The sequence below is a fragment of the Epilithonimonas arachidiradicis genome (assembly GCF_003610695.1).
Taxonomy (GTDB): Bacteria; Bacteroidota; Bacteroidia; order Flavobacteriales; family Weeksellaceae; genus Epilithonimonas; species Epilithonimonas arachidiradicis.
On the sequence record NZ_RAQH01000006.1, the window covers coordinates 1 to 115,343 of the forward strand.

Annotated in this window: 105 protein-coding genes and 1 tRNA gene (1 of these 106 running past the window's edge); 57 read left to right on the plus strand and 49 right to left on the minus strand. The window is 36.0% G+C overall.

The genetic code is table 11. The annotated features are described in order from the left end of the window. Positions 1-574 precede the first annotated feature (574 nt). Positions 575-2,329: an aspartate--tRNA ligase gene (aspS, locus tag BXY58_RS10465; protein WP_120213814.1), complete on the minus strand. Its 1,755-nt coding sequence runs from the start codon at positions 2,327-2,329 to the stop codon at positions 575-577. A 336-nt stretch (positions 2,330-2,665) separates the two neighbouring features. Between aspS and BXY58_RS10470 the strand changes: the two genes are divergently transcribed. Next, a complete protein-coding gene (locus BXY58_RS10470; protein WP_120213815.1) occupies positions 2,666-2,884 on the plus strand; it encodes a 30S ribosomal protein THX in 219 nt (72 codons plus the stop codon). Positions 2,885-2,916: 32 nt separating this feature from the next. Here BXY58_RS10470 and BXY58_RS10475 read toward each other — a convergent pair whose 3' ends face one another. From BXY58_RS10475 to BXY58_RS10485, 3 genes are read right to left on the minus strand one after another with little or no spacing between them, the layout of a single operon-like run. After that, positions 2,917-3,570, minus strand: a complete 654-nt coding sequence (locus BXY58_RS10475) for a DUF937 domain-containing protein (RefSeq protein ID WP_120213816.1) — start codon at positions 3,568-3,570, stop codon at positions 2,917-2,919. A 45-nt stretch (positions 3,571-3,615) separates the two neighbouring features. Then, the gene (locus BXY58_RS10480; protein ID WP_120213817.1) at positions 3,616-4,884 is read right to left on the minus strand and encodes a protein O-mannosyl-transferase family; all 1,269 of its coding nucleotides are present in this window, start codon (positions 4,882-4,884) and stop codon (positions 3,616-3,618) included. A 6-nt stretch (positions 4,885-4,890) separates the two neighbouring features. Further along, the gene (locus BXY58_RS10485; RefSeq protein ID WP_120213818.1) at positions 4,891-5,391 is read right to left on the minus strand and encodes a DUF2480 family protein; all 501 of its coding nucleotides are present in this window, start codon (positions 5,389-5,391) and stop codon (positions 4,891-4,893) included. 282 nt (positions 5,392-5,673) lie between these two features. Between BXY58_RS10485 and lpxB the strand changes: the two genes are divergently transcribed. From lpxB to BXY58_RS10510, 5 genes are all read left to right on the plus strand, one after another. Further along, complete coding sequence (lpxB, locus tag BXY58_RS10490; RefSeq protein ID WP_120213819.1) at positions 5,674-6,777, plus strand: lipid-A-disaccharide synthase; 1,104 nt, start codon at positions 5,674-5,676, stop codon at positions 6,775-6,777. Positions 6,778-7,128: 351 nt separating this feature from the next. Continuing rightward, complete coding sequence (locus tag BXY58_RS16930) at positions 7,129-7,584, plus strand: DUF1569 domain-containing protein (protein ID WP_170144221.1); 456 nt, start codon at positions 7,129-7,131, stop codon at positions 7,582-7,584. Positions 7,585-7,687: 103 nt separating this feature from the next. After that, positions 7,688-9,484 carry a ComEC/Rec2 family competence protein gene (locus BXY58_RS10500; RefSeq protein WP_120213821.1) on the plus strand — a complete coding sequence of 599 codons (1,797 nt, stop codon included), beginning with the start codon at positions 7,688-7,690 and terminating at the stop codon, positions 9,482-9,484. A gap of 67 nt (positions 9,485-9,551) precedes the next feature. Beyond that, positions 9,552-10,118, plus strand: a complete 567-nt coding sequence (locus BXY58_RS10505; RefSeq protein ID WP_120213822.1) for an NfeD family protein — start codon at positions 9,552-9,554, stop codon at positions 10,116-10,118. A 15-nt stretch (positions 10,119-10,133) separates the two neighbouring features. Beyond that, on the plus strand, positions 10,134-11,681 hold the full coding sequence (locus BXY58_RS10510; RefSeq protein ID WP_371868496.1) for a flotillin family protein: 1,548 nt from the start codon (positions 10,134-10,136) through the stop codon (positions 11,679-11,681). 365 nt (positions 11,682-12,046) lie between these two features. Here BXY58_RS10510 and BXY58_RS10515 read toward each other — a convergent pair whose 3' ends face one another. The 4 genes from BXY58_RS10515 to ppk1 all read right to left on the minus strand — a co-directional run bounded on the left by BXY58_RS10515 (position 12,047) and on the right by ppk1 (position 19,449). Beyond that, positions 12,047-15,097: a choice-of-anchor I family protein gene (locus tag BXY58_RS10515; protein WP_120213824.1), complete on the minus strand. Its 3,051-nt coding sequence runs from the start codon at positions 15,095-15,097 to the stop codon at positions 12,047-12,049. Between the two features lie 214 nt (positions 15,098-15,311). Further along, entirely contained in the window at positions 15,312-16,331 is a 1,020-nt protein-coding gene (locus BXY58_RS10520) for an LLM class flavin-dependent oxidoreductase (protein ID WP_120213825.1), read from the minus strand. A gap of 116 nt (positions 16,332-16,447) precedes the next feature. Then, a complete protein-coding gene (locus BXY58_RS10525; RefSeq protein WP_120213826.1) occupies positions 16,448-17,338 on the minus strand; it encodes a Ppx/GppA phosphatase family protein in 891 nt (296 codons plus the stop codon). Between the two features lie 41 nt (positions 17,339-17,379). Beyond that, entirely contained in the window at positions 17,380-19,449 is a 2,070-nt protein-coding gene (ppk1, locus tag BXY58_RS10530) for a polyphosphate kinase 1 (RefSeq protein ID WP_120213998.1), read from the minus strand. Between the two features lie 212 nt (positions 19,450-19,661). On the opposite strand from ppk1, the gene dnaK reads away from it, so the two are divergent. From dnaK to BXY58_RS10545, 3 genes are all read left to right on the plus strand, one after another. Continuing rightward, a complete protein-coding gene (gene dnaK / locus BXY58_RS10535; protein ID WP_120213827.1) occupies positions 19,662-21,554 on the plus strand; it encodes a molecular chaperone DnaK in 1,893 nt (630 codons plus the stop codon). A gap of 312 nt (positions 21,555-21,866) precedes the next feature. Continuing rightward, positions 21,867-22,382, plus strand: a complete 516-nt coding sequence (locus tag BXY58_RS10540; RefSeq protein WP_120213828.1) for a thioredoxin family protein — start codon at positions 21,867-21,869, stop codon at positions 22,380-22,382. A gap of 104 nt (positions 22,383-22,486) precedes the next feature. Further along, positions 22,487-23,128 carry a hypothetical protein gene (locus BXY58_RS10545; protein ID WP_120213829.1) on the plus strand — a complete coding sequence of 214 codons (642 nt, stop codon included), beginning with the start codon at positions 22,487-22,489 and terminating at the stop codon, positions 23,126-23,128. A 37-nt stretch (positions 23,129-23,165) separates the two neighbouring features. Here BXY58_RS10545 and BXY58_RS10550 read toward each other — a convergent pair whose 3' ends face one another. Then, complete coding sequence (locus BXY58_RS10550) at positions 23,166-23,435, minus strand: hypothetical protein (RefSeq protein ID WP_147366836.1); 270 nt, start codon at positions 23,433-23,435, stop codon at positions 23,166-23,168. 125 nt (positions 23,436-23,560) lie between these two features. Between BXY58_RS10550 and BXY58_RS10555 the strand changes: the two genes are divergently transcribed. The 5 genes from BXY58_RS10555 to BXY58_RS10575 all read left to right on the plus strand — a co-directional run bounded on the left by BXY58_RS10555 (position 23,561) and on the right by BXY58_RS10575 (position 29,810). Further along, a complete protein-coding gene (locus BXY58_RS10555; protein ID WP_120213831.1) occupies positions 23,561-24,589 on the plus strand; it encodes a nucleoid-associated protein in 1,029 nt (342 codons plus the stop codon). Between the two features lie 96 nt (positions 24,590-24,685). Then, positions 24,686-25,045 (plus strand): hypothetical protein, encoded by a 360-nt coding sequence (locus BXY58_RS10560; RefSeq protein WP_229728440.1) that lies wholly within the window; start codon positions 24,686-24,688, stop codon positions 25,043-25,045. Positions 25,046-25,346: 301 nt separating this feature from the next. Beyond that, positions 25,347-27,728, plus strand: coding sequence for a TonB-dependent receptor (locus tag BXY58_RS10565; RefSeq protein ID WP_120213832.1), 2,382 nt, complete (start codon positions 25,347-25,349; stop codon positions 27,726-27,728). 28 nt (positions 27,729-27,756) lie between these two features. Then, positions 27,757-28,317, plus strand: coding sequence for a hypothetical protein (locus BXY58_RS10570; protein ID WP_120213833.1), 561 nt, complete (start codon positions 27,757-27,759; stop codon positions 28,315-28,317). Positions 28,318-28,475: 158 nt separating this feature from the next. Continuing rightward, the gene (locus BXY58_RS10575; RefSeq protein WP_120213834.1) at positions 28,476-29,810 is read left to right on the plus strand and encodes a trigger factor; all 1,335 of its coding nucleotides are present in this window, start codon (positions 28,476-28,478) and stop codon (positions 29,808-29,810) included. 46 nt (positions 29,811-29,856) lie between these two features. Here the strand turns inward: BXY58_RS10575 and BXY58_RS10580 are convergent, their stop codons facing one another. Together BXY58_RS10580 and BXY58_RS10585 are read right to left on the minus strand one after the other, a co-directional pair. Then, positions 29,857-30,378: a DUF4269 domain-containing protein gene (locus BXY58_RS10580; protein ID WP_120213835.1), complete on the minus strand. Its 522-nt coding sequence runs from the start codon at positions 30,376-30,378 to the stop codon at positions 29,857-29,859. Positions 30,379-30,427: 49 nt separating this feature from the next. Beyond that, entirely contained in the window at positions 30,428-31,309 is an 882-nt protein-coding gene (locus tag BXY58_RS10585; protein ID WP_120213836.1) for a M23 family metallopeptidase, read from the minus strand. Between the two features lie 185 nt (positions 31,310-31,494). On the opposite strand from BXY58_RS10585, the gene BXY58_RS10590 reads away from it, so the two are divergent. The 3 genes from BXY58_RS10590 to BXY58_RS10600 all read left to right on the plus strand — a co-directional run bounded on the left by BXY58_RS10590 (position 31,495) and on the right by BXY58_RS10600 (position 33,597). After that, the gene (locus tag BXY58_RS10590) at positions 31,495-32,511 is read left to right on the plus strand and encodes an NAD(P)H-dependent glycerol-3-phosphate dehydrogenase (RefSeq protein ID WP_120213837.1); all 1,017 of its coding nucleotides are present in this window, start codon (positions 31,495-31,497) and stop codon (positions 32,509-32,511) included. 97 nt (positions 32,512-32,608) lie between these two features. Then, the gene (locus BXY58_RS10595; protein ID WP_120213838.1) at positions 32,609-32,947 is read left to right on the plus strand and encodes a YkvA family protein; all 339 of its coding nucleotides are present in this window, start codon (positions 32,609-32,611) and stop codon (positions 32,945-32,947) included. 110 nt (positions 32,948-33,057) lie between these two features. Beyond that, complete coding sequence (locus BXY58_RS10600; RefSeq protein WP_120213839.1) at positions 33,058-33,597, plus strand: TlpA family protein disulfide reductase; 540 nt, start codon at positions 33,058-33,060, stop codon at positions 33,595-33,597. Between the two features lie 49 nt (positions 33,598-33,646). Here BXY58_RS10600 and BXY58_RS10605 read toward each other — a convergent pair whose 3' ends face one another. From BXY58_RS10605 to BXY58_RS10620, 4 genes are all read right to left on the minus strand, one after another. Continuing rightward, a complete protein-coding gene (locus tag BXY58_RS10605; RefSeq protein ID WP_120213840.1) occupies positions 33,647-33,895 on the minus strand; it encodes a NifU family protein in 249 nt (82 codons plus the stop codon). 4 nt (positions 33,896-33,899) lie between these two features. Next, positions 33,900-35,009: an Mrp/NBP35 family ATP-binding protein gene (locus BXY58_RS10610; RefSeq protein WP_120213841.1), complete on the minus strand. Its 1,110-nt coding sequence runs from the start codon at positions 35,007-35,009 to the stop codon at positions 33,900-33,902. A gap of 524 nt (positions 35,010-35,533) precedes the next feature. After that, a complete protein-coding gene (locus BXY58_RS10615) occupies positions 35,534-36,982 on the minus strand; it encodes a serine hydrolase (protein WP_120213842.1) in 1,449 nt (482 codons plus the stop codon). Between the two features lie 146 nt (positions 36,983-37,128). Further along, the gene (locus BXY58_RS10620) at positions 37,129-38,364 is read right to left on the minus strand and encodes a dicarboxylate/amino acid:cation symporter (protein ID WP_120213843.1); all 1,236 of its coding nucleotides are present in this window, start codon (positions 38,362-38,364) and stop codon (positions 37,129-37,131) included. 373 nt (positions 38,365-38,737) lie between these two features. On the opposite strand from BXY58_RS10620, the gene BXY58_RS10625 reads away from it, so the two are divergent. After that, a complete protein-coding gene (locus tag BXY58_RS10625) occupies positions 38,738-39,562 on the plus strand; it encodes a UDP-2,3-diacylglucosamine diphosphatase (protein WP_120214000.1) in 825 nt (274 codons plus the stop codon). 156 nt (positions 39,563-39,718) lie between these two features. Then, the gene (locus tag BXY58_RS10630) at positions 39,719-40,687 is read left to right on the plus strand and encodes a glycosyltransferase family protein (protein ID WP_120213844.1); all 969 of its coding nucleotides are present in this window, start codon (positions 39,719-39,721) and stop codon (positions 40,685-40,687) included. Positions 40,688-40,966: 279 nt separating this feature from the next. Here BXY58_RS10630 and BXY58_RS10635 read toward each other — a convergent pair whose 3' ends face one another. The 4 genes from BXY58_RS10635 to pncB form a co-directional block, all read right to left on the minus strand. Continuing rightward, entirely contained in the window at positions 40,967-43,621 is a 2,655-nt protein-coding gene (locus BXY58_RS10635) for an outer membrane beta-barrel protein (protein ID WP_120213845.1), read from the minus strand. Between the two features lie 81 nt (positions 43,622-43,702). Next, a complete protein-coding gene (locus tag BXY58_RS10640; protein ID WP_120213846.1) occupies positions 43,703-44,119 on the minus strand; it encodes an SH3 domain-containing protein in 417 nt (138 codons plus the stop codon). 6 nt (positions 44,120-44,125) lie between these two features. Next, on the minus strand, positions 44,126-44,605 hold the full coding sequence (locus BXY58_RS10645; RefSeq protein WP_120213847.1) for a BON domain-containing protein: 480 nt from the start codon (positions 44,603-44,605) through the stop codon (positions 44,126-44,128). 188 nt (positions 44,606-44,793) lie between these two features. After that, positions 44,794-45,969, minus strand: a complete 1,176-nt coding sequence (pncB, locus tag BXY58_RS10650; RefSeq protein ID WP_120213848.1) for a nicotinate phosphoribosyltransferase — start codon at positions 45,967-45,969, stop codon at positions 44,794-44,796. Positions 45,970-46,186: 217 nt separating this feature from the next. Here pncB and BXY58_RS10655 point away from each other — a divergent pair, with 217 nt between their 5' ends. Beyond that, positions 46,187-46,519: a hypothetical protein gene (locus BXY58_RS10655; protein WP_120213849.1), complete on the plus strand. Its 333-nt coding sequence runs from the start codon at positions 46,187-46,189 to the stop codon at positions 46,517-46,519. 53 nt (positions 46,520-46,572) lie between these two features. Here the strand turns inward: BXY58_RS10655 and BXY58_RS10660 are convergent, their stop codons facing one another. Then, entirely contained in the window at positions 46,573-47,670 is a 1,098-nt protein-coding gene (locus tag BXY58_RS10660) for a DUF3667 domain-containing protein (RefSeq protein ID WP_120213850.1), read from the minus strand. A gap of 217 nt (positions 47,671-47,887) precedes the next feature. Between BXY58_RS10660 and rplM the strand changes: the two genes are divergently transcribed. The 3 genes from rplM (at position 47,888) to rpsB (ending at position 49,678) form a co-directional block, all read left to right on the plus strand. Continuing rightward, the gene (rplM, locus tag BXY58_RS10665; RefSeq protein WP_120213851.1) at positions 47,888-48,343 is read left to right on the plus strand and encodes a 50S ribosomal protein L13; all 456 of its coding nucleotides are present in this window, start codon (positions 47,888-47,890) and stop codon (positions 48,341-48,343) included. A 6-nt stretch (positions 48,344-48,349) separates the two neighbouring features. Further along, a complete protein-coding gene (gene rpsI / locus BXY58_RS10670; protein WP_120213852.1) occupies positions 48,350-48,736 on the plus strand; it encodes a 30S ribosomal protein S9 in 387 nt (128 codons plus the stop codon). A gap of 180 nt (positions 48,737-48,916) precedes the next feature. Then, positions 48,917-49,678, plus strand: a complete 762-nt coding sequence (rpsB, locus tag BXY58_RS10675) for a 30S ribosomal protein S2 (protein WP_120213853.1) — start codon at positions 48,917-48,919, stop codon at positions 49,676-49,678. A gap of 276 nt (positions 49,679-49,954) precedes the next feature. Here the strand turns inward: rpsB and BXY58_RS10680 are convergent, their stop codons facing one another. Together BXY58_RS10680 and gltX are read right to left on the minus strand one after the other, a co-directional pair. Beyond that, positions 49,955-50,911 (minus strand): acetyl-CoA carboxylase carboxyltransferase subunit alpha, encoded by a 957-nt coding sequence (locus tag BXY58_RS10680; RefSeq protein ID WP_120213854.1) that lies wholly within the window; start codon positions 50,909-50,911, stop codon positions 49,955-49,957. A 66-nt stretch (positions 50,912-50,977) separates the two neighbouring features. Then, the gene (gene gltX / locus BXY58_RS10685; protein ID WP_120213855.1) at positions 50,978-52,486 is read right to left on the minus strand and encodes a glutamate--tRNA ligase; all 1,509 of its coding nucleotides are present in this window, start codon (positions 52,484-52,486) and stop codon (positions 50,978-50,980) included. A gap of 215 nt (positions 52,487-52,701) precedes the next feature. Here gltX and BXY58_RS10690 point away from each other — a divergent pair, with 215 nt between their 5' ends. Then, entirely contained in the window at positions 52,702-53,046 is a 345-nt protein-coding gene (locus BXY58_RS10690) for a phosphomannose isomerase type II C-terminal cupin domain (RefSeq protein WP_120213856.1), read from the plus strand. Between the two features lie 1,101 nt (positions 53,047-54,147). On the opposite strand, the gene BXY58_RS10700 is transcribed toward BXY58_RS10690, so the two are convergent. From BXY58_RS10700 to BXY58_RS10710, 3 genes are all read right to left on the minus strand, one after another. Then, positions 54,148-55,374 (minus strand): glycosyltransferase family 4 protein, encoded by a 1,227-nt coding sequence (locus BXY58_RS10700; protein WP_120213858.1) that lies wholly within the window; start codon positions 55,372-55,374, stop codon positions 54,148-54,150. 266 nt (positions 55,375-55,640) lie between these two features. Continuing rightward, positions 55,641-56,708, minus strand: coding sequence for a glycosyltransferase (locus BXY58_RS10705; RefSeq protein WP_120213859.1), 1,068 nt, complete (start codon positions 56,706-56,708; stop codon positions 55,641-55,643). After that, positions 56,708-57,673 (minus strand): glycosyltransferase family 2 protein, encoded by a 966-nt coding sequence (locus tag BXY58_RS10710; protein ID WP_120213860.1) that lies wholly within the window; start codon positions 57,671-57,673, stop codon positions 56,708-56,710. Before BXY58_RS10710 ends, BXY58_RS10705 begins: the two co-directional genes overlap by 1 nt. 239 nt (positions 57,674-57,912) lie before the next feature. Between BXY58_RS10710 and BXY58_RS10715 the strand changes: the two genes are divergently transcribed. Next, positions 57,913-58,782 carry a hypothetical protein gene (locus tag BXY58_RS10715; RefSeq protein ID WP_120213861.1) on the plus strand — a complete coding sequence of 290 codons (870 nt, stop codon included), beginning with the start codon at positions 57,913-57,915 and terminating at the stop codon, positions 58,780-58,782. A gap of 25 nt (positions 58,783-58,807) precedes the next feature. On the opposite strand, the gene BXY58_RS10720 is transcribed toward BXY58_RS10715, so the two are convergent. The 7 genes from BXY58_RS10720 to pdxA form a co-directional block, all read right to left on the minus strand. Next, entirely contained in the window at positions 58,808-59,560 is a 753-nt protein-coding gene (locus BXY58_RS10720) for a glycosyltransferase family 2 protein (RefSeq protein ID WP_120213862.1), read from the minus strand. Positions 59,561-59,562: 2 nt separating this feature from the next. Continuing rightward, positions 59,563-60,813: an ornithine--oxo-acid transaminase gene (gene rocD / locus BXY58_RS10725; protein WP_120213863.1), complete on the minus strand. Its 1,251-nt coding sequence runs from the start codon at positions 60,811-60,813 to the stop codon at positions 59,563-59,565. Between the two features lie 104 nt (positions 60,814-60,917). Beyond that, the gene (gene accC, locus BXY58_RS10730; RefSeq protein WP_120213864.1) at positions 60,918-62,276 is read right to left on the minus strand and encodes an acetyl-CoA carboxylase biotin carboxylase subunit; all 1,359 of its coding nucleotides are present in this window, start codon (positions 62,274-62,276) and stop codon (positions 60,918-60,920) included. Positions 62,277-62,372: 96 nt separating this feature from the next. Further along, positions 62,373-62,849 (minus strand): acetyl-CoA carboxylase biotin carboxyl carrier protein, encoded by a 477-nt coding sequence (accB, locus tag BXY58_RS10735; protein ID WP_120213865.1) that lies wholly within the window; start codon positions 62,847-62,849, stop codon positions 62,373-62,375. Between the two features lie 106 nt (positions 62,850-62,955). Further along, positions 62,956-63,159 carry a 50S ribosomal protein L32 gene (gene rpmF / locus BXY58_RS10740; protein ID WP_076781964.1) on the minus strand — a complete coding sequence of 68 codons (204 nt, stop codon included), beginning with the start codon at positions 63,157-63,159 and terminating at the stop codon, positions 62,956-62,958. Between the two features lie 41 nt (positions 63,160-63,200). Further along, positions 63,201-63,734, minus strand: a complete 534-nt coding sequence (locus BXY58_RS10745) for a YceD family protein (protein WP_120213866.1) — start codon at positions 63,732-63,734, stop codon at positions 63,201-63,203. A gap of 95 nt (positions 63,735-63,829) precedes the next feature. Further along, positions 63,830-64,918: a 4-hydroxythreonine-4-phosphate dehydrogenase PdxA gene (gene pdxA, locus BXY58_RS10750; RefSeq protein ID WP_120213867.1), complete on the minus strand. Its 1,089-nt coding sequence runs from the start codon at positions 64,916-64,918 to the stop codon at positions 63,830-63,832. Positions 64,919-65,137: 219 nt separating this feature from the next. On the opposite strand from pdxA, the gene BXY58_RS10755 reads away from it, so the two are divergent. The 3 genes from BXY58_RS10755 to BXY58_RS10765 are packed head-to-tail and all read left to right on the plus strand — an operon-like array spanning position 65,138 to position 67,883. Further along, complete coding sequence (locus BXY58_RS10755) at positions 65,138-65,737, plus strand: riboflavin synthase (protein WP_120214001.1); 600 nt, start codon at positions 65,138-65,140, stop codon at positions 65,735-65,737. Continuing rightward, complete coding sequence (locus BXY58_RS10760) at positions 65,724-67,178, plus strand: sensor histidine kinase (protein ID WP_120213868.1); 1,455 nt, start codon at positions 65,724-65,726, stop codon at positions 67,176-67,178. The genes BXY58_RS10755 and BXY58_RS10760 overlap by 14 nt, the downstream gene beginning before the upstream one ends. Beyond that, a complete protein-coding gene (locus tag BXY58_RS10765; RefSeq protein WP_120213869.1) occupies positions 67,179-67,883 on the plus strand; it encodes a tRNA1(Val) (adenine(37)-N6)-methyltransferase in 705 nt (234 codons plus the stop codon). It begins immediately after the preceding gene. Positions 67,884-67,923: 40 nt separating this feature from the next. Here BXY58_RS10765 and BXY58_RS10770 read toward each other — a convergent pair whose 3' ends face one another. After that, entirely contained in the window at positions 67,924-68,634 is a 711-nt protein-coding gene (locus tag BXY58_RS10770) for a cell division ATP-binding protein FtsE (protein ID WP_120213870.1), read from the minus strand. 136 nt (positions 68,635-68,770) lie between these two features. Continuing rightward, complete coding sequence (gene rpmH, locus BXY58_RS10775; RefSeq protein WP_007843334.1) at positions 68,771-68,929, minus strand: 50S ribosomal protein L34; 159 nt, start codon at positions 68,927-68,929, stop codon at positions 68,771-68,773. A gap of 374 nt (positions 68,930-69,303) precedes the next feature. Between rpmH and BXY58_RS10780 the strand changes: the two genes are divergently transcribed. Genes BXY58_RS10780 through BXY58_RS10790 form a run of 3 tightly spaced genes read left to right on the plus strand, consistent with a single transcriptional unit; the run spans position 69,304 to position 71,411 of the window. Then, entirely contained in the window at positions 69,304-69,648 is a 345-nt protein-coding gene (locus tag BXY58_RS10780; RefSeq protein ID WP_120213871.1) for a cupin domain-containing protein, read from the plus strand. A 10-nt stretch (positions 69,649-69,658) separates the two neighbouring features. Further along, the gene (locus BXY58_RS10785) at positions 69,659-70,135 is read left to right on the plus strand and encodes a DUF1648 domain-containing protein (RefSeq protein WP_120213872.1); all 477 of its coding nucleotides are present in this window, start codon (positions 69,659-69,661) and stop codon (positions 70,133-70,135) included. Between the two features lie 4 nt (positions 70,136-70,139). After that, the gene (locus BXY58_RS10790; protein ID WP_120213873.1) at positions 70,140-71,411 is read left to right on the plus strand and encodes a 3-deoxy-D-manno-octulosonic acid transferase; all 1,272 of its coding nucleotides are present in this window, start codon (positions 70,140-70,142) and stop codon (positions 71,409-71,411) included. Positions 71,412-71,508: 97 nt separating this feature from the next. Here BXY58_RS10790 and BXY58_RS10795 read toward each other — a convergent pair whose 3' ends face one another. Together BXY58_RS10795 and BXY58_RS10800 are read right to left on the minus strand one after the other, a co-directional pair. Then, positions 71,509-72,135, minus strand: a complete 627-nt coding sequence (locus BXY58_RS10795; protein WP_120213874.1) for a deoxyuridine 5'-triphosphate nucleotidohydrolase — start codon at positions 72,133-72,135, stop codon at positions 71,509-71,511. Beyond that, on the minus strand, positions 72,135-72,890 hold the full coding sequence (locus BXY58_RS10800; RefSeq protein WP_120213875.1) for a glycosyltransferase family 2 protein: 756 nt from the start codon (positions 72,888-72,890) through the stop codon (positions 72,135-72,137). Before BXY58_RS10800 ends, BXY58_RS10795 begins: the two co-directional genes overlap by 1 nt. 410 nt (positions 72,891-73,300) lie before the next feature. On the opposite strand from BXY58_RS10800, the gene leuS reads away from it, so the two are divergent. The 11 genes from leuS (at position 73,301) to BXY58_RS10855 (ending at position 84,455) form a co-directional block, all read left to right on the plus strand. Next, positions 73,301-76,111: a leucine--tRNA ligase gene (leuS, locus tag BXY58_RS10805; RefSeq protein WP_120213876.1), complete on the plus strand. Its 2,811-nt coding sequence runs from the start codon at positions 73,301-73,303 to the stop codon at positions 76,109-76,111. Between the two features lie 286 nt (positions 76,112-76,397). Further along, entirely contained in the window at positions 76,398-77,261 is an 864-nt protein-coding gene (locus BXY58_RS10810) for a MotA/TolQ/ExbB proton channel family protein (RefSeq protein ID WP_120213877.1), read from the plus strand. Positions 77,262-77,344: 83 nt separating this feature from the next. Beyond that, a complete protein-coding gene (locus BXY58_RS10815) occupies positions 77,345-77,947 on the plus strand; it encodes an ExbD/TolR family protein (RefSeq protein ID WP_120213878.1) in 603 nt (200 codons plus the stop codon). A gap of 9 nt (positions 77,948-77,956) precedes the next feature. Further along, positions 77,957-78,496: an ExbD/TolR family protein gene (locus tag BXY58_RS10820; RefSeq protein WP_120213879.1), complete on the plus strand. Its 540-nt coding sequence runs from the start codon at positions 77,957-77,959 to the stop codon at positions 78,494-78,496. 32 nt (positions 78,497-78,528) lie between these two features. Continuing rightward, positions 78,529-79,353, plus strand: a complete 825-nt coding sequence (locus tag BXY58_RS10825; protein WP_120213880.1) for an energy transducer TonB — start codon at positions 78,529-78,531, stop codon at positions 79,351-79,353. 70 nt (positions 79,354-79,423) lie between these two features. After that, positions 79,424-79,609, plus strand: coding sequence for a C4-dicarboxylate ABC transporter (locus BXY58_RS10830; protein ID WP_120213881.1), 186 nt, complete (start codon positions 79,424-79,426; stop codon positions 79,607-79,609). Between the two features lies 1 nt (position 79,610). After that, a complete protein-coding gene (locus BXY58_RS10835) occupies positions 79,611-80,483 on the plus strand; it encodes a PstS family phosphate ABC transporter substrate-binding protein (protein WP_120214002.1) in 873 nt (290 codons plus the stop codon). Between the two features lie 117 nt (positions 80,484-80,600). Further along, complete coding sequence (locus BXY58_RS10840; RefSeq protein WP_120214003.1) at positions 80,601-82,250, plus strand: tetratricopeptide repeat protein; 1,650 nt, start codon at positions 80,601-80,603, stop codon at positions 82,248-82,250. 86 nt (positions 82,251-82,336) lie between these two features. Beyond that, positions 82,337-83,059: a bacillithiol biosynthesis deacetylase BshB1 gene (gene bshB1, locus BXY58_RS10845; RefSeq protein WP_120213882.1), complete on the plus strand. Its 723-nt coding sequence runs from the start codon at positions 82,337-82,339 to the stop codon at positions 83,057-83,059. Positions 83,060-83,092: 33 nt separating this feature from the next. Beyond that, positions 83,093-83,169 (plus strand) — tRNA-His (locus tag BXY58_RS10850). A 71-nt stretch (positions 83,170-83,240) separates the two neighbouring features. Continuing rightward, positions 83,241-84,455 carry an ArnT family glycosyltransferase gene (locus tag BXY58_RS10855; RefSeq protein WP_120213883.1) on the plus strand — a complete coding sequence of 405 codons (1,215 nt, stop codon included), beginning with the start codon at positions 83,241-83,243 and terminating at the stop codon, positions 84,453-84,455. A 14-nt stretch (positions 84,456-84,469) separates the two neighbouring features. On the opposite strand, the gene BXY58_RS10860 is transcribed toward BXY58_RS10855, so the two are convergent. Next, positions 84,470-84,805, minus strand: a complete 336-nt coding sequence (locus tag BXY58_RS10860) for a DUF3276 family protein (RefSeq protein ID WP_120213884.1) — start codon at positions 84,803-84,805, stop codon at positions 84,470-84,472. A gap of 139 nt (positions 84,806-84,944) precedes the next feature. Then, positions 84,945-86,633 carry an ABC transporter ATP-binding protein gene (locus BXY58_RS10865; RefSeq protein WP_120213885.1) on the minus strand — a complete coding sequence of 563 codons (1,689 nt, stop codon included), beginning with the start codon at positions 86,631-86,633 and terminating at the stop codon, positions 84,945-84,947. A gap of 170 nt (positions 86,634-86,803) precedes the next feature. On the opposite strand from BXY58_RS10865, the gene mqo reads away from it, so the two are divergent. Both mqo and BXY58_RS10875 read left to right on the plus strand, forming a co-directional pair. Further along, the gene (gene mqo / locus BXY58_RS10870) at positions 86,804-88,285 is read left to right on the plus strand and encodes a malate dehydrogenase (quinone) (RefSeq protein WP_120213886.1); all 1,482 of its coding nucleotides are present in this window, start codon (positions 86,804-86,806) and stop codon (positions 88,283-88,285) included. Between the two features lie 15 nt (positions 88,286-88,300). Further along, entirely contained in the window at positions 88,301-88,696 is a 396-nt protein-coding gene (locus BXY58_RS10875) for a hypothetical protein (protein ID WP_120213887.1), read from the plus strand. Between the two features lie 35 nt (positions 88,697-88,731). Here BXY58_RS10875 and dapA read toward each other — a convergent pair whose 3' ends face one another. Continuing rightward, complete coding sequence (gene dapA, locus BXY58_RS10880) at positions 88,732-89,607, minus strand: 4-hydroxy-tetrahydrodipicolinate synthase (protein ID WP_120213888.1); 876 nt, start codon at positions 89,605-89,607, stop codon at positions 88,732-88,734. A gap of 236 nt (positions 89,608-89,843) precedes the next feature. Here dapA and BXY58_RS10885 point away from each other — a divergent pair, with 236 nt between their 5' ends. The 7 genes from BXY58_RS10885 to BXY58_RS10915 all read left to right on the plus strand — a co-directional run bounded on the left by BXY58_RS10885 (position 89,844) and on the right by BXY58_RS10915 (position 97,737). After that, the gene (locus tag BXY58_RS10885) at positions 89,844-90,608 is read left to right on the plus strand and encodes a 5'-nucleotidase C-terminal domain-containing protein (protein WP_120213889.1); all 765 of its coding nucleotides are present in this window, start codon (positions 89,844-89,846) and stop codon (positions 90,606-90,608) included. Further along, entirely contained in the window at positions 90,608-91,558 is a 951-nt protein-coding gene (locus BXY58_RS10890; protein ID WP_120213890.1) for a bifunctional metallophosphatase/5'-nucleotidase, read from the plus strand. The genes BXY58_RS10885 and BXY58_RS10890 overlap by 1 nt, the downstream gene beginning before the upstream one ends. 1 nt (position 91,559) lies before the next feature. Further along, positions 91,560-93,809: a type IX secretion system anionic LPS delivery protein PorZ gene (gene porZ, locus BXY58_RS10895; protein WP_120213891.1), complete on the plus strand. Its 2,250-nt coding sequence runs from the start codon at positions 91,560-91,562 to the stop codon at positions 93,807-93,809. A gap of 3 nt (positions 93,810-93,812) precedes the next feature. Continuing rightward, positions 93,813-94,490, plus strand: coding sequence for a DNA repair protein RecO (recO, locus tag BXY58_RS10900; RefSeq protein ID WP_120213892.1), 678 nt, complete (start codon positions 93,813-93,815; stop codon positions 94,488-94,490). Positions 94,491-94,494: 4 nt separating this feature from the next. Then, complete coding sequence (locus BXY58_RS10905) at positions 94,495-94,986, plus strand: GNAT family N-acetyltransferase (protein ID WP_308659109.1); 492 nt, start codon at positions 94,495-94,497, stop codon at positions 94,984-94,986. Positions 94,987-95,726: 740 nt separating this feature from the next. Further along, the gene (locus BXY58_RS10910) at positions 95,727-97,190 is read left to right on the plus strand and encodes a DUF6923 family protein (protein ID WP_147366838.1); all 1,464 of its coding nucleotides are present in this window, start codon (positions 95,727-95,729) and stop codon (positions 97,188-97,190) included. Between the two features lie 13 nt (positions 97,191-97,203). After that, the gene (locus tag BXY58_RS10915) at positions 97,204-97,737 is read left to right on the plus strand and encodes a hypothetical protein (RefSeq protein WP_120214004.1); all 534 of its coding nucleotides are present in this window, start codon (positions 97,204-97,206) and stop codon (positions 97,735-97,737) included. Between the two features lie 12 nt (positions 97,738-97,749). On the opposite strand, the gene recG is transcribed toward BXY58_RS10915, so the two are convergent. The 5 genes from recG to BXY58_RS10940 form a co-directional block, all read right to left on the minus strand. Further along, positions 97,750-99,837: an ATP-dependent DNA helicase RecG gene (gene recG / locus BXY58_RS10920; protein WP_120214005.1), complete on the minus strand. Its 2,088-nt coding sequence runs from the start codon at positions 99,835-99,837 to the stop codon at positions 97,750-97,752. Between the two features lie 124 nt (positions 99,838-99,961). Further along, positions 99,962-100,495: a thioredoxin family protein gene (locus tag BXY58_RS10925; RefSeq protein WP_120213895.1), complete on the minus strand. Its 534-nt coding sequence runs from the start codon at positions 100,493-100,495 to the stop codon at positions 99,962-99,964. Between the two features lie 63 nt (positions 100,496-100,558). Next, positions 100,559-102,070, minus strand: a complete 1,512-nt coding sequence (locus tag BXY58_RS10930; protein WP_120213896.1) for a peptide MFS transporter — start codon at positions 102,068-102,070, stop codon at positions 100,559-100,561. A 22-nt stretch (positions 102,071-102,092) separates the two neighbouring features. Further along, positions 102,093-103,079 carry a PDDEXK nuclease domain-containing protein gene (locus BXY58_RS10935; protein WP_120213897.1) on the minus strand — a complete coding sequence of 329 codons (987 nt, stop codon included), beginning with the start codon at positions 103,077-103,079 and terminating at the stop codon, positions 102,093-102,095. Between the two features lie 67 nt (positions 103,080-103,146). Further along, the gene (locus BXY58_RS10940; protein ID WP_120213898.1) at positions 103,147-104,862 is read right to left on the minus strand and encodes a peptide MFS transporter; all 1,716 of its coding nucleotides are present in this window, start codon (positions 104,860-104,862) and stop codon (positions 103,147-103,149) included. 132 nt (positions 104,863-104,994) lie between these two features. Here BXY58_RS10940 and BXY58_RS10945 point away from each other — a divergent pair, with 132 nt between their 5' ends. Further along, the gene (locus BXY58_RS10945) at positions 104,995-105,504 is read left to right on the plus strand and encodes a GNAT family N-acetyltransferase (protein ID WP_120213899.1); all 510 of its coding nucleotides are present in this window, start codon (positions 104,995-104,997) and stop codon (positions 105,502-105,504) included. 81 nt (positions 105,505-105,585) lie between these two features. Here the strand turns inward: BXY58_RS10945 and BXY58_RS10950 are convergent, their stop codons facing one another. Next, on the minus strand, positions 105,586-107,256 hold the full coding sequence (locus tag BXY58_RS10950; protein ID WP_120213900.1) for a peptide MFS transporter: 1,671 nt from the start codon (positions 107,254-107,256) through the stop codon (positions 105,586-105,588). 222 nt (positions 107,257-107,478) lie between these two features. Between BXY58_RS10950 and BXY58_RS10955 the strand changes: the two genes are divergently transcribed. Then, positions 107,479-107,805: a carboxypeptidase-like regulatory domain-containing protein gene (locus BXY58_RS10955; RefSeq protein WP_120213901.1), complete on the plus strand. Its 327-nt coding sequence runs from the start codon at positions 107,479-107,481 to the stop codon at positions 107,803-107,805. 26 nt (positions 107,806-107,831) lie between these two features. On the opposite strand, the gene BXY58_RS10960 is transcribed toward BXY58_RS10955, so the two are convergent. After that, positions 107,832-108,446: a hypothetical protein gene (locus BXY58_RS10960; RefSeq protein WP_170144222.1), complete on the minus strand. Its 615-nt coding sequence runs from the start codon at positions 108,444-108,446 to the stop codon at positions 107,832-107,834. An 81-nt stretch (positions 108,447-108,527) separates the two neighbouring features. Here BXY58_RS10960 and BXY58_RS10965 point away from each other — a divergent pair, with 81 nt between their 5' ends. Next, positions 108,528-108,785 (plus strand): hypothetical protein, encoded by a 258-nt coding sequence (locus tag BXY58_RS10965; protein WP_120213903.1) that lies wholly within the window; start codon positions 108,528-108,530, stop codon positions 108,783-108,785. Between the two features lie 347 nt (positions 108,786-109,132). Here the strand turns inward: BXY58_RS10965 and BXY58_RS10975 are convergent, their stop codons facing one another. Beyond that, entirely contained in the window at positions 109,133-111,271 is a 2,139-nt protein-coding gene (locus tag BXY58_RS10975) for a S9 family peptidase (protein WP_120213905.1), read from the minus strand. Positions 111,272-111,885: 614 nt separating this feature from the next. Here BXY58_RS10975 and trhO point away from each other — a divergent pair. The 3 genes from trhO (at position 111,886) to BXY58_RS10990 (ending at position 114,236) form a co-directional block, all read left to right on the plus strand. Then, positions 111,886-113,253 (plus strand): oxygen-dependent tRNA uridine(34) hydroxylase TrhO, encoded by a 1,368-nt coding sequence (gene trhO, locus BXY58_RS10980; RefSeq protein WP_120213906.1) that lies wholly within the window; start codon positions 111,886-111,888, stop codon positions 113,251-113,253. 13 nt (positions 113,254-113,266) lie between these two features. After that, positions 113,267-113,836: a 5-formyltetrahydrofolate cyclo-ligase gene (locus tag BXY58_RS10985; RefSeq protein ID WP_120213907.1), complete on the plus strand. Its 570-nt coding sequence runs from the start codon at positions 113,267-113,269 to the stop codon at positions 113,834-113,836. 163 nt (positions 113,837-113,999) lie between these two features. Next, positions 114,000-114,236 carry a hypothetical protein gene (locus BXY58_RS10990; RefSeq protein ID WP_120213908.1) on the plus strand — a complete coding sequence of 79 codons (237 nt, stop codon included), beginning with the start codon at positions 114,000-114,002 and terminating at the stop codon, positions 114,234-114,236. Positions 114,237-114,270: 34 nt separating this feature from the next. On the opposite strand, the gene BXY58_RS10995 is transcribed toward BXY58_RS10990, so the two are convergent. Both BXY58_RS10995 and BXY58_RS11000 read right to left on the minus strand, forming a co-directional pair. Then, on the minus strand, positions 114,271-114,867 hold the full coding sequence (locus BXY58_RS10995; RefSeq protein ID WP_120213909.1) for a hypothetical protein: 597 nt from the start codon (positions 114,865-114,867) through the stop codon (positions 114,271-114,273). Next, positions 114,851-115,343 carry the 3' end of a hypothetical protein gene (locus BXY58_RS11000; protein WP_120213910.1) on the minus strand. It continues 599 nt past the right edge of the window, so the window shows 493 of its 1,092 coding nt (coding positions 600-1,092); its start codon lies beyond the right edge, outside the window — the gene reads right to left on this strand; it ends in the stop codon at positions 114,851-114,853. The genes BXY58_RS10995 and BXY58_RS11000 overlap by 17 nt, the downstream gene beginning before the upstream one ends.

Consider the following 115,343-nt stretch of genomic DNA (forward strand, 5'->3'; position numbering starts at 1 on the left):
CCTCTAGCGCCGATGGTACTGCGATAAGCGGGAGAGTAGGTCGCCGCCAGTTTTTTTAAACCTTCATTCTTTATTGAGTGAAGGTTTTTTGTTTTTATTTTAGTCCCTTCCTTTAATTATATATAATCAAAAATCTATCCTATCATCTATACGCTCATAAGCTTTTTTGCTGCTTACCATTTTCCTATTTTAATTAGCCTTAAAAGAAAGTGCCGGTTTCAATTAACACTAAGCCGAAAGGCTTCGGGGATTTTTCATTTTCAGATTAAGATGCAGTCTTTTGCCGTTATAAGTATAAATAATTCCCCTTAGCATTTATTCTTTCTGAGAAACATTTTGATAGCAATTATATCCTATTATTATATCCATTTTTAGATTAATAGATTTAAATTACGATATATTTCCTGATTATGATGTCAGAGTGATTTACGGCTGTTTGTAGATAATCTGGTCCGATTTATACACCATTTAGTCACCGTGCGGTCCTGTTTAATCAGTTTCCTTATCGGTCTGATGTATCAACGTATTTCAATGGGAAAAATAAAAAGCGAGAAAAAATTTCCTCGCTTCTAATTTATGATTTTAAATCCAATTTCAATTCTAATTCTGTGAGCTGTTCCTGATGAATCGGCGCCGGCGCATCAATCATTACGTCTCGTCCTGAATTGTTTTTCGGGAATGCGATGTAATCTCTAATCACTTCGTTTCCGTCCAAGATTGCAACCAATCTGTCAAACCCAAAAGCTAAACCTCCGTGAGGTGGTGCTCCGTATTTGAAAGCATTCATTAAAAATCCGAATTGTGCTTCAGCTTCTTCTTTTGAGAAACCAAGCAAATCAAACATTCTTGACTGTAAATCTTTATCAAAAATTCTGATAGAACCTCCACCGATTTCGTTTCCGTTTAGAACTAAATCATAAGCATTGGCTCTTGCTTTTCCCGGGTCGGTTTCCAATAAACTAAAGTCTTCTGTTTTTGGAGAAGTGAATGGATGGTGCATCGCGTGGTATCTTCCAGATTCTTCATCAAATTCCAATAGTGGGAAATCTACAACCCAAAGTGGCGCGAATTCATTTCCCTTTCTTAAACCAAGACGGTTTCCTAATTCCATTCTCAAAGCAGAAAGTTGTGTTCTCACTTTATCCGCATTTCCGCTCATTAAGAACATCAAATCTCCAGCTTTTGCTCCGAATTTCTCAGCGATTTTTTTCAAATCTTCTTCTGAATAAAATTTGTTAACTGATGAAGTCACAACGCCATCGTTCTGGAATTTAATCCAAACCATTCCTGTTGCTCCGATTTGTGGACGTTTTACCCAATCTATTAATTCATCGATTTGTTTTCTTGTGTAGTCAGCAATTCCTTCAACATTAATCCCGACAACTAATTCAGAATCATCGAATATTTTGAAATCCTTTCCTTTAACCAATTCATTCAGTTCCACGAATTCCATTCCGAAACGGATGTCCGGTTTGTCGTTTCCATATTTCTGCATTGCATCGGCAAAAGTCATTCTAGGGAAATCTCCAAACTCTTTTCCTGTGATGTCTTTTAATAATGTTTTGGTCATTCCTTCGAAAACATTCATAATGTCTTCCTGCTCTACGAACGCCATTTCGCAATCGATTTGTGTGAATTCCGGTTGTCTGTCGGCACGTAAATCTTCGTCACGGAAACATTTTACGATTTGGAAATATCTGTCCATTCCGCCAACCATCAATAATTGCTTAAAGGTCTGTGGCGATTGTGGCAAAGCGTAAAACTGTCCGGGATTCATTCTGCTTGGAACTACGAAATCTCTCGCACCTTCTGGAGTTGACTTAATCAAAACAGGTGTTTCAACTTCGATGAAGCCGTTATCAGAAAGATAATTTCTAACTTTCTGCGCCATTTTGTGACGAAAAATCAGTTTGTCTTTTACGGGATTTCTTCTGATATCCAGATATCTGTATTTCATTCTCAACTCTTCTCCACCATCAGTTTCGTCTTCGATAGTGAATGGAGGAAGTTCAGAAGCATTTAATATTTTTAAATCGGAAACCAAAATTTCGATATCGCCGGTTGGAATTTTTGGGTTTTTGGAAGCACGTTCTATAACAGTTCCTTCTACCTGAATCACAAATTCACGACCTAATTTCTTAGCCGATTCCAACAATTCTTTTGAGCTTCTTTCCTCGTCCAAAACCAACTGTGTAATACCGTAACGATCTCGCAAATCGACCCAAATCATAAAACCTTTGTCACGGATGGTTTGTACCCAACCGGAAAGTGTTACTTTTTCATTCAGATTTGCCAGCGTCAGTTCGCCGTTTGTGTGTGTACGGAACATAAAATTTAGTTTAAAGTTTAGATGTTCAAGGTTTAAGGTTCGATGTGTCAACTTTGAATTGTGAACTTTGTACCTTGAATTTTCGAGTGCAAAGATAAGGTTTTGTGAGAAATAATTTTGATTGATGTTGAAAGGTTTTTTGATGTCAAAAGTTGAATCTTGGCGCAGCGTGTAAGGGATAGTAGTGGATATCCTTTTTCTGTTCTTTGAACAGGAAAAGATAGGAACGGATAGCCCGACCCGAGAGGCTGCTGAGCATTGGAGAGGGATACGCCCAAAGTATTGGATAATTAAAAATTAATTCATAAATTCGTAATAATCAAATACTTAATTATTATGGGAAAAGGTGATCAAAAATCTACCAAAGGAAAAAGAGTACGCGGAAGCTACGGCAAAACAAGACCGAGAAAATCTTCTCAACCAATAGCTGTAACAGAGAAACCGACCAAAGTAAAGGCCGAACCAAAGCCAAAAGCAGCGAAACCGAAAGCTGAAAAAGCAGAGGAAACCGAGGAAAAACCGAAAGCAAAACGAACAAAAAAAGCCGAAGAATAATCTTCGGCTTTTATATTTTTAATGTTGGGAATTTATTTTCCAAAAATGCTTCCCAGCAATCCACCCAATCCGCCTTGTTGAGATTGTTGCTGCTGATTTCCACCGCCAAGAACATTGCCTATAATATCTCCCAAACCTCCGCCAGAAGATTGGGTTGCTCCGCCGATAACGCTTCCCAGAATATCACTCAAAGGATTGTTGGATGCCTGAGCTTCCTGAGCAGAACCGCCAAGAATTCCGCCTAACAAATCTCCTAATCCGCCTCCGGAGTTAACATTGTTGGCTTGCTTTTGCTGACCAATATACCCCATAATGACAGGTGCCAAAGTTGCCAAAACCGGTCCTATTTTGTCCATAGAAATTCCTGTATTTGCGGATAATTGGTTTTCTACGTTGGCTTTGTTTCCACCGAAAATATGGTCAAGGATAGAGTTTCCTTCGGATTCTCTTTCAAGCGCTTGAGCTGGATTGTTTAGGATGCTTCCATCGTGATGTTTGTCCAAGGTTGCATTCAGTTTGTCAGCTTCCTCGGGACTTTCCGATTTCTTTTTCAGGTAACTGATGACCAATGGTGCTGCTACAACCAATAACGCAATGATTTGATTTTTGCTGATTCCGAATTTGTTTTCAGCTTGTTCAGCGACTTGATTACCAGCGCTTCCCGTGATAAGGTCTAATAGACTCATAATTTATGTTTTTAAAAATGTTATTAGTAAAGATAAACAATAAGACTAAAAGTTTTTGATTTCCTCCAAAGAATTTTTTGCTTTTCTGAGTTTTAAAAACTCCTGACAATTGTTATACATAAAATCTGATGTATCAGTTGGTGTTTTGTCGCCAAGATAATATTCTAAAACACCAATGTTATTATTCATCCAAGGAAAAAGATAATATGACAAGCCGCCTTTGTAAGATTTATCTTTTTCAAAGTTTTGACCTGGAGGTGTTTTTGAAATAACAAAAAAACTTAATACATAGAAAAAAGGGGTAAACAAAACAGATAATGAAATGTTTTTGTATAATCTTGGTTTATGATTTCTGATAATAATTAGTCCTTCCATTATAAAAAGTAAAAAGTACAAATAAGAGTTCAAAAAGAAAACATAATTGTCTGATACATTGTAGATGGTTGCAAATCCAAAAGGAGCTAAAAAACTAATTAAATAATATTGATTTTTAAAATTTTTTATAGTTTTCAGCTTTTTGAAAATGACTAAAACTCCTGGAATGGTGAAAAACCAAAAATTGTATATCAGATAACCGATAGCCACTGCAATATCCATGGCAAAACCATAAACTCCTTTGTTAATACTTCCTGTAACCCAATCAGAGTTGCCGGAACCGTAAACTTTTGAAGCATCATAACCGTTGATAGATGCTAAAAGATATAATCCAAAGGCAAAGAATGAAAAAATTAGTAGACTGGATAAAATATTGACTTTGAATTTTTTATAAGCATAAAAGTTAAGAACAAGCCATCCAGGTATAAGCATGATATTCTGAACGTGAGCCCAAAAAGATAATCCTAAAATAAGACTTGACCAGAAAAGATGAATGTGTTTTTTAGATTCTAAAAATTGAAGGGAAAAATAGGTATAAAGCGCAATCCAAAAACTATTAAAGGTATAAACTTCAATAATTTCTGTCTGTTTCCAAAACGTAAAACTAAAAGCAAGAATTAGCGTTCCGATATAAGCGTAGATTTCCTCCTTAAACTTTAGTTTAATAATTGAAAAAATAACAGCTAAAGTTAAAATCGAAAAAATCAGGTTAAAATATCTAACCGCAGGAATAGAGTCTAAGCTGAAAATTTGTTTAAAGCCAACCAGAAAGTTAGTGTAAAGAAACTTACCAAAAACAGTAGTATCATCTGTAAATTGATTAATTTCTGCCAGATTTACAAATCCTAAAGCATCACCAAAAGGAACCTTTGAAAAGCTAAAATAGCGGTAAAATAAAAATAGAAAAGAAAAAAAGAAAATTCGGTAAAGATTCCTCATCTAAGCTTAATTTTTAAAAATAGGGACATTACTGCAAGCTTCTCCAAACATCAGAGATTTTACAAGCGGTTTCAGTTGTTCCACCAATTCTACATAAGCGTTGTTCGGAATCAGTTCATCGCTACAGCCTTTCACCAAGACACGTTTATCGCGCAACTCAGAAAAGTCATAGGTCTGGATGGCGTTGTGCATCAGCAGAACTTCAAGATCTTCACGGTTCCCAAAAACAATTTTCTTCGCAGCATCCGTAATTTTAGAAGTAATTAGAAAGTAAGCCCAAAGTGGAATGATCACATCCTCAGAGCAATAAATGTAAACATAAGCGTCTCTGTAGATTTCCTCATCAATATTTTTAATTTTCTCACGGAAATCTTTTTCCTTCAGAATCATCCCTTCCCAAAGAAAATCTTTGATATCGATTCCCAAACGTTTCCCTTTCGGAACCAAGTCAGAAATATCAAAATTCACCAATCCGCTTCCTGCAACTTTATTTACGATTTCTTTCATTTTCTTAATACTAATATTTTTAGGAGCTTAATCCCGCTAGTAGTTTATCCTGAGCTTGTCGAAGGGCTATATCTTTTTCTTTTTTGCAAAAAAGAAAAAAGATGCCGCTACTATCGGGGCTATGAGATTTGTCTGTAAAAAAACAAATTTAACCAGATTAGAACTTTCCCAATCCTAATCGCTCAAAAAGCTTTAATTTTGTTCAAAGTTAATTATTTTGAATGGAAAACTTCTTTAGATTTATCTATTGAAAAGACTTTCAAAATCTAAAATCCATAAACCTTGAAATATTACATCATAGCAGGCGAAGCTTCCGGTGATTTGCACGCTTCCAACTTAATGAAAGCCATTAAACAAAAAGACCAAAACGCAGATTTTCGTTTTTGGGGCGGAGATTTGATGCAGAAACAAGGCGGAACTTTGGTCAAGCATTACCGTGATTTGGCTTTTATGGGTTTTCTGGAAGTGGTTCAGAATCTGAGAACCATTCTCAACAATATCAAATTCTGTAAAAAAGACATCCAGGAAAACAAACCGGATGTTTTGATTCTGGTAGATTATCCGGGATTCAATTTGAGGATTGCAAAGTTTGCGAAAGAATTGGGAATTAAGGTTGTTTATTATATTTCGCCTCAGCTTTGGGCTTGGAAAGAAGGTCGTGTAGAAACGATTAAAAAATACGTGGATGAGATGCTGGTGATTCTTCCTTTTGAGAAAGATTTTTACAAAAAACATCAGGTCGAAGCCCATTTTGTTGGACATCCATTATTAGACGCGATTGAAGGTTTGCCACCGATTGACATTCAGGGATTCAAAAAGGAGAATCAGCTTAACGATAAAGAAATCATTGCGCTTCTCCCAGGTTCCAGAAAACAGGAAGTTTCTAAAATGTTGGAAACAATGCTGTCCGTGAGAAATAACTTTCCGGATTACCAATTCGTAATTGCCGGTGCGCCAAGTCTTGATAAAGATTTTTATGAACAATTTGTGGATGATGATGTTCATTTCGTTTCGAATAGAACTTACGATTTGCTGAGATGTTGCAAAGCCGCTTTGGTAACTTCGGGAACGGCAACTCTGGAAACTGCTTTGCTGAATGTTCCGGAAGTGGTTTGCTACAAAGGTAGCCGAATTTCTTACGAAATCGGGAAACGACTGATCAAGAATATCAAATATATTTCACTTGTCAATCTGATTATGGACAAAGAAGTTGTAACAGAACTCATCCAAAACGAATTGAATACTAAAAATCTCGTTGAAGAACTTAATAAGATCCTCAGTACTGATAAAAGAGATGATGTTTTGAATAATTACGAAGTTCTAAGAAACAAACTCGGAGGAAGCGGTGCCAGTCAGAACGCAGCAGAACTTATTGTAAATGGTTAGAAAATGAAGATTTTAAAATCAGTTTTATTTTGTTTTCTATTTCCGATTGTTGTATTTGTTATAGCATATATTCCGGCTTTGATAATGGGAAAGACACAATTTTCTCAAGTAAGACTTATTATTGAAACGGTATTACCATTTATATTAATTATAGGACTTTTTAATTCGATATTACTCTACATTGCGGATAGCTTTAAGCAAGTAAAATATAAAAGGTTTGTCAGCTTTTTGCCAATAATTATAATTATTATCTCGATTTTAATCTTAACTTTAGATTTAGGGTCGACTTTGATTGTACTCCCTGTATTTTTAACAAATTTAGTTTGGAACTTTACGATTAAAACAAATTATATGATTAAAATACAAGACCAACTGCAAAAAATCGAATCGCTTTTACCGGAAATCAATAAAGAGAATGAAAACGTTTCCAAAGCTTCTGTGGGTTGGCATCTGGAACATTCTCTTTTAATTTTGAACGGGAGTCTGAAAGGTTTGACAATGACCAATCCAGAAAACTACAAACCGAAATTCAGCGTTAAGAAATTCATTTTTCTCAATTTCGGATTGATTCCGAGAGGGAAAATTAAGTCTCCAAAGCAATTCATTCCATTAGAAACGCCAACTAAAGATAGTATCGAAAAGCTTCTGAATCTGGCAAAGGAAAGATTGGAAACTGTGAAAAATCTACCTTTAGAATCCTATATCACGCATCCTTTTCTTGGCGACCTCGATAAAAAAACAACGCTTAAGTTTTTAGCTCTTCATACCAATCATCATTTAAAGATTGTTAATGATATTTTGAAATAAAATATTTCTTATCTTTATTCCGAGACATTAGAATGTCAATATTGTCAGGCTGAGCGTACTCGAAGCCTTTCATAAAAACACACAAAAACACAAATGAACTTCAATGAAAAAACAGCCATTATTTATATTGCTGCTCTGTTCCATTCTCGGGATTCTATTTCAGGAATACCTGATAATGAGTCAGATTCCCATTTTTTCATTGCTGATAATTTCTTCGGCTTCTCTGTTTTCACTATTGATCAGGGATCAGTTTTTTCAACGCATCAAATATTATTGTTTAGGATTTTTCTTTTTCTCAATCGGCATTTTTGTCCATTTTCAGAATTCTCAACAACCAACTTTGCCAAAGCTCAAAGAAAAAGAAAACGTTGTTTTTCAAGTGGATAAGAAGCTCAATTCCAATGAAAAGAACAAGAAATATTATGTTGATATTCTTGACATTTCGGATTTAAAACAAAAAGAAAATTTTCCTTTCAAAACTGTAATTAGTATTCCAAAAGATATTGAAGCTTTGGATTTTCAACATTATTATAAAGCGGAGGTTTACATTCATCAGCCGGAAGAAACTAAAAATGATTTTCAATTCGATTATAAAAAATACTTGGCAAGACAAGATGTTTATTTTCAGGCTTACCTTCCGAATGATATTCTGAAAACTGAAAAACAAACCGTTTCTTTTGAAGATAAAATCAAGCAAAAGCGTTTGGATATTCTCAATAAAATCAATCATTCTTCTTTGTCTCCGAAGATTCAGGAATTTCTTAAAGGAATTATTTTGGCTGACAGAACTGAGACGGATGCTGAAACAGTCAAAGACTTTAATCAGACCGGTTTGGTTCATCTTTTAGCGATTTCAGGTTCGCATATGGTCATTATTTTCTGGCTCACCCTTTTAATTTTGAATCAAATTCTCCCAGTAAAATTTAGAAAAGTTTCAATCGTTCTGAGTATTCTCCTGATTTGGACATTCGCCATTTTTATCGATTACGGAAACTCTGTGATGCGGAGCTGTCTGATGATTACTTGTTATTATATAATGGTTTTGTTACAGAGAAAATCCGACTTGCTGCATTCTTTGGCGTTGTCGGCTTTTATTCTTTTGATTGTCGATTCACAGCAATTGTTTGATGTCGGATTTCAGTTGAGTTATGTAGCGGTTTTGGGCATTTGGTGGTTGACGAGTCCAATTAAAAAACTGTTCAGAAAACCGAAATTCAAAATAGAAAAATTCTTTTATGAAATCTCAGCAATGACTTTTGCGGCACAGATTGCGACTTTGCCTTTGGCAATTTTTTATTTTCATCAGTTTTCTTTGGTATCAATTGTTGCGAATCTTCTGATTATTCCGTTGTCGGAACTGATTATTGTTTCTTCTTTATTGATGGTGATTTTGATTGCTTTTGGTTTTAGCAACATTCCATATTTATATACTGCGTTCGATAGTTTCGTCAGCTATGTTCTAAAACTCATTCATTGGTTTTCCGGCTTCGAATCGTTGATGAGCCGGAACATCTCAGTTAATTTGATAGAATTGAGCATTCTTCTTTTAATGATTTACTTTTTAAAATTTGTAATAAAAGATTGTTTCAATCCTAAGAATCTATTGAGGTTTGGGGTTTGCTTAATGCTATTTTTTGCGTTGAGAATTGCATTTAATTTTCATCAATATAACAAAGAAGAGATGCTGGTTCACAGCTTTTACAAAGAAAAGATCGTGAGCGTCAAAGACAAAGATCAAGTTGTATTTTGGATGAAAGAAAATAAAAATGAAGACAAGATCCGGGATTTCGTTATCAATCCTTATATAACTTCAAGACGAGTCAAGGATTTTAAAATCAATTATATTCCTTCAGATTCGGAAGCTTTTGTTTATCAGGGAAAACAATATAATTTTAAGTAATATAGTTTTTATAAATAAAGTCTTGCCTTTTTCATAAGAAATATGTATTTTTAAGAAAAACAAAACTATGATGGATTTCTTTATCGGGATGAGTACTTTACAGCAGGCCTTTTGGTGGGTCGCTATTATTGCCAGTCTTATTTTCCTGATTCAATTGATTTTTACCATTGTCGGTACCGATTTCACCGACGGTTTGCACGCTGATTTCAATGGCGACCTAGACGCGGTTCACGGGCCTTTCCAATTGTTCTCGTTCCGGAATCTGATTAATTTCTTGATGGGATTTGGATGGACAGGTGTAGCTTTCTATCATAGTTTTCAAAACCAAATGTTCCTTGTCATTTTAGCAGCTATTGTAGGCTGTTTGTTTGTGGTAATTTTCTTTATTGTTATCAAACAGATTTTGAAACTGACGGAAGACAATACCTTCAATATCGATAAACTGATTGGCAAAACAGCGGAAGTTTACCTTAGAATTCCCGCGCAGAAATCTGGTAAAGGTAAAGTTCAGGTATCGCTAAATGGAAGTAATCACGAACTATTGGCAGTAACTGAAACCGAAGAAATCCCTTCCGGAAATCTCGTCAAGATTGTCCGCATCGAAGAAAAAATACTAATTGTTGAAAAAATTTAATGACTTTATATGGAAATGATTAATGGAACTTTTATTCTGATTCTGGTCGGGGTATTCGTATTATTTGTAACATTCTTGGCGTTGATTTCGCGCTACAAACGTTGTCCGTCCGACAAAATTTTGGTTATCTACGGAAAGACCGGCGGCAGCTCTGCCAAGTGTATCCACGGTGGTGGTGCGTTTGTATGGCCAGTGATTCAGGATTTTGCTTATCTGGATTTGAAACCGATTTCTATCGAAGCTAATTTAACTAATGCTTTATCAAGACAGAATATCCGTGTGGATGTTCCTTGCCGATTCACGATTGCGATTTCTACTGAACCAGATTCTATGGGCAATGCTGCAGAAAGATTATTGGGATTGTCTCCGGAGCAGATTCAGGAGTTGTCAAAAGACATCTTATTTGGTCAGTTACGTTTGGTGATTGCCACGATGACGATTGAGGAAATCAACTCAGACCGCGATAAATTCCTAGACAATATCTCTAAAAACGTTGATACCGAATTAAAGAAAATTGGTCTTAAATTAATCAACGTTAACGTTACCGATATCAGAGATGAGTCCGGTTACATCGAGGCGCTTGGAAAAGAAGCTGCAGCAAAAGCGATTAACGAAGCGATTATTTCCGTAGCCGAACAAACCAAAATCGGGGAAACAGGAAAAGCAATTGCCGACAGGGAAAAAGATACACAGATTGCCGAGACGCAAAGAGACAGAGACGTTAAGATTGCGATTACTCAAAAAGATAGGGAAATCAGCATTGCATCAGCTGGGAAAGATGAATCCATCGGTAAAGCTGAGGCTGAAAGAGATGCGCGTATTGCGACTTCCCAAGCTAACTCACTGGCGGTAAAAGGAGAGAATGAGGCGAAAATTACCATTGCAAATTCTGACGCGGAAAGAAGGGAGAAAGAAGCAGAAGCTTTGAGAATTGCAACAGCGGCTGAGAAAGTTCAGGCAGCGAAAGCTTTGGAAGAATCCTATGTGGCTGAGCAAAAAGCGGAAACAGCCAGAGCAGAAAGAGAACGTTCCACGCAACAGGCTAATATTGTAGTTCCTGCAGAAATTGCAAAACAAAAAGCAATCATCGATGCGCAAGCTGAAGCTGAGAAAATCAGGCTACAAGCCAAAGGGGAAGCCGACGCGATCTTTGCTAAAATGGAAGCGGAAGCGAAAGGTTTATTCGAGATCCTGACGAAACAAGCAGAAGGTTACGACAAAGTAGTACAGGCTGCGGGCGGAGATACCAACAGCGCCTTCCAGTTACTATTGATTGAGAAATTACCGGAGTTGGTTAAAACTCAGGTTGAAGCGGTGAAGAATATCAAGATTGATAAAGTAACGGTTTGGGATAGCGGAAACAATCCGGATGGCAATACCTCAACTGCCAACTTCGTTTCGGGAATGATGAAAACCGTTCCTCCACTCAATGATCTGTTCAATATGGCCGGACTGGATTTGCCGTCTTACCTTAAAGGAAAAGATGAAAAACAGGTCGTAGAAGTCAAAGAAGTGAAGCAGGACACGCTGCCAAAAGCGGATGATGGCGCAGGACATTCTTAAACAGATTTCCTAAGAATCACTCTAATATTTATAAATGTCCGTATCTTTCTCTAAAAAGGTACGGACGTTTTAATAAAAACACACGTGTGTTTTTGACGACCTTTACAAACGCTTTGTTCATCAGATTTTCAAAAGGGCAATTTTTCACGTTTATCCTTATCAAAAAAGGTCAATTTGTTTGGTTAAAAACATCAAGACCTTTTTATCAAAACATCAAGTTGTTTTAATGAAAACATCAAGACCTTTTTGGCTATCTCCACAAACCCTCTGTTCATAGTACTTGCAGAAGGCCATTTTTCTAACTTTAAAAACATAAAAAAGCCCCAGATTTTTGAGGCTTTTTATTCATCAATTGATTGTGAAGTCTATTTTACAATAACTCTTTTCACGAAACCTTCCGAAGTTTTTACCAGGTAAACCCCTGTGGAAAGTCCGGATGTATCGATGGTCAAAGCATTATTTTCTTTGGACAGCATTTTGCCGGACATATCATATAATTCGTAACCTTGCGCTCTGTTGAAATAAAGGATGTTTCCTTTGTTCACAGGATTCGGGAAGATGTTGAACGTTGCTTTTTCGTTGTTCGTATCGCTGTTAGCTAAAGTTGGAGAAAGCGCTACTTCGTACATTGATAGTGTGCCGCTGATTTCGTTGGCCACAACCACATAACCTTTCCCTGTCGCAGAGTTTTGAGGAGCAATGTAGGTAATGCCTTCCGGGCCGTTGTCGCCACCATAGGCTGATGTCATTCTGGAGTGTTTGTAATCGGTAAACGTCACGTTGGTCGGGTCGGTCACATTATAGACCATTACACCGCCGGTTCTTTCCAACGTGATGAATGCGAAAGTCTGCCCGCCAATCGTTCCAAGTGCCACGCCTTCCGGCTCAGGGCCTTTTGCACGGCTTCTTACTTTGGCGCCATTCGCCTCGTTATCTGCATTGAAAATCAAAGGGTGGTTGGCTGCGATGTATCTTTCGAACTCGTCGCCACTGTCATAGACGATTTGTTTTGTATCCGCATTGAAGATAGAGAAAGACCTTGCTCCCAACGCATTGATTTCCTCAAAATCCGGATTGGAATCGGTATTTCCATTCACATTCGTCACTCTGAATCTTCCTAAATTGTGAGAAGCTTTCAGGATAGAGGCGTTCGGGAAATTATTTGGATTTAATACATAGCCATTCGCTCCAACAGTAGTTCTCTCGCTGAAGCCACCTAAATCTTTTTCGTCGCCTTCGTTAGCTGTCACAAGATAATCGGTATTTCCTATTTTGAAAGAAGCCATTGCATCCGGATTGTAGTAAGCTTTTATAGGCCAGTTCGCAATCAGGATTTCGCCATTGTTATCAGACGCATCGAAGCCATTTCCGGGCAGGCTCATATCTTTTTTGCCCAATCCCCAGAGGTTTCCTAGAGTATTAGTCGTAAGGTCAACCTCGATAATTCCGTTATTTTCCTGGCAAGACACCCAGGCTTTCTGACTGTCAGAACTGATAGCAATATATTCTGGCTCAAGATCCTGAGCTAATGTACTCGTTGATTTAACTTTTCTTCCGCCTGACGCTATGAATGCTGCTTCCTGAGTGTTGTAGCCTGCAAAAGAAAGTGTGGTTACATTAGACTGAGAAATATTTGGAATTCCTGATGAAATATCAATAATACTGATAGAACCTTCCGGATCAACCGTATAAGCATCGTTGGGTTCGCCCTCGTTGGCGGTCATTACCTTTTTGCCATCCGGCGTGAAAGTTACCATATCCGGTAAAACCCCCACCGTTAATTGCTTCAGGAAATTTCCCTGTGTGTCAAAGAAAACCACGGAACCATTGCTCTGTGCATCCGTTCCATTTGGAGAGGCCACTGCAAGAATTCCGTTTTTCACAGCGATACTGGTGATGCCACCGTAAGGCTTCATATCAACAGTTTTGATAACCGTTGGTGTTGTCGGATTGGAGAAATCAATGATGTCAAAAACATCTGTTATAGAACTGATTGTAAACAATCTTTGAGTCTGTGGGTCGTGAACAACAATCTCTGTAGAGCTGTTTCCATTACTGGAAGGGTCAAAACTTCCGATGTAATTTAAAGTGATCTGGTTTGATGGCGCTGGTGCTGGTTTATCATTATCAATAATATAAACGGTGGAAGAAGCGTCTCCTGAAATTGTAGTGCCCACAGGATTTTCAAGATTTAGAACAAAATATTCTGCCTGTTGCTCTAGCGTAGCATCATCAATGATTGGGATATTAACGGTGTAGGTAGAAGTTCCGGGGACTATATTAATAATTTCAGAAGTAAATGTATAATCATTGCTATCTGCAGTTCCGAAAGCTGGCTTTGCAACGAGATTAACTGATGCATTAGAAGGGTTCGTAACATTAATTTTGAATGCCAGAGTTCCTACACTTTCATCAACTTTAATCAAAGTTTTGTCTAATAAAATGCTGGTTCCCGCCGTTGAGAATGTGCTCGAAGTTGAAGCTGTAACAGCATTGTCGCTTTCATCTTCAACTACATTAGGTTTCAGTGCCAGATAATAAGCTTGATTTGGAATCAATCCTTCAGTCGGGATGATTGTAATTTGATTGTCTGCAAATGTCGTTGTAAAAGGAACGCTATTTCCGGAAGGGTTATTCAATTTCAATTCAACAAGGTTCTGAGCATTGGCAGAAGTAATCGGTGAGTTATCAATCAGTCTCACATTCTCATTGAATTTGATTGTAGGATTAACGGTTGTAGAAGCGTTATTCACATTGTTTGCTGGCGAATAAGTTACTGTAGGCGCGGTTGTGTCAGCTTCTCCGATAGCATCAGCATCTACGGTAAAATTGTCAAATCTGTTATTTCCTACTGTACCGCCGGCGCCTTGAGCAAACTGAACTTTGAGCTTGAAATTAGGATTGTTGGCAACACCTGCAATTCCTGAAAAATCAAAAGTAATTAGCTCCGGGTTCGCATCCTTTGATATAATAGTTTGATATTCAAGGAAATTTGTCCCGTCCAGAGAGTAGGTCCAAACCTGGTTTCCTGCTCCAGAACCAGACCTTCTCGTTGAGAACTTTACAACCACATTGTTATAACCAGTTGTCGGGATATTGAATTGGATGTTTCCGTTGATAGGATAATTGTATCTCAGATGTGTTCCGGAAGCATCTCCGTTTCTGGCATTCAGGTTATCCACATTGAAGTTTTGGCCAGTTCCTCCTGCAAAATCTACAAAAGTATCCGTACTCCCTGTGCCGGTTGAACTGGCGTTGATAGAACCATTAAGAAGAGTTGAGGTAGGCGTGGTAATGGCTGCAACATTTGCATTGTTGTTGAAGTTCCAGTAATGGATTAATGTTTGTGCTTGGGTTGTACTATAAAACATAGCAGCAATCGGCAAAAGACCTTTGAAAAGGTAGTTGTTTTTCATTTTTACTTTTATTTGGATTTGAGCAAAAATGACTATAATTATTGGTCAATATTTTAATTAAATCTTAAAAAATATTTAAGAATTTTTAATTAATGTTGGGTTAATCTGCGAAATTTTTAACGCACGAAAAATGCCGGAATCCTTATCAAAATATTTCCGGCATCTGTTATATTAATTTTATCTTTTTATTAATTGTAAGGTCGCTACAATCTTGTTATCTGACCTGTGGCGCTACTTTTTCCCCGAATAATTCGATAGAATTCATCATCACGTCGTGTGCCGGATCCCCAACATCCATATGCCCGATGAATCTTGTCAATCCAAACAGCTCTTTCACCTCATTGATTTTGTCTGCCACTTCATCTGCGCTTCCAATGAATAATGCGCCGTCTTTGCTGCGGCCACCATTGTACTGTTCCTTAGTATAAGGCGCCCAGCCACGCGTTCTGCCAATTCTGTCCATCTGAGATTTGTAGTTGAAGAAGTATTGGTCAATGTCTTTCTGATCATCACTCACAAAGGTGTGCGAGTGGATGGCAATCTGCATTTTGCTCTCGTCGTGTCCTGCTCTCAGATATTCCTGCTTGTAGAATTCGATGAGGTTTTTGAACTGTCTCGGCATTCCGCCGATAATAGCGACAACTAATGGTAATCCTAATTTCGCTGCTCGTAGAACAGATTCAGGTGTTCCGCCAACTGCAACCCAAATTGGTAGCACGCCGTTGTTGAAAGCTCTTGGGTAAACCGTTTGATTTTCCATCGGTCTTCTCAGGATGCCGCTCCAGCTGACGTTTTCTTCATTATTGATCTTTAGTAAAAGGTCTAATTTTTCTTCAAACAACTGATTGTAATCCGACAGATCATAACCATATAATGGAAAAGACTCAATGAAGCTTCCTCTTCCCACAAAAATTTCTGCTCTACCTTTTGAAATCAAATCAATCATCGAGAAGTCTTCATAAACTTTTACAGGTTCCGATGAGCTAAGAACTGTTACGCCACTTGCTAGTTTTATATTATTCGTGATGCTTGCAGCGGCAGCCAAAAGAATCTCGGGAGAGGATACGGCATAATCTGCACGGTGATGCTCACCCATTGCGAAAACGTCCAGACCAGCTTGATCCATCAGCTTAACCTGCTCAAGGATCTCGTTAAGTTTTACGCTGGCATCTCTATATTTTCCGGTTTTTGTGTCCAGAGCAACATCGCCGAACATCCCAATTCCTAATTCCATAATAATCTCATTTTTATATACACAAATTTAGACTTTAGGATTTTAGCTCACATTGATGTAAGGTAATTATGAATGTGTCAGAAATTTTTGTCGGGAGAATTACGGAACATAAAAAATCAGATTGATTTCTTTTTCTTGAGATTGTAATAAATGCTTTTTACGAGTCCATCTGCCACAGAAATCTTCGGAACATAGATATGCTTAATCTCCGCCCAACTCATCACATTGTTGAAGATTTGAAGGGCTGGTACGATAACGTCGGCACGGTCTTCACGGAACTGGTAGCGATGCATCCGTTCTTCTATCGAAAGATTCTGCATCTCTTTCAAGTACTTTTTAATGACGGAAACAGGCATTGGTTTGCCATCTTTGGTTTTGCTTAAAGAAAAGATTTTGTTGATGTTACCGCCGGAACCAATTGCTACCACAGGTTTTTTGCTCTTGATTTTGTCTTTGATTTCGTTATGCATCTCATCCCACATCTCGGCCGTAACGAGTCCGTTGAGCAATCGGATGGTTCCAATGTTGAAGGAGTGTTCGTACTTCATCTTATTGTTTTCGTAGAAGGTGAGTTCTGTAGAACCGCCACCGACGTCCACATAAAGATAAGCGAAATCTTTGTCAAGGCCTTCTGCGACGTGGTTCTCATAAATTAAAGTCGCTTCTTCGTCGCCGGAGATAATTTCTATGTTGATGTCCGCCTGTTCTTTGACGATATCAATGATTTCCTGACCATTCCGGGCATCCCGCATTGCACTGGTAGCGCATGCGCGGTAATGATCCACTTTGTACATCGCCATCAGTTGGCTGAAGATTTTCATTGTATTAATAACCATTTGTTTCCGCTCTGCACCGATCTCGCCATTACTGAACACATCAAAACCTAATCTCAAAGGAATTCTCAGCAGATTAAGCTTAGTGAATTCGGTTTTTCCGTTGGATGGTTTGACTTCGTTGATGAGCAGTCTGGCGGCATTACTTCCGATATCTATAGCGGCGATTATCATTGTCTTGTGGCGAATTAAAGTATAAATTTAAAGTAAAAATCTTAATACTTCTGGTTTTTCAGGTAATTATAGATTTCTATCTGCGACCTGATTTTTTGTTTTTTGTCTGATTCTACATACTCATTCCGCATATTTTTGTCCAGAATCCTCGCCTTAACATTATCTTCCAGTTGGATCTCCAGCAGTTCTTTCAGTTCCTTTTTTAGATTTTTCTGAAGAATCGGCGTTGCTGCTTCGATGCGGTAATCCAGGTTTCTAGTCATCCAGTCGGCGGAGGAGATATACATATTTTCTGCACCTTTGTTATAGAAATACATCACTCGGGCGTGTTCCAGATATTCGTCAACAATACTCACCGCATGGAACTTTGTTTTAAAGTTTTTCTGATTCACTGCGCAGAAAATTCCTCGGACAATCATTTTGGTTGTCACGCCGGCTTCTGCTGCTTCGTAGATTTTCAGGATCAGGGTTTTATCACTTAGGGAATTCACCTTGATAATCATCTCTGCCTTGCGTCCGGCTTTGGCTTCTTCGATTTCTTTGTCAATGTGTGCGATGATTTTCTCGCGCATAAACTGTGGACAGACCAAGAGATTTTTGCAGGTTTTGAGCGCCGGAGTGGGATCCACTTTTGGTTTGTTGAGAACCGTGAACACTTTATTAATATCTGCCATTATTGCACGGTTGGACGTCATCAGCAGATGGTCGCCGTAGATTTTGGCAGTCTTTTCATTGAAATTTCCCGTGCTCACGAAACCATACTGAATAGTCCGATTATTCACCCTTTTTTTGATGACACACAGTTTGGCGTGCACCTTTTTGTTCGGGATGCCGAGAAGAACTTTGACACCTTCAAGTTCCAGGCGCTCTTTCCATTCCAGGTTGTTTTCTTCGTCGAACCTCGCGCGCAACTCGAGCATTACTGTGACGTCTTTTCCGTTTCTAACGGCATTGATCAAAGCATTCACGATTTTAGAACTCGATGCCAATCGGTACGCCGTAATCTGAATCGATTTCACATCTGGGTCCATAGCCGATTCCCGCAACAGGTCAATCACCGAATCGTAAGAATGATATGGAAATGTCAGCAAAACATCTTTCTTGATAATGACATCGGTGACACGCTGTTTTCTTGCAAATTCGGGATGGATAAACGCAGTTCTCTCGGCTGGTTTTTGATAAGCTTTAAAGACATCAGGAAAATCCATAAAATGCCTGAAGTTGTGAATCTTCTGGCCAGGAATAATACTGTCTCGCTTGGTGAGACTGAGCTTCTTAATAAGAAATTCCAGTAGAGCTTTGTCCATTTCTTTGTCAAAAACAAAACGTGTCGGTTTCCCTTTCCGCCGGCTTTTGACACCTTTTTCGATTTTGTCTGCCAAGGTGGTTTTGATGTCATTGTCGAGGTCAAATTCGGCATCTTTTGTGACTTTGAAACAATGCGCTGTAAATTCGTCGTAACCGAAATATGAGAAAATATGCGGAAGATTATAAATGATGACATCTTCCAGAAGCATCACATCTTTTTGTTCTTTATCTTCAGTCGGAAGCAGGACAAATCTTCCGTTGGCCGTTACCGGAACTTCTATGATGGCATACTGGCTTTCATATTGCCATTCTTTTCTTCGCATCGCAACACCAATAAAAAGACTTTTTTCCCTTAAATAAGGCATCGGTTTGTTATCGTGCAGTAAAATCGGAATTACATTGGACTCGACTTCCTCATCAAAATATTTTACTACAAACTCTTTCTGCTCGGTGGTCAGATGTTTATAATCTTTAATAAAGACTTTCTCCTTCGCCATTTCACGCTGAACATCTTTCCACGTTCTGTCAAAATCTTCCTGTTGATTAATGACCAGTTTATTGATTTTTTGTAAAATCTTTGATGGTGCATCATAAAAAGATTCTGCCAGAACTTTTTGTTTGAAGTCCATGGCACGCTTCAATCCTGCCACACGAACACGGAAAAACTCGTCCAGATTATTGGAAAAAATTCCAAGAAAACGGATTCTGAGATGGATGGGAACACTTTTATCCATAGCTTCCTGAAGCACGCGGGCGTTGAAGCCCAGCCAAGTGATATCGCGCGGGTTGAATTGTTGTGGCATTGATGAGGTTTTGTTAATCTCAAAATTAATAAAATCCATTGGAATAATTTGTGGGACGCAAACTACAAACTTCTCCTTTTGGCCTATGTTTCCGAAATGTCAATTAAACTTTAAATCTCATCAATGACAATTTGTCACAATTCCTGACGTGGTACAGATGTTGAGAAATGCAGACTATCAACAATTGTATAACGAAAAAATAACATATAAAAATGAGTAAAATAATTGGAATCGATTTAGGAACAACCAACTCTTGCGTTGCTGTAATGGAGGGTAAAGACCCTGTTGTAATTCCTAACGCAGAAGGTAAAAGAACGACTCCGTCTATCGTAGCATTTACAGAAGATGGTGAGAGAAAGGTGGGTGATCCTGCAAAAAGACAGGCGGTAACAAACCCTACAAAAACGGTTTATTCTATCAAAAGATTTATCGGAACTCACTTTAAAGATGATGCTTCTGAAATCTCAAGAGTACCTTATAAAGTAGTATCAGGACCAAACGATACGGTAAAAGTAAAAATCGACGATAGAGAATACACTCCACAGGAAATTTCTGCAATGATCCTTCAGAAAATGAAGAAAACTGCTGAAGATTATCTAGGTCAGGAAGTAACAAGAGCGGTAATCACTGTTCCTGCATACTTTAACGATGCGCAAAGACAGGCTACTAAAGAGGCGGGTGAAATCGCTGGTCTTAAAGTAGAAAGAATTATCAACGAACCTACAGCTGCTGCGTTAGCTTATGGTCTAGATAAAAACCATAAAGATCAAAAAATCGCTGTATATGACCTTGGTGGTGGTACTTTCGATATCTCTATCCTTGATTTAGGAGACGGTGTATTCGAAGTATTGTCTACAAACGGTGATACGCATTTAGGAGGTGATGACTTTGATGATGTGATCATCAACTGGATGGCTGATGAATTCAAAGCTGAAGAAGGTGTTGACTTAAAATCTGATGCCATTGCATTACAAAGATTGAAAGAAGCTGCTGAAAAAGCTAAAATTGAATTATCTTCTTCTCCACAGACTGAAATCAACCTTCCATATATTACAGCTACAGCTACGGGTCCAAAACACTTAGTGAAGACTTTAACTAAAGCTAAATTTGAGCAATTATCTGCGGATCTAGTAAGAAGATCTATGGAACCGGTTGCTAAAGCATTGAAAGATGCAGGTTTATCAACTTCTGATATCGACGAAGTAATCCTGGTAGGTGGTTCTACAAGAATCCCGATCATCCAGGAAGAAGTAGAAAAATTCTTCGGTAAAAAACCATCTAAAGGAGTAAACCCGGATGAGGTTGTAGCCATCGGTGCAGCTATTCAGGGAGGTGTATTGACAGGTGATGTAAAAGATGTATTACTACTTGACGTTACTCCACTTTCTTTAGGTATCGAAACGATGGGTTCTGTATTCACTAAATTAATTGAAGCGAACACTACAATCCCAACTAAAAAATCTGAAGTATTCTCTACAGCTTCTGACAACCAGCCGGCTGTAAGCATCAGAGTAGGACAGGGGGAAAGACCAATGTTCAACGATAATAAGGAAATTGGTAGATTTGACCTTACAGATATTCCGCCAGCGCCAAGAGGTGTTCCTCAAATCGAAGTAACTTTCGATATTGATGCTAACGGTATCCTAAGTGTGTCTGCTAAAGATAAAGGAACCGGTAAAGAGCAGTCTATCAAAATCCAGGCTTCTTCTGGTCTTTCTGAAGAAGAAATCGAAAGAATGAAAAAAGAAGCTCAGGAAAACTCTGCAGCAGATGCTAAGAGAAAAGAAGAAGTTGAGATTTTCAACAAAGCTGACGGATTGATCTTCCAGACTGAAAAACAATTGAAAGAGTTTGGTGAGAAATTATCTGCAGATAAAAAGGCAGCAATCGAAGCAGCTCACGGAGAATTGAAAACAGCTTTCGAAGCTAAAAATGCTGACGATGTAAAAGCTAAAACAGAAGCTTTAGATGCAGCTTGGATGGCAGCTTCAGAAGAATTGTATGCAGCTGGTCAAGGTGCTCAAGGTGCAGATGCAGGAGCTCAGAATGCCGGAAATGCAGCTGGTGATGATGTACAGGATGCAGACTTCGAAGAAGTAAAATAAGACTCAGCGAGTCAGGCAATATAGAAAATCCCCGAGCGTAAGCGAGGGGATTTTTTGGTCATACAAGATCAACAATTATGAAAATGATTTTGAAGCTGTAATTTTAACATAAAATAACATTTTTTATAGTTTCTTTAAAATTTGATGGCTTACTTATTGCTTCTAGTTGAAGCGATTCTCATGTTTAATTTGAGTTTTCATGGTTATTAGTTTTTACCCAGCCTCGGCTGGGTTTTTCATTTGTCATCAATTGATGAATTTTATTCGGAGAGAAAATAATCCTTACATTCGTTTACACTAAATATTTAATTAATGAAAATTTCAAAAATTCTTGTACTTTTCGCATTGTTCCTGGTACAAATGAACATTGCCCAGGAAAAAGCAGATGTGGTCCTCGATAAAGCTTTGACCCAAGCCAAAGCAGAAAATAAAAATGTCCTTTTGATATTCCACGCTTCCTGGTGCGGCTGGTGCAAGCTGATGGAAAAGAATATGAATCTGCCATCAACAAAACCACTTTTCGATAAGAATTATGTGACAGCTTATGTGGATGTTCAGGAACGTGGCGAGAAGAAAAGTTTAGAAAATCCTGGTGGGCAAGAGTTAATGAACAAATACAAAGGAGAAACAGCAGGACTTCCTTTTTGGCTGATGATAAATCCTAAAGGCGAAGTTTTGGCTGATTCTTTTGATGACAAAGGTGAAAATATCGGTTCGCCGGCATCTGCGGAAGAAGTTGCCTTTTTCTTAGCAAAACTCGAGAAAACATCTCATCTCAACAAAGCAGAACTCCAAACTGTACAACAGATTTTTGTAAAGAAAAATTAAAACAAATCCTCAGGCAAAACTTGAGGATTTTATTTTTTTCGGAGTAAGTTGTCTGTGGTATTGATTTTTTTTATAATTTTCAACTAATTCTAAACCAAAAAATTATGAAAAAATTATTTATTTGTATGATGGCTTTTGCCACATTGACTTCTTGCGACAAAATCAAAGAAACATTGACTTCTGCTAAAGAAGCAACAGCTGGTGCAGATGAAATAGACTATCAGTTTTTGTCCAAGCCGGAAGAGACTAAAAAATGGTACGATGAGATTGTCAAAAGATCCGGTGAAGGAGCCAAGGTGATGGATGAGGTCTCGTTCAACATTTACAGACCTTCTCTGGAAGGAATGATCCAGAGGGCAGGCGAGAAAGACCATCTTTATCTAAGTATCGTTTATCAAGACAATGTTGATAAAAGAAGGGTGGAAGAGATCCAATACCATGGCAATAGCAGTGGCTGGACCCAACCTGAGAAAAAAGACATTCAGGTTACGGGGATTGGAGCGGAAAATTTTAAATTGGAAGATGAGCTCTACGATTTTGGACAGGTTTCTCTGGAAACGTTCAATAAAGTGATGGCAGATGCTCTAAAGAAATATAAAGACGATGCCAAGTATGAATACCAATATATCTCCAGCGTCTTCATCAAGAAAAGTGGTTTTGATGTTTCGGTGAAAGGAAAATTGAAATCTAACTCTCAACTGAAAACGGAAACCTACAGAACGGACCTGAAAGGCAATGAACAATAAATCAATAATAATCCCTTGGCAAACGCTAAGGGATTTTTTATTGAGAATCGGTTTTTGGGATACACTTTCCTACCAACTGATATACAATTTTTAGTCTTTCCACAGTTTCTTCCATATTTTTTGTCAGTCTTTTGACTTCTTGCGGGTCTTTGGATTTCAGGACTTTGTCGCCGCTTTTGGAAATGCATCTTTTGGTTTCAGCCTGGGAGATGGTTCCTTCCGGAGATAGTTTGGTTTGGATGCATTCGCAGGATTTTTTCGCTACTTCCTCCTCTATGGTTTGGGCTTTTGACAAAGATAATGTCATCAATAAAACTAAGAACAGGCTATATTTTTGTGAGGCTGAGGTCATTTTGTGATATTTTCTTAACGAAGATAATTTTTCTTTTTTTATCATTCAAAACTTATCTTTGCAATCCTAAAACAAAAACAATGTTTTCAAAAATTACAGTTCACAGAGTCGGGAATAAAATCAATGGAGAATCTCTAACGCTTTCTCAGGAGGAGCTTCAGCTGGAAGAGGATATGAAGGAATTGCTCGGAAATTATTTTATGAGCGCCTTTAAGTCGGAGGAGCAGTTCCAGTTTTACAGTGATTCTTACCTGGTGAATAACCCGGTGTACAGCTCTGTGTCGGAGATTTTTGAGGACAAGGCCAAGTTCCAGTGGGAATCTGAGAATATTGCCAAGCATCTCTTCAACGCGGCAGAGAATCCGCGGGTGCAGGCGGGTGAGCTCTTCGTGGTTTACTTCGAGGGAGAGCCTATCAACACCGAGGATGGTGCGCAGAAGCAGATCGATTCCATCGGGATCTTCAAAACAGAAAAGCGAGAGTCTTTCCTGAAAATATTCCCGAAAAATGAAACCTTCGACATTGAAAGAGACCAGGGCATCAGCCTATCGAAAATCGATAAAGCGGCACTGATCTATAACAACGACAAAGAGTCGGGCTACATCCTGTCTGTGGTGGATAATAACAAGAACGGCGATATGTATTACTGGTTCGAGGACTTCCTAAAGGTGAAGCAGCGTGACGATGAATACTTCCATACGCAGGAGACACTGACGGTTTACAAGGATTTTATCACGCAGAAACTGCCGGAAGAGTTTGAGGTGTCTAAGGCAGACCAGGCAGATTTCCTGAACAAGTCGATTAATTTTTTCAAGGAGAAAGAGGAGTTCAAGTACGACGATTTTGTGAACGAAGTTCTGCAGGACGAAAGTGTAATCGAGAGTTTTTCCAACTTCAAATCCGATTACGAGCAGGATATGCAAATCTCAATCTCCGAGGATTTCCCGATTAATACGCAGGCGGTGAAGAAACAGCAGCGCCACTTCAAATCCATTATCAAGCTGGATAAAAATTTCCACATCTATATCCACGGTGACCGCCAGATGATTGAAACGGGGCAGGATGAGAAGGGGAAATTCTACAGGCTTTATTTTGAGCAGGAGAAGTAGGCTTTGAAATATTTTTACATTCTTTTTAAAGTTTAAATATTTTAGAATTTAACATAATAGTAGATTCCATTCCAAAAAATTTTTACCTTTGTGGCTATGTTGAACAAGAAAAACAAGAATTTTCAGAAAATCATTTCGGTATTTTTCACCGCAATGTATGTTTTTGTGGTTTTGTTTTCTTCAGAATTACATAACCACAAGGGCGAATCTTTTTTCAAAGATTCTGGTTCCAAAAAAACAGAAAAGTCTATTACGAAGGAGCTTTCGAGCAATCAATCGGGTGACTGTCTGGCTTGTCATTTTTTGGCAACAGGCAACTCGCTGGTTCCGGAGCAGTTCACTTTTCATTTTGAGAACCACACGCAAGAAACCGAGCAGATCATCTCCGCTCAGGAAAAAATTTGGGAACAAACCAAATCCACCATTCAACTTCGCGGTCCGCCCGCACTTTCTTAAATTCCAGTTTTCTCAATCTGTTGAGAATCTCTTTGAATTAATTTATCAGACTTTTTTGGGACTTCCAACGCAATGGTTGTCATTATCCGAATGATTTGGGCAGCTTATCCGCCCTCCACTCCCGCTTTTTTCTTTTTTTGCTAAAAAAGAAAAAGAGCTCCGTTCAGGTCGGGCTGCGTATGATTCTACGTTCCAAAATTGCGTCAAGAATTAATTCAATAAAAAAGATGGACTTTAGTATTGAGTTCTAATATCTCAAATCTAGATTCTAACATCTACTTCAATTATACATTTTAAATAAATGAAACACATTATAAATCTAATGGTAGTCTTTTTCGGACTTACATTAGTAACTGCGCAGAGCTATTCTGTAGAAGGGACTGTTCAGGATTTTCACGACAAAACGATGCTGGAAAATGCCGTTGTAACGTTGGGGAATTCTACTACGAAAACCGATAAAAAAGGAAGGTTTTCATTCAGTAACATCTCTGCAGGGTCGCATCAGCTGGTCGCAAAGCATCCTCTCTGCGACGATTATACTGAAAATGTAAAAGTCGACAGAGACTTGCATTTGGCCATCACATTGGAACATCACACGGATGAGATCCAAGGCGTCACCCTGCATGGCAATCATAAAACCAGAGGTTCTGTGATTATGAGTACGCTGGACAAGACAGAAATTGAGAGGAATTCCACGGAAAATCTGGGGAATTTGTTATCCAGAATTACAGGCGTTTCGGCATTGAAAACGGGAAATAATATCACAAAACCGATTATTCGTGGCTTGTACGGAAGCCGAATTTCTATCCTGAACAACGGTGTGAAAATGGCTGAGCAAGAATGGGGCGTAGAGCACGCTCCGAATATTGATGTCACCGATTTTGAACACATCGATGTCATCAAAGGTGCTTCCGCTTTGAAGTACGGAAATGAAGGTGTTGGCGGCGTTGTCGTTTTGGAACCGGCAATTTTACCAAAAAAGGATACGATAATGGGTAACGTTCGACTTTCCGGGATTTCCAATGGAAGAGGAGGTGAATTAGGCGCAACAATTATTAAATCTTGGGAAAATGATTGGTTTGTAAAAGCTGGTGGAACTTATAGAAAAACGGGTGACCAATATATTCCGCATCATACTTTGCAGAACACAGGTCAGGAGTTTAATTCTTTTAATTTCTCTTTTGGGAAACATAGTTTCCTACAAGGATTTGATGTTTCTTACAGTGGAACCAATCAGGAATTCGGGATTTATAAAGGTGCACATTTGTCGAGTCCGGAGGATTTTTACAATGCTGTTAACTTTGGGCAACCTTATTTTTTGGATAATTTCAGTTATGATATTGATAATCCTAAGCAGGAAGTGGCGCATCATATTGCTAAAGTTTCTGCTTACAAACGTTTCTCCGATTTTGGGAAACTGACTTTTCAATACAGCTTCCAATATAACCGAAGAAAGGAATTTGATATCCGAAGAGGAGAATTGCTGAATGTTCCATCGATGGACTTGAGATTGATTACGCATTCTGCCAGTTTGGTTCATTTGATTGAGCGTCTGAATTGGAGTTTGGAAAGCGGCATCTCCGGAAGTTTTCAGGATAATTTTCCAGATCCGGCAACCAAAGCAAGACGTCTGATTCCTGATTATTACCGATATGATGCAGGCGCATTTTCAGTTTTCAAATATAGATTCAGTTCAAAATTGAATGCAGAAGCTGCAGTTAGATATGACTTCAGCAGATATGATGCTTACAAATATTATGATTCTGATAAATGGAATGATAACTATGCCAGCCAATTTTCGGAATTCTTTGTAAGCGAATCCGGAAGCCGAATCTTGACAAGACCGATTCTGGATTATCATAATCTCTCTGCCAATGTCGGTCTGAATTATAAACCATCTCAAGATTTTGAATTCAAACTCAATCTTTCCAGAGCGGAAAGAACACCGAATCCTGCGGAACTTTTTGCGGACGGATTACATCATTCGGCAGCCATAATGGAGGAAGGGAATCTGAGTATCAAAAAAGAAACGATTTACAATGTGAATCTTTCTTTGGCAGGTCAGTTTGATGTCTTGAAAGGTCTTCATATTGAAGCGAATCCTTATCTGATGTATTCTGATAGTTTTATTAATCAAATTCCCACGGGTGTTATGAATACTAACCGAGGTGTTTTCCCTGTGGAATCTTATCAGCAAGTTAAAGCAAGAATGCTTGGTGTGGATGTGGATGCAGAACTGTCAATTTTAGATAATCTGAAATGGAAATCAGGGTACAGCGTTTTGAGAGGCGATGACCTCACGAACGATCAGCCATTGATTCTGATGATGCCGGCGAGAAACAGAAACTCAATTGAAATTATGCTTCACAAGCCTTCTCAATTCTATGTAACATTAGAAAATGACAATGTGTTCAGGCAGAAACGTTACCCGATTGCCAATCTTCCTGTTACTTTTATAAAAGATGGTGTGGAGAGAAGTGAGATTGTCGATTTCAGTACGCCGCCTGCAGCATACACAAGTTTCAATGCGACATTGGGCGCCAACTTATTCAAACATCTGAATGTTAATTTCAGAATCAACAACTTATTTAACACAGAGTATCGAGAATATCTGAACAGGCTTAGATATTATATGTACGAGCCGGGAAGAAACTTCGTGGTGACTCTGAAATACAATTTTTAATTATTACAAACTTAAAATTTAAATCGAAATGAAAAAATTATTAAATATTACACTAGCACTTTTAGCAGCCTTTTTTATCTTGTCTTGTAGAAACAGCGATGACGACGTTCCAGAAGACGTACACGAGCACGATGAGATTGGAAAAGTAGTTTTGACATTAACTAATAAAGCTAATGCTAGTGATGTTCAAACTGTTAGTGTAATTTCTGGTGTTGCAGACGGGCATTTGCATTTGCACGCTGGTGATACTTATTCTGCTGTTTTGGATTTCCAAATCAAGCACGATGATCATTACCACTCTTCGGATGAGATAGAGGAAGAGAAAGATCATCATTTTATTACATTCAATCCGGCTAATGCGGATATTGTTGTAGTGAGAGCTGCTAATGATATTGTAAGAACAGATGGACAAAGATTAGGTCTTAGAACAGAATGGACCATTAATTCTACACAGGAAACCGGAAAAATGAATATCAAGTTGGTTCACGGGCCAGCTACAGTTAATCAAAATTATCCTTCTGCCTCTAATCAATTAGGTCAGACTACCGGAGGTGAAACAGATGTTGACATTACTGTGGATGCTCATTAATCCAATATTTATTTAATATGTTGAAATAAAGATGTCTTTCCAAAAGGCATCTTTATTTTTTGCGGAAACTTTATGATTTTTTTATAAATATCAACGAAGTAAATAATTTTGAATTTCCTCAGAATTTACCTACTTTTGCAACCTAAAAATTTCAATTAATGAACGTTACAGCTAAAAACCACGATGAGGTAAGTGCATTACTTACAGTGACATTGGAGAAAGCAGATTATAAGGAAAAAGTAGAAAAGCAATTAATCAACTATGCAAAAAATGCACAGGTTCCTGGATTCAGAAAAGGGAAAGTGCCATTGAGTATGGTAAGAAAACAATATGAAGCTGGTATCGCTTTCGAAGAAATCAACAAGCAGGTTTCTGAGGCTCTAAACGGTTATGTAAACGAAAACAAGCTGAGATTAGTTGGTCAGCCGGTTCCGCAGCCGGTAAATGATTTCAATCATAATGCAGAGTCTTTGTCTGTAGCTTTTGAAATTGGATATGAGCCAGAGTTCACTGTAGATTTGACCAAATATGAAGCACCTCATTACAAAGTAGAAGCTTCTGACAAAGAAATCTCTACAAGTGTAGAAAATATGCAAAAGCGTTTTGCAGAAAGAGTTCCTGAAGAAAAAATCGGTAAGGATTCTTATGTAGCTTTAGAAGTTTCTCAGGTTGTAGAAGCTGACGCAGAAGGTGAGCACCACCACGCTCCGAAAAATGTAACTATTTCTAAAGAGCAAAAAGAAGCTTACGATTTGGTTAAGAAATTGAAAAAAGACGATTCTGTAAAAGTTTCTAAAGAAGATTTAGCAGCTAAAGAAGAATTGGCAAAACAATTAGGTTTCTCTAAAGAAGAAGCAGAACACCTTCACCATAATGAAGTTGAAGTAACTGTAAAAGACATCTACGGATTGAACCTGGCAGAACTTAACCAGGAATTGTTTGACAAAGTTTACGGTAAAGATGTTATCACGACTGAAGAAGAATTGAAAGCAAGAGTGAAAACTGAGTTGGACGAGTATTTTCAACAAAATGCTGATGTTCATTTCGTAAACAAAATTTTGGAGCAAATTAACGAGAAGGAAGAAATCAAATTACCTGAGGCATTCTTAATCAAATGGTTATTGTTCTCTAACCAGAACATCACTTCTGAGGAGCAAGCAAAAGAAATCCTTGAAAACGAGAAAAATATTATCAAAGGTCAAATCCTAGAAGGAAAATTGATGAATGATAACGAAATCAATTTGGATTATGCAGAAGTTCTTGGACAAGCTGAGCAATTGGTAAGAAATCAGCTGGCAATCTACGGAATCCATCACTTAGGTGATGATGAGGTTCAAAAATATGCAGCAGAAATGTTGAAAGATGAGAACCAAGTGAGACAAATCTCTTCTGAAGTGGCTATGGCGAAGCTGAAAGACGTTATCCTTGAGAAATCTAAAAAGAAAGAAACTAAAATCTCTCACGATGAGTTTCTTGAAGTATTGAAGAAATAATTTCCTCAAAATATATTGAAAACGCTCCAGATTTCTGGAGCGTTTTTTATTTGGTATAATTCAGAAGTTCGAGGTAAGGATTTCCTTTTAAGCCGAGTAATTCCGTAAAAGCAGGTTCAGTTTTCCAGCCTTTTTCTTTTAGATTAATGATTTGCTTTCGGAATTCTTCGCCTTCCTGTTCCAGAATTTCATATTCTATTATCATATGACGATAAGCATTTTGAAGTTTCGTCGGAATGTTCTGAGCAAATAACTCTACCGGAAATTCTTCTATAGTGAAATTGCAAACCAGAGAATCAACGCCATTTATTTTGCAAAAATGAGTTTCAAAGTCCTTTTCATTCTGAAATTCATTAATGATAAAATCTTGAGCTTTAATCAAATCATCACTCTCCAAAATAATATCCAAATCGCTTTTTTCGATATTGATATTAATGGGAAAAGTGCCTGTGAGAATAGGATTGTATTCCTTTAGTTTATCAAAAATATGATGTTTTTCTAAGACAAAATGAATTCTTTTCTGGATTTCAGAACCGTTTTTAAGATAATCTAAAGTCAGAAAATTCATTATTACAAATTTTTATTTGTCAGTCTGAAGCTCTCGAAAACCTTGTAAATTAGAAATTCAAAAACAACCTTGGATTGATAGGCTGATTGTTTTTATGAACTTCATAATGAAGATGCGGGCCGGTCGAACGTCCCGTGTTTCCAGATTTTGCAATGATTTGATTGACTTTCACTCTGTCATTGGTTTCAACCAAAAGTTCGGAAAGATGACCGTATAAAGTAACAAGACCGTTGCCGTGTTCTATCATTACACAATTTCCGTAACCACCTCTTACGCCAGAAAAGATCACTTTTCCTGCCGCTGCAGCTTTTACAGGACTTCCGTAAGCAACCGCAACATCCAATCCTTTGTGAAACTGCATTTGGTCTTTTTCTGCTGGCGCATTGCTGGATGCATTTTTGTCTTCTTTTACAAGGGCTTGTCTTTTTATAACATTGCCAAGACTGTCTTTTTCTTCGGCAACATTAGAATTATTGGCAACTTCGGTAGATTTTGGAGGAATTGGATTTTTTCTGATTCCAAAGTTAGAAGAGATGTAACCATCTGCAGGAACTCCTAACGGAACTTGTTGTAACCTCTGTTCAAGATCTACCAAATATTGGCTATATCGGTTACTGACTTTAGCCAGATAAACTTCATTCTGCAGACTGTCTTTTGCCAGTTTTTCTATTCTAAGGTCAGAAACATTTTTAGATTTCAGGAATCCGTCGATACTTCGGATGCTTTGGTCAACGAGAGCTAAGTCGGTTTTCAGCTGAAGATGGTCAATGCTGTCTTTCTCGTTATTAATTTTGACGATGTTTACCTGATAGACTTTATCATCTTTGTCATTGTAAAATTTCCCGATGACTAAGCCTTCTATAAAACAAATCATCAGCAACATTATAAGAACAATATTTTTTTTCTTTTTCGATTTTAGAAATTGGACCATTAATTGATTTTTAAAATGGACTGCAAAAGTAAGAAAATTTTATTTTTTCTAATGTTAATCAACGTTGACGCTAGATTTATCATTAATAAAAGTTAATAACTCTTAAATAATTGTTAAAGAGAAAATGGATTGATGTAAATTCATAAATAAGCTTAGATTTGTAGCAATGAAAAAGACGATAAAGAATGGCTAAGAAATTGACTAAATCATCTAAAAATGTACGAGTTGGCGTTTTGGGAAGCGGGAGTTTTGCAACAGCAATTGTGAAAATGCTTCTTGAGAATTGTAAAACTGTTAATTGGTGCGTTCGCAATGAGTTTGTTAAAGGCGCAATAGAACAGCGTGGACACAATCCGACTTATTTGACGACGGTTTCTTTCAACCTGAAAAAACTTCAAATTACAACAGATATTAATGAGTTGGTTTCTAATTCTGATGTGATTATTTTGGCAGTTCCATCCATTTATCTAGCAGAAGCTATGGAAAAACTGACTTGCGAGTATCAGGACAAATTATTCTGTTCGGCCATCAAAGGAATTGTTCCAAAACATAATGACATCGTTGCGCATTATTTGAAAGATGAATTCAAAATCGGGTTCAAAAATCAGGCTGTTATTGCTGGTCCGTGTCACGCAGAAGAGGTAGCAATGGAGCGTTTGTCTTATTTGACGGTTGCTGTGGCGCAGAAAGAAGATTCTGAAGTTTTGCAGGAGATTTTGTCTTCCTGTTATATCAAAGTTAATACAAGTTGTGATATTCTCGGAAACGAGTATTCTGCAATTCTAAAAAATATCTATGCAATTGGTGCTGGGATTGCAAGCGGATTAGGTTATGGAGATAACTTCATTGCGGTATATGTTTCCAATGCAATTCGTGAGATGGAAACCTTCCTGGAAGCGATTTATCCTGAACCAAGAGATGTGAATGATAGTGCTTATCTTGGAGATTTGATTGTGACGGCTTATTCATTATTTTCTAGAAACAGAAACTTAGGAAATCTCATTGGAAAAGGTTATACGGTAAAATCTGCGATTCAGTCGATGAGTATGGTGGCGGAAGGTTATTATGCTACAAAAGGAATTTACGCTATTTGTCAGGAAAAGAAACTGAAATTGCCGATTATCAATGCAGTTTACGATATTCTTTATGAAGGTAAAAATGCTGAGAAACAATTTGCAAAACTGACAGATAAATTAACGTAACCGATTGTTAATTAACAAAACATTACAATTTTCTATGATTTGATTGGAATAGAATTTGCGAAATTAGATTCGTTGAAAAATAAACACAAAAACAAAAATGAAATATTCAAAATTTAAATTGGCTCAGGAAGCGATTAAACACAAAGGATTTCTACAAAAGATTCCTTCGGTTTTCAGGATGATAAAAATGTATTACAAAGGCGAATACAAAATGAAGTTTACAGATATCCTTTTGCCGGCTTTGGCTTTAATCTATGTCATCTCTCCAATAGATATTATTCCGGATTTTGTTCCTGTAATAGGAGCTTTGGACGATTTGGCCATCTTAGCTTTAGCAATTCCGTTATTGATGAAAGAAGTGGATAAATTTTTACTTTGGGAAAGTCAGAAGAATAATCCTAATACAAAAATCATTGACGCAGAAATTGTAGAGTAATAAATCAAATTAGAAATAAAAAATCCCGATTCATTGTGAGTCGGGATTTTATTTTTTAGACATTCCTATAATTTTCTTAAATTCGTTTCAAATCAAAAACTTAAACCATTATGAGAAGAAAACTTTTAATTATTTTCGGAATTATTTTTATTGTCCTGTTTGTTATTTACAATGTTGGAGTAGATATTGGAAGTGTTCATTTGGGAAAGCAAGCCGATAATATTGAGAAAAATAATAAATACGATATTCAATCCAGTCTATTTTATAAGGACTATTTAAAATCAGATAAGCTCGTTGTTGTTAATCTTTGGGCGACCTGGTGCCAGCCTTGTATCCAAGAAATGCCAATGTTTTTAAAACTTCGCAAAGAATATCCGGATGTAGCATTTGTGACACTGTCTATAGATAAAGATAGCGATAAGCTGAAAAATTATCTTGAAAAAAACAAAGAGATGCCAGATATTACATTCGAAAACTCTGACTACAGAAAGGCAATTAGGAATTTTTTGGAAAAAAGGGATTTGAAAAGTTTGTATTATATTGATATTGTTCCAGTTACTTATTTTATTAAAAACGGAAAAGTTCTAAAGAAAATTGAAGGCTCATCCGAACGAGAAGAATTAATTACAAATATAAATACTCTTAAGTAAACAAAGAAATAAAAAACCGAATCAAAACTGAGTCGGTTTTTTTTATTTTTTAAACGCTGATAACTTCCTGTATCTCCGGCGCAAATTGCTTGATGGTGTTTTCCACACCCAGTTTCATCGTAGAACTGCTAATGCCGCAGCTAGAACAGTTTCCTAGTAATTTCACATAAACTTTGTCTTCCTGCACATCTACTAGCTCAATATCGCCGCCATCTTTTTGCAAAAACGGACGGATGCTGTCCAAAGCGTCCATCACTTTGGTTACCAGTTCTTCTTGAATTTGATTAATATTATTCATTTTATTATTTTTTCTTAGGCGAGCAACCAGCCATTGTTGTGATTTTCACAGCTTCGGTTGGTGGCAAATTGGTGTTTCTTTCAACAAGACTCTCAACCATATTCTGAGCAGTTTTGGTGTAGATGTCAGAGATTTTAGAATTTTCCTGCAAAGCAGCAGGTCTTCCAACATCACCCGCTTCTCTGATACTTTGAATCAAAGGAATTTCTCCCAAAACCGGAATTCCCAAATCCTCTGCCATAAATTGAGCACCTTGTTTTCCAAAGATATAATATTTATTTTCAGGTAGCTCTTCCGGTGTGAAATAAGCCATATTCTCTATCAATCCCAAAACCGGAATGTTGATGCTTTCCATATTGAACATTGCAATTCCTTTTCTTACATCGGCTAATGCAACGTGCTGAGGCGTACTCACAATCACAGCGCCTGTTACCGGAACTTCCTGAATAATAGAAAGGTGAATATCGCCAGTTCCTGGGGGAAGGTCAATCAAAAGGAAATCTAATTCGCCCCAATCTGCATCACGAATCATCTGGTTCAATGCTTTGGAAGCCATTGGTCCTCTCCAAACTACAGCTTGGTTAGCGCCTGAAAAATATCCGATCGACAACATTTTTACGCCATAATTCTCGATTGGTTTCATCAGGTTTCTACCATTCACTTCTACAGAAATTGGTTTTTGGCCTTCTGTATCAAGCATTGTAGGAACAGATGGTCCATAGATATCCGCATCCAATAATCCAACTTTGAAACCCATTTTAGCCAACGTTACCGCAAGATTTGCCGAGACAGTAGATTTTCCAACACCACCTTTTCCGGAAGCAATTGCAATGATATTCTGAATCCCAGGAATTTGTTTTCCTTTGATTTCGTTGGTTGCAGGCGCTGCAGGCAATTCAGGAGAAGTGATTTTCAATTTCAAGTTGATATGTTCCCCAAATTCCGACGCAAAAGCTTGTTTCATAGCGACTTCCAGCTTCTTTTTCTCGTGCATTGCCGGTGAATGCGCAGTCATATCAATATACACATCATCGCCCATCACCTGGAAATTACTTACTAGGTCATCCACTTCTATCTCTTTCAGAAAATCCTGAACTTTTGATTTCGTCAGCATAAAATTTTATTATTCTTTGAATCAACAAATTTACGGATTTTAAAATTAATTTAGAATTAATTGAATTTATGATTTTGTCTATCTGAATGATTTTTAACAGGGTTTTTGAGTAGTAGGGTTTGAGCATTTTAGTGTTCAAAAAATTAATGATAAGGTAAAAACTCCCATACTCTCAAACATTACAACTCATTTTGAAGCCGGGAACCTGCTGTCCACTATATCTTTTTTGTCATTGCGAACGAAGTGAAGCAATATTTAGAAACTTTCTCCGCAATGACAAAAAAGGATGCCGTTCCCATCAGGGCTATGGATTTAGTCCACCGATTTTAACTTCGTCTACAAAACACAATTTTGTCATTCTGAAAGAAACCCAACGAAGTGGTTCGACGAAGTCAATCTCAGCCTATTATGGAGTTTGAATTTATAAAGTCTTCGAGAGCCTCAGACTGACATTCGTGAAAGAAGAACTATTAATATCAAAATGTCAAACTGAGCGGAGTCGAATTGTTTTCAAAAAATAATTATTAATCAACTCTCAAGGTCAGATTATTATCATTCGGATTCCCATTCGTGTTGAGTGCGCTGTAAGGCGTCGTAAACCAACCATTTTTGTTCATTACAAATCTGAATTCATAAGTCTTTCCTTTCTCGAATTGAGATTTAGGCAAAACCAATTCAAAAGTATTCTTGTCTATGGCAATCATTTGATACATTGTATTAGCAGGATTCCAATCGTTGAATGAACCAGCAACAGCCATTTTCGTTATCGCTTCAGCATTTAAATTTTTAGGAACATTGTAATTGAAAATTACTTTATCATTTTCAATTCTATAACCATAAATTTCCTTTTTAATATTAGGTTTATTAATAATTTCAGAAGCAACTGATTCTTCCCTTGACCAATACGGATTTGCTAATTGTTTATCAATCAATCCTGCAATATGATTGACTATAAAATAAAGTGGGGGAAAAGAATTGTATTTGTAGCCGTTCGACATAAAAATGATAGACAAATCATTCTCAGGAAAAATACTGTAAGCATTGATGTTTCCGCCGGAAAAACCATAAGACGTTACATTTCCAGTTTTGGTAATTTCCCAACCGTGCGCAAAAATATCTTGTTTATTGGTATAATCAAAAGGTTTCCACATCAACTTTTTTGTTTGGTCTGTGAGGAATTTGTTGGTGTCAAGATTAATGCTCCATTGCAAAAAATCTGGAAGCGAAATTGCTAGTCCATTGGCTGGATGCGCCCTCAAACCACCAACGTGTGTAGATTTTTTAAACTGTTTCAGAGAATCATTATATCTGTAAAGTTGGATTCGATTAGGGATTTCTTCAAGAGAATTGGAATTGATTATGATTTTGTTCTTTGCATCAGAAAACTGATTTTTCAGAACAAAATCTTCAAATTTTTGTCCACTTATCCTTTCAATAATCATTGCTAACATCATATAATTAGTCTGATTATAACTATACTGATTTCCCGTCTCAAACTCCATTTTTTCTTTGGAAAGTCGTTCAAAAACTTCAGAGTTGGAAATGTTTGTAGGCAAATTATGACGCTCAAAATCCGGAATGCCAGATGAATGCGACAATAGGTTTTTTATTTTCACACCTTGCCACTCTTTTGGAAGATTATCAAGATATTTTGAAATGTTATCCTCCAAAGACAATTGACCTTTCTCAATCAATTGGAAAACGGCAACATTGGTAATTAGTTTCGTCGTAGAATAAACTCTGAAAAGAGAATTAGAATTCACTTTTTTATCAGATTCTAAGTTTTCTCTGCCGTAATATTTTTGAAAAATAATTTTATCATTTTTGACAACACCAACCGCCATACCAGGAATTTCAAAAGTTTTCATCACTTCGGTTAGGTAATTGTCGATGGCTTTTGTCTGTTGTGTTTTTTGACAAAATCCTAAAAATGAAAAATTTAAAAAGAATAAGATTAAGAAGGCTTGTTTCATTAGTTATAGGTTTACGACATAAGGACAACTATGAGCTTTGATTTATTACATCATTAAAAAGAAATTTTGTCATTCTGAAAGAATCTCAGCAGTTTAGATTCCTCCGGAATGACAAAATTGTATTATATATAATGTAAAATAAATATCTAACTCTCCAACTGTCCTTCCCATTTACTCACAGCAGAAGTAGCCAAAGCATTCCCAAGAACATTCGTCATACTTCTTCCCATATCGCAGAAATGGTCGATTGGTAAAATCAAAGCAATACCTTCAACTGGAATATCAAACATTCCGCAAGCTGCAACAATGATGACAAGACTCGCTCTTGGAACGCCGGCAATACCTTTACTCGTTAACATCAAGACCAAAAGCATTATGATTTGTTGCCCGAGAGGCATATCAATACCGTAAATCTGAGCAATGAAAATCGAGGCAAACGTCATATACATCATACTCCCGTCCAGATTGAAAGAATATCCTAATGGCAAAATAAAAGAAACAATCCTGTTGTTGCATCCGAATCTCTCCAATTCTTCTACCAACTTAGGGAAAACCGCTTCAGAACTGGTTGTGGAAAATGCAATCAACAAAGGTTCTTTTATTCTTCTCAACAAATCGAAAAGACGGTTGCCAAGAATCATATATCCAACTAACAAAAGTACAACCCACAGAATACCAAGCGCAAAAAAGAAATCGCGAAGATAAATTGCATAAACTTTGAAAATTGTAAATCCATTGGTTGCAACCACCGCAGATATCGCTCCGAAAACGCCCAAAGGTGCCACCCACATTATGTAGCCTACCATTTTTAAAATAGCGTGAGCGATAATATCCAATCCTTTGATAACTGGTTTTGTGTATTCTTCGCCCATTGCGGATAAAGCAATCCCAAACATTACGGAGAATATCACAATTTGCAATACTTCATTGGTAGCAAATGCTTCGAATAAGCTTTTTGGAATGATGTGTTTTACGAAATCTTCCATTGTAAAACCTTTACTGTTATTTACGATTTCGGAAGCGGAAGAAGCGTCCTGGATTGGTAATTTGGTCACGTGACCTGGTTCCAGCCAATTCACTAAAACCAAACCAATTAACAAAGAAACCAAAGAAGCAGATATGAACCAAAGCATTGCTTTTGTTCCCACACGACCAACCATTTTGATGTCGCCCATTTTTGCAATCCCAACCACCAAAGTCGAGAAAACCAAAGGCGCAATAATCATCTGAATCAATCGGATAAAAACTGTTCCCAGCAATTTGATGTTTTGCGCGAATTCTTCCTTAGAATCCGGATAAGTTGTGTGGACAATTCCTCCTAAAACAACCCCCAAAATCAATGCGAAAATAATCGCAAAAAACAGTTTATTCTGACCTTTCATAACTTTTAAATATTTTGAACACAAAGTCCACGGAGATTTACTTCTATCACAATGTTTTTAAGGCTCACAAAGGCGTAAACTTAATTCTTATCTAAGCGAAGTGCCTTCGTGAACTCTTTAGCATTATTCTGTAAAATTCTTTGTGGTCTTGTGTTCCAATTACATTAAACAATTTTTTCAATATAAATTGAAACTGAACAAAACTAATATTTTTGAGAGAATAACCACTAATATTTTAAATTAATATTAAGACAATCAATCAAAAACACACGATTCTCATCAATAAAAATAAAATAGCATTCACGCACAGTTAAGATTAGAATTCGTTCTTTGTATAAATCTGATTGTGAATGAAATCAAATTCAAGGACGATATGAAAAGGGATGTGGAAATCGTCATTATTTCTGATGTACATCTTGGAACTTACGGTTGCAAGGCGAAAGAGCTATTGAGATACCTAAACTCTATCCGTCCCAAAACTTTGATTTTGAATGGTGATATCATCGACATCTGGCAGTTCAAGAAATCTTATTTTCCGAAGTCTCATTTGAAAGTGGTTAAAAAGTTAATATCGTTTGCAACCAAAGAATCCGAGGTTTTTTACATCACTGGAAATCACGATGAAGCGTTTAGGAATTTCACAGATTTCGAATTAGGAAAACTGAAGCTTTGTAACAAACACGTTCTGAAACTGGGCGATAAAAAAGCCTGGATTTTTCACGGTGATGTTTTTGATGCATCGGTTCAACATTCCAAATGGATTGCAAAATTAGGAGGAAAAGGTTACGACTTGCTGATTGCTATTAACAATCTCGTGAATTGGTTTCTTGAGAAAATTGGCAGAGAGAAATATTCATTCTCCAAAAAAATCAAGAATAATGTCAAAAAAGCTGTGAAGTATATCGCTGATTTTGAGTTGACAGCTTCCGAACTGGCGATTGAAAATGATTTTGATTATGTGATTTGCGGACATATTCATCAGCCTCAAATCCGGGAAGTAGTTGGTAAAAAAGGAAAATGTATGTATCTGAATTCAGGTGACTGGGTGGAAAATCTTTCGGCTTTGGAATATCATAATGGCGACTGGAAACTTTTCGTTTACGAGGAGGAAAAACATACTCTTATGGATGAAGAACCAGAGGAAATGAAAGAAATAGACAGTGCAGAGCTGATGAAAATCGTGACGCAGATTGTTTAATTTTTTACAATCGCAAAGGTGGAAAATGAAATAAACTAACTTTTAAATCGCAAATTTCCTAGTCGTAGTTTGCGACTTATAGTATAAAAATTTTAAAAAATAATTGCGTCTTTGCGATTAAAATAAAAACACAAATATTTAATTTTTTAAATCCTTATGAAAATATTATACGCCTTTCAAGGAACAGGAAACGGACATCTTGCCAGAGCTCAGGAAATCATTCCGATTTTGAAGAAACATGCATTGGTAGATACTTTAATCAGTGGACATCAGACCCAACTGAAGTCCGATTTTGATATCGATTACCGGTTCAAAGGCGTGTCCTTGCTTTATAATAAAACTGGAGGTTTGTCTTACAAGAAAACTTTGCTTGAGAATAATTTCTGCAAAGCTGCGAAAGTAATTAAAGACTTGGATTTAAGTGCGTATGATTTAATAATCAATGATTTTGAACCTTTGACAGGTTGGGCGGCGAAACTAAGAAATCTTCCTATTATAGAATTGAGCCATCAGGCTTCTTTAACATTCAAGGAAACACCGAAGCCAGAGAAAAAAGATTGGTTTGGAGATTTTATCCTGAAACATTATGTGCCTTGCGAAAAGAAAATTGGATTCCATTTTGAAAATTATAACTCCCATATCAAAAAGCCGGTTATCCGACAAAAAATCAGAAAGCTGAATCCTGAAAACAAAGGCCATTATTTGGTTTATCTACCAAGTTTTTCTGATGAAGTCATCACAAACTTCCTGACGAGAATCGATGTTCAGTGGAAAGTTTTTTCTAAATATGCTAAACAACATCAAAAATTCAATAATGTGGAGATTTTCCCAATTGATGAAACAAAATATCTGGAATTGTTTGAAACTTGTGAAGGCATACTTTGTAATGCAGGCTTTGAAACACCTGCCGAAGCCTTGTTTATGCACAAGAAATTATTCGTTATCCCAATAGAAAATCAATATGAGCAAGAATGTAATGCTTTTGCGCTGGACAGATTAGGTGTTGCGAATTCGGATAAATTGGACCCAATCAAAATCCGTGAATGGATTAATTCTGACCAATTGATCGAGGTGGATTATCCGGATAATATCGAAAGTATTATTACGAAAGAGGTTTTGTATTGATTAAGCCACATAGTCACATAGATTTTTTTTGTAAATAACCAGAGTTAGGGTTAATAAAACTATGCAATATCAATAAGAATGGGCTTTAGCCCATTTTTAATATAAAAAGAAAGTCAGGCTTTAGCCAAAACATAATTTAAGTTTTGGCTAAAGCCTTTTTTTAATTACAATTTTATACATCGGGCTGAAGCCCGACGCTATTAAGAACAAGTTCATAATGATATTCAATAAATTAAAGTAAGTTGTTAAAGCTAACTCTGGTTATTTACAAAAATAAAATCAGCTTTTCTTGCCTCCGAACTTGTTTAGATTCATCATTAGCGAGAGCATAAAATAACGTTTCAGGACAAGTTCTTCTCTGTCTTCGATGTAATTGTCACGGATGTTTCTTATGGCATTTTGACGTTGATTCAGAACATCATTGATGTTGAATCGCAGTGTCATTTGTTTTTTGTAGAATTTGTAATTCACACTGGCATTCCAGAAATAGGAAGTTCTGTTGAAGCCTGCCGAAATGTTATTATTCTTGGTCACATTGATATCGTTACTGAAATAAAGATTGGATTTCAAAAAATAATTCACCATTCCGATAGTGTAATTCTGTTGAGCCGCTCGCGTTTTATCAACCCGATAATTGGTGTAGTTGGAGAAATTATAATTGAGATTGGCAGAGCCTGTCAGATCCAGAATATCTCTCAGGTTGAGCCTCACAATCATCTTCGGCGCAATATTGTAAATCGTGTTGGTGTATTGGACACCATCCACAAAACCTTTTCTGTGGGTGTAGCTTGTCAGAAATGATGGCGAAATTCGGAATTCATTTTTATCCCATTTGTAGGTTTTTGAAAAACGGCTATCCCAACTCAGCGTCTTGTTTCCGCTAATGTTGGCAAAAGTCCTGAACTGCCTTCCCGTATCGTCATAGTAAGAAAAATCGGAAACGTTATTCTCTGTATAACTGAATTTCAATGAAGTTGAGTAAGTAATATGTTTCGGAAGATTCTTATTCACAAAATAAATGGAGCTCGTATTTCTCCAGGTGCTTTTCAAATCAGGATTTCCCTGTGTGGTAAGCAACGGATTGGAAAGGTCTATATAAGGATTGAGCGCCGTCATCTGAGGTGCTGTAAAATCGCTTTGGTTGGATAGTTCCAAGGATTTGCTACTGGAAAATTTGTAAACAAATCTTGTGTTATAATTCGGGAAAATGAAGTTTTTTCTGAAATCGATATTGTCATTGTTGAAGAAAGAATGAAAATCGTTGTTGTTGATTTCCAGATTAGCATTGAAGAAAAACCGGAATTTGGTTTTGTTCAAATCATAACCCATCACAGCATAAAGTGAATTGATGTCTTGATTAATTGTATTAGACAACAAAGAATTGAATGTAGAAAATTCTCCCGTCACCGTATCAAAATCGTGAACCTTTCTATCATTTTTGAGTGACAGAGATTTGTAAGTAATTTCTGTGGAAACGATGGCCGAGTCGGAAACTGGTTCATCGTATCTTGCATTGAAGCTAAAATCTGTGTTTTGATTTTTAGAAACTGAGCGCTGATTTCGGTAATCATTTTCTTCGGGAGACTGATGAAAAATGGTCGTTGTCAGATTATAATCGGTGCCGCTGTTATCCATCACATTGCTGCTGACTGACGCAGAAAAAGTTCGTCTTTCTTTCTGAAATTTTCTTGTAATTCCTAATGATTGCGAAAAACCATTATTGACAGATTTTTGTTTGACATAACCCGAGCTTGAATTGAGCAGAACATCATCCCGTAAGGTTACAGACTGATTGTCGGAAGTGCTTTCGGTGGTGTTGTTATTAAAATTGGAATTGAAAATAATGTTTGTGAACTTATCCAATTTCAAAATCGAATTAGCGCTGAATCCCAATCTTCGCAAATCCCTGTCGCCAGTACGTTCTGTGTTTCTGTCTAATTTGTAGTCGGGCAGAAAGGTGGTTCGGGCAGATTTGGAGAAAGTTTCGGAATTTCTTTCATAATAATTGGCATTCAGTCTGTCCAAATCGAAGTTATCAAACTTGTTAGAGTAGGTTGCATTCACAATTGTTGTACTGAAAATTCCGGCTCCGGAACCTGTTTTTCCGGATAATCCTGCATTGATATTATTGGAACCTGCTGCTAATGAAAGGCGGGAATCCTGATTTATTTTTGTAAAGAAAATAGCACCGTCATAACGCTCATCCGAACCATAGCCCAATCTGATGTTGCTTGTAACCCCAACTTTATTTTTAGGATTCATTTCAAAATTCACTGTGAGGCTGTCTGTGATTGGTGCTCTTCCTGTGAACTCTTCTTCCTTGGTTTTGGAAGTGGTAACCTGAATTTTTTTGATGATGTTGGCAGGAATCGTTTCCAACTCTATTTTTCCATTTTTATCAAACAATGGTTTCCCGTTGATATGGATTTTGCTCACAGATTTTCCGTTAACCGTAATTTTTCCATCCGCATCGATTTCGGCTCCAGGAATTTCTTTCACCAAGTCGTCAATTTTGGAATCAGGTTTTACTTTCAGAGAAGAAGCGTTGTACTCAACTGTATCTTTTTTAATTTTAATAGGTGAAACCGTGACTTTGACTTCTTCTATATTCGTTACAAGTTCTTTGCTGAGTTTGATTGTTCCGAGGTTTTCATTTTGATGGATAGATTCAAATTTTCGAGAGAACGCTTTGAATTTGTCTTCGGAAATCTGTAGAAATGAGGCTTCGTTTTGTGGAGGAATCTTGATGCTGAAGTTTCCGCTTTTACTTGTTCCAATGTAATTGATAATCGCCGAATCCTTTTGTTTCATCAAAGAAATAGTGATGTTTTCCAACGGATTATTATTTTCGTCCGTCACTTTTCCGGTTAGGCTGTAAGTCTGAGCATTCAGTTTTAGAAAAGCGAGAATGAAAATAAGCCAGAATTTTTTCATCAAATGTTATAGTTTTCGGCACCAAAAATAGAAAAAACCCCTGAAACAATCAGAGGTTTTAATTTTTATTAAGTTTTGAAATTAAGCTTTCAAATATCTTGCGTAAGCATAACCTTCTTCGCCATCAGCAGTTTTGATTTTCCACCAATCGTCAGAAGATTGCTCAACCAAAGTTACTGTTTCACCTTTAGCCGCTTTTCCTACAACTGCAGCTTCCGTAGAAGGTTCCTGTCTGATATTAAGATTAGACTCATCAGTTGCAACAGTTAAAGAAGCGCCAGCTGCCAATCCGGAAACCTGAACATCGATATTAATATCGGTTGCTGTATAAGAAGAATCAATAGCGCCCAAAGCATTCCAAACTGAATCTTTTGCTGCGCTGCTAGACGCTTTTCCTGTGATATATAAAACACCGTCCTGTTCCTGAACAGAAAGATCCGAAAGCCCTGCAGACTGTGCTGCAGAAACTACACTTGCATATTTGTCTTGTAAACTCATTTGTGATTATTTTACAGTGATTTTGTTATCGTATTTACCAATTTTAAGCGCATCTACAGATTCTTTTACTTTTCTTGCATTAGCAGCAGTTGTAGTTCCTGTCAATGTTAATGTCCCTGCAACATCTTCCGCTTTTACGCCTGGGATGTCTTTCAGCGCGTCATTTACTTTTTGAAGAACTGCTGCATCCACCATATTCACTTCCACAGGCGCGGCTACTGGAGCTACGGTTGCCATATCGTGAACATCTTTGATACCCTGAACTTTTTTAAGAGCGTCGATAGCGGCTTGTTTATCTGCTTCGGTTGCAAAAACACCGCTTAGGTGAGCTTGTCCTTCTTTTACTTCAACAGAAGTTCCTGGATAAGCCGTGATTGCTGTGGTTGCCTGGGAAGTCAGTTCCGCATCAGAAACTTTCTTTTTGCAGGAAACGGCTGTCATTGATACCATCAATACAAGAGCCGCAATTTTAAATGTTTTTTTCATAGGATAAAAATTAATTTATTTAGGTTGTGTTTTATAACTATTAAAATTGATGCCAAACAAAGCGGGCACAATCGCATTTTAATTTCAACTTTCGTCTTTAGTAAAATTAAAAACTTTTTTGATGCGACAATGGTTATTAAAAATATTTAACAGAATTTTATAAGTCGGTTAAAAAGATGAAATTCAATTTAGCTGATTCTTAGAAATTCCTTCGCTAACTCAATCATTTTCGGATCACCGGTATATTTTCCTTTTTCATCAGAGAGTTTTACTGTTGGGATCCACTCGTTATTGATGCCTTTTACGCTGATGAGCTTCATTACTATATTCATTGGTTTAAGTCCGACATCATTGGTAAGATTGGTCCCGATCCCAAAAGAAATCCCGATTTTTCCTCTGCAGTAATTGGTGATTTCCTCCACCTTTTCGAGGTTAAGACCATCAGAAAAAATAATGTATTTGAATAATGGGTTGATGCCGTTCTTCAGATAATGTGCAATGGTTTTATCAGCGAATTCAAAAGGATCGCCGCTGTCGTGACGAACGCCGTCAAACAGCTTCGCAAATTTCTTATCAAACTGCTGGAAGAAAACATCCGTTGTATAGGTGTCGGACAGTGCTACGCCTAAATCACCACGGTAAACATTGACCCAGTTTTCTAACGCAATGGAATTGGCCATCTTGAAGCCAAATTCAGCTGCGTGAAACATAAACCACTCGTGTGCGTGTGTGCCGATTGGTTTTACATTGTAAAGCATCGCCAAATGGACATTCGAAGTTCCTGTAAAAGTCGATTTTTTATCCTGAATCAAAGCATCCATTACCAATCTATGAACTTTGTAAGAATGTCTTCTTCTTGTTCCGAATTCTGCAAAAGGAACTCCGAGTTCTGTCAAATGAACGGCTTTTTCAACGGTTTTGGAAATGACTTCTTCGTTAGTTTGTCTTTCCAGATGATTCATTTCGTAATGAAGTTCGCTGATGAGCGCAAGAAGCGGCACTTCCCAAAGAATGGTTCTGTACCAGAGACCTTCCACCGAAACTTTCAGCTCGTTGCCGTTTTGTTCAATCTTTACTTCCGTAGGATCGTAATGAAAACCTTCCAAAAAATCGAGGTAGGGCAGAGCCAGATATGGGCAAGTGATTTTCAGATATTTTTTTTCATCTTTGGTGAGCTTCAACTCCGCCATTGCGTTGACAGACTTTCTGAGTTCTTCTGCAAAACCTTCCGGAAACTGATGCTTTCCACGGTTGATGAATTCGTATTTTACAATCTCGTTCGTGAACAATTTCACGACTGCATTTTGCATTGTAATCTTGTAGAAATCGTTATCCAGAATAGAGTTCAGTCGTATCTCGCGCATAAAAATATCATTTAAACAAATCTAAGGAATTGATGTTGATTACAAGCCACAAAAGTCACAAAAACGCATAGGTTTTTTATATTCCAAAAGTTAAATAGAAATAGCGAATTTTGACGTATTCTTTTTTTAATCCTTTATTTAGATTTTTCTTTTGTGCCTTTTGTGATTTGATTATTTATAAAAATAACAATCCTTACTTTTGTCAAAATTTTTTGAAATGATAAAAGCGCTGATGTATTTCGTAGTTGGAACCCTGATTAGTTTTTTCTTGAGACGTTTAACAGGAGAACCTGCTGAGTTTTGGGTAGAACTTTACGTGGCTTCGGCTTTTGGAATCGGCTGGGGATTGGCATATTTTGTGGACCACCCGGAATGGTCGCTGCCAAAGAAAATGGGAATTTCCTTCATTGGAATTATTTTCCTGGTTGCTGTCGGATTGTTATGTTTTGATTTTGAAACTGCAGTTCCTTCCATTATCAAATTCTCTACAGTTTTTGTAGCCTATTATATGATCGCAAGTTTCCGGGAAAGCAAATCGTTGAGGTATTAATTTTAGATTATATAATTTAAAAGCCGGACTTCGAAAAAAGCCCGGCTTTATTTTTAATGAATCATCAGGAAACTGATGACGGCTAAACCCATAACCAGAAACAGAAAGGCAAAAAAATTAAACATAAACAGAATGCTTCCAATGATAAAACTGACAACACCGTGCGTATGATAAACTTTATAGTGCGCTATAAAAAAGTAAATGATGCTGTAAAAGAATATTACATTCATCAATAAATAGATAATGATACTAATTGAAGAATGGGTTACGTCTGCCAATTTATATAAAAATGAAAATAATAAGATTGTCAGTAATAAGAAACTGAAATAATGTAAAGTGAAAATCCCGTGGTCAAAATACCACCATTTCTTCTTGTTGTGGAAAATCCACAGGAAAAATGCAAAAATCGGAAGATAAATGAACAACGCTTTCGGCAAATTATGGAAAGATATCTCACCTAGTTTTTTTAGAATTTCTCCTTTTGTAACACCATTTTCCTTCAGTTCAAAAAATTTATGACCAACAGGAACATTGATAAAGTCATAGAACGAAGGATTTTTTGCTTTTGCAGAATCAAACGATTTTCTGTTGGTGTAACCATTATACTCAAACTTATCATCCAGCTTCTTGCTCATATCGAAACTATCCTCGATATCGCTTAATCTTGTAGAATCTTTCAGCAGAGTATTGATTCTATTAATCGCTACCGTATCTTTACCATTGCTAGGCGTGGTAGTTCTGATGCTATCCAGCATTTTGGTCGTCTCGGTAAGTCTGTTCAATTTAAAAGCCTTCTCAGTCTGATCGGCTTTTTTGCCTTCAAAATTAATATCAAAAGGCGGGAAAACAGCGAACAGAAAAAATGTAATAAAACTGATAAAAATGTAAAGCTTAACCGGCGGAACAAACTTTTGTCTTTTGCCTTCCAGATAAGTATTGGTCAATTTACCGGGTTTGAAAAGAAGATTTTTAAGAGTTCCCCAAAATTGTCCGTCGTAATGCGTGAAGTCTTCTACAAAATGCGTGAAAAGATAATAGAAAGGCTGCCTGGTTTGGATGTTCTGTTGGCCACAGTGCGGGCAATAATGATCCTCCACAAGGTGTCCGCAATTAAGGCAATCTTTTTCTTCTCTCAGTTTTCCGTGGCTCATTTTATAGAATTTTCCTCAAAAATATAAAAATCCCGAATTATAAATAAAGCTTATTTGGACAAATTTCAGAAAGTTTTTGAGTAATTAATGATTCGTTAACTTATTAATTTTTAGAAAATTAAAATATTTTTCTGAGGAAAATTTTTCATCCGAGAAAAAATTCATACCTTTGCACACCCTTTAAGGGAAAATTATGTTTAATCGTAAACGATAAATTGTGAATACATTAAGTTACAAAACAGTATCGGCAAACAAGGCTACCGCTAATAAAGAATGGGTTGTGGTAGACGCTGCTGAGCAACCGTTGGGAAGACTAGCTTCTACTGTTGCAAAGATTTTGAGAGGTAAGCACAAAACGAATTACACACCACACGTAGATTGTGGAGATAACGTAATCGTTTTGAACGCTGGGAAAGTGACACTTTCCGGAAACAAGTGGGCAGACAAAACTTACATTTGGCACACTGGATATCCAGGTGGTCAGAAGTCTATGACTGCTGATGAGCTTAGAAAAAAAGATGCTCTTAAAGTATTGGAAAAATCTGTAAAAGGTATGTTGCCAAAAAACAGATTGGGTTCAGCTTTATTCAAAAACCTTTATCTATATGAAGGAACTGAGCACAAGCACGAAGCTCAACAGCCAAAAGTAATCAATGTTAACGAATTCAAATAATTGAGTATGTCTATAGTACACAAAATCGGAAGAAGAAAAACTTCTGTTGCAAGAGTTTATGTGAAGCCAGGGACTGGTAACATTACTATAAACGGAAAAGATGCTAAAACATATTTTTGTACAGATGTTTTAGTTTACAAAGTTAATCAGCCATTTTTATTGACAGAAACTTTGGGTCAGTATGACTTAACTGTTAATGTTTTTGGTGGAGGGATCACTGGTCAGGCAGAAGCGATCAGACTAGGAGTTTCTAGAGCATTGTGTGAAATTAATGAAGAATTCAGATTGCTTCTTAAGCCACACGGATTGTTAACTAGAGATGCAAGAATGGTAGAAAGAAAGAAGCCAGGTCAGAAAAAAGCGAGAAAGAGATTCCAATTCTCAAAACGTTAATTCTCAGACTTCGGATTCTGGGTTTTGGATTTCAGAGCTTTTTGGGTTCGTTATCTTCTACCAGAGATCTATTAATCTAACAAAAATTGCCCGTTACGTTTAGCATCCAAATTTTACTCCCATCTAAAGTAAAGTTGATTGCCGAAAAGCGGAAAGTAAACTAACAAAAAACAAGAAAACATGGCAAAAGCAAATGTAAAAGACCTTTTAGAGGCTGGTGTACACTTCGGTCATATGACCAGAAAGTGGAATCCAAATATGGCTCCATACATTTTCATGGAGAAAAACGGTATTCACATCGTAGATTTACATAAAACAGCAGTTAAATTGGACGAAGCTTGTAGTGCTTTGGAAAAATTAACTTCTTCAGGTAAAAAAGTTCTTTTCGTAGCGACTAAAAAGCAAGCGAAAGAAGTAGTAGCAAAACATGCTGCAGAACTTAATATGCCTTACATCACAGAAAGATGGCCAGGAGGAATGTTGACCAACTTCGTAACGATCAGAAAAGCGGTTAAAAAAATGAACGCTATCGATAAAATGAAGAAAGACGGAACATTCGAAACTCTATCTAAAAAAGAAAGATTGCAAGTAGATCGTCAAAGAGCTAATCTTGAGAAAAACTTAGGATCTATCGCAGATATGGTGAGATTGCCTTCAGCTATTTTTGTAGTTGATATTATGAGAGAACACATCGCGGTTACAGAAGCTAAAAAATTGGGTATCCCGGTTTTTGGAATCGTTGATACAAACTCAGATCCAAGAAAAGTGGATTTTGTAATCCCAGGAAATGATGATGCTTCAAAATCTATCGATATGATCCTTTCTGTTGTAGCAGACGCTGTAAAAGAAGGTCAATCTCAAAGAAAAGCAGAAAAAGAAAAATCTAAAGAAGAAGGCGAAAAAGTTTCTGCTGATGCAGATGCTGACTTTGATGCAGAATAAAAATAATTAGAATTTTTTCTAAAATATAAAAGCGGTTCAACGATTTGAATCGCTTTTTTTTATTAATTATTAGGCAGCTTTATCCGCCTTCCGTTCCTGCTTTTTGCTAAGGCTTTTCCCATCCAAAAAAGAGCTCCACTCAAGTCGGGCCGCAAGATTCAGGGTAAAACAATATTTGTATCTCAAAACGAGATCGATTTGCTAAAAGAAAAACCCTTTCAGAGTTTTTAACTCTGAAAGGGCTAATTTTATAATTATGAAAAGAATAATTAAATCTTATCCTTTGAATTCTCCCATTGCAATAAATTTATCTTGTCTTTCCGCAACCAATTTATCTACTGGCTGTTTAGAAAGCGTTTTGATATCTTTCAATAGGAATTTTTTCACATTCTCAAATGTTGCTGCTGTGTCATAATGTGCACCTCCTAGCGGTTCAGGAATAATATCGTCGATTAGCTTTTGCTTCAGCATATCTTCTGCCGTCAGCTTCATTGTTGTTGCGGCAGTTTCTTTATATTCCCAGCTTCTCCAAAGGATGGCAGAGCAGTTCTCTGGAGAGATTACAGAATACCAGGTGTTTTCCAACATATAGACCTTGTTTCCGACACCAATTCCCAATGCGCCACCACTTGCACCTTCACCGATGATTACCGTGATGATAGGTGTTTTTAATTGACACATCTCATAGATGTTTCTGGCAATCGCTTCACCTTGTCCACGCTCTTCCGCTTCCAGACCAGGATAAGCTCCGGGTGTATCCACAAAAGTCACCACAGGAATGTTGAATTTCTCTGCCAATTTCATCAATCTAAGCGCTTTTCTATAACCTTCCGGATTAGACATCCCGAAACGTCTGTGCTGACGTTCTTTGGTTGTTCTACCTTTCTGAGTTCCTATCAGCATTACTGTATTTCCGCTGATGCTGGCAATGCCGCCAACCATAGCAGGGTCATCACCGAAGTTTCTGTCGCCGTGCAATTCTACAAAGCTTCCTTCATCTGCCAGACCATTGATATAATCCAATGTGTACGGTCTGTCCGGATGTCTGGAAAGCTGAACCCTTTGCCAAGGTGAAAGGTTCCCATATATTTTCTTTTTGGTTTCTTCTATTTTGGTTTTGATCTTTTTGCAGGATTCATCTACGTCGATGCCGCTTTCTGTACCTAGTTGTACACATTTTTCGTACTGCTCGATCAGTTCTTTTACAGGTTGTTCAAATTCTAAATACTCCATATTCTGTTTGGATTAAACCATTTCAAAAATAATCTTTTTTTTACAAATGGCTTTTGAATAATATAATTAATTCGAGTTAATTGCTTTTTCGATTCTTGCAAGCGTTTCCTCTTTGCCAATGATGTTCATAATATCCGGAACGTCAGGACCTTTCAGTTCTCCAACTAGAGCCAAACGAAGCGGCATCATAACTTTTCCCATTCCCAAAGATTGTTCCTCTGCAAAATGATGAATCGTTTCTTTCAAAACTTCTGAATCAAATTCTGTTGTTTCTAGTTTTGTAGATAAGTCTTTTAAAACTGCTGAGGTGGTTTCATTCCAAGCTTTTTTCAGGGCTTTTTCGTCGTAAGAAGTCGGGGTTTCAAAAAAGAATTTACCGTCATTATAGATGTCAGCTACAAAATTTGCTCTTTCTTTCATCAATGAAATAATTTTCAATAATTTTTCATCAGACAAATTCAATGATTTTACTTCGTCAACTTCTTTTAGTAAGAGTAAAACTTCTTCATCAGATTTCAATTTAAGATATTCCTGATTGAACCACTTTGCTTTCTGAGGATCGAATCTTGCGCCCGCTTTGTGAACTTTATGAAGGTCAAATTCAGCAATCATTTCATCCAAAGAAACAATTTCTTTATCATTGGCTGGTGTCCAACCCAAAAGTGCGGTCATATTAATGAAAGCTTCAGGAAAATAGCCGGATTCTTTATAGCCTTTCCAGATCTCGTCACTTTCCGGATCTTTGAAGTCCATAGGAAATACCGGGAAACCAAATTTTGCGCCGTCTCTTTTGCTCAATTTTCCTTTACCTTCTGGTTTTAAAATTAAAGAAAGATGCGCAAATTTTGGAGCTTCCCAATTCATTGCCTCATATAATAAAACGTGCAAAGGCATAGATGGCAACCATTCTTCACCTCGGATAACGTGAGAGATTTTCATCTCAAAATCATCCACCACATTCGCGAAATGATAAGTTGGCATTCCATCATTTTTGATTAGAACTTTATCGTCCAAAGTGTTGGTATTAACTGAAAAATTTCCTCTGATAATATCCTGAAGGTTAAGTGTTCTGTCAATTGGCATTTTGAAACGAACGACATAAGGAACATTCTCATCCAACAATTTCTGAACTTCTTCGGAAGAAAGCGAAATGCTGTTTCTTAACTGTTGTCTTGTTTGGTAATTATATGAAAAAACATCACCTTTTGCTTCGAATTTTTTCCTGATCGAATCTAATTCTTCCGGCGTATCAAATGCCAAATAAGCATAATCAGTTTTAAGGATTTGTTCTTTGTATCTGTCATAAATATCTCTTCTCTCAGATTGGCGATAAGGTGCGTATGGGCCGCCTATTTTTGGGCTTTCATCGGGAATGATTCCACACCATTCCAAGGAGTTCATAATATAATCTTCCGCCCCTTCTACATATCTTGCCGTATCGGTATCTTCGATTCTAAGAACGAATTCGCCGCCCTGATTTTTTGCAAAAAGATAATCATATAGAGCTGTTCTGACTCCTCCTAAATGTAAAGCTCCTGTTGGACTTGGTGCAAATCGTACTCTTACTTTTTTCATAAGTAATTATTTATTTTCTAATGGTCTTATGCAATCGCTAATTTATCTGGTTTTTTTTAATTAATTTTAGTAAAAGCATAAATAGACGTTTATTTTTACAGTAATTATTGTTTTCTGAAATTGTGGCGCAAAATTAGGAAATTTTAATGGTTTTACTTTTTTGAATTTGGTGAATCTTATCTGAAATAGTATTTTTGAAGATTAAAATAATAGCTATGTTAGAAATTGGCGAAAGACCTTGGGGTAAGTATTATGTTTTGGCGGATGAACCTAACTATAAATTAAAACGAATAGAGGTCAATCCCGGACAAAAATTATCTTATCAATATCACCATAAAAGACAGGAACAATGGACAATCGTTGAAGGCAACGCAACAATTGTTTTAGATGATAAAGAAATTTCTTTGGGTTATGGAGAAAGTATTTTTATTCCTTTAGGTGCGAAACACAGGATTATGAATCTTACGGATCAACCCGTCGTTTTCATAGAAGTTCAGACCGGAACTTACTTTGGAGAGGAAGATATTGTGAGGCTGGAGGATGAGTATGATAGAGAGTAAATTATGTGAGATTAGCAATCGTTAACTTATAAATATTTCAATTGAAATGTTGTTGATTGAGAAAATTAATATATCATGATTCTAGTTCTTATATAAATAATTTTACATTAAATATGTCATATAGTTCATGTCCATCTCCAAAAGCGATGCATCTTATATAATAGCTAGTTCCATTAAATGTATTTATTTTTTTTCATACCTTAATTTAAAATACGGATTACTTACATATGGCTCTGCAACATTACGATACCCCTATTAATTGGATAACTATAAACAACCGCATTTCTATCATTTTGAAGAATAAATATAGGATTATTTCCTAGCGGTCTTGGTGTATTAGTCGCCCAAAGTACTCTATTATCATCATCAGTATATAATACTAAGTTTGAATCTTTCTGCATAACTAATCTAAATGCAGGAATACCGTTTAAAAACAATTTTAATTCATCGCCACTATTAAGTTGACTTGCACCATTGCTTTCACCAAGGAAAACTGTTTGAGTAAATGAAAGTGATTGTTCATCAATTGGATTAGTAAGATTAGCATCTGATTCTTTTTTACTTGAACAGTTTTATTCTTCAACTGTGATGTAGTTTCATCTTCTCTGTTACAAGACTGTAAATTGAAAATGAAAAAGAGTAAAAACGATGTAAGAATTGATTTTTCATGGACATATATTTAAGTTTATTTGCAAATATAAAGTTTTTACAAATAATTAATTTAATCTAAAAAAGTTATGAGGATAATGTCTCCTGATTAGATTAAATATTTAAAAAAATCCATTTTACAAAATAGTAATTTTATGAAAACTACAGTCAAATTATTTTTTTATATAGTAATCTTATAATCTTACGATAAATTTATTTTGAATATCATCTGCGAGATCTTCGTTAGTCTAATTGTACGGTAATTCCAGTCAACTGAAACAATAATATTTTTCCAGTGTATAGGTAGATTTTTTTAGGTTTGTATATAGGGAATATCATTCGTCAAATAATGAATATACCATTATAATCATAATGAAAAAGAGATGTAGTAAAGTGGATAATAATCCTAATTACTACAGTAGAGGTTAGAAACTGTAAGATTTCTTTGATCTATCATTCTTCAAAAAACACTTTTAAGTAAGCTTTTTTATTACTTTCTGTAGAAAAATTATTTGCAGTAGTTTCATAACTATTTCTGCTCATTTCATATAATTTATCTCTGTTTTCATCAAAGTAAATTATTGTTTTAATAAAACTTTCGATACATTCATCGACATCTATAGGGATGTTTTTTAATAGATTTTTTGGAATCCATTTTTCGTTTGTGATTATGCGATTTTTTTTAATGTAATTTTTAATAGATCTATCTTGAATAATTACACCATTGCCAAATTCCTCTCCGATGAATTCACTAATTTCACCAACATCTGTAGAAATAGGAACTGTACCATAAGCCATAGCTTCCAGTAGAACCATTGGGAATCCCTCTCTGTAAGATGTAATTAATATAAGATCACTTTGCTGATAATAGAAATTAAGCATATCTTTTTCTTTTATACTGCCTATAATTATCATATTTTCAGTATGTTTAATATTTTTATCGAAATCACCGATCAATAAAAATTCAACCGGAATGCTCCGATCAAAACATCGTTGAGCAATCTCAAAGAATATTTCAGGTCTCTTTTCATGAGAATTTCTGGAAACAAAAATTATCTTGAGCTTTTTATTTTTTTGTTTTGGTGGGAGTGAATCAGGTAAATCAACTTTATTATGAATTATTTCAATTCTTTTAAGTAGATCTGCTTCAATATTGGCATTTTCATATAATAATTTGTAATCTTCGTATGTTTTTTTTCCTAAAATAATTCTTTTGTGTATTCTATGAGCAATATTAATACTGAATTTTTCAGGAGAATAGGGATCTTCATAGGTAAATGCGTGAGTAAGATCTATAATTTTCACATGTGACTCTAAATAAGGGATTAATTTATAAAAAAAGAGATTATTACAACCAAAAACTATTGGTTTTTTCTTAATATTGATCTTCTTTGCTAATAATTTGTAATAATTCTGATATTTAAGACTCCTAAAATGACCAATATCAATTAATTGAGAAGTATTTTTTAAAAAATCCTCCTTCATAAAATCATTTTCGGATCGATATACAATAATGCACGTCGTTTTATATTTGGCAAATACACTTAAAATATCTGCATGAACTCTTTCTCCTCCTCCAAAATGATAGACTGGAAAAAAAAATACAATATCATTAATATTTTTAATTAATTTTTTAAATTTTGGAAATTCAAAAAGGTAAGAGATTTTTGTGCTTTTCATTTAAAAGAATTGATTGTAAGCTAATTTAAATTATTTTATTCTTATTTAAAAACTAAGTAAAAGATTTTTACTTAGAGGAATTTTTAATTCAATTCCTAATAGGCAATCAGTTTATTAGTTTCTTTTTAGTCCCAGGATAATAAAAATAAGAAAATAGATTGGACGATCATCAAAGGGGTGATTTATCATTTTAACTGTGGGATCTTTTTATATTCTCGATCTTTTGAAAGCATTTTTATATAAAAATTGATGATCTTTCAATGATCTTATTCTATTATTAAAAAAAAATTAATTATTAATAATTTGTATTGTTTTCTGATACTGTTTATTGGATTTCTGAAGAAATGTTTTTCAATAGTTTGAAAAGGAAATAATGATAACTTATTCAATGCTTTGTAATAAGTCTCATTTTTATGTGTAAGCAAACTGAAATTATCAGATTTGGTGTGAGTTTTCTTCAAAGTCTCTTCCAATTTTATTCGGGAAACATCACTCAACCTATTCTTTTCCCGTATAGCAAAATCAATAACCAGCTTTTTCAGATATTGTAAATATCTCGCTGCAACAGCTTTTGTAAGGTTGTCAGTATTATTGATGTAATATTTTTCAAGAATAGTTTCTAAAATGTCCAGATAAGAATTTAGATTTTTATCGCTAATGTTTTTTGTTATTGAATCGGAATTGTCTGTTCTGTAAAAATATGTTTCTTTATCAATAAACTTTACATTTCTAGCTAGAAGCATGGTTTCAAAAAACCATAATTCGTCCTCATGAAGAATACCTTCCTTAAAACGCAGATTATTTTTTTCTATGAATTCCCTTTTATACAATCGGTTTTGTGCAACAGGAGTTAAAGCAGATTCCATAGTTCTTATTAGGACGTCAAAATGATTATTAACAAAAAAAATCTCACCTTCTTTTGGAGAGTACAGTTGCGAAATTTTTGAGATTGCCTCCTTATTAATTTTTGAAGAAACCGTAATTCCGGTAATAATATCATTGTTCTCAAAAGATGAAACAAAAGTGCGGATGGCACTTTTATCTAAAATATCATCAGAATCTAAAAAAAATAAAAATTTTCCTTCTGCAAGATCGATTCCTCTATTCCTTGTCGCAGAAAGCCCAGCATTTTTTTGGTTAAACAATCTGATTTTCGGACTAATAGATTCAAAGGACTTAAGGATTTCGAGCGTATTGTCAGTACTTCCATCATTGATTATAACACATTCCCAATTTTCATAATCCTGATTAATGATTGAGTCTATACAAAATGCAACATATTTTTCAACGTTATAGCAAGGAATTATAATAGTGACCAATGGAGATGATGTCATTACTCAGAAATTAATTTTGTATAAAGATTCGGATAATAATAGTATAAACGTAAATAGAAATAATATTCCCAACCGATATCTACAGCAGGATATTTAAGAAAAGATTTAAAAGATTGTCGGATTTCTTCTTTTTCAGTAATCATATCTTCCTTACCGGTTTGTCGAAGTATTCGCTTGAGAACCATTAATAGTTTTCTGATGATGTTTTTCGTAATCTTCTGCTCATTTGTGACTTCTTTTGAATTTTGCCAAAACTTGAACACATCCATTATTGCCAGATAAAAATAATAAGCCGTTTCAGGGGAAAGATTATGTGAGAGACTATCCTCATGCTGTATATAATGATACAGCTGCTTATTAGATTTGACAACGGTCATCGCTTTGTCGAACACCTTGAATAATGTTGAATAATCCTCAAAACATTTTAAGCTCTCTGGAAAATTTATATTTTTTAGAAAACTAGCTTTATATAATTTCCCCCAGGGATGACTTTGTATCACTTCGTCTTCCAAAAGAAGAGCTAATGCTTTTTTTCCATCAAAAACCATCTCTTCCGAAGTAGGCTTATTGAAAATAACATTTCCGTTTTTATCTTCGTACAAAGCTTCGATTATAGCAATATCAGCGTTTTCTTCTTTAAGTAGATTGTAAAGCACAGTACAATAATCAGGTTCTACCCAATCATCAGAATCTACAAAACAAATATATTCTCCCGTTGCAGCTTCTACGCCATTGTTCCTTGCTTTTGCAACACCTGCATTATCTTGTTTTAAGATTTTTATTCTTTTGTCTTTAAGTCGGAATTCTTCATAAATTTTTGCAGATCCATCCGTTGAGCCGTCGTCTATCAATATGACTTCCAGGTTGTTATATGATTGGCGGATGACAGAATACAGACATTTTCGTAATGTCTGTTCAGCATTGTAACAGGGGATGATTAGACTTATCAGCGGATAATTATTCATAAAAATTGCAATGGCTAATACTTGAATTAGAAAAATGTCGACATATGAAAAATAATCGCTTATCTATTTATTTAAAAAAGCAAAGATATTAGCAAACTATTATGTTTGCAACATATTTTTTATTCTAATTTAAAAGAAAATATTAGGCCAAACAAATTTTCAATATTCGCAGTTTTTGTTCTAAATTTGAAAAAATAATACAGTTTATCCTGCAAACAGAGGCTTTTAATTAGAAATTTATGAATATTGTATATTTAGTATTTGGTAATAATATAGAAAATTACCAACAGGCACATTTTTCAATTTATACAGCCTTGTTATTTAAAAATGCTGGAGATAGAATAGTTGTGGTGACTGATAACACACAGTTGTTTAATTCTTTTGGAAATCATATAGAAACTATATCTATCAATAATGATGTAATTAAAGAATGGGAAGGTGAATATCAATTTTTTTGGAGGGTGAAAATCAAAGCATTGCAATTGGTTTCTGGGAAATATCCATCAGAATCTATTTTGTATTTGGATGGTGATACTTTTTTTTATCATGAGATGGATTCTTTGCGGGATGGAATGAAAAACGGGCAGAATTATATGCACGTAGAAGAAGGAAAGTTATCGGCTCTTTCATCAAAAACCGAAAGACTGATGTGGAAACAGATGAATGGGAAAACTTATCACAGTATTCAAATAGACAAAAATTCTGCAATGTGGAATGCGGGGTTAATTGGGATTTCTCACAAGCATTTCAGTTGCCTGGATTTAACATTGGGAATTAATGATGCAATGTGTGAAGATGGTGTTACAAGACGATTGGTAGAACAATTTGCATTTTCTTTAGGATTAAATGAATTTTCAGCTTTGAAACCTGCTGATAATATTGTTGGACACTACTGGGGAAATAAAAAAGAATGGAACGAGATTATCAGTAACTTTCTGAAAGAGTGTTTTATGAAACATTATTCTCTAGACCAAATTATTCAAAAGGTAAAAGAAATTGATTTCACTCAAATTCCGATCAAGGTGAAGGAATCTAGTACACAAAGAAAACTTAAAAACTTTATAGATCAATTTTATAAAAATAGAAAACCGCTTTACATCAATAAGTAAAATCTGAGTTTTCCGGAAAATTAATTTATTGTTTCAAAGTTCTGTAGGTCTCATAGACGTACAGGCTTTGGAGATAGCTGATTTTTAATCCATTGACACCATCCAATATTCCGAGCTTTAGAAAGTAAGTTTTAAAAAACTTAAAAATCACTTTGCCCCATTGTGCAAGGAACGAATATTTTTTTCCTTTTAGTTGAAGTTCCAGTCCTTTTAGCCTTCCGTATGACAACATTTTGTTTTTGAATTGGTCATAATTTTCAAAAGAATAATGAAGAAGTTTATGTTTTAAAATACCAACCGTTCCATTGACTTCCAAGGTCTCGTGAACCTTTTTATTTTTGGAATAGTGAGCTTTCGATTTTCTGAACAAACGGAAATTTTTGTCATTCTGAGTACCGGAAAAATTAATTTTCTTCTTTCCAAGAAAAAATGTTCTGTAAAAATAATAAGCATCTTTTGCGTTAGAATCTTTAACTGTTTTAATAATCTCTTCTTGTAATTCAGAAGTTATTCGCTCGTCGCCATCCAAAAATAGAACCCAGTCATTTTTTGCGGCATCCAGCGCAATATTTCTTTGCTTAGTAAAATCTTCAAATTTGTTTTGAATAATTTTTACTTTAGGAAATGTACTTGCAATTTCTATAGTTTTATCTGTACTGAAAGAATCGACTACGATAATTTCATCACAAAAATCAAAACATTCGAGGACTTCTCGCATGTTTTTTTCTTCGTTGAAAGTAATAATCAGACCGCTTATCTTCTCGTTCAGCTGCTGCATGTTTATTTTTGAAATTCTAAGATCGTCTTTTCGATAATTCTCACACAATCCAAAAGTTGTTCTTCAGTAATCACCAAAGGCGGAGCCAATCTGATAATGTTACCGTGAGTTGGCTTGGCAAGAAGGCCGTTTTCCTTCAGTTTTAAACAAAGATTCCAGGCTGTTTTGCTATCAGGAGTATCGTTGATGAGAATAGCGTTCAATAGGCCTTTTCCACGAACTTTTGTGATCAGATTTGTTTTTTGGATTAATTTTTCAATCTCAGAACGGAAGAGCTGTCCCAGTTCCTCGGCTCTTTCAGATAAGTTTTCTTCAGCTACAACATCCAGAGCAGCTAGCGCAACCGCACAAGCAATTGGATTGCCTCCAAATGTAGAACCATGTTGGCCCGGCTTGATGACATTCATAATTTCATCGTTTGCCAAAACTGCAGACACAGGATACATCCCGCCGGAAAGAGCTTTCCCCAGAATCAAAATATCCGGCTGAACATCCTCGTGGTGACAAGCAATCAATTTTCCGGTTCTTGCGATTCCCGTTTGAACTTCGTCTGCGATGAAAAGGACATTATATTTTTTACACAATTCCGAAGCTCCTTTTAAGAATCCTTCATCTGGAACGTAAACGCCGGCTTCACCCTGGATGGGTTCGGCTAAGAAAGCGGCAATATTTTCAGAGTCATTTTTTAAGATTTCTTCTAATGCTCCAAGATCATTATAAGGAATTTTTATAAATCCAGGTGTGAAAGGTCCATAATTTTGATTAGCATCTGGATCATTAGAGAAAGAAACAATTGTCGTTGTTCTTCCGTGGAAATTATTTTCGCATACAATTATTTTTGCAGCATTTTCAGAAATCCCTTTGACTTCATAACTCCACTTTCTGGCGAGTTTAACAGCTGTCTCAACAGCCTCAGCGCCAGAGTTCATTGGCAGGGCTTTGTCAAAGCCAAAAAGTGATGTTATCTTTTTCTCGTATTCTCCCAATTTAGAATTATAAAAAGCTCTCGATGTCAAAGCTAATTTTTTAGTTTGCTCTACCAAGGCGCCAACAATTTTCGGATGAGAATGACCCTGATTAACGGCAGAATAAGCAGACAAAAAATCGTAATATTTTTTACCTTCGACATCCCAGACAAAAACGCCTTCACCTTTATCCAAAACCACTGGAAGCGGGTGGTAGTTGTGAGCGCCATATTGATTTTCGAGGTCGATGAAATATTGAGAATTTTTTTGCTGGACTGCTGTTGCCATATCGTTTATTTTTCTGTAAAAATAACGAATTTGATTTCAATTAATGATAATAAAAATGCCCAACTGTAAAAGTCAGGCATTTTTATCTATAAGTACGAAATTATTTAGATATGATTGTCAAAACTTCTGTCCATAACAAAATCTTCCATAAATTTCGTAGTGTAATTTCCGGCAAGGAAATCTTCATTTTCCAGTAATTGTCTGTGGAATGGAATGGTTGTTTTAACACCTTCGATATAGAATTCTTCCAGCGCACGTTTCATTTTTGCAATCGCTTCTTCTCTGGTCTGTGCCGTTACAATCAGCTTTGCAATCATGGAATCATAGTTTGGTGGGATCGCATATCCAGAATAAACGTGTGTGTCAACTCTTACGCCGTGACCACCAGGAATGTTTAGTTCAGTAATTCTCCCCGGAGATGGACGGAAATCCGCATAAGGATCTTCAGCATTGATTCTACATTCGATGGCGTGCATCTTCGGATAGTAATTTTTTCCGCTGATAGGCGTTCCTGATGCTAGCAAAATCTGCTCACGGATCAAGTCGTAGTCAACAACCTGTTCAGTAATCGGATGCTCAACCTGGATTCTGGTATTCATTTCCATGAAATAGAAATTTCTGTGCTTATCTACCAAAAATTCGATAGTTCCAACACCTTCATAACCAATAAACTCAGCCGCTTTCACAGCTGCAGCTCCCATTTTTTCACGAAGCTCGTCCGTCATAAAAGGAGAAGGCGTTTCCTCAATTAATTTTTGATTTCTTCTTTGGACAGAACAATCTCTTTCAGAAAGGTGACAAGCTTTTCCAAATTGGTCTCCAGCAACCTGAATCTCAATATGCCTTGGCTCTTCGATCAATTTTTCCATATACATTCCGCCGTTTCCAAAAGCAGCAACCGCTTCCTGGATGGCAGAATCCCAATGGTCTTTAAGATCATCTTCTTTCCAAACCGCTCTCATTCCTTTTCCGCCACCACCAGCGGTAGCTTTGATCATTACAGGATAACCGATTTCTTTTGCTGTTTTCTTAGCATCTTCATAAGAATCGATTAATCCATCAGAACCGGGAACGCAAGGGATTCCGGCAGCTTTCATCGTTGCCTTAGCCGTGGCTTTGTCGCCCATCTTTTCGATCTGTTCAGGCGTTGCTCCGATGAATTTGATTCCGTTTTTAGCACAGATTCTGGAGAAATTCGCATTCTCCGACAAGAATCCGTAACCTGGATGGATGGCGTCTGCATTGGTAATCTCTGCAGCAGCAATGATATTGGGGATTTTAAGATAGGAGTCCTTACTCATTGGCGGACCAATACAAACAGCTTCGTCTGCAAAACGCACGTGAAGACTGTCTTTATCTGCTGTAGAATAAACGGCAACAGTTTTGATCCCCATTTCTTTTGCCGTACGCAAGATTCGCATTGCGATCTCACCACGGTTTGCGATTAATATTTTTTTGAACATCTGTTCGAAATTTTAAATTATAAATTTTGAATTTTAAATTAATTTTAAACGAAAGAATTTCATCTAAAATTTATAATCTTTTTACCTTAAAATTCCTTAAGATGGATCAACTAAGAATAATGGCTGATCGTACTCTACAGGAGAAGCATCATCAACCAATATTTTTACGATTTTTCCGCTAACCTCTGATTCAATTTGGTTGAAAAGCTTCATTGCTTCGATTACGCAAACTACTTTTCCTTCTGTTACAGCATCACCAACATTTACAAAAACGTCTTTATCCGGAGATGGCTTTCTGTAGAAAGTGCCAATCATTGGAGACTTGATTGTAATATACTTGCTGTCATCAGCAGAGCTTGCTGCTTCAGAAGCTGCAGCAGGAGCAGATACCGGATTTGCAGCAGGTGCAGAAACAGGAGCCTGGTACGCAACCTGAGGAGTTACATAGCTTACAGGTTCTCCTCCAAGTGGAGTTTTGATATAGATTTCGAAGTCTTTGTTTTTATACTTTACTTCGGAAACACCTGCCTTTGCAACAAATCTTACAAGATTCTGAATGTCTTTTATATCCATAAAATTTTTAAATTGTTTTGAACGCCAAATATAATAAAAAACCACCCAAATTGATAAAATCCGAGTGGTTTTTTATGCTGTGTATAAGATTATCGGAAGATAAATCTTAGTTTTCTTCTGTTGTTTCTACAGTTTTCTCTAGTACAACTTTTCCTTTGTAATAAAGTTTTCCTTCGTGCCAGTGAGCTCTGTGATAAAGGTGCAATTCACCAGTTGTAGCATCTTTTGCCAATTGAGGCGCTACAGCTTTGTAGTGAGTTCTTCTTTTATCTCTTCTTGTAGACGACTGTCTTCTCTTAGGATGTGCCATTGTTGATTATTTTAAAAATTCAAACGAATTATAGGTTATACTTAATTATTGTCTTTTAACTTTTTCAAAGCTTCCCATCTTGGATCGGTGCTTTGTTCTTCCTCTTCTTCTTCAATTTCTTTTGGACTGTACTGGTCAAGGAGCTTTTGATACTCATCATTCTCTCTTACGGATGGCGCCAGTTTTTTCATCGGGATCGATAAAACAACGGCTTCATATACAAGATTGGCAATGTTGAACTCGCTATCTTTGTGTGGAATAGTGATAATATCTTCATTACTGTCATCATATTCTTCACCAAATTTTACAAGAACCTTCAAATCATTCTCAATATTTTCAGAAAATTCATCGTTGCTAATGTCGCAAATCAATTGAACTGTTCCTGAAACGTTGATATAGAATTCCAAAAATGTAGTGTGTTTGTCCAAGTGAACATTCACATCAATTTTTGGGTTAAAAAACTCTTGTTCAGTCTCAAATAAATCAAAGAACTCCTGATTGATTTCGAATTTGAAATCGTGCTTTCCGGTTTTAAGACCAGAAAAAGCAATATCGTAGTTTCTAAATCTGTCCATAAAAAATGGTGTGCAAAAATAATTTAATTTTTTTAAATAACAAAATGTTTTTTGGAAATACTTGAAATGCAAAAATTTACTCCCAATATTTTGTTTTATTCAGCTTCGGTTGGCAGATCTTCATCCACACCATTATTTATGTGAATAGCTTTTGGACGAAGTTGATTTTCCATTAGTTCCCGATACTCGTTTCTGTTCTTAAAAATCTTGATGGCTGTGAAAATAGCTTCTGAAAAAGAAGTCTCATCAGCCAGGTTTTTTCCTGCGATGTCATAAGCCACACCGTGATCCGGCGAAGTTCTGACAAAAGGTAAGCCGGCGGTATAATTGACGCCTTCTTCATAAGCAATGGTTTTGAAAGGGGCTAATCCCTGGTCGTGATACATTGCTAAAACGGCGTCAAAAGCTTTGTATTTTTCCGGCTGAAAAAAACTGTCGGCAGGATAGGGACCAAAAGCCAGAGCGCCAGTATCAAAAAGTTCTTTGATGGCAGGCTCTATGATTTCGATTTCTTCCTTGCCAATTACACCGCCGTCACCAGCGTGTGGATTAAGTCCCAAAACTGCAATTTTCGGTTTTTGTACGCAGAAGTCTTCCTTCAAAGTTGTTATCAATTGTCTAATTTGTTTCTTTATTTTTTCTTTCGAAATATTTTTTGCAATATCAGCAACTGGAATGTGATGCGTGGAAACGGCAACTTTCAGGTCTTCTGTTACCATAAACATCACAGCCTTTTTCTGCGCTTTTTCTTCAAAGTAACCTGTGTGTCCGGCGTGAGCAAAGCCGTACTTCATCATCTCGTCCTTATTGATGGGAGCGGTTACCAAAACATCGATTTCATTTTTCAGGAGAGCTTCTGTTGCCGCTTCCAGAGAATCAATCGCCATTCTTGTGGATTCTTCCGTTGGAACACCGAATTCTACATTGCTGTTCTCTTTGGTAAGATTGACCATATTGATTTTTCCGCCTTGCGCTTCTTTTGCAGCATTGATATAATTAAAATTCGTCTGCAGCTTGAAGATGTTTTTCTGATAAGTAAACAACTTACCCGACCCAAATATAACTGGCGTGAAAAAATCGGTGATGGTTTTGTCTTTCAGAGATTTCAGAATAATCTCGGGTCCGATGCCGTTGAAATCGCCGATTGAAATTCCTACTCTGATTTTATGATGTTTGGAGCTCATTTTGTTTTTTCTTAGACGTTTAAAAAGAATTTTACAAATTTATGTTTTTTAGGTTACTTTTGTAACTATTTGTTTACATATTATAATTAGGAGTTGGTAAAATATGTAACATTTATAGCCCCGATTGTAGTGGAAATCCTTTTTCTTTTCTTTGAAAAGGAAAAGATTGCAACGGAAAGCGGGATTAAGCTCCTGAAAAAATCAATAAAAATCAAGACAATGTTTACAGGAATAATAGAAGCAACAGGGAAAGTTGAGAAAATTGACAGAAACGAAAGTAATATCGATTTCGTATTGAGTTGCCCTTTCACACAGGAATTGAAAATCGATCAAAGCCTGGCTCACAACGGCTGTTGCCTGACTGTTGTGGAAATCAACAGCGATTCTTACAAAGTAACGGCAATCAACGAAACGCTGGAAAAAACCAATCTTAATTACTGGAATGTGGGAACAGAAGTGAATTTGGAACGTTGTTTGAAATTCGAAGGAAGATTGGATGGACATATCGTTCAGGGGCACGTTGACAAGACCGGAGTTGTGGAAAATATAGAAGATCAGAATGGAAGTTACTTTATTACAATTTCTTACGAAGAAACTACAGAATATACAACGGTTCCACAAGGTTCTATCACTGTAAACGGGACGAGTTTAACGGTTGCCGAGAGCGATACAAATAAGTTTTCTGTTGCAATAATTCCCTACACTTGGGAGTTTACAAATATGAAGCATTTGAAAATAGGTGATGTGGTGAATCTGGAATTCGACATCATAGGGAAATATGTTGCGAAACTTTTGAAAAAGCAAAATGCCATTAAGTGATTATAAAGGTTACCGGTTAAGAAATAGGGTTTTTATTGGATTTTTAGCAATTTGCTTCCTGAGTGTTATCACTTCGGCGGTTTTGTCGTTTGTAATTTTGAGAGACAATGCGAAGAAGCAAAGCCAGACGGATATGCAAAACAAGTCAGAAGCTCTGATGGCTTCTTTGGATTATGCGCTCAGCCATTCTCAGGTAGAAACCTATGATATTCCTAAAATTCTTGAAAACGAAATCTACGAAATTGCTGATATCAACAAGCATGATATTGTTATATATGACTTAAATGGTAATTATCTTTTATCTAACAAAGAACCGAATCTTGTTACCCAGAAGAAAATGCCTGCGGACGTCATAAAAGCCATCAAGAAAAACGGTAAACAATACGATTATAAAGCTTACGACGAAAAACTGAAAGCGACGATTGTCTCTTCTTATATGGTGTTGAAGAATAATATGTTAGAAAATATTGCTTACGTGTATTTTCCGTATTATCACAATGAGAGTGCTTATATGGAGGTTTTCAAAGAGTATTTTATTTACATCATTGGCGTTAATCTCCTTATTATATTGTTCAGTATTTGGTTTAGCTGGATCATATCGAATAACTTGACCGAAGCAATTACACGCTTCACGTCTATGATCAGCAAGATCAATCTGTTTGATAAAAATCTCCAGCCGATTAAATATTATAAGAATGACGAGCTTAGTGCATTGGTAAAAGCTTATAATAAAATGATCTCCGAGATTGCCGACCAGAGAGAACGCCTTAGTTACATCGAAAAGCAATCGGCATGGCAGGAGATGGCGAAGCAGGTAGCACACGAGGTGAAAAATCCTTTGACACCGATGAAGCTGATGATGCAGAATTTCGAAAGAAAATTTGATCCCAATGATCCGAACAACGAAACGAAAGTCAAAAACCTGAGTGAGGTCATCATTGGACAAATTGATGTCATCAGTAGAGTAGCGAGTGCTTTTTCAGAGTTTGCACAATTGCCGAAACGCCATGATGAAGAGATCAATCTGAATAAAGAAATCAAAAATGTGCTGACGATTTTCAGTGACGAAAATATTTTTGTCCACGCTAATCATGAGGATATAATGATGAAGATCGACAGGGATTATCTGGCAAGAATTATTACCAATCTTGTAACCAACGCCAGTCAGGCTAAAGCAGACGATAGGAAATCGGTCATTAATGTCGACCTGGAGAAAATTGAAAAACGAATCCGAATCACAGTGGAAGATAATGGTGTAGGAATCTCTGCGGATCAACTCGACAAAATTTTCGATCCGAATTTCACGTCAAAAAACAGCGGAATGGGAATTGGCTTGACGATGGTAAAACGGATGGTTGAAGATTACAATGGAACTATTACAGTGGTTTCCGCATTTGATAAGGGCGCAATTTTCACCATTTCAATGCCTTCCAATCTTTAGATGAAACCGTTTCGATTTAAGCAATTCGACATCCGGCAGAGTTCTGATGTTTTCCGGGTGGGAACAGATGCGGTTTTATTGGGGATTTTATCCGATGTCGTTGATGCCAAACAAATTCTGGAAATCGGAACCGGAACAGGAATTGTTTCTCTGATGTTGGCTCAGAGAAATCCGGATGCCAATATCTTAGCCATTGATATTAATTCTGAAGCTGTTAATATCTCTCAAACTAATTTTTTGAATTCTCCTTTTTCCGATAGAATCAAAAGTCAACTTCAGGATTTTAAACAATTTAAAATCGGGGAAAAATTTGATTTAATTATTTCGAATCCGCCTTATTTTGAAATTAACAATTCTGAAAAAGATGTTCTTGCGAGACAGAGATTGGAATTGGATTTTTCTGATTTGATCAAAAAAGCTTCACAATTACTTTCTGATAAAGGTTTGTTTTCTGTTGTTATTCCCATTGATTCCGAAAGACAATTCACTCAGATTTGTCTTAATAATAATCTGTTTCTCAAAAGAAAGGTCATTATTAAAGGAATCGAAACGGCTGAACCGAAAAGAGTAGTTTTAGAATATTCATTCCAACAATCGGGAACTAAAAAAGAGAATTTTGTTATTGAAAAGTCACCAAGAGTTTATTCCGATGAATATCTTGAGCTGACAAAAGATTTCCATATATTCAACAAAAAAGCTCTCTGAATTTTCAGAGAGCTTTTTTATCTATAACTAATAGTTTTTTTTATTCGAATAATTCCGCTGTGTCCAGAACAGAAACCTGTCCGTTTTCGCACCGGATGGCTTCGCCGGGATAATTCTGAATCATATGATAATCGTGTGTCGCCATTACAACTGCACAATGGTTTTCTTCCGCCAGATTTTTAAGAAGCGTCATAATATCGTTTGACGTTTCCGGGTCAAGATTTCCTGTTGGCTCATCTGCAAGAATCAATTCTGGATGATTTAACAAAGCTCTTGCGATTGCGGCACGTTGCTGCTCACCACCGGAAAGCTGATGTGGCATCTTGTGTTTTTTTGTTTTCATCCCAACGCTGGACAGGACTTCATCAATTCTAGCTTCCATTTTGTGTTTGTCTTTCCAGCCGGTTGCCTGGAGGACAAAAAGAAGATTTTTTTCAATATTTCTATCCGGCAAAAGCTGAAAATCCTGGAAAACAATTCCTAATTTTCTTCTTAGGTTTGGAACGTCAGATTGTTTCAGTTTCTTCAAATCAAAACCTGCGACTTGTCCGCTTCCGCCTTGCAAGGGAAGTTGCCCGTAAAGGACTTTCAGAAGAGAGCTTTTCCCGGAACCTGTTTTCCCGATCAGATAACAGAATTTTCCTTTTTTGATATGAAGATCAACATCATTCAGGACGGTAAAGTTTTTCTGTACAATCTTAGCATTGCTCAAATCTATAATATCGATACCCGGATCATTTCTGTGCGGCATAATTAGAAAATTGAAAGTTTGTGAAAGTCAAAAATAGCAAAAACTTATTTTTCCGCTTTTACTTTTGGGAAATTTTAACAACAAAAAATGCTTGAAAATTTTTCAAGCATTTTTTGTATATGATAATTAAAGAAAATTATCTCTTAGCGCGAGATGCACTAACAGTTAAGCTCTTTCTGCCTTTCGCTCTTCTAGCTGCCAACACTCTTCTTCCGTTTGGTGTAGACATTCTTTCACGGAAACCGTGCTTGTTTCTTCTTTTTCTTTCAGATGGTTGGAATGTTCTTTTACTCATCACTAATATATTTAGTTCGTAATTATCTTTTTATTTTCAGACTGCAAATATAGGGATTTTATTTTGAGTGGCAAATATTTAAAAACTTTTTTATGTTAATTTTTCACTTCCCGTTTATTTCAATAATTATGGCAGCTATTTCCGCCTTCCGCTCCCAAACCTAACGAAGTGGTTCGACGAAGTCAATCTTTTCACTCCACTGCATAAAAAGGATTTCCGCTCAAGTTGGGCTGCGGATTCAACATAAAAACAACAGTTTGCAAAAATCCAATATTGTCTTCCGGAGGAATCTAGACGGTTGAGATTCTTTCAGAATGACAAAATTACGGTTTATAATTTCTAATCTTTAAATTTGTCTTAATCAAAAACAAGCGATGATAAAATCAAAACAAAATACAGAACATTATATCTGGGGTGGAAACTGCGACAGTTGGATTTTGCTTAACTCAAATAATCTTTCCATTAAGCAGGAAACGATGCCTCCAAATTCAAAAGAGCAATTGCATTTCCATAAAAATGCCCAACAATTTTTCTTTATTTTAAAAGGAAAAGCAATGTTTACTGTTGATGGAGAAGTTTCCGAGGTTGCTGAAAATTCGGGATTTCATATCTCGCCAAATAAAAATCACCTGATAGAAAATCAATCAGATGTTAATTTGGAATTTCTCGTCATATCGAATCCTTCAACAAATAATGATAGATTTGCAGTAGAAAACTAGACAATTAATTATGAAAGTCATTTCTTTTGTATTGAAAATCATTTCTTTTTTGATTCTGATTTTTATCTGGATTTTTACAATTGTTAATTTTAAGAAACTGCCGGAAATTGTTCCGATTCATTATAATCTTGATGGTATTCCTGATGGATTTGGTTCAAGAGGTACAATCTGGTTTGAAACGGGCCTAACCACAGTTTTGTTTTTATTTCTAATGTATGTTTCAAAAAAACCTGATTTTCCATTACTTAATATTCCTCAAAATATAAAGGATAATCCTATTCTTACTGAATTTGTGGTGAGTGTTCTATTGTTGATAATAATGTTGATATTTGCAGATATTAATTATGAAAGTATTCAGAATGCTTTAGGAAAGACCAATGGATTAGGTTCGATGATGCATTATTTGCTAGGCTTGGTTTTTATTTTTGTCGTTGGACTTCTAATTTATTCTTATAAAATTTCAAAACGTCAAAAGTTACAAGGTTGATTAAATGAAATCTATATACAATCTTTTCGTTCACTTAATGATTTTCGGGATGAAAGTTTTCTCACTCTTCGATTCCAAAACAAAAAAAGGAGTCCGAGGGAGAAAAGAATCTCTGAAAATCGTTCGGGGCAATATCCAGGGGCAAAAAGTACTTTGGATGCACGCTGCGAGTCTTGGCGAGTATGAGCAGGGGCTTCCGGTTCTCGAAAAGCTGAAAGAACAATTCCCGGAACATAAGACACTAGTGACGTTTTTTTCACCTTCCGGTTATGAGAATGTGAAGAAAAGAAAACAGATTGCTGATGCTGTCTGCTATTTGCCTTTTGACAGAAAAAAAGATGTGAAAGACTTTGTTTCCTCTTTTGAGACGGAGATTTTCTTCACGGTTAAATATGATTATTGGTACAATCTTCTGGAAGAGTTGAAGAATCGGGGCGTGAAAATCTATGTGATTTCGGCTTTGTTTTATGAGCATCAAGTTTTTTTTGAAAGTTATGGAAAATGGTTTGCAAAACAGCTTCGTCAAAACATCGACTGGTTTTTTCATCAGACTATCAAATCACAGGCTTTGGCAAAAAAAATAGGATTGACCAATTCTACGGTTTCTGGTGATACACGATTTGACCGGGTGAAACAATTTTTAGACAGAGATAATCACCTGGAATTCATAGAAGAATTCAAAGCGGGTCAAAAGCTGATTGTCTTCGGAAGCAGTTGGCAGGCAGAGGAAGATATTGCTCAGGTTGTGGCAAAAAAACTTCCCAAAACGAAACTCATCATTGCTTCACACGACTTGCACAGAGTTCCGCATCTGCAGAAATTATTTCCGAATGCTATATTATACAGTTCCCTTACAAATTCTCATATCCCTGAACTCTCAAACTCTCAAACTCTCATCATAGATAGTATCGGGAAACTTTCCAAATTGTATTCTTATGCGGATCTTGCGGTTGTTGGAGGCGGATTTCATTCGGCGGGTTTGCATAATATTCTGGAAGCGGCGGTCTATGGTGTTCCGGTGATTTTTGGAAATCAGTACAAAAAGAACCCGGAGGCAGATACACTGATTGAGGCGAAAGGCGCCAAATGTTTTGACGACTTTGTTGCGGCTTCAGTTTTTATCACAGAATTGATTAATAAAGATTCGCAGACAGAAGATGAAGAGAAATCTTTCCTGAAACAGATGTCCGAAAATGCTTACAATTTTGTGAATTCTCAGCCTGATGCGACGGAGATAATTGTAAAGAAAATTCTGAACAAAACATCGTCGACTTAAACACTATGCTCACAAGGCTTGTCGCAAAGTTCACAACGAATTGAGCTGTATTTTTTGTGTTCTTTGTGAAAACTTTGCGTCTTTGTGGTTAAAAATCCTATTTCAAAAATCCCTGACTTTTTATCTCCTTCAAAATCAATTCAAAATGGTCTGGGATATTTTCGCATTTCATCCAGTTGAAATCTAAACCGTTATTGATGCAAAGCTTTTCCAGATAGAGATTCTCGTGGATTTTGGAATCGATGTCGGATAAAATTTCATCGAATTCCAGCCAATAATCTTCGTCCAGTTTTTTGATTTGAATTAAGGCTTTGAAAATCTTGTTGATAAGGTAAATGTAAAGTTTATAAACCGCATCGAATCTCTGTTTGCCAAGTTTGTCGTTGTGCGAAAAGATTTTACTTACTAAAAGAAGATTCAGATAAACTTCACCGAATTTGTCCGTTGTTACCTTCACGTGTTCCGTGATTTCAGCGCTTAATTTTCGTACTAAAACCAGGAAATATTTTGGATTGCCGATGTATTTTGATATTTCTAAGATTCTTTCACGGATATAAGCTTCCATTGTGTTGCGTTTGTTATCCGTTGTTTCCTCATCGATAAGTTCGAAATACAATTTTTTGGACAGTAATTTATCCTTCTTCAGCAATCTGAAAATCAACTTATCTTTTTCCGAATGTGAAAACTGGCTGAGCGCGGCTTTAAATTCCTTTGAATATTCCATTAGTTGAATAATTTTGAATATTTCATAAATCCGTTAAAAGCCCAATTGGCTGTATAATAAAGAGATTTCAATGTTGAAAATTTCATGTAATCTTTGTAAACCAAATATTGGTCCTTCATTATGTTTGATTTATTTCGAGAAACGCTGTTGGGAAGCATTCTGTATTTTGATAAAGTCTTTTTCAAAGGTTTTCCTTGCGGGATTTTCTTCAACAATTCCAGCCACATTACGTGGTCTTCGCGTTTTGTACCTTCCGGAAAATAGAATTTTCCCACTCTTTTGGAATCGTACATTGATGCTAAAAGTGATAATCTGCAAGTCTTCAAGAGATTATTAAAAGTCACAATGGTATCCGCTTCGTAATCGCCAATTTTTGTAGGATTTAGATTCTCATCACAACGGGAATAAGTTGAATAAGCCAATTCCGCATTCTCTGATTTCATAAAGTTGACCATTTCTTCAAGGAAATTCGGTTCCCAAAAATCATCGGCATCCAGGAATGTGATGAATCTTCCTGTAGCATTTTCGAGAGAAATGTTTCTTGCGTGACCTGCGCCTCCATTTTTTTCAGCTTTAAAAACTTTGATTCGTGGATCATTTTGTTTTTCTAGGATTTCCACCGAATTATCCGTCGAACAATCATCTGTTATCAGCCATTCCCAATCTTGAAAAGTTTGATTGAGGACAGACTGGATGGTCTCGTTCAAATATTTTGAAGAATTGTAACTCGGTGTGATGATGGAAATTTCAGGCACTTGCGATTTTTTGCAAAGATAACTAAAGACATGAAGATAAAAGAATAAAGAGAAAAGACTTCTTTGCTGAAAACACTTCGACTCCGCTCAGTGTGACATCTCTAAGTACTAACGTTTTTTCTAAGTTGTCAGTCTGAGCGGAGTCGAAGACTTTTGTATTTGTGTTTGTTCGTCGTTTAAAAAAAAATGTTGATTCGAAGGCTGAAACCCGCAACCCGACTTATCTCAATTTTATTTATTTTAATTGGAATCGATGAACCACTTCGTTAGGTTTGGGAGCCCTTCGACAAGCTCAGGATAAACTACAGGCGGATTAAGTTGCCCAAAAATTTAAAATTGTCATTTCCTCTCAAAATCTTAACTTTGTGAATCTTAAAAAAATTATTCATTATTAATTCTTACTTCATAGAATGTTTTACGACCATCAGCAGATAGAAAAAAAGTGGCAGAAATACTGGGAAGACAACCAAACTTACAAGACTTCCGACTCAACCGATAAACCAAAATTCTACGTCCTCGATATGTTTCCTTATCCTTCCGGAGCGGGACTTCACGTGGGACATCCGCTTGGTTATATTGCTTCTGATATCTATGCGAGATACAAAAGACATCAGGGTTTCAACGTTCTTCATCCGGTTGGTTACGATAGTTTCGGACTTCCTGCAGAACAATATGCAATTCAAACAGGAACACATCCTGCAATTACGACTGAACAAAATATCACAAGATACGAGGAGCAATTAAGAAAAATTGGTTTCTCTTTCGATTGGAGTAGAGAAGTGAGAACTTCAGACGCTTCTTATTATAAATGGACGCAATGGATTTTTATTCAGTTGTTTCATTCTTGGTATAATAAAAATACAGACAAGGCAGAATCTATCAAAACCTTAATCAAACATTTTGAAGAAAAGGGAAGCGAAGGATTAAATGCCAATCAAAATGAAGAACTTAATTTCACTGCAGAAGAATGGAACAATACTTCTGAAATTGACAAAGGTGCCATCTTATTAAATTATCGCTTGGCTTACAGAGCGGAAACGACGGTGAACTGGTGTCCTGCATTGGGAACTGTTTTGGCGAACGACGAAATAAAAGATGGAAAATCCGAAAGAGGCGGTTTTCCTGTTTTCCAAAAGAAAATGATGCAGTGGAGTATGAGAATCTCTGCATACTCGGAAAGATTGCTACAAGGTTTGAAAACTCTGGACTGGCCACAACCTTTGAAAGATTCTCAGGAATATTGGATTGGAAAATCTCAAGGAGCACAAGTTAGATTTGCAACTGAAAATGGAGAAACAATTGAGGTTTTCACGACGAGACCAGATACAATTTTCGGAGCGACTTTTATGGTTTTGGCGCCGGAAAATCCCTTGGTTCAAAATTTAACAACCGAAGAACAAGCAAGGGAAATTGCGAATTATATAGAAGAAACTTCCAAAAAAACAGAACGTGATAGAATGGCTGACGTGAAAAACGTGAGTGGTGCTTTCACAGGAAGTTATGCAATCAATCCTTTTAATGGAAACAAAATTCCGGTTTATATCTCGGATTATGTGTTGATGGGTTATGGAACCGGTGCTGTGATGGCGGTTCCTGCACACGATGAGCGTGACCATAGATTTGCGAAAAAATTTAATTTGGAAATAATCAAAGTTGTGGAATCTGATATAGATGTTCAGGAAGAAGCTTATGATTCTAAAGATTCGGTTTGTGTGAACTCTGATTTCTTGAATGGTCTTAATTATAATGATGCGAAAGCCAAAATAATTGCTGAAATCGAAAACAAAGGAATCGGTCACGGAACTATCAATTACAGACAGCGTGATGCGATTTTCTCAAGACAAAGATATTGGGGCGAACCTGTTCCTATATATTATAAGGAAGGAATGCCTTACACGTTGCCAAATTCTGCTTTGCCTTTGGAACTTCCTGAAGTTGAAAAATATTTGCCAACTGAAGACGGAGATCCGCCATTAGGAAATGCGAAAACATTTGCTTGGGACGAGGCGAACCAAAAAGTTGTTGATACAGATTTGATTGATGATAAAACTGTTTTTCCATTAGAATTATCCACAATGCCGGGCTGGGCAGGAAGTTCTTGGTATTTCCTAAGATATATGGACCCGAATGATGATGATGTTTTCTGTAAAAAAGAATTGTCAGATTATTGGGGACAAGTTGATTTGTACATCGGAGGAAGTGAACACGCAACAGGACATTTGTTATATTCTCGTTTTTGGAATATGTTCTTGAAGGACAGAGGTTATATCGAGCAAAATGAGCCTTTCCAAAAGTTGATTAATCAAGGGATGATTTTGGGGATGAGTGCTTTAATTCATAGAATTGACGGAACAAATAAAATTGTTTCAAAAAATCTAGCAAGTGAATATCAAACTCAAAAAATTCCTGTTGATATTTCTATGTTGATTGGAACAACTGATGAAATTGATGTTGAAAAACTTAGAGTTTGGCGACCAGAATTTAATAATGCTGAATTTATTCTTGAAGATGGAAAATTAATTACCGAAAGGGAAGTTGATAAAATGTCAAAAAGAACTTACAATGTCGTAAACCCAGATGACATCTGTAACGAATATGGAGCAGATGGATTAAGATTGTATGAAATGTTCTTGGGTCCATTAGAACAATCCAAACCTTGGAACACGCAAGGTCTAAGCGGAGTTTACGGTTTCTTGAAAAAATTCTGGAATCTATACTTTGACGGAGATAATTTTTCTGTTTCTGATGAACAGCCAACAAAAGAAGAGTATAAAGTTCTGCATACTTTAATCAAGAAAGTAGTTTACGATATTGAGAATTTCTCTTTCAATACTTCTGTATCATCTTTTATGATTGCTGTGAACGAATTGCAGAAATTAAAATGTAATAAACGCAATATTTTGCAACCTTTGGCTGTTATTATCTCACCATATGCGCCGCATATTTGCGAAGAGGTATGGAATTTGCTGGGAAATAATGCTTCTATTGAATTTGAACCGTTTCCAATTCTTGATGAAAGCTATTTGGTTGAAGATGAGATCGATTATCCGGTAAGCTTCAATGGCAAGATGAAATTTAAAATCAAATTGGCAGCTGACTTAGATAAAGAAGAAATTGAAAAACTAATAATGGCGAATGATGATGTCAAGAAGGTTTTAGGAGATAAATCAGTTAAAAATTTCATTTTTGTTCCAAAGAAAATCATTAATATTGTTATATGATTTTGGAATTCTTTAAGAAATGTTAAGAAAAATTGTTATTCTATACATTGGAATTAATTGAAATTAAAATCGTAATTTATGCAAGTCAATTTTAATTATCTTCCATTAATGTTTCTAAAAGAGATAATGAATTCATAAAAACACGGTTTTAATTTAATTAATAATTAAAAATTACTATTTTAGTAGATAAAAAAATTACAAGTTAAACGGAAAATAATTTTGCATTTTTCAAATATTTAACTTTATTTTACACGATAAAATTTAACAATTATAATTTAGTTTTAATATGGAAATGAATGTTTCAAACACAGATGAGCAAGTAGTTGCTAAGAAAAAAGGAGGTCTTAATCCCGCGGTAATTATTCCGATCTTACTACTAATAGGTATTGCTATTTTTTTATTTATTTGTGGTAACCCATCTAACTTTCAGGATGATCCACGTATCAAAGGTGTAGCTTCTGTTGCATTTGCAGATATCGAAAGTAAGGAATTACACCCGCACGGTCTTGGGATGGTTTACATGGGAGGGTTTATCGTACCTATCCTTATTACATTCATGATCACGGTAATAGTTTTCGCTATAGAGCGTGCATTCGTTTTGAGCAAGGCTTCGGGTAATGGTAATCTTGATAACTTTGTGATAAAAATCAGAAGTTTATTAAACCAAAACAGAATTGACGAGGCTCTTGAAGAGTGCGATAGACAACAAGGTTCTGTAGGTAATGTTGTGAAAGAAGGTTTAACGACTTACAAAGCATTAGCTAAAGATACTACACTGGACAAAGAGCAAAAAATGGCTGCTCTTAACAAAGCAATCGAAGAAGCTACAACGCTTGAGATGCCAATGCTAGAAAAGAATATGATGATTCTTTCTACTCTAGGTACAGTTGCAACATTGGTAGCACTATTAGGAACGGTAATCGGGATGATCAGAGCGTTCGCTGCATTAGGTGGTGGAGGTGGAACTCCGGATGCTGCGGCATTATCAATCGGTATCTCAGAAGCCTTGATGAACACAGCTTTAGGTATTGGTACTTCTGCAGTTGCTATTATTCTTTATAACTTCTTTACTTCTAAAATTGATGGTTTAACTTATAAGATTGACGAAATCTCTATGAGTATCCAACAGTCTTTTGCTGAGTTTCACTAAGAAATAGATGCAATTAGAAACCAACGAAAATGTAATCTTACATTTTTAAAATCATAAATTAGTTAACAAAGACATTTAAATAAATGGCGAGAATTAAACCAAAAAGACATGGAGTGGTTACGGATATGACGGCGATGTGCGACGTTGCGTTCCTACTACTTACATTCTTTATATTAACCACACAGTTCAAAAAGCCTGATGTGGAGCAGATAAAACCGCCTTCTTCTATATCAGAGAAATTACTTCCTGATGCAAGTCTTATGACAATTAATGTTACTCAAAACGGAGTGTTCTATTTCCAACCTGTTGAAAACGGTACAGAAAGAATACAACTTTTAGATAAAATGGGTCAGAAATACGGAATGAGTTTCACCGATCCAGAAAAGGTAGCATTTACAAAAGTGCAGGCGGTAGGAGTGCCAATGGGACAACTTAAAAGTTATTTGAATCTTCCAGAAGATAAACAAAAAGCGTTTAAGTCTAGTGAAGGTATTCCTATGGATAGTACAAACAAACAGTTAATTGACTGGGTTCAACAAAGTTTGGCCGTTAATCCTAACTATAAGTTGGCGATTAAAGGTGATGTCACAACAAAGTACCCAAAAGTGAAAAGTTTGTTTGAAGGTTTAAGAGATATTGACTTTCTTAAATTTTGGTTGATAACATCACAAGAAAAATCTGAATAATCATTAGAAATGGCAGAAGTTCAAGTAAAAGAGGATAGCGGGAAAGGCGGCAAGGTCCGCTCGAAAAAGCAGAATACCCGTGTAGATATGACGCCGATGGTAGACTTAGGTTTTCTTTTGATTACTTTCTTTATGTTTACTACCACATTTAGCAAACCAAACGTAATGGATCTTGGTCTTCCGGCAAAACCAAAGGAAAATCAGAAACCACCAGATACAGAGATTAAGCTTAGTAATTCAATTTCAATAATAATAGGTAAGGACAACAAGGTTTTTTATCATCAGCAAGATCAAGCAGGTCTTAATGAAGAAACACTTGTAGAGACCAACTATGATAGAGAAGGGATTAGAAAAGTAATTGAGCAAGCAAAAGTCAGAGCGGCCGATAAAGACAAATTTACAGTTATTATCAAGCCAACTGACGATGCAGTATATAAGAACTTTGTAGATATTCTTGACGAGATGGCTATTACCAAGAATGAAAGATATGGGGTTACCGATATCAAACCTTGGGAGCTGGCTGTTTATAAAAAGAAAGTGGGAGAATAATCTCTACAAGTATCATATTTAAATTATAAACAATGGCAGACGATAATTTAAAATACGATCTTACATTAGATGAGATAGTATTTGAAAATAGAAATAAAGAGTACGGCGCTTATGATCTAAGAGCGACTTACCCTAAGTTGCTTACAAGATCTTTTTTAATAGGAACAGCTTTCTTTCTTCTTCTTGCAGTTTCGCCTCTTATCTATCTTAAAATTCAGCAAATGAATGCTAAAGAAGCGGTAGAAGTGGATGCAAATCTGGTTAACATTTTGGAAGAAGAGCCTATTATAGAGCAACCTAAAGAGGAGGAACCACCTCCACCACCACCAAAAGTAGAGGAGGAAAAACAAGAGGTTATTCAGAATGTGGTTCCAGAACCTAAGAGAGTTCCTAAGATTGAAACACCACCGCCGCCAATTACTCAACAGTTGGAAACTACAACGGGGTTACAAAACCAAGAAGGTGTGAAAACACCAACTTATACTCCGCCACCTCCACCACCATCAACTGGTAAAGGTGTAGTTGCAGAAGTAAAACCGGTGACCAACGAAGTTTATGAATCGGTAGATCAGTCAGCTGAATTCCCAGGAGGTATTAATTCTTTTAGAAATAAGTTTCAGAATAATTTTGATTCTGGTAATCTTGAAGGTGAAGGTACACTTAAAACAGAAGTTACATTCGTAGTTGAAAAAGATGGTACATTGACTCAGGTAAAAGCCAACGGGTCAAACTCTGATTTCAACAGAGAAGCGGAAGCAACTGTTAAAGGAATTAAGACAAAATGGACTCCAGGTAAGGTTAACGGACAACCTGTAAGATCTAGATTTAGATTCCCGATTACAATGAATTTCCAATAAGAGATTAATTTGTAATATATTATATAAAAGAGAAGTTTTTATAACTTCTCTTTTTTTATTAGATTTGTATATGTTTAATTGGTTGTCTTTGATAACAGGAGTTTTCTACATTGTTTTAGGAATCGTTGTTATACTTTATAAATTCTTCATCATTATTCTAGAACCTAATGTTGCTTATCCGTTGGGTGGTCTATTAATAGCTTATGGGATTTTCAGGATCGTGCGAGCTGTTTTCAGAATTAAAAATGATAATTAAAATGAAAAAGATATTTTTTTTATTAATAGCAATATCTGCTATTGCTTTGTCTTGTTCAAAAGAAAAAGCTAAGGAAATTGATACACCAAACAAGGGTGAGATTATTCTTGAGGCGGATGAATCATTTAAAAGTGTAACAGAAGCTTTAGCAGAAAGATATACGGCTCTTAATCCGGAAACAAGGATTAAAGTTGTTATCAAAAAAGAAGATTTAGGTTTGCTGGATCTTTTAGATAAAAAGGCCAGAGTTGTCGTGATGTCCCGTGAGCTTTCTGATGAAGAAAAGAAGGCATTCGATACCAAAATCGATTTGCCTTGGCAACCTGCAAAATTTGCTGCAGATGCCGTTCTTTTTGTGGTTCCAAAAGATTCTCCATTGGAATCCATTTCTATGGACGAAATCAATAACGAATTAATGTCAGATAAAAAACGGTTAATTTTTGATGGAACTAATTCCAGCAATCTTAACTTTATTGCTCAAAAATTCAACAAGAAACCATCTGATCTTCAATTTTCAATTATCAACGGCAATGAAAATGTAGTGGAACAATTGAAGAATTATCCGGACAAAATCGGGGTGATTAGTTTTAATACGATCAGTCGTCCTTTTGGTGATGAAGCGCAAAAATTAAGAGCGCAACTCAAAGTTCTTAAAATAACAAAAGCCGGTAAAAGCTATGACGCTTCTCTCGATAACCTTAGAAATATGTCATATCCATTCACAAGAGTTCTCTACTTTTTGACTAATGAATCTTACTATGGATTAGGAAACGGATTTATCAGATTCTCTTGCCAACAATTAGGACAGATTATTGTAGAAAAAGAAGGGCTTCAACCTTACAACATATTCAAAAGAGAGGTGCAAATGAGATAAAATCTATTTTTAATAAATTTTTAACAGAAAAAACTTTTTTTTACAAAATAATGGTCTGAATATTGCCAGTCATTCCATTGATTAATTTTTTTAGAAATAATGAAAACAGAAAATATAATGAATTTATCCAAGAAAATTGCTTTAGCTGTTGCGGTTGGTTTTTTCGCAAATTTATCTTTCGGACAAAGTGTCCAGGAAGGTGTAAATTATGTTGACAGTCAGAAGTATGCTAAAGCAAAACAAAATTTTACAGATCTTATCAATCAAAACCCTAAAGATGCTAGTAACTACTTCTATTTGGGAAATGCAAATTTAACTCAGTTCGAACCTAATTTTGATCAGGCGCAGGAAAGTTTTAACAAAGGTCTTGCTGCTGATCCAAAAAGCTATTTGAACAAGTTAGGTTTGGCTTCTGTAAAGTTAGGTAAAGGTGATAAGTCCGCTATTACAGAGATCCAGCAGATTGTAAAAGATTCTAGAGAAAAAGATGCGGAAGTACTTTTCAGAGCTGGTGAAGCATTAACATTGTTTGAAAAGAATAATGCTCCGGATCTGGCTATTACATATCTTAACAAAGCGATTGAAAAAGCGCAAAAAGCAGGTGTGCCAGCAAATTACTACTACTCATTAGGTGATGCTTATAGACTGAAAGCTAATGGAAATTCGCAGATTGCTGGACAAGCTTTAACAGCCTATGAAAAAGCATTACCTGTTGCGAAAAGTAAAGCTGCGGTATATACGAGAATCGGAACACTTTGGATGTCAGCGGCACAATGGCAAAACGCAAAACAAAATTTAGATAAAGCTATTGCTGTAGATCCAACTTATGCACCAGCATATAAAGCTTTGGCCGGGTTCAATATTAAATATCAGAAAAATGCTGAGGCAACTCAAAATTTGATCAACTACGCCAAATATGCAGATGAAGATCCATATACGCAATTAGAAATTGCAAAATTGTATTTTATAAATGAGGATTATGCAAATGCCAAAACAACTTTGAACTCAGTTTTTGATAAAGTTGATGACCCTATCAAATATAGATTGAGAGCGTATATCCAATATGGAGATGGTGATTATGCAGGTGCGCAGGAGAACCTTAATACATTTTTGTCAAAAGTTGATAAGAGCAGATTGCAGCCTTCTGACGATGGTTTACAAGGTCTAATTGCTGCAGGTTTGGCTAAAGATGAAAAAGATGCAGCTAAAAAAGCACAATTAGAAGCATTATCTCAACAGAAAGTAGCTATTGCAAAAGCAGCAAAAGACGAAACGCTTAAGTGGGACGAAGAATTGGCTAAAGTAAAAGGTGGAATCAATGCTGCATCTGTAGATCAGGGTGCAACTTCACCAGAAATCGAAGCGCTGAAGGCTAAAGTTGCAGCTAATCCAAAAGATACTGATGCATTATACAAATTAGCTCAGGAATATCAGAATGTTCAGAATTGGAATGGTGCAATCTTAACCTGGGGTAAAATGTCATCCGCTTTGCCAGACTGGGCACCAGCCTATTACAGCCAGGGTTATGCTTATCAACAAGCAGGAAACAATGATATGGCAAAAGCTTCTTACGAGAAGTTCATTTCTCTAGTTAAGCCAGCGGAAATCGAGGCTAGTAAGCAAAGTTTGGGTTATGCCTACTTCTTTATAGCTTATATGGAAAAAGATGCTAATCCGGAAAAAGCTAAGCAGGATATTGCAAAGTCTCTGGAATATGAACCAACATACCAAGATGCAATTAATCTTCAGAAAACTTTAAATAAATAATTTGAAATTATTTAAATATCAAACTTCCCAATCCTAAAAATTGGGAAGTTTTGTTTTTAGTAAATTTGCATAAAATTAGTTTGAATATGAAATGTGATATACTGGCAATAGGAGCTCATCCTGATGATGTAGAATTGGGCTGTGGCGGGACTATTGTAAAACTGATCTCTGAAGGAAAAAGAATTGGAATTATTGATCTAACCGAAGGGGAATTGGGAACCCGAGGTACAAGAGAAACCAGAGCTGTTGAGGCTAAAAATGCTGCGAATATTATGGGAATTAGTATAAGAGAAAATCTAAAATTGAAAGACGGATTTCTTACTAATTCTGAAGAATATCAATTAAAAATTGTTGAAAAGATCAGAAAATATAAACCAGAGATTGTTCTGGCAAATGCTATTGATGACCGTCATCCGGATCATGCCAAAGCTGCAAAATTGATTTCTGATGCCTGCTTTTTAGCAGGATTAAGAAAGATCGAAACTTATGACAATAATATATTACAAGATGTTTGGAGACCAAAACAAATTTTTCATTATATACAATGGAAGAATGTGACGCCAGATTTTGTTGTGGATATTACAGGTTTTTTGGACCAAAAGATCGAAGCATGTTTAGCTTATAAGACTCAGTTTTATAATCCAGATTCTGATGAGCCGGTTACACCTATTGCAACTAAAGATTTTTTGGAGAGCCTGACTTACAGGGCGCAAGATCTGGGAAGACTTTCTGGTGTCGAATACGCAGAAGGTTTTACCACAGAAAAATTACTAGCTTTCAAAAATTTTGAAGGAATCGTTTGTGGATAAGAAAGAAAGTGCTATATTTGCACACGCAAAACGGTGATTGTAGCTCAGTTGGTTAGAGCGTCGGATTGTGGTTCCGAAGGTCGGGGGTTCGAGACCCCTCATTCACCCCAAATAAAAGCATCCTTAATTTAAGGATGCTTTTTTTATATGGGAATTAGCTATCTTAGTCTTTTTAATTCAGATGCTCAAACAATATTTAACGTTTAAAAATCTATTTAAAGCAAGTGGAATTGTCGTAATTCTTAAGATCATTTATATTCTATTAATTCAGGATAAAATATTTGGAATAGAAGATTTTACAATTGCAAAAAATATAGTAAATCACCACCAGTATTCAGAATTTTTTAATTTAGGGGGAACGGCATTTAAACTTCCTGTATATCCTTATTTAATAAGCATCTTCATCTGGTTCTTGGGCGATAAAGCTCTTTTAGGGCTTGCAATTTTTCAAGCAGTTTTGAGTTTCTTTTCACCCATAATCATTTATCGTATTCTAAAACTATTTTCTCAAGAAAAAGTAGGAATTTTGGCTGGTTTTTTATTCTTGTTATCACCGTCTTATTTTGTTTACTCTGCAAATATTGAAGCTACAAATATTTTTATCTCAATATTATTACTATGGTTTTATTGCTATTTCACTATATGGAACAATAAACAAACAGCTATTTATCTCTTTAGTTTTGGTATTTTAACGGCTCTTTTATTCTTGACACAGGTTGTGATTGTTCCACTGGCTGTATTAATGCTCATTGCATTAATTATTTTAAAAAAACTGAATATAAGAAGATTTATTCTTCTCATTACAGTAGCAGCAATCTTTTACTCACCCTGGGTCATTAGAAATTATTTGGTATTTGATCGGGTTATATTATCTAAAACACCTGCTTGGCAAAATATTTATTATGGATTTACACCAAATGGGCAGTTGTTGAATAGTTTAAAACTAGTATCAAAGCAGAGGGATCACAATCTTTATCAGATGAGGGATGAAGTAGATGAATTGACAATGGAGAAAATATATAAAAATGAAGTGAAAAAAGTGACAGAATGGAAGCCTTATTATTTCTTAAAAAAAGGAGTTAGCAATTTTGTCTGTCTCTATTTCGTTCCGCCAAAATATTTTTATGATAATAGTCTGTCAGTTGTTTTAGGACGTAAAATGTATGTTTTGATTATTAATGCCTTAAGCCTTGTTGCTTTGGTTTTACTATATAAAAGAGATAGGAATATTTTCTTTTTTTCTCTTCTTTTTTTTGGGAATTTTACTTTTCCTTATTTGATAGGCCACGCTGGGAACATTCGTTTTAAACTGGATTTCGAATGGTATCAACTGATCCTCATAGCTTATTTCATCATTGAATTATCAAATAAACAACAAAAAAGGCGCATTTTATAATAATGCGCCTTTCTTTAAACCTCGTCGTCCGACTCTATGGTGAAAGATCTGGATTTGAAGTCTTTATCGTGTCTTTCAGAGATTACATCCTCACCTTTTTGCTGGATGATAAAATCTGTAGATTCATTAAATAATTCCTGAAAACTTTTGAAATCTTCTTTGTAAAGATAGATCTTGTGTTTTTCAAAAGTAGCCTCGCCATTTTCCCCGAAGTTTTTCTTACTTTCTGTAATGGTCAAATAATAATCACCCGCCTTTGTCTCACGCACATCAAAGAAATAAGTTCTTCTTCCTGCTTTCAACACTTTAGTGAAAATCTCATTCTCATGTCGTTCCTTAAATTCACTCATTGTTAAATATTTTTTAGAAATCTGTATTAACAAATATAACAGAATTCTCGGAAATTCAAAATATTTTGTTAAAAAAATCTGTTAAATCCGCTTTTTTCTTAAAATTTTGATAAAAATATCACTGATGTTGTAGTCGGATTTAATTCAAATATAAGATTTCGTCTGCCCTTTTTGCGCTTGATTCTCTGTGAGTTATTATGATGGAAGTGGTGGTTTTGATATCCTTATCAATGTTTTGTAAAATATTCTCTTCTGTTTCCGTATCCAATGCGGAAAGGCAGTCATCAAAGATCAGAATTTTCGGTTGTTTTATCATTGCTCTGGCAATACAAATCCTTTGTTTTTGCCCGCCAGAAAGCATTACACCGCGTTCACCAACCATTGTTTGATATTGCTCTTTGAATTCTTCAATATTTTTGTGAACATCTGCCTTTTTTGCCATTTCTACTACCAAATTATGATTCGGATGGTCAATAGCGAAGCCAATATTGTTCTCTATCGTGTCAGAGAAAAGATAACTTTCTTGTGGTGTATAACCGATTTGGTCTCGGTAAAGTTTCAGATTATGAGTTTTTAGATTCTTACCGTCGATAAGAATTTCGCCTTCATCCGGATCAATTAGCCGGCAAAGCAATTGTGCGATTGTTGATTTTCCGCTTCCGGTTTTACCCATTATTGCAAGCGATTTTCCGGCATTAATTTTAAAACTGAGGTTTTCTATAGCTTTGATCCCCGTATTTGGATAAGTGTAGCTTACATTTCGGAATTCGATGTCGCCAGTGATCGGATAAACTTCATTGTTGGTATTAACGATTTCGGATTTCAAATCCAAAAACTCATTCACACGCTGCATACTGGCTTCCGCTCTTTGATTGACAGACGTTACCCAACCCAACATAGAGAAAGGAAAAATCAACATATTAATATACATAAAGAAGTCAGCAATAGTTCCTACACTCATTTCTCCGGCAATATATTTTTGCCCGCCAATGTAAAGAATCGCAACATTCAGAAGCCCGATGACGAAAATGATAATCGTAAAAAAGTAAGCTTCGGTTCTGGCCAGATCAAGCGCTTTGTCCTGATAATCTTTTACTTTGATTCCGTAATTTTTCTCAATATATCTTTCTTTACTGAAAAACTTTACAACCCGGATTCCGGAAAAACTGTCTTGTACAAACGTCGAAATTGCAGACTGGCTTTTCTGCATCACTTTCGATTTTTTGTTGATGATGTCGCTCACTTTATAAATCCCGTAAGAAAGGATCGGAAGCGGGATCAAAGTCCAAAGTGTCATCTGCAGGTCGGTCATAAACATATAAACGCTGGTAATGATTAATAAGATGATCAGATTCACAACGTACATCACGCCAGGGCCAAGATACATTCTGATGGCTACAACATCTTCACTCAAGCGATTCAACAGATCTCCAATGGTTGTCTTTTTATAATCTGTGACCGACAATTCCTGATAATGGCGATAGATTTTATTTTTCAGTTCGTATTCAATCCTTCTGGATGCTACAATAATGGTTTGCCTCATCATAAAGGTAAAGAAGCCCGAAAGTAACGAACACCCAATTAATATTCCTGAGTTGATAAAAATTACTCTGAAATAAGTCCAGTTATTCTTAACATTGTCAATGATGTTAAGTTCTGATGATAAGTTAAGTGTTGAGTAATTTTTCTCAATTATATTAATGGTCTGACCGATATACTGGATTTTGTAGATCGCGAAAAAATTACTCAGAACGATGAATAAAAATCCCCAAAAAAGTAGGATGCGATGTTTCCAGAAATATGGATTCAGTGTTTTTAAAGCTTTCATTTTTTACCCTTCGATTTTCCAAAGTCTTTGCAAAATTAATGATTTAAAATTTCAGAAAAGACTTTGAAATGAGATTTGAGATTTCTTAACAAATGATAAGTTATTTCGAAAATAATGAGGTACAAAACTTGACATTAATCTGTAATTTTGTAACCGAAAAATCTAAATAAATGACTCCTAAACCAAAGTATGATGTTGCATTGATCGGAGGTGGTATAATGAGCGCAACTCTGGCAACAATGCTTCACGAATTTGACCCAAATCTGGAAATTGTAATTTTTGAGCGATTAGGCGAAGTGGCGAAAGAAAGTTCATCTGCCTGGAACAATGCAGGGACAGGACATTCCGCTTTTTGTGAACTGAATTATACGCCGGAAAAAGAAGGTAAAATTGACATCAAAAAAGCGGAATATATCGCTGAACAGTTCGAAGTTTCTAAGCAATTCTGGTCTTACCTGATTAATAAAGGTATTATTGATAAACCGAAAGAATTCATCAATTCCTGCTCGCATATGAGCTTTGTTTTTGGTGAAAAAGATGTGGAATATCTGAAAAAAAGACACGAAGCATTACAAAAATCACCTCTGTTTCAGGGAATGGAATATTCTGATGATCATCAAAAACTGAACGAATGGGTTCCGCTGATGATGCATAAAAGAATGCCGTCAGACAAACTGGCTGCAACTAAAATGGATATGGGAACCGATGTTGATTTTGGAAAATTAACATCGAAATTAATAGATCATCTCAACAAGACTGAATCTGTAGAAGTTTTTACTTACCACGAGGTTAAAGATATTGATGCCGATGGAAAAGGGGGCTGGGAACTGCAGGTCAATGACAGGAAAAATCTTCATAAGCAAACTGTTAATGCCGATTTCGTTTTCATTGGAGCAGGTGGATATGCGCTTCCTCTTTTGGAAAGTTCAGGCATCGAGGAAAGCAAAGGTTACGGCGGTTTCCCTGTGAGTGGGCAATGGCTGGTAACTACCAATCCGGAGTTGGTGGAAAAACACCACGCCAAAGTTTATACACAAGCAACAGTTGGCGCGCCGCCAATGTCTGTTCCGCATCTTGACCTTAGAATTATTGACGGTAAAAAGGCTTTATTATTCGGACCTTTTGCAGGATTCTCGACTAAGTTTCTAAAAGAAGGAAGCTATCTGGATTTACCAGAAAGTGTCAATTTTAAAAATATCCGTTCATTATTCGGAGCCTGGTGGCACAATATGCCTTTAACGAGATATTTGATTCAGCAAGTGACGATGAGCAAATCCCAGAGAATGTCACATCTTAGAGATTTTGTAAAAGATGCAAAAGAAGAAGATTGGGAACTGATGCATGCCGGGCAAAGAGTTCAGATTATCAAGAGAGACCGGTTCGAAGGTGGAAGATTGGAATTCGGGACAGAAGTTGTTGTGAACAAAGAAGGAAATATCGCATCCTTATTAGGAGCTTCTCCTGGGGCAAGTACATCTGCATTTGCAATGATAATGGTTTTGGAGAAATGTTTTGAAAAGAAATTGACGACTGATTGGCACGATAAACTTCTGGAAATGATCCCAAGTTATGGCAAAAAATTAGCTGAACACCCTGAATTGATTTATCACATCAGAGATTATTCTAAAGAAAAACTGGAATTGGAATATTAATACAGAACTCAAACCATGAGTGAAACAAAAGTAAAACCGAATATCTCCGAAGATCTTCTTCTGAAACTGAAAACCGAAATCGTAGAAGAAAGGCAAGTCATATTGCATTGCTGTTACAAATCAGATGTGTTTTTGGAGGAGAAAATCAGGATTTGGTCTTCAACTTATTTGGTTGACAGGCATTCGGAACATATTTCCAAGCTGGTTCATTTTGAGAATATCAGCTTATTCCCGGATTGGACAGATGTTCCTTATGGAAAAGAATATTGGTTTACGTTGATATTTTCAGGATTACCAAAAGACTGTGTCGTTTTTGATTTTATCGAATTAATTCCTCAGAATGGCGGATTTTTTCAGGAAGGTATTGTAAGAAATTCTTCTGATGTTTATAAAATCAAATTAGATATATAACAAAAAAGGTTCAGAATTTCTGAACCTTTTATATTTTAAGAAAGCTTTTGCATCTCTTGTTTTATCTTTTCCTGAAGCCCTTCCGAAGCCGCAACTAATGGAAGTCTCAAGTAATTTTTAATCAAACCTTTTTCCGCAAGGATAGTTTTGATTCCGCAAGGATTACCTTCAGCAAAAATCAACCTTGTAATTTCTACCAAAGAATTGTGAATCTTGTAAGCTTCATCCACTTCTCTATTACGAGCGAGTTTTACCATTGTAGAAAATTCTTTTGGGTAAGCCTGTCCGATTACGGAAATTACACCATCGCCTCCAGCCAAAGTTACCGGCAAAGTATATTCGTCATCGCCAGACATCAGTGAAAAATTTTCAGGCTTTTGTCTCAGGATATCGAAATACTGCAAAATATTTGGTGCCGCTTCTTTAATCATAAAAAGATTCGGGAAATCGTTAGCTAAACGCAAAGTTGTAGAAGCTTCAACATTTTGACCGGTTCTTCCGGGAACATTATAAATGATAATTTTTTCGCCAGTTTCAGCCAGAGCTTTGTAATGCTGGTAGAGCCCTTCCTGATTTGGTTTGTTGTAATAAGGAGAAACCGATAAAACTGCATCAAAATCTGACAAATCCGTTTCCTTGATTTGCTGTACAACTTCAGCCGTATTATTTCCGCCAATTCCTAAAACTAATGGTAATCTGTTATTATTGATCTTGGTGATGTGAGCAACAACTCTGTCCTTTTCTTCCTTGGAAAGCGTTGCAGCTTCTGCTGTAGTGCCCAGAACAACGAGGAAATTGGTTCCGTTGTCTATATTATAATCGATTAATTTGGTAAGAGAATCAAAATCTACGGATAGATCTTCATTGAAAGGTGTTACCAAAGCTACACCTACGCCTTTTAGCTGACCCATTTTTATTTGAAAATTAAATTTCTCAAAGTTAATTTTATTTTAATAATTGACAAAGATTATGTTTGGCTTTGTTGATTGGTAACTATGATTTTAATCTAAACTAAAATGAATGTTCTTTTGACTTCTCTAACAATTATTTAGTTAGTTTTAAAACCCGAAAATCATTAGATTTGTATCCATATTATTTTTAAATGAAATCGGAGATTCACGAATTCATTAATTAAAATAAAAATTAAATGATAAAAAATAAATTATTAGGATTTGGTATTATCAGTTTGTTGTTGATTGGTTGTAAAGCACCGGTCAATATTGCAAATATCCATACCGAAAAGAATATTTACATTACCAGTGATCTCACTGAAGATAAGGAAATGGCTGCTATCATCCAACCTTACAAGCACGAGTTGGAAGGTAAAATGAATACCAAAATTTCTCATACCAACACAGAGCTTAATAAGTCAGGCGATAACAGCAATCTCGGAAATCTTTTGGCAGATTATACTTTTGAAGGTGCTGACGAATGGGCAAAAAAGAATAATATTCCTGCAATAGATGCGGCAGTGATCAATATCGGAGGAATCAGAACCATTATTCCAAAAGGAGATATTGTGACCAAACAAATCTATGAAGTGATGCCTTTCGAAAATGAAATCGTCATCATCAAAATGAATGGAAAAGACGTGGAAGGTCTCTTTGATTATTACCTTAAAACTCAGAAAAATAATCCGGTTTCTCATCTTGTTATAGAGACAGACCAAAATTCTATTACCAGAAAATTGATCAACGGACAACCGGTTGATTATAACAAGACCTATTACATTGCGACTTCGGATTATCTGGCTACAGGTGGTGACAATATGTTTTTCTTCGGCAAAGGTGAGGTCATTCCTACAGGAATCAAAATGAGGGATTTGTTTCTAGAAAAATTCAGACAAAATCCGGAAATATCAGCACCAGACGATGTAAGATTGATTTTCAAAAACAAAAAAGTGCAGGAATAATGAAAAGAAAAGAGTTTCTAAAATATATTGGAGGCGGAAGCCTTGCTTTGACATTAGCACCTAATCTTTTGTTGGCAGAACAATTTGATATTCTGAAAAAAGAATCTGCCCACAAACTGACAATTCTGCACACCAATGATCAACACAGTAGGATAGAACCGTTTGATGCATCTTACACCAAGAATCCAAATCAAGGTGGATTTGCGAGAAGAGCTTCATTAATCAAAAAAATCAGGAGTGAAGAAAAAAATGTTTTGCTTTTGGATTCCGGCGATATTTTCCAGGGAACACCTTATTTTAATTTCTTTGGCGGTGAACTGGAATTTAAACTGATGAGCATGATGCAATATGATGCGTCAACAATGGGTAATCACGATTTTGATAATGGTCTGGAAGGTTTTCTGAAAGTTCTTCCGAATGCAAAATTTCCTTTCATTTGTTCCAATTACGATTTCAAAAATACAATTCTGGACGGAAAAACTGAACAATATAAAATTTTCAACAAAGACGGAATCAAAATCGGAATTTTCGGAGTTGGTATCGAGCTGAATGGCTTGGTTGGAAAGAAGAACTATGCTGAAACAATTTATCAGAATCCAATAGAAATTGCTCAGCACTATACTGACTTTCTGAGAAATGAGAAAAAATGTGATTTGGTAATTTGCTTGTCGCACATTGGTTTTGATTACCAGGACCAGCCTGAAAAAATGTCTGATAAACATTTGGCAGCAAAAACTTCTGGGATAGATTTGATTTTAGGAGGTCATACACATACTTTTTTGAAAGAACCATTGAGCTTCCAGAATAAGGATGGTAAAAATGTCATTGTCAATCAGGTAGGTTGGGCAGGGATTTTATTAGGAAGGTTAGATTTTTATTTTGATAAAAATAAGAATGTGAAAAATATTTCGTGGAATAATCAGTTAATAGATGAAAACATAATTGTTTAGAATGAATAAAATTTTATTAATTATATCAGTTTTTGGAGCACTGATTTTTCAAGCACAATCCAGCAAATGGACTGACCTGTTTTCTTATAACAATGTAAAGGTCATTAGGGAAGATGGTGACAGATTAATCGCTGCCACAGAAAACGGAATTTTTTATTATTATCCCGGAACTGGCGAAATCAAGAAACTGTCAAAAGCGAACGGACTTCATGAGGTTAAAATTTCTGCTTTTGATTACAATCCAGCTACACAAATGGGAATTGTCGGATACCAGAATGGATCTTTAGATGTTATTACGCCTAATGGGATATTTCTGGTTGTAGATATTCCTTTGGCAACAGGGTACAATGGAAGCAAAAAGATTAATCATATTTCAATTAATGGTGACAGAGCCATAATCTCAGCCGGTTATGGTGTCTCTATTTTTAATATTACGAAGAGAGAATTTGGTGATACGGCATTTTTTTCCACCGGAGCAGCTTACGATGCTGCTAATTCTGCGGTTTTAAAGGATAATACAGTATATGTAGCAACCAATGCAGGATTAAAGTATCACGAGATTAACGCAACATTCCCTGTTTACACCAGCTGGAACAATTTACAAGCTGGAGCATTTAAGAAAATAGATGCAGCTAATGTGATTGCTTATGCCAATGGTGCACAAGTCAGATATGGCTCAGGATCAAGTTTTTCAACTATTTCCAGGACATTTGCAGATATTCAAGATATAAAGGTGACAGATAATCAGATTGTAATAGCGGATCAAACTCAGGTGTATGTTTATGGGACCAATGGTGTTCAGCAGAAAAACTTCAATGCAGGTGAATTAATAAATACTGCTTTTGTCTATAATAATCAACTGTTCACAGGAACACAAATTTCCGGGATGTATAATGAACAGAAAAGTGTTTTGAAACCTGATGGGCCTTTCAATAATAGATCATATAGATTGTCAATGCTAAATGATCAAATTTGGATTGCTTCTGGAAACAGAGAGAAAGATCCTGTGGAAAATGAAAATAAAATAGGTTATTATTATTATGACGGAAGCAAGTGGATCTATCCGCAATATTTTCTGAATAATTCCACAATTCCGTTTAATATATTAGATATTATACCAGATCCTTCAAATCCTAATGAAATTTATTTTACGAATTTTTATGCGAATGGTTCAACGAAGGGCGTTTACAAAATGAGAAACAATGATTTTGTAAAGAGATATTTTTTCAATGATACCAGTTCGTATTGGTATAGACCAATAGGATTAGTTTTTGATGATCAGAATAATCTATTTAGTACAGTCCAGTCCACTTGTCCGTCATTTAGTGATCCATGTCCTATTTCTAGCTTTTACTTATTCAATAAGTCGAGTGATAATTTCGGATCACCATTAACCACATTCAATATCGGAGGTACACAGAAGCCTTTTACGAAAGATGGCATATTTTATATGCCAGCACCATATACTGGTGACGGCGGACTATTGATGTATGATTACAACAATACTGCAAATCAAACTTCAGATGATAAATTCAAAGTACTTAAAACAACTAATAATTTACCTATTAACGGAACAACATCTGTGACAGTAGATAAAAATGATGATGTTTGGATAGGAAATAATCAAGGAATAAGAATTCTTTCTAATCCAAAAGCAGCAATACTTGAGGATAATCCTCAAACAGATGCAATAATTATTGAACAAAATGGTTTGGCAGAAGAGCTTTTTAGAGATGCTAAAATCTTACAAATCGCCGTAGATTCCGGAAATCAAAAATGGATTTCCGTCGATGGTGGTGGTGTATTCTATCTTAATCCAGCAGGAGATAAGACTATATATCAGTTTACTAAGTCTAATTCATCATTACCAAATAATAGTGTTACTGATATTAAGATTGATGAAAAAACCGGTAAAGTTTACTTTGCGACAATTGATGGGGTAGTGGTTTATCAAGGAGATGTTTCTGAAGTTACATCGAACTTCGGTAATGTACTGGTGTATCCAAATCCTGTTGTTTATGCACAATATAAAGGTAATGTAAGAATACGTGGATTGGCGGCTAAAACTAATATCAGAATTACTGATGCAGCGGGTAATCTTGTACATTCTGCTGTAGCGAATGGAGGCTATTTCGAATGGAACCTCAATAACCAACGTGGCGTGAGAGTAGCTTCGGGAATCTATTATGTTTTGATGACCAACGAAGACGGAACGGATACAGCAACCGCAAAAATAGCTGTCGTAAATTAAGAAATGACCCAAGAAGTTTTTTTACTGTCTTATACAAAATATGGAGATCACGATGCTGTTCTCCATTGTTTTTGCAGGGAAAATGGCTTCGAAAGTTTTTTTGCTAAAGGAATTTACGCCCCAAAAAATAAGAAAAAAGCATTTCTTTTCCCTTTGAATGAATTACTGCTTTATACATCGGACAAAAAGAAAAATATCCGAAACATTTTGAAAATAGAACAAAAAAATACAGATATCTTCAGTGCAGATATTCGTAAAAATTCTATTCTTTTTTTTATTTCTGATTTGCTGAATCAAGTTTTGAGGAATGAAAATCAAAACCAAAATATTTATTCCGAGATTTCTCTTTTTTTGGATCAGTTACAGATGGAAAATTTCCAATCTCATCTGATATTTATTTTCAGATTGTTGAAACAACAGGGTTTGCAGCCATTATTCTCTGATAAAACTTATTTGAACCCCGAGTCAGGAAACTTCGAAGAAACTGAATCTCATCATTTTTTTGATAAGGATATCTCTGCCATTTGGAAAGAACTGATTGTATCTCAAGATCCCTATGGTATCAAATTGAATCGATTAGGAAAACAAAACTTTCTCGATTCTATATTAGTTTATTTTCACTATCATTTTACTGATTTCCGAGAACCAAAATCTTTAGAAATCATCAAAGAAATTTTTTAAAATTATGATTATTAAAGCTGAACCAAATGATATTTCTATTATTCAAGATTTAGCAAAAAAATCTTGGAGTTTTGCTTATGCTGATATTTTGGAACAAGATCAGATAGACTATATGCTGAATATGATGTATTCCGAAGAAACCCTGAAAAAACATTTCGAAAATCCTCATTATCAATATTATTTGATCCAGGAGGAAAATCAATTCTTAGGATTTGTTGGATTTGAGTTTCATCATGAACCGCAAACTACAAAACTTCACAGGATTTACTTTTTGAAAGAAGCACAAGGGAAAGGCCTGGGGAAAAAAGCGTTGAATTTTGTCAGTAATGAAGCTGAAAAAATGGGCGATAAAAGAGTTAGCTTAACAGTTAATAAAAATAATTCAGCTCGAAAATTCTATGAATCCCAGGGCTTTCAAATTTATGATGAAGCCATATTTGACATCGGAAACGGATATGTGATGGATGATTATCTGATGGAATTCTTATTAAAATAAATTAGAAAAATAGTTTTTAAAAGCATTTGTGAATTCGCAGATGCTTTTTTGCGATTGCAATGAACCGTTTTTTAATATTGAATTGTCAACTTATCATTAACAATTATAAAAAAGAACAGTTCTTATCGATCTCTCATTTTCTATCTCACATTTCCTCAGTTTAAAATTTGTACTGACGCTTAATGAATTAATAAAATCTTTAATTCTGGATTAATGCGTTTCTCAAATTGACATTGTTTTTATATTAATTGTTGTTGAAGATTAACTGAATTAATCCTTAAGCATTATTAATACACAGATAATGATTCATTAAAGTATTATCGCCCGTATAATTTTAGATTTGTTCCAGAACGAAATCAGTAACGCCTGATAGTAATTTTTCTTCATATACTATTTTTTAAATTTAGAAAGCCAGCTATTTATAGCTGGCTTTTTTTTGTGAATTTTAAAATATTATGTTAAATATTAATTTAATTGACATTTAAAATGCATTTTGTTCTTTTAAAGTGTAACGAATGTTAGAAAAATTACTTAGCTTTGTTACAACACAAATATGAAAAAAATGAAAAATTCCAACGGCATATTATTGCCCACTATCTTCCTTAATAGTAAGTTCTATTCTCTTACAAACTATTACTATTCTGACAACTGTAGCTAATTGACATGCAGAAGTTATGCTATTGGTGCTTTCAGGTATTTATACGTGGAAAGTGAGTTCCGTATTAAAAAAACACACAAAAATGAAAAAATTAGTATACATCTTTTTTATATTTTCTGCATTTTCAAAATTATTGTCCCAGGCCACAGTTCCAATACCTTGTGCGGCTGGAAAAGCATACGTTGTCATGCAGAACATTACCGGGGTCAACGGTATTTCTGGTTTTTATTCAATCGATGCCAGCAGCGGTGCCGTAAGTTTAATTAAAAATCCCATTATTCCGTCATCAACCGGCATTACCGGAAGAAGGATAAATTGTATTGGCTATAACAAATTAGATGGCTACATCTATGGCTACAGAACAAACTCTAATCAGATTATCAGGATCGACGCCAATGGTAATTATGATCTGATTACCGTAACTGGGCTAAGTGCAGGAACCGTGGGACCTGCTACAGCGGGGGATGTTTTTAATAACGAATTATATATTTTCAGGAACTCCAATGCACAGATCTATAAAATCAACCTTGCTACATTAGCCGTAACTGTAATTACTTTTACAACACCTAGTCTGATTACAGATTTTCAGATTAATGATTTTGCGTTTGCAGCAGATGGTAACATCTATGGAATCACACAGATAGGCAGTGCAAGGAAAGTTTTTAAAATCAATTTAACAACCAATGCGCTACAATTTTTGGGAGATGCTATAGGCACTCAGATCAATTCTGAAGCGGATAATTCTTGGGGGACAGCTTTTATTGATTCTGCGGATAATCTCTACGTTGGAAATAATGGAAGCAGGAATGCATATAAATTTCAGTATAATCCTGTTACGGCGAGTTACAGTATGAATGCATCCTTATTTACAACAGCCAGTGATGCGGGTCAAGTCCTGGCAGATGGTGCAAGTTGTGCGCTTACACTGCCACCAAACCCTAAAGATGATACGGGCTGTATTGCTGATCCGACACTTTCACAGAATATAACGATCAATGTTTTAAATAATGATGTGCCTGGAACAAGAGCGATTAATCCTGCCAGTGTAAGACTCATCAATCCATCAACGATGACTCCGGCTACTTCAGTTACAATTCCCGGACAAGGAACTTTTACTGTTAATACAACAACTGGTGTTGTTACATTTTCTTCGTTAACGACTTTTACGCAACCAGTAACCATCCAATACACTGTAGCCGATACTGCTGGGGATGTCTCTGCGCCATCGACAATTACAGTGTCAATTTGTTATTGTACGAAAACACCAGCTACGGGTACGCCCAATGCATATACCCCGGTTGGGATAACATTACAGCAGAAACAGGATAGCTGGCCGCAAAATATTCCTAATGGTTTTATAGCGCTGGAATCAAAACAAAAAGGATTTGTTATTACAAGAGTAAATCACGTGAGTACAACGCCTCAAACAACAGATTCTATTACAGATCCGAAGGAAGGGATGATTGTTTACGATATCCAGGACAAATGTGTGAAACTGTTCAATGGAACCCGATGGAAATGTATCAATAGAAGTTGTAACCAATGATAATAAAAAACAAATGAAGAAAATAATTTATAATATAATGTTCTGCGCAATAGCAGGTATTGTAAATGCGCAAGTCTCTATAGGTGGTAAGCTCAATGTAGATGGTGCATCAACTCTTTTGGATTTTAATAGTATAAGCAGCAATACCAATGGTATTATACTACCTGCTGTAGATGATACTGCTAATGCTCTTAATTCTGTGACATCTGACAATAATGGTACTTTTCTTTTTGATAAAAGTAATAACAGAGTAAGGATGTATGAGAATAGTACTTGGGTTAATCTAAGTGATCAAGGAGTTTCGAGTTCTATTGTTCCAAATGCATCGGATGAGTCCAATTCCAATTCTGGCGTTATTGTAGGTGCTGAAACCAGTAATGCTAAAGGAGTTTTCATTTTAGAGGCATCTGACAAAGCTATGATATTACCAAAAATCGCAAATCCACATTTAACTGTAAAAAGTCCCTATCCGGGAATGTTATGTTATGATACTGTTGGACGGGCGATTGCTGTTTTTGATGGGAATGTCTGGAGCTATTGGAAATAGATTGGAAAGATGCTAACTAATCTGCGACCACTTATTCTTCCCTTTATATTGCCTGATGTAATATTGTTTCATCACCTGATTATCGGGATGATTGAGAAGCGAATCTTTTTCCAGGATTTTTTCAACAGCTAATTTTGAAGCTTTGATAATTGCCGAATCTTCTATCAGACTCAATTTTTTGAAATCTACAACACCACTTTGTTGGGTTCCGAGAATATCACCAGGACCACGCAATTCCATATCAACTTCCGAGATTTTGAAACCATCATTGGTCTGAACCATAGTTTTGATTCTCGTCCGGCTTTCTTTGCTGAGTTTATCATCTGTCATCAGAATACAATAACTCTGTTCTGTGCCTCTTCCAACGCGTCCTCTCAACTGATGAAGCTGTGATAATCCGAACCTCTCGGCACTTTCAATCACCATTACAGAAGCATTCGGAACATTGACACCAACTTCTATTACAGTTGTTGCAACCATAATCTGGGCATTTCCAGAAGCGAAAAATTGCATATTAATATCTTTCTCGGCAGGTTTCATTCTACCGTGAACCATCGTCACATTGTAACTTTTGAAAAAATTCATAACCTGGTCCAGACCTTCCATCAGGTTTTTGTAATCCAATGTTTCCGATTCTTCGATGAGCGGATATACAAAGTAGATTTGACGACCTTTCTCTATCTCTTCCCGACAGAAATTGTAAACCGAAAGTCTATCCTTTTCTCGTCTGTGAGCGGTAATAATTGATTTTCTGCCCACAGGCATTTCGTCAATAACAGAAACGTCCAGATCCGAATAAAAACTCATCGCCAACGTCCTCGGAATTGGCGTCGCAGTCATTACCAAAATATGAGGCGGAATATTATTTTTTGCCCAAAGTTTCGCACGTTGAGCTACTCCAAATCTATGTTGTTCATCAATAATGGCCAAACCAAGATTCTGGAATTTTACTTTATCTTCCAAAATGGCGTGTGTTCCAATCAGGATGGAAAGTTGTCCGTTTTCTAATTCTTCGTGGATGATTTTTCTTTCCGAAGTTTTGGATGAGCCGGTCAAAAGTCTGACATTGATATCCGTATTTTGCAATAATTCTTGTATTGAATTGAAATGCTGCTGCGCCAAGATTTCCGTCGGAGCCATCAGACAAGATTGAAAACCGTTATCCATCGCTATTAGCATAGTTAATAATGCGACCATCGTTTTCCCTGAACCAACATCGCCTTGCAAAAGACGATTCATTTGAGTTGAACGTTTCATATCGGTTCGGATTTCTTTCAGAACACGTTTTTGCGCATTGGTTAATTCAAAAGGAAGATTATTCTCGTAGAAGTGAGTGAAATGATAACCAACAATTGGAAACGGATTTCCGAAAGATTTTGTTTTCTGATGCAGTTTTTTCAGTCCATAGCCTAATTGGAAGAAAAATGCTTCCTCGAATTTCAATCGTCTGTCAGCTGCTTCAAAATGTTTGAAATCTTTTGGAAAATGAATGTTGTAATAGGAATTCAGCCTCCCCATTAATTTCATCGATTTTAAAAGATAATCGGGTAAATTCTCTGAAGTCAGTTGAGGCAGATCTTTTAAAATGTTGAAGATAACATTCTGAAAAAACTTATTATTAATGCCTCGCTTATTCAGTTTTTCGCTTCCAGGATAAATTGGTAAAAGCGTACCTGACAACGCTTTTTTTTCATCGGCCTCAATCTCCGGATGTGGCATAGAAAAATTACCATTGAAGAAGTTGATTTTTCCGAAAATAAAAATTTCTTTATTCAATGGAATAGAGTCTTTCATCCAATTGGTGTATCGGAACCAAACCAAATCCATCGTACCAGTCTCGTCTCTGAATTTCGCTGACAAACGTTTCCCTTTTTCGTAAACAACTTCTTGGATATCTGTGATTTTTCCTCTCAACTGGATATCCGCATCTGGCTCTTTTGTCAAATTACCAACTTTGTAAATCTTACTTTTATCGATATATCGAATCGGGTAGAAGGTCAGCAAATCTTCCACAGTCGAGATTCCCAACACGTTTTTGATGAGTTTTGCGCGTTCGGTTCCGATATTTTTGAGAAATTCTATGGAAGTTTCTAAAGTCAAACAAGAAAAATTTGTTCCGACGAATTTCGGGAAAATTAAAGTAAACCACAAAAGTCACAAAAGAAAAACGCAAAATTTGTCATCCCGGAAAAGAATGTGGCATTAATTTTCTTTTGGATTTAAATTAATCCTTAATCTTCGACCTGAACTTTTTCTGGTAGCCTTCCCATTCTTTTCGGGTCTTGATGGTCTTATACTCATTGGAAGCAATCATAGAGAAATACGGTTCCACTTCTTTGGCTTTCAGTGCGCCGGAAAGGCTTGTAATCGGGTCTGTTTTTTCATCTAGAAAAACCATTGTCGGAATCATATTGATGTTCATATATTTGGAAAACTGATGAAGCCCGCTTTTTGATTTTTTGCCTTTATAATCAGGGTTTGTGAATGTATGTCCGGCAAAACTAACCGTCTCATTGCCATCACTTTCAAACTTAACAGCATAGAATTTTTCATTGATAATCTTCGCTATCTCCGGATGATTGAAAGTGAATTTATCCATCTCTTTGCAAGGTGCACACCAATCGGCATAGAAGTCAATCAGGATTTTCTTTGGCTCTTTTTTCTGAGCAGCCAAAGCCTGCGTCATCGTCATCCAGCGGACTTGAGCAACCCCTGAAACTTGTATCAGAAATAAGGTTAATAATAATATTTTTTTCATCTGTGTTTTTAGTATGCTGTTCTATTTAGTTTTCTATTTTCATAGACGTTTCAATGATTCAGTTTACTTTACACCTTGCATTAGTTTTTTTACAAAAGGTGAAATCAAAATTAATATTACTCCGGCAATTAGAGCGTATAATCCCAATTGTTTATATCCATCGGTATAAGTGATGAGCGCATCATAGTTGTTGGCGCCGGCTTTTACCTTTGCCATTCCTGCACCTATTTGTCCCGCAACATATTGTCCATAAGCAGAGGCAAGAAACCACATTCCCATCATCATTCCCTGTAATTTTTCTGTAGACAGTTTTGTCATAATAGACAGCCCGATTGGTGATAAACATAGTTCTCCGAAAGTGATCACTAATAATGCAATGGTAAAAATATTAAGCGAGGTGATCCCTTGCAGATTAGCGAAAAATTTGGTTCCGAAAAGAATATAATAACCTAGTCCCAGGAATATAAAGCCTAATCCGAATTTATTAATAGTATTCGGTTCCAGTTTCTTTTTATTTAACCAGATCCAAAGTAATCCAACCAGAGGTGCCAGAAAAATGATAAAGAAAGCACCACCAGAATTGTTAACGCCATTTGGATCCAATCCGAAAAGGTCTTTGTTGAGGTTTTTCGCTGCGAAAATACTTAATGAACCGCCGCTCTGTTCGTAGATTCCCCAGAATAAAATGGAGAAAATAATGAAAATCAACGCTGCCCAAAGTTTTTTGCGTTCGGCTGAGTTCACTTTTGTCATCTCGTAAAAAAGATAGAGCAGTGTCAATGGTCCGACCGTCCACATAAAATAATCCGTGTATTGCGGAACGGAAACCATTATCATAATCAACGGAATGAAAACTAATGATAAAATGTAAACGCCATATTCTTTCCATTTGTCCAGTGGAGAAAATGTACCGTCATCATTCAGCTTTTGAGGCTGAAGTCCAATTGGTCCAAGACTTCTTTGTGTAAAAATGAAATTAATCAGACTAACGACCATAACAATAGCCGCTAATCCAAAAGCTATATTCCATCTTTTGTACTCCGGAATCAGATCCGAAAGCATTTCGCCCTTTCCAATAGCAATACAAAGATAGCCTCCCAATAGCGCTCCAAGGTTGATTCCTGCATAGAACAGGGAAAATCCCGCATCTGTTCTGCTGTCGTTAGGCTTATATAGTTTTCCAACCATTGTGGAGATATTCGGTTTGAAAAATCCTGTTCCCACAACAGTGAATGAAATTCCTAAAAAGAAATAATCGTGAGGATTGGCCGCAAGAATAAGGCTTCCGATAATCATCAGAATTCCGCCCCAAAATAAAGATTTTCTGAATCCAAGAATCTTATCGGCAAACAAACCGCCTATAAATGTAAATGCATAAACAAATGCCTGCGTTGCGCCATATTGAAGGTTAGCCTGTTCATCGCCAAATTTTAATTGGGAAATCATAAAGAAAACGAGCATTCCCCGCATTCCATAAAAGCAAAAACGCTCCCACATTTCTGAGAAAAATAAAGACCAAATCTGTTTAGGGTATTTGCCTTTGAAATTCTGAATTTCTTCGAGGGTAAGATTCATAATAAGTTTATGATATTAAATTTTAATTATTGTTTTCTTTGTCTAGCTCAAGCCGGATTCTATCTTGGTCTATCAACTGTTTCAACTCTTCCTCTTTTGGAAGGTAGAGCAGATATTTGCTGGCAAAAAGATTGTTTTTATCATTAAGGACAGAATATTTTACAATGGTTTCATCTTTTTCAGAACACAGTAAAATTCCGATTGTCGGATTGTCGCCTTCGTTACGTTTCAAATCATCGTACATTCTGACATACATATCGATTTGTCCAATGTCCTGATGAGAAAGTTCTCCGGTTTTTAAATCAATGATGACAAAGCATTTGAGAATATAATTATAAAAAACCAAGTCGATATAAAAATCTGATGTATCTGTAGAAATGTGCTGCTGCCTGGCTACGAAGGCGAAACCTTTCCCAAATTCTAGTAAAAATTTCTGAATGTGGTCAATAATTGCTGTTTCGATTTCTTTTTCCGAAATTTTTTCGTCCGTCTTTAATCCTAAGAATTCAAAAATGTAAGGGTCTTTCAGAACGCTTTGGATATTGTCAGTCCGAGATTTTTTATGTTCTAAAACTCTTTCGTAAGCTAGAGAATTGATTTGTCTTTTGAGGTCTCTATAACTCCAGTTATTTTCAATAGATTCATTAAGATAATACATCTTTTTTTGCTCATTTTCCTGTCTTAAAAGCAATCTGTAATGCGTCCAGCTCAATTCGTGACGCACTGCGTCACGAATTGGAAATGCTTGAAAAAAGGACCGCATATTTCTAAGATTGCTCTCATCAAAACCTTTCCCGAATTCGAGGGTTAATTTTTTAGAAAGATTTTTTAGAACAAATTTTCCATACTCTGCCCGTTCTTTTCCTTTCTGTTCATCTTCTACGATAAGTTGTCCGATTTGCCAATAAGTCAAAAGCAGAGTAGAATTCGCAACACGAAATACTTTTTCACGGGATTGATTAATAATATCTCGTATAGATTGGAATAATATATCTTCTGAAATTTGCATCGTACGAATTTAACAAAAAACCACCGAATATCCGGTGGTTTGAACTTATAAATCAATATGAAAATTTTTATTTCACACCGTGCATCATTCTCTTAAGAATTGGCGATAAGAAAGCTAGCAATACAGCTGCAATTCCACAAAGAACCACGAATACCATAAAGAATTCGAAAAGATTATGAATGGTAAAACCTGCGAATGTTGTGTATTCTGTAGGTAATTGTGCAGTAGCAAAAGCTTTTGACTGTTCAGGATTTAATGTTACTTTTTTATCCAGAACATCCTGAAGATTAACACCAATTTCCTGGGCTTTTGCAAATTTGTCCCCAGTTGCAGGAATGATTGCTCCCAAAGTTCCGGCTAATGCGTAACCCGCAGCATTGGCGATGAAGAACACACCATACAATAAAGATGAAAATCTCTTAGGTGCTAATTTACCAACCAACGACAAACCGATTGGGGATAAGCAAAGCTCTCCCATAGTTTGGATCAGATAAAGCAAAATCAACCATTTGATAGCCAGTAATCCTGAGTTTCCAAGGTCTTTGACATTATAAGCAATGATGAAATAAGACAATGCTATCAAAGCCAAACCAATTGCCTGCTTGAAAGGGGAAATCGGCTCTTTGCCTTTAGCCCTTAATTTATCCCAAAGAATACTAAACGGAACAGCAAGAATTACAACAAACAAACCATTGAAAATTTGAACCATTGATGCTGGCATTTGCCAACCGAATAAAAATGTTCTATCTGTTTGGTTAGATGCAATGAATGTTAATGACGAGCCTGCCTGCTCAAAAGCCGCCCAGAAGAAAATAATAAAAAAAGAAACAATGTAGATCACCCAGATTCTTTGTCTTTCAATCTTATTTTCGGCAGAGCTCATAATCAGGAATGCTAGCGACACTCCAGCAGCATAAATGAAAGGATAAATAATTCCTTTTATCAATTGTCCCATTTCTACTGAACTGAAACCAAATTCATCTACCAATAGATACCTAAATACAAAAAATAAAATCGCAAATAAAACTACTGTAATTCCTATTGATTTCCCCGAAAATTTAGCAGTCTGGGACTCTCCCTCTGCAAAGTCGTCTTTGTTATTGTTTTTTGGTAGTCCGCCAATAGGATTTCCTTCTGGTGTTACAACATATTTATTCTTAAGAAAAAAGAAAATCAATGTTCCGAGAATCATTGCAATTGCTGCAAGTAAATATCCCCATTTGAAAACATAAGGATTTTGTTTGCCATCCACTACAACATCAGCAACTATTGGTACAATATATTGGCTCAATAATGCACCGATATTAATTCCCATATAGAAAATAGTGAAGGCTGAGTCTAATTTGGTTTTCTCACTTGGCGGATATAAACTTCCAACCATTGATGAGATGTTGGGTTTGAAAAATCCATTTCCAAAAATGATAACTAATAAACCTAACCAGAACAGTGTTTTTGAAAAATCTAAACTTGTATCAAAATTTGTTGCACTGTAAAATAATAGAAGCTGTCCAATCGCCATCAAACCACCCCCCAATATAATGCAGTATCGATTTCCTAGGTATTTATCAGAAATAAAACCTCCTAATAAAGGTGTGAGATAACATAAAGCTAAAAAGCCACCATAAATGATTGATGCATTTGATTCTCCTAACATTAAAGCGTGAACCATAAATAGACTGAGAATTGCTCTCATTCCATAGAAGTTAAATCGCTCCCACATTTCTGTACTAAATAGCACCCACAATCCTTTCGGGTGTTTAGAATTGGATTGAACTGTCTCCATATAAATTAATTGTTAAATTTTCTTAAAGGTAACAAATATAGTTTTTTTTCATCAACGTAAGTGATTCAAGTTGCTGTTTATGTAAGATTTAATAATCCATATTTTACAGATTTGATTTAATTTTGTCTTTTTATGGAAATGAATTTAAAATTTAGAAAGGCAATTACCGAAGATTCTTCGGTGATTTGGGAAATATTACAGGACGCTATTACAAGGAGAAAAAACGATGGCAGTCGTCAATGGCAGGACGGTTATCCAAACTTAGAAACTGTAAAGTCTGATATCGAAAAAGGATTCGGGTATGTTTTATTGGTGGACGGAATAGTTGCAGGTTACAGTGCACTGATTTTCAATAATGAGCCAGCTTATGACGCTATAGAAGGAGAATGGCTGACTAACAGAGACTTTTTGGTAGTTCATAGAGTTGCGATTTCAGATAAATTTGCGGGGAAAGGTTTATCTAAAAAGATTTTTAGCTTTATAGAAGATGTTGCAAAAGAGAATAATACATTCAGTATAAAAGTGGATACCAACTTTGACAATCCGGCAATGTTGGCGATTCTGGATAAATTAGGCTACCAATATTGCGGAGAAGTTCATTTCCGGGGAAGTGCAAGAAAAGCTTTTGAAAAAGTGCTTTGACTTTATTGAAATTTAAGCAACAAAAAGCGAAATTAATTAGACTAATTTCGCTTTTTGTTTTTATTATAAGTCTTTGTCGATTTAATGTCCACTTTCTTTCATTATTCTGTTCAGTCTTTTTAGCATCATTAATCCTAGCAATGTTGCAAATATCAACAAGCCGAAATTAACAAGAAAATAATTGGCTTTGTTTTCATAATTGTACCAGGTGCTGGCAAGGATTCCCGACAATTTGTTTCCAACAGAATTGGCTAAGAAGAAACCTCCCATCATCAGCGCTGTCAATCTTGCCGGAGATAATTTGGAAACGAATGACAATCCCATCGGCGAAAGACAAAGTTCGCCAATTGTAACAACACCATAACCTGCAACCAACCAAAGTGAAGAAACCTTTTCTGCGCCATTATTTCCAGCATAAACAGCAGCAACCATTACCAGGCAAGATAAGCTGGTGATGAACAATCCCAAAACGATTTTCGTGGGTGTCAAAGGTTCTTTTCCTCGTTTTCTCAACATTGCCCAAAAACCGACAATGACTGGTGTTAAAGCTATTACCCAAAAAGGATTAATGGATTGAAATAATTCTGTGTTGTATAAGAAAACAGGTTTGTCGGAATTGGATTCTAATTCTGCTTTTTTCTCAGCGGAAACATTTCTAAAGTATATATCTTTTCCGGTTTCTTTTAAGGTTTTTCCATCAGCATCTTTCTGAGACCGGAATTGCTCATCAAAAATAGGTGTCTCTTTATCAGCATAACTTTTCTCCTCGACAAGATAAAGCGAAGCCAAAGGCTTTTCGACTTTTTCAGACACGCTTCTATCTGTGTAATAATTCGCCCAACGTGTCAAAGCTGTTCCATTTTGTTTGAAAACCGCCCAGAAAAACATACTGATTAAGAATATCGAAAGCAAAGCCCCAATTGCAGGTTTCTCCAGTGGATTGGATTTGAAATAAAGTGAAACATAGAAATAAATAACAGGGACACAAGCAAAAATAAAGGCATCTGTATTCGTACTTCCGAAAATGTTGGTTCCTAAAACCATTGTTGGAACAAACCAACCGATAACGCCCGCTATAATCGCAGGAACAAAAACTTTCATCAATATTTCTGACAGTTTGGTGTCGCCTTCTTGCTTCGGTTTCATCTGTGCCGCGTGGATGTAGTGCTTTCTGCCAATCGTAAAAATGACCAATCCAAGCAACATCCCAACGCCGGCTGTTATAAATGCTTCGCCCCAACCGAATTTGTTACGCATAAATGCCGCAATGATATTACAGATAAATGCTCCGATGTTGATTCCCATATAAAAAATATTGTAACCGGAGTCTTTGTTAGCTTTATAAGGTTCTTCGGAATATAGATTTCCCAAAAGTGTAGAAATGGTTGGTTTGAAAAAGCCGTTCCCAATAATAATTAATGCAAGCGAACCGTAAAACAGAGGCAATTCTTTAAAAACACCAACGCCGATATACCCAATTGCCATCAAAACGCCGCCAAGATAAATGGATTTGATGTAACCCAAAACGCGGTCTGCCAAAAACCCGCCAAGAAAAGGCGTCAAATATGTCAAGGCAATAAAAGTTCCGAAAATATCATCTGCATCTTTATCCGGTATTCCCAAACCTCCGGCAACGCCTTGTGGCTCTATCAGATAGAGAACGAAAATGCCGAGAATTAAATAGTAACCGAAACGTTCCCACATCTCAGTAAAAAACAAATAAGGTAAACCTTTAGGATGCTTAGTCTTCATAACTTAATTTTTCACAACGTTTCCAAAAATAGGATTTTAAATTTAATTCAATGTGATAAAATAACATATTAGGTTGTTTATCATTTTAAAATTAGCAGAAATGAAGTGTCCACTTTTCTAAAAGTCTAGATATTGAACAATACCAGTAACAATATTTTTTATTTTGATACTGATTAATTCCAGATTGTAAATGACTTCACAGGATAATCAACAAATAAAACTATGATAATAAAACTGCTTTACTTTTTTGCCTTCATTTGTTCATCGGCTATTTTTGCTCAGAACTCGGTTTCAGGAAAAATCCTGGGTAAGGACAATTTGCCACTTTCTGACGTTGAGGTTTTATTAATTAATCCATCAAATCAGGAAACTTTGAAGGTTGCAATTACAGACAAGGAAGGGAAATTTGAATTAGAAAATGTGAAATTTGATGAAGCTAAAATTATCATCGAACAAAATAATTACGAAAAATTCACTTCAGAAATTATCAAACCTTCCGAAACCAATATTCTTCTTCCTGATATCACCTTAAAAGTGTATCAAAACTAAATAATTGATCTTCATTTTAAGTACAATTAGTTTTCCTTGAGCAGCTGAAAATAAGGCGTAATCCGATTTTTCATATCGTCCCGTTGCATATTTAATTCTGTCTGAATTTTCGTTTTGTCGCCCTGCAGCATTTTTATCAGCTCAGAATATTTTTTCGGATCTTTGAGCTTTTTATAACCTTTGGTTTTGCTGATGTAAGAATATGGATTTTCATTGTAGAAATCCATTGCCATCTGCAGAATTTTAGCATAATTATCAGCATCAGCAGACAGATAAATGAAAAGTCCTTCTTCCAAAATAGTATCATAATCGCTGCCAGTGGTATAATGTTCCTGTCCCAGATTATTAAGATCTTCTGCTCTCATTTTTCCGAGATAGTATAGAAATCCACTTTCGTTATATTGATGATTCTTAAAATATTCCATTGATTTTTCAAAATACTTTTCAGGATATTCTTTATCCGCTAATCTGGCGTCCGAAAGAACTTTTTTGGAATCAATTTGCGCTATTTTCCCAATCGCTAATAATGAATCCGATTTTTCAATGACATTTTTGTACAGCAACAATATCTCTTTATCACTTTGACTATATATCATAATGTTAAATAAAAATAGGAGGACGATGATGATTTTGCGATTCATAATTTTAGAATGTGATTAAAGGTAGCTTTTCTCCGTCAATTAAAAAAATTGCTAACTTTGATTAAGCTAAAATTTTAGAAAATGGAAATCACGATAAAAGATTTGGAAAACGATTTGAAATCTTTGCCTACGGAGCTTCTTCAGCAGGTTAGCGATTATGTGGCTTTTTTAAAGATGAAATATACAGGACAAGTCAATGAAGATTGGGCGGATTATTTATCTGAAAGCCAAAAAGAATCAATAAGTAAAGGCTTAGAAGATATTGATAACGGAAAAGTCTATTCGCACGAAGAGGCTAAGGAAAGAATTAGAAATTATCTTTCAGAAAAATCAAAATAATGGAAATTGTCTGGTCTGATGAGGCTTTGAGTAATTACTTCAAAGTTTTAGACTATCTTTTCGATAATTGGTCCAGAACTGAGATTGAAAATTTTGAAAGTAATTTTGACCGACTGATTGAAAGGATTAGACTCAATACGAGGATTTGTCCAAAGTCCAAAATTTTAAATTTTCGCAAATGCCTGATTGACAAAAACAACTCTTTAATATATCAGGAAATTGATGATAAAATATTCCTTATTTCTTTAATCGATAATAAAAGTTCACATCCGTATTAAAAAACCGCAAAAGAAAATATCTTCTGCGGTTTTTTATCATCCAGCTTCAGTCTTCCGACTTCCAGCTTTCTACAAATTCTCCAAAATAAAATTCGTCATCTTCTCATAAAGCTGAGGTCTGGTTTGTCCGCCATAGATGCCGTGATTCTTATCAGGGTAAGCCATAAACTCAAACTGCTTTTTATTTTGAATCAATGCCTCAGAAAACTCCATAGAGTTCTGGAAATGCACATTATCGTCAGCTGTTCCGTGAATCAAAAGGAATTTTCCTTTCAACAGATTTGCAAAAGTGGTCGGCGAGTTTTGGTCATAACCTTCCGGGTTTTCCTGTGGTGTTTGCAGGAATTTTTCGGTGTAAACCGTGTCATAATATCTCCAGTTGGTCACCGGCGCCACAGCAATTCCCAGTTTGAAAACGTCCGCACCTTTTGTCAAAGCCAAAGAACTCATATAACCGCCAAAACTCCATCCGAAGATTCCGATTCTGGATTTGTCAATATAAGACTGATTCCCGAACCATTTTGCAGCAGTAATCTGGTCTTCAATTTCGTATTTTCCGAGTTGCTTATAAATAACTTTTTTGAATTTCGCTCCTTTGTAGCCTGTTCCACGGCCATCCACACAAGCTACAACGTAACCTTTCTGAGCCAGCATTTCAAACCAGATTCCGTTTCCGCCGTCCCAGGAATTGGAAACCTGCTGAGAACCCGGACCGGAATATTGGAACATAAATAACGGGTACTTTTTATTCGGGTCAAAATTTTTCGGCTTGATGATCCAGGCGTTCAGTTGGTCGCCAACAGCATTCGGAATGGTGATGAATTCTTTCGTCACGAAGTTATCTTTTTGGAGTTTGGAAAGCAACTCATTGTTGTTCTGAAGCTCCTTGATTTCTTTTCCTGATGCGTCTTTCAATACATATCTGTAAGGTGTTCCTGCAGTCGAAGTGGTATTGATGAAATAATTAAATGTTTTGCTGAATGCTGCCGAGTTGTTCCCCTCCGGATAAGAAACCAAAGTCGTTTTTCCGGAGTTGATGTTCAGCTTGGAAACCACTTTGTTCAGACTTCCTTTTTCGGTGGTTTGGATGTAAGCTTCCTTAGTTTTCGGGTTATAACCGTAGTAATCTGTGATTTCCCAATTCCCTTTCGCAACTTGTTTTTTCAATTTTCCCGCTTGGTCGTACCAGTACAATTGTCTGTAGCCATCACGCTCAGAGGCCCAAAGGAAAGAGTTGTCATCCAAAAATTCTAAAGTCAGATTGTCGGTTTCTATCCAGGCATTATCGGTCTCCGTAAGCAATTTGGTTACATTCCCGGACTTGGTATCCACTTTCAGCAAGTCCACGTGATTGTGATGCCTGTTGCTGGTCGCCAGCACGATTTCGTCTTTGCCGTTCGTCTGCCAAAGTTGTGGAATGTAATAATTCTCAAAACTTCCCAGATTCAGAGCCGTTGTTTTTGCCGAATTCAATTGATAAAGATTCGCCGTCACCGTCGAGTTCGTTTCGCCAGCTTTTGGATATTTGTAACGCATCTCCGTTGGATAAAGCGATTTACCATAAATCGGAATATAGATTTCCGGAACTTTCGATTCATCAAATCTTACGAATACTATTGCATCACCGGCTTTATTCCATTGGTAATAATCGGCGTGACCAAATTCCTCCTCATAAACCCAGTCGCCAAGACCATTGATGATAGAATTTTTCTTCCCATCATTCGTAATCTGAGTGATTTTCCCCGAAGTCAAATCCTGATAAAACAAGTTGTTATCAACAATGAAAGCCACTTTGCTTCCATCCGGAGAGAATTTCGGCTCCTGAATCCAATTCCCGTTATTAAGAGCAGTCACTTTATTAGACTTCAGATCCTTCACATCAAATTTTCCCCAAAACGAATGTCTATAGATATCCTGACTTTCTTTTTGTAACAAAATTTTGGATTCATCCGCCGAAAAAATATAAGATTCGAAGCTTCCATCCACGATGTTGCCGGATTTCTGAGACGTTTTATAATTATACTTTGCGATACCATCTTTCTCGATCGTAGCGTAGTTTTCACCATCATTCAGGGATGCGATACCTGCTATTCCTTTTCCACGGTAATAGCCGGAATAGATTTTATCGAGTGTAATTTCTTGAGCAAAAGTGTTTTGTGAGAAAACTGCCGTCAGCATCACAGCAGATAAGAGAACTTTTTTGTTCATAATTTTCTATTTTTTAATATGGAATTCACGAACCTTGCGGTTTCATTTCTAAGATTTTAACGACGTAAATATAATAAAGATTAATTGTTTTAAGCAGAATCGCTATAATGTTATCTGTAACAGTCTAACTAAGATTTGTAGCAATCTGCTTAAGTCTTGTAACAATCTACTCAAGTCCTGTAATTCTCCGCTTAACTTCTGTAATTCTCAACTTAACTCCTATGACAATCAACTCAAGTTCTGTAACAGCCTATTTAACTACTTTGACTGTCTACTCAACATCTTTGATTGCTTGCTAAACTACTTTGATTATCTATTGAACCTCTTTGGTTGTTTATTTAATAGCTTTGATTATCCACTTAAGCCATTTGACTGTCTACTTAACATCTTTGACTGCTTACTAAACTACCTTGATTGTCTATTGAACCTCTTTGGTTGTCTATTTAAGAGCCTTGATTATCTACTTAAGTCATTTGACTGTTTACTCAACACCTTTGATTGTCAACTTAACTACTTTGATGACCTACTGAAGCGCTGATAACTATCAACTAACAACTATCAATCAAAATCCCTATCTTTGCGCCATTATTTTTCTCACTTAAAACGTTTATAGCATGCAACTGTACAACACCTTAAGCGCAGAAGAAAGAGCTCGACTTATCGATGAGGCCGGAAAAGAGCGCCTTACCTTGTCTTTCTATGCGTACGCCAAAATTGAAAACCCTAAGAAATTTCGCGACGACCTTTTTATAGCCTGGAACGCCTTGGATGCGCTCGGCCGTATCTATGTGGCCACGGAAGGCATCAATGCTCAGATGAGTGTGCCTGCAGAGAATTTAGAAGCTTTTCGTGATACGCTGGAAGTTTACGATTTTATGAAAGGCATCCGTCTTAATGTAGCTGTGGAGCAGGATAATCACTCTTTTTTAAAGTTAACGATTAAGGTTAGAAATAAAATTGTGGCTGATGGTTTGAATGATGAGACTTTTGATGTGACCAATAAAGGAATTCACTTGAAAGCTCAGGAATTCAATAATATGTTGGAAGACCCGAATACGATTGTGGTAGATTTCAGAAACCATTACGAGAGCGAAGTAGGACATTTTGAAGGTGCCATTACACCGGACGTGGAAAATTTCCGTGAGAGTTTGCCGATTATTAATGAGCAATTGCAGGATTTCAAAGAAGATAAAAACCTGTTGATGTACTGCACCGGCGGAATCCGTTGTGAAAAGGCAAGTGCTTATTTCAAACATCAGGGTTTCAAAAATGTCTACCAGCTCGAAGGTGGAATCATAGAATATGCACGCCAAATCAAAGAGGAAGGCGTTGAAAGTAAATTCGTGGGGAAAAATTTCGTCTTCGACCACCGTTTAGGTGAGCGAATTACAGATGATATCATTTCACAATGCCACCAATGCGGAAAACCTTGTGACAATCACACCAATTGTGCGAATGATGCCTGCCATCTCCTCTTCATACAATGTGATGAATGTAAGGCTGCGATGGAAAACTGCTGTTCTACCGAATGTCAGGAAACGATTCATCTGCCTTGGGAAGAGCAGGTGGCCAAAAGAAAAGGTCTTCAGGTCGGCAATAAGATTTTTCGAAAAGGAAAGTCCGAGGCTTTGAAATTTAAAAAGTCGGGAGACCTTTCTACACAGCCTTTAGCTAAGGCAACTACCGCAGAAACCAAAGATATTCGCCAAAAAATCAAAATCAAAAAATCATTGATTGGCAAAGCAGAACATTATTATTCCAAGTCTAAAATTGCTCAGTTCCTAATTGAGAATGGTGAACTAAAAGTGGGAGACAAGGTTTTGATTTCCGGGCCGACTACGGGAGAGCAGCAAGTGGTTATCAACAATATTTATGTTAATGGCAATTTCAGCGATACAGCTAAAGCAGGAGACCAGATTACTTTTGAATTGCCTTTCAGAGTAAGATTGTCTGACAAAGTGTATAAAATATTAGAAGATTAATCCATTTTTACAAATGAATTACAGTCTTACAAAAAAGGAAATCAGGACGATTTATAAAGAAAAAAGAATGGCCTTATCACAAGATGAGGTCAATTTTTTGTCTGAAAAAATCTTCAACCAATTCGTTTTACAATTTAATGTTATTGAAAATCAAAAGGTTAATCTTTTTTTGCCAATTAAAAAATTTAATGAAATCAATACTCAGATTTTCATCGATTATTTTTTTGATAAAAAAGTTCGTGTTTTTGTACCGAAAATCCAACACAAAAAAATGATTTCTGTTGAGATTTTTCCTGATTCAGAATTTGAAATTAACGATTGGGGAATCAAAGAACCGATTTCTAATATTGACGTTAATGATGAATTAGACTATGTTTTAACACCATTATTATATTGTGATCGATTTGGAAATAGGGTTGGTTATGGAAAAGGCTTTTATGATTCCTTCTTTGCTGGTGATTTGAAGATTCATAATAAAATTGGACTTGGTTTATTTAATCCAAAAGAAGATATTGCGGACGTATATGGCTCTGATATAGCTCTTGATGGACTGATTACACCAACAGACTATTTTAAATTTTAATTTAAGTATTTGAAATTCAGATGTATTATTTTGTAAATCGATTTACAATGATATTACAAGTTATTTATGAATGATTTTTGTCACGCCGTCCTACCTTTGTCTTGTAATTATGAGTAAGTAATTAACAAATACAATATATTAATAATTAATTAAATTTTAGAACATGAAAAAGTCATTATTTGTAGCTGCTATCGCTGCTATCGCTCTTGTAGCTTGTAAAAAAACTGATAACGTAGAAGCTAATGCTGTTGATTCTGTTGACGCTGTTGCTGATTCTACTGTTGCTGTTATCGATTCTACTAAAGATGCTACAGTTGATTCTGTAAAAGCTACTGCTGATTCTGCTAAAGCTGAAGTAAAAGCTGACGAGAAAGCTGCAAAAGAAGAAATTAAAAAATAATTAGAATCTCTCTAATTATTACACAAAAAAGCCGCTATCTAGCGGCTTTTTCTATTTTGGTACTGTCTGTGTTTTTCGGATAAAAGCTGGTAAAGTAGAATTTGAATTCTTTTTGGAACTTTACTGGCGAAGCCTTCAGCATATATTGTGCTTTTCTGTTGACAGTTGTGATATATGTTTTTTTGTTATCATAATATTCTACATCAAAAGTGGCAAAGTCTAAAGTATCCTGATCTTGAACAGCTTTTGACGTTGTGAGATTACTAACTTTTGCATAGCGTACTTTTAAACTATCCATTTCTCTTAAAAGAGGCTTCAAGTTGTTAGAATCCCTTGTTAAAAAGTGAGCCTGCATCTGCGTATAGATTACCGAATCTATTTCTGTGTCTTTATTTCCTGAGGTATAAAGTGCTGATAAGTCGAGTAGATCCTGAACCTTTTGCGATGTAATCATATTAGTCGCCTGCATACTGTCCAATTTTGTTTTGCTGTAAGTCGCATTATTATTAGCGTTTCTAAGGGTTTCCAGAGAATTGTCGTCGCCTTCGTATTTCTTGTTGCAAGATATAATCCCGATGATTAGCAAAGCTGGAATTAATGTCCATTTATAGAGGTTATTTTTCTTTTTCATCGTCAGTAATTTTGAATTTGATCATTACTATTTTTCCGTTTTTCATCTGAGAATCGATCACTTCCAGATTTTCTAACGACGTTGTAGGAAGTGTAACCAGCGAGATGTATTTTTGTTTGTCCATTGTCTCTATGCCATAGATGTCACTGTCTACAACCTGATAAATCAATGCGTTGTCACTTATAAGTTTATTGAGTTCGTTTGTTTTTTTCTTAAAATCGGTAATTGATTTGGAATAATAATAAAGCTGAATTGCATAATCATTGGGTTTCAACTCAATATCTTCGGATGACGGTGCTGATGTCAAATCTCTTCTCACAGTATCTGTCCTATAAAAAGGCGAAGAAATGACCATTTTCAGATTTTTGCTTTTTGTTTCGTAGACGAATTTTGAATTAGGCTTTACTTTGAAGAGGATTGGAGATTCATTTTCTCGGATGATTTTTACATCCAATTCTCCTTTTATAGATGAGTTT

What these genes read in the sequence shown, in the direction of transcription:
- aspS (WP_120213814.1), bottom strand. Translation starts at nt 2,329, where the DNA reads ATGTTCCGTACACACACAAACGGCGAACTGACGCTGGCAAATCTGAAT.
- BXY58_RS10470 (WP_120213815.1), top strand. Translation starts at nt 2,666, where the DNA reads ATGGGAAAAGGTGATCAAAAATCTACCAAAGGAAAAAGAGTACGCGGA.
- BXY58_RS10475 (WP_120213816.1), bottom strand. Translation starts at nt 3,570, where the DNA reads ATGAGTCTATTAGACCTTATCACGGGAAGCGCTGGTAATCAAGTCGCT.
- BXY58_RS10480 (WP_120213817.1), bottom strand. Translation starts at nt 4,884, where the DNA reads ATGAGGAATCTTTACCGAATTTTCTTTTTTTCTTTTCTATTTTTATTT.
- BXY58_RS10485 (WP_120213818.1), bottom strand. Translation starts at nt 5,391, where the DNA reads ATGAAAGAAATCGTAAATAAAGTTGCAGGAAGCGGATTGGTGAATTTT.
- BXY58_RS16930 (WP_170144221.1), top strand. Translation starts at nt 7,129, where the DNA reads ATGATTAAAATACAAGACCAACTGCAAAAAATCGAATCGCTTTTACCG.
- BXY58_RS10500 (WP_120213821.1), top strand. Translation starts at nt 7,688, where the DNA reads ATGAAAAAACAGCCATTATTTATATTGCTGCTCTGTTCCATTCTCGGG.
- BXY58_RS10505 (WP_120213822.1), top strand. Translation starts at nt 9,552, where the DNA reads ATGATGGATTTCTTTATCGGGATGAGTACTTTACAGCAGGCCTTTTGG.
- BXY58_RS10510 (WP_371868496.1), top strand. Translation starts at nt 10,134, where the DNA reads ATGATTAATGGAACTTTTATTCTGATTCTGGTCGGGGTATTCGTATTA.
- BXY58_RS10515 (WP_120213824.1), bottom strand. Translation starts at nt 15,097, where the DNA reads ATGAAAAACAACTACCTTTTCAAAGGTCTTTTGCCGATTGCTGCTATG.
- BXY58_RS10520 (WP_120213825.1), bottom strand. Translation starts at nt 16,331, where the DNA reads ATGGAATTAGGAATTGGGATGTTCGGCGATGTTGCTCTGGACACAAAA.
- BXY58_RS10525 (WP_120213826.1), bottom strand. Translation starts at nt 17,338, where the DNA reads ATGATAATCGCCGCTATAGATATCGGAAGTAATGCCGCCAGACTGCTC.
- ppk1 (WP_120213998.1), bottom strand. Translation starts at nt 19,449, where the DNA reads ATGCCACAACAATTCAACCCGCGCGATATCACTTGGCTGGGCTTCAAC.
- dnaK (WP_120213827.1), top strand. Translation starts at nt 19,662, where the DNA reads ATGAGTAAAATAATTGGAATCGATTTAGGAACAACCAACTCTTGCGTT.
- BXY58_RS10540 (WP_120213828.1), top strand. Translation starts at nt 21,867, where the DNA reads ATGAAAATTTCAAAAATTCTTGTACTTTTCGCATTGTTCCTGGTACAA.
- BXY58_RS10545 (WP_120213829.1), top strand. Translation starts at nt 22,487, where the DNA reads ATGAAAAAATTATTTATTTGTATGATGGCTTTTGCCACATTGACTTCT.
- BXY58_RS10550 (WP_147366836.1), bottom strand. Translation starts at nt 23,435, where the DNA reads ATGACATTATCTTTGTCAAAAGCCCAAACCATAGAGGAGGAAGTAGCG.
- BXY58_RS10555 (WP_120213831.1), top strand. Translation starts at nt 23,561, where the DNA reads ATGTTTTCAAAAATTACAGTTCACAGAGTCGGGAATAAAATCAATGGA.
- BXY58_RS10560 (WP_229728440.1), top strand. Translation starts at nt 24,686, where the DNA reads ATGTTGAACAAGAAAAACAAGAATTTTCAGAAAATCATTTCGGTATTT.
- BXY58_RS10565 (WP_120213832.1), top strand. Translation starts at nt 25,347, where the DNA reads ATGAAACACATTATAAATCTAATGGTAGTCTTTTTCGGACTTACATTA.
- BXY58_RS10570 (WP_120213833.1), top strand. Translation starts at nt 27,757, where the DNA reads ATGAAAAAATTATTAAATATTACACTAGCACTTTTAGCAGCCTTTTTT.
- BXY58_RS10575 (WP_120213834.1), top strand. Translation starts at nt 28,476, where the DNA reads ATGAACGTTACAGCTAAAAACCACGATGAGGTAAGTGCATTACTTACA.
- BXY58_RS10580 (WP_120213835.1), bottom strand. Translation starts at nt 30,378, where the DNA reads ATGAATTTTCTGACTTTAGATTATCTTAAAAACGGTTCTGAAATCCAG.
- BXY58_RS10585 (WP_120213836.1), bottom strand. Translation starts at nt 31,309, where the DNA reads ATGGTCCAATTTCTAAAATCGAAAAAGAAAAAAAATATTGTTCTTATA.
- BXY58_RS10590 (WP_120213837.1), top strand. Translation starts at nt 31,495, where the DNA reads ATGGCTAAGAAATTGACTAAATCATCTAAAAATGTACGAGTTGGCGTT.
- BXY58_RS10595 (WP_120213838.1), top strand. Translation starts at nt 32,609, where the DNA reads ATGAAATATTCAAAATTTAAATTGGCTCAGGAAGCGATTAAACACAAA.
- BXY58_RS10600 (WP_120213839.1), top strand. Translation starts at nt 33,058, where the DNA reads ATGAGAAGAAAACTTTTAATTATTTTCGGAATTATTTTTATTGTCCTG.
- BXY58_RS10605 (WP_120213840.1), bottom strand. Translation starts at nt 33,895, where the DNA reads ATGAATAATATTAATCAAATTCAAGAAGAACTGGTAACCAAAGTGATG.
- BXY58_RS10610 (WP_120213841.1), bottom strand. Translation starts at nt 35,009, where the DNA reads ATGCTGACGAAATCAAAAGTTCAGGATTTTCTGAAAGAGATAGAAGTG.
- BXY58_RS10615 (WP_120213842.1), bottom strand. Translation starts at nt 36,982, where the DNA reads ATGAAACAAGCCTTCTTAATCTTATTCTTTTTAAATTTTTCATTTTTA.
- BXY58_RS10620 (WP_120213843.1), bottom strand. Translation starts at nt 38,364, where the DNA reads ATGAAAGGTCAGAATAAACTGTTTTTTGCGATTATTTTCGCATTGATT.
- BXY58_RS10625 (WP_120214000.1), top strand. Translation starts at nt 38,738, where the DNA reads ATGAAAAGGGATGTGGAAATCGTCATTATTTCTGATGTACATCTTGGA.
- BXY58_RS10630 (WP_120213844.1), top strand. Translation starts at nt 39,719, where the DNA reads ATGAAAATATTATACGCCTTTCAAGGAACAGGAAACGGACATCTTGCC.
- BXY58_RS10635 (WP_120213845.1), bottom strand. Translation starts at nt 43,621, where the DNA reads ATGAAAAAATTCTGGCTTATTTTCATTCTCGCTTTTCTAAAACTGAAT.
- BXY58_RS10640 (WP_120213846.1), bottom strand. Translation starts at nt 44,119, where the DNA reads ATGAGTTTACAAGACAAATATGCAAGTGTAGTTTCTGCAGCACAGTCT.
- BXY58_RS10645 (WP_120213847.1), bottom strand. Translation starts at nt 44,605, where the DNA reads ATGAAAAAAACATTTAAAATTGCGGCTCTTGTATTGATGGTATCAATG.
- pncB (WP_120213848.1), bottom strand. Translation starts at nt 45,969, where the DNA reads ATGCGCGAGATACGACTGAACTCTATTCTGGATAACGATTTCTACAAG.
- BXY58_RS10655 (WP_120213849.1), top strand. Translation starts at nt 46,187, where the DNA reads ATGATAAAAGCGCTGATGTATTTCGTAGTTGGAACCCTGATTAGTTTT.
- BXY58_RS10660 (WP_120213850.1), bottom strand. Translation starts at nt 47,670, where the DNA reads ATGAGCCACGGAAAACTGAGAGAAGAAAAAGATTGCCTTAATTGCGGA.
- rpsI (WP_120213852.1), top strand. Translation starts at nt 48,350, where the DNA reads ATGTCTATAGTACACAAAATCGGAAGAAGAAAAACTTCTGTTGCAAGA.
- rpsB (WP_120213853.1), top strand. Translation starts at nt 48,917, where the DNA reads ATGGCAAAAGCAAATGTAAAAGACCTTTTAGAGGCTGGTGTACACTTC.
- BXY58_RS10680 (WP_120213854.1), bottom strand. Translation starts at nt 50,911, where the DNA reads ATGGAGTATTTAGAATTTGAACAACCTGTAAAAGAACTGATCGAGCAG.
- gltX (WP_120213855.1), bottom strand. Translation starts at nt 52,486, where the DNA reads ATGAAAAAAGTAAGAGTACGATTTGCACCAAGTCCAACAGGAGCTTTA.
- BXY58_RS10690 (WP_120213856.1), top strand. Translation starts at nt 52,702, where the DNA reads ATGTTAGAAATTGGCGAAAGACCTTGGGGTAAGTATTATGTTTTGGCG.
- BXY58_RS10700 (WP_120213858.1), bottom strand. Translation starts at nt 55,374, where the DNA reads ATGAAAAGCACAAAAATCTCTTACCTTTTTGAATTTCCAAAATTTAAA.
- BXY58_RS10705 (WP_120213859.1), bottom strand. Translation starts at nt 56,708, where the DNA reads ATGACATCATCTCCATTGGTCACTATTATAATTCCTTGCTATAACGTT.
- BXY58_RS10710 (WP_120213860.1), bottom strand. Translation starts at nt 57,673, where the DNA reads ATGAATAATTATCCGCTGATAAGTCTAATCATCCCCTGTTACAATGCT.
- BXY58_RS10715 (WP_120213861.1), top strand. Translation starts at nt 57,913, where the DNA reads ATGAATATTGTATATTTAGTATTTGGTAATAATATAGAAAATTACCAA.
- BXY58_RS10720 (WP_120213862.1), bottom strand. Translation starts at nt 59,560, where the DNA reads ATGCAGCAGCTGAACGAGAAGATAAGCGGTCTGATTATTACTTTCAAC.
- rocD (WP_120213863.1), bottom strand. Translation starts at nt 60,813, where the DNA reads ATGGCAACAGCAGTCCAGCAAAAAAATTCTCAATATTTCATCGACCTC.
- accC (WP_120213864.1), bottom strand. Translation starts at nt 62,276, where the DNA reads ATGTTCAAAAAAATATTAATCGCAAACCGTGGTGAGATCGCAATGCGA.
- accB (WP_120213865.1), bottom strand. Translation starts at nt 62,849, where the DNA reads ATGGATATAAAAGACATTCAGAATCTTGTAAGATTTGTTGCAAAGGCA.
- rpmF (WP_076781964.1), bottom strand. Translation starts at nt 63,159, where the DNA reads ATGGCACATCCTAAGAGAAGACAGTCGTCTACAAGAAGAGATAAAAGA.
- BXY58_RS10745 (WP_120213866.1), bottom strand. Translation starts at nt 63,734, where the DNA reads ATGGACAGATTTAGAAACTACGATATTGCTTTTTCTGGTCTTAAAACC.
- pdxA (WP_120213867.1), bottom strand. Translation starts at nt 64,918, where the DNA reads ATGAGCTCCAAACATCATAAAATCAGAGTAGGAATTTCAATCGGCGAT.
- BXY58_RS10755 (WP_120214001.1), top strand. Translation starts at nt 65,138, where the DNA reads ATGTTTACAGGAATAATAGAAGCAACAGGGAAAGTTGAGAAAATTGAC.
- BXY58_RS10760 (WP_120213868.1), top strand. Translation starts at nt 65,724, where the DNA reads ATGCCATTAAGTGATTATAAAGGTTACCGGTTAAGAAATAGGGTTTTT.
- BXY58_RS10765 (WP_120213869.1), top strand. Translation starts at nt 67,179, where the DNA reads ATGAAACCGTTTCGATTTAAGCAATTCGACATCCGGCAGAGTTCTGAT.
- BXY58_RS10770 (WP_120213870.1), bottom strand. Translation starts at nt 68,634, where the DNA reads ATGCCGCACAGAAATGATCCGGGTATCGATATTATAGATTTGAGCAAT.
- rpmH (WP_007843334.1), bottom strand. Translation starts at nt 68,929, where the DNA reads ATGAGTAAAAGAACATTCCAACCATCTGAAAGAAAAAGAAGAAACAAG.
- BXY58_RS10780 (WP_120213871.1), top strand. Translation starts at nt 69,304, where the DNA reads ATGATAAAATCAAAACAAAATACAGAACATTATATCTGGGGTGGAAAC.
- BXY58_RS10785 (WP_120213872.1), top strand. Translation starts at nt 69,659, where the DNA reads ATGAAAGTCATTTCTTTTGTATTGAAAATCATTTCTTTTTTGATTCTG.
- BXY58_RS10790 (WP_120213873.1), top strand. Translation starts at nt 70,140, where the DNA reads ATGAAATCTATATACAATCTTTTCGTTCACTTAATGATTTTCGGGATG.
- BXY58_RS10795 (WP_120213874.1), bottom strand. Translation starts at nt 72,135, where the DNA reads ATGGAATATTCAAAGGAATTTAAAGCCGCGCTCAGCCAGTTTTCACAT.
- leuS (WP_120213876.1), top strand. Translation starts at nt 73,301, where the DNA reads ATGTTTTACGACCATCAGCAGATAGAAAAAAAGTGGCAGAAATACTGG.
- BXY58_RS10810 (WP_120213877.1), top strand. Translation starts at nt 76,398, where the DNA reads ATGGAAATGAATGTTTCAAACACAGATGAGCAAGTAGTTGCTAAGAAA.
- BXY58_RS10815 (WP_120213878.1), top strand. Translation starts at nt 77,345, where the DNA reads ATGGCGAGAATTAAACCAAAAAGACATGGAGTGGTTACGGATATGACG.
- BXY58_RS10820 (WP_120213879.1), top strand. Translation starts at nt 77,957, where the DNA reads ATGGCAGAAGTTCAAGTAAAAGAGGATAGCGGGAAAGGCGGCAAGGTC.
- BXY58_RS10825 (WP_120213880.1), top strand. Translation starts at nt 78,529, where the DNA reads ATGGCAGACGATAATTTAAAATACGATCTTACATTAGATGAGATAGTA.
- BXY58_RS10830 (WP_120213881.1), top strand. Translation starts at nt 79,424, where the DNA reads ATGTTTAATTGGTTGTCTTTGATAACAGGAGTTTTCTACATTGTTTTA.
- BXY58_RS10835 (WP_120214002.1), top strand. Translation starts at nt 79,611, where the DNA reads ATGAAAAAGATATTTTTTTTATTAATAGCAATATCTGCTATTGCTTTG.
- BXY58_RS10840 (WP_120214003.1), top strand. Translation starts at nt 80,601, where the DNA reads ATGAATTTATCCAAGAAAATTGCTTTAGCTGTTGCGGTTGGTTTTTTC.
- bshB1 (WP_120213882.1), top strand. Translation starts at nt 82,337, where the DNA reads ATGAAATGTGATATACTGGCAATAGGAGCTCATCCTGATGATGTAGAA.
- BXY58_RS10855 (WP_120213883.1), top strand. Translation starts at nt 83,241, where the DNA reads ATGCTCAAACAATATTTAACGTTTAAAAATCTATTTAAAGCAAGTGGA.
- BXY58_RS10860 (WP_120213884.1), bottom strand. Translation starts at nt 84,805, where the DNA reads ATGAGTGAATTTAAGGAACGACATGAGAATGAGATTTTCACTAAAGTG.
- BXY58_RS10865 (WP_120213885.1), bottom strand. Translation starts at nt 86,633, where the DNA reads ATGAAAGCTTTAAAAACACTGAATCCATATTTCTGGAAACATCGCATC.
- mqo (WP_120213886.1), top strand. Translation starts at nt 86,804, where the DNA reads ATGACTCCTAAACCAAAGTATGATGTTGCATTGATCGGAGGTGGTATA.
- BXY58_RS10875 (WP_120213887.1), top strand. Translation starts at nt 88,301, where the DNA reads ATGAGTGAAACAAAAGTAAAACCGAATATCTCCGAAGATCTTCTTCTG.
- dapA (WP_120213888.1), bottom strand. Translation starts at nt 89,607, where the DNA reads ATGGGTCAGCTAAAAGGCGTAGGTGTAGCTTTGGTAACACCTTTCAAT.
- BXY58_RS10885 (WP_120213889.1), top strand. Translation starts at nt 89,844, where the DNA reads ATGATAAAAAATAAATTATTAGGATTTGGTATTATCAGTTTGTTGTTG.
- BXY58_RS10890 (WP_120213890.1), top strand. Translation starts at nt 90,608, where the DNA reads ATGAAAAGAAAAGAGTTTCTAAAATATATTGGAGGCGGAAGCCTTGCT.
- porZ (WP_120213891.1), top strand. Translation starts at nt 91,560, where the DNA reads ATGAATAAAATTTTATTAATTATATCAGTTTTTGGAGCACTGATTTTT.
- recO (WP_120213892.1), top strand. Translation starts at nt 93,813, where the DNA reads ATGACCCAAGAAGTTTTTTTACTGTCTTATACAAAATATGGAGATCAC.
- BXY58_RS10905 (WP_308659109.1), top strand. Translation starts at nt 94,495, where the DNA reads ATGATTATTAAAGCTGAACCAAATGATATTTCTATTATTCAAGATTTA.
- BXY58_RS10910 (WP_147366838.1), top strand. Translation starts at nt 95,727, where the DNA reads ATGAAAAAATTAGTATACATCTTTTTTATATTTTCTGCATTTTCAAAA.
- BXY58_RS10915 (WP_120214004.1), top strand. Translation starts at nt 97,204, where the DNA reads ATGAAGAAAATAATTTATAATATAATGTTCTGCGCAATAGCAGGTATT.
- BXY58_RS10925 (WP_120213895.1), bottom strand. Translation starts at nt 100,495, where the DNA reads ATGAAAAAAATATTATTATTAACCTTATTTCTGATACAAGTTTCAGGG.
- BXY58_RS10930 (WP_120213896.1), bottom strand. Translation starts at nt 102,070, where the DNA reads ATGAATCTTACCCTCGAAGAAATTCAGAATTTCAAAGGCAAATACCCT.
- BXY58_RS10935 (WP_120213897.1), bottom strand. Translation starts at nt 103,079, where the DNA reads ATGCAAATTTCAGAAGATATATTATTCCAATCTATACGAGATATTATT.
- BXY58_RS10940 (WP_120213898.1), bottom strand. Translation starts at nt 104,862, where the DNA reads ATGGAGACAGTTCAATCCAATTCTAAACACCCGAAAGGATTGTGGGTG.
- BXY58_RS10945 (WP_120213899.1), top strand. Translation starts at nt 104,995, where the DNA reads ATGGAAATGAATTTAAAATTTAGAAAGGCAATTACCGAAGATTCTTCG.
- BXY58_RS10950 (WP_120213900.1), bottom strand. Translation starts at nt 107,256, where the DNA reads ATGAAGACTAAGCATCCTAAAGGTTTACCTTATTTGTTTTTTACTGAG.
- BXY58_RS10955 (WP_120213901.1), top strand. Translation starts at nt 107,479, where the DNA reads ATGATAATAAAACTGCTTTACTTTTTTGCCTTCATTTGTTCATCGGCT.
- BXY58_RS10960 (WP_170144222.1), bottom strand. Translation starts at nt 108,446, where the DNA reads ATGAATCGCAAAATCATCATCGTCCTCCTATTTTTATTTAACATTATG.
- BXY58_RS10965 (WP_120213903.1), top strand. Translation starts at nt 108,528, where the DNA reads ATGGAAATCACGATAAAAGATTTGGAAAACGATTTGAAATCTTTGCCT.
- BXY58_RS10975 (WP_120213905.1), bottom strand. Translation starts at nt 111,271, where the DNA reads ATGAACAAAAAAGTTCTCTTATCTGCTGTGATGCTGACGGCAGTTTTC.
- trhO (WP_120213906.1), top strand. Translation starts at nt 111,886, where the DNA reads ATGCAACTGTACAACACCTTAAGCGCAGAAGAAAGAGCTCGACTTATC.
- BXY58_RS10985 (WP_120213907.1), top strand. Translation starts at nt 113,267, where the DNA reads ATGAATTACAGTCTTACAAAAAAGGAAATCAGGACGATTTATAAAGAA.
- BXY58_RS10990 (WP_120213908.1), top strand. Translation starts at nt 114,000, where the DNA reads ATGAAAAAGTCATTATTTGTAGCTGCTATCGCTGCTATCGCTCTTGTA.
- BXY58_RS10995 (WP_120213909.1), bottom strand. Translation starts at nt 114,867, where the DNA reads ATGAAAAAGAAAAATAACCTCTATAAATGGACATTAATTCCAGCTTTG.